Genomic DNA, 115,343 nt, shown 5'->3' with positions numbered 1-115,343 from the left:
CATCGCCGATCGCAAACGCCTTCACTCCGTGGACCGGCGCCATCAGATTGTTCAGCAGCCCATCGGTGCCGCCGTAGAGCGGGCTGGTATGCACCACGCTTTCGCCCGGCCGCACCAGCGACAGCAGGGTGGTCGAAATCGCCGCCATGCCCGAGTTGAACACCGCACATGCCTCGGCGCGATCGAGCGCCGCCATCCGTTCCTGGAGCATCTGCAGGTTCGGGTGATCGAGCCGCGCGTAGATATAGCCTTCATCCGGACCCGACTCCGGGGCGCGGCCGGCCAGATAGCCTTCATGGGCGGTTCTGGCGTGAAGCGCATCGCGATAGACAAAGGTGGAAGTCAGATAGATCGGCGGTTTGGCGGCGCCGTGATGCGCGGCGGGGTCGTATCCCGCGCCGACCGCGATCGTGTCGGGGTGCGGGCGATCCGCCATCATTCGGCGGCCAGAATCGGGCGCTGGCCGGTGACGAGCGCGTGGGGGATCGGTGACGCGAGCTGAGCCGCGATCTGGGCTTTGACCTGGGCCGCGTACCAGTCGACGAAGCGGATCGCGAGGGATTCCGAAATCTCGCTGTACGGTCCGGGCTGATAGCCGAGGGAATTGACCCCGCGCTGGTTGGTCTCGACCAGATCGCGGTCCTGCAGATTGGTTTCGTTCCAGACATTGACCAGATCGTCCACCGTGTAATCGACGCCTTCGACCGCGTCCTTGTGGACCAGCCATTTGGCGAGCACGATGGTCTCCTCCGGGGCGACCGGCAGGGCGATGAACATGAAGGTGAAATCGCCCAGCGCGTGGCAGAAACTATGCGGCTCCAGCGCCCAGCGCATCGAGCCGACATCGCCGCCGTTGATGGCGCACATCGGCTTCCTGACGCAGGGCTGGCCATCGAGGGTGATCGAGGCGTTGCCCTCGCGCAGGGCAAAGCGCGAGGCCTGCCACCATGCGCCTTCGACCGGCGCGCTCGGCAGGCCCAGCGCTTCCATCCGCTCCTGGAAGTTCTGGATGTTGACCCGCTCGGAGCTGAGGAAATTGCCCCGCGCATCTGTCGGGAACGAGACCGAGAGTTCCGGGTGGCGCGCCGAGCAATGATAGCACTCCCGCGCGTTTTCCATCACCAGTTTCCAGTTGCCGCGCTCGACCAGCGTGGCCTGGGCCGCGACTTTGGCGTTCAGCATGTCGTGCGGCGCCAGCATCGGCGCGACCTTGTCGTGAAAGGCGGTGAAATCGGGCGCGTCGTCCGCAAGGCACACGTAGAGCGTCCCCGCGACGGTGCGGACATGGATGGGTTTCAGCCCGTGCTCCGATTTGTCGAAATCGCGCGGCATCCGGCCCGCGCCGCGCAGGGCGCCGTGATCGTCGTACATCCATTGATGGTAGGGGCACATCATCCGCTCGGCGGTGCCGCAGCCATCCGGCAGGATCTGTGCGCCGCGATGACGGCAGGAGTTGAAAAACCCGCGCAACACCCCGTCCATCCCGCGCCACACCACGATGGGGCTGCGACCGATGGTGAGGGCGAGGTAGCTCCCCGGTGCCGCGACCTCGACCTCGAAGCCGACCATCAGCCAGGAGCGGCCGAAAATCTCGCGGAGATCGAAGTCGAAAATCGCCGGATCATTGTAGAACGCCCCCGGCAGACTATGGCCGGGCCGCCGCCTTTCCAGCAAGTCGCCGATCTGTGCGAAAGTCGCCTGCTGGTCGAGCATGATTGGTCTCCAAGATGCGTCTCAAATTAGAGGTCGCGTCGCCGTGAGGGCAAATCGCATTTGCGCATAAGCCCATCACTTTCTGCGGGTTCCGCGGGGCGATTGGTCGTATGCAACTCGCATGTCGCATGCATGCAAGACGTGACCATGGGCGACATGATGCTTAGTATCGCGCGACCGCCCGGGTGGTGTAACCTGACGTCTGGAAATTCATTTTGGGTTGGGAGTTGGTGCCCTTGCCGGGGCATGCCCCGGCAAGGGCTGTTCATTCTGGTATTCCATGCAGTTGTTCACACCAACATGGAGACCGATGAATGGACGCCAAAAAGGATACGATTATCGAGGCACTTTTGGAACATCTGATCGAAAACGGCGCAGGCGATATCGCCACGGTATTTGCCAGGACCTTCGAACTCGCCATGCAGATCGAGCGCGAACGCTTCCTCCACGCCAGTCACTACGAGCGCAACCCCGATCGTCAGGGTTACGCCAATGGCTACAAGCCCAAGCGGATCGATACCCCGGCCGGGTCGATCACCGTCGATGTCCCCAAAACCGCCGGTCACGTGGGCGAACCCTTCTACCCACAGTCCCTCGAACGCGGCCGACGCTCGGTCCGCGCCGTCATGGTCGCCGTCGCCGAAATGTACATCAAAGGCGTCTCCACCCGCGACGTCGAGGCCGTCATGCGCGAATTCGGCATCGAAAGCCTCTCCTCCGCTCAGGTCAGCCGCGCCAGCAAGCTGCTCGATGACGAACTCGCCGCCTGGCGCACCCGACCCCTCGCCGAGATCCGCTACCTCATCCTCGACGCCAGATATGAAAAAATGCGCGATAATGGCGTCGTCCGCGATGCCGCCGTGCTCTCGGCCATCGGCATCGGACCCGATGAACGCCGCCGTGTCCTCGGCGTCTCGGTCGCCCTTTCCGAGGCCGAAGTCCATTGGCGTGCCTTCCTCGAAAGCCTCCATCAGCGTGGCCTGCGAGGCGTCGAATTCATCGTCTCCGATGACCATGCCGGATTGCACGCCGCACGCCGCGCCGTCTTCGGCGCCGCACACTGGCAACGATGCCAGTTCCACCTCGCCCAAAACGCCATCCACCACGCCCCCAACCACGCCATCCGCAAACGCATCGGCGCAGAACTCCGGACCGTCTGGAACGCAAATTCCCTCGCCGCTGCCCAGATCGCTCTCACAACCCTCGTCAATGCCTATCGCGACACCGCACCAAAGCTCGCCGATTGGCTCGAACGAAATATCCCCGAAGGCCTCACCGTCTTCACACTGCCAGAACCCCACCAGCGCCGGCTTCGCACTTCCAACCCCATGGAACGCGGCATCCAGCAGGAACTCAAACGCCGCACCACCAAAATCAGGGTCTTCCCCAACGAAGCCTCCCTCGAACGCCTCGTCAGCGCCGTCCTCGTCGAAATCGATGAAAAATGGGCCGCCGACACCAAGGGCTACATCAAGTGGGACTACCAGGATGCCTGACCCCCGCTCGCCCTATTTTCCAGACATCAGGTTGCTCAATCACCGCCCGGAGATGGCGGCGTTCCAGGGATATCAAACCAGCGCGGATCGGTGACCAGACTCTGTGCATCCAGGAGGCGAAAATGAAAAATCTGACCGTCGTTACGGCTTTGGCTTCAAGCTTTGCGTTTGCGGCGCTCGCCATGGGGACCGCACGGGCGGCTGAACCGGCAAGCTGCAGGACCATCACGATGGCGAATATCGGCTGGACCGACAATGCGGTGCAGAACGCGGTATTCACCCAGCTTGCCGAAGGTCTCGGCTACAAGGTGAAGACCAATCTCTATTCCCTTCAGGTCATGTATGCCGGGATGAAGGACAACAAGATCGACGTCTTTCTCGACAACTGGACCCCCTCGCAGGACAAGACCACCGCGCCCTATCTCAAGGAGAAGGCGATTCAGATGATCGGGCCGGATCTCACCGATGCCAAATACACGCTGGTGGTGCCGCATTATCTGTATGAGGAGGGCCTCAAGAGCTTCGCCGACATCCATAAATTCGGCAAGCAGCTGAATTACAAGATCTATGGCATCGAGCCGGGCAACGACGGCAACCAGCATGTCCTCGCCATGATCAAGGCGAACAAATTCGACCTCGGCAACTTCCATCTGGTGCAGTCGAGCGAGGCCGGGATGCTCTCGGAAGTGTCGCGCAAATATCCGAAGAAAAAGGCGATCGTGTTCCTCGGCTGGGAGCCCGAGCCGATGAACGTGCAGTTCCACATCGATTACCTGTCGGGCGGGCATGAATATTTCGGGCCCGACGAAGGCAAGGCGACGATTTATATCAACACCCGCTACGGTTACGCCAAGGAGTGCCCGAATGTCGGCACCCTGCTGCATCATTTCAAACTGACGATCGATGATGAAAACAAAATGATGTACCAGGTGCAGGTCGATCACAAGGAAGCCTCTTCGGTCGCGGCCACCTGGCTGAAGGCACATCCCGACTGGGTGAAATCCACCCTTGCCGGGGTCACCACCATCGATGGCAAGCCCGGCGAGCCGGCGGTGATGAACGCGCTGAAATCGAGCTGATCCTTATGTCTCCGCCCCGGCCGAACCGCCGGGGCGGCCCCGTGGCAGCCGGACGATTGCGGAGGCGCAGCCCATGAACCTGTTGAGCCGACCCGAGAGATGGATCACCCACCACGCGATCCCGGTGGGCGACTGGTCGACCGATTTCGTCAATTTCATCAAGAACAATTTCCAGGGATTGTTCGACGCGCTCTCGAACGCCCTGGGGTTTCTGCTCGATTCGACCACCGAAATCCTCCACGCGGTGCCCGCGTTGATCCTGATCGTGATTTTCACGGCGCTGACCTATATTTTCAAGAAATCATGGCGGCTCGCCCTGTTCGTGTTTCTCGCCCTGCTGTTCATTCTGAACCAGGGCTACTGGGACCGGACGCTCGAGACGATTTCGCTGATCGTCTATGCCACCATCGCCTGCATGGCGATCGGGGTGCCGATCGGCATTGCCGCCGCGCACCGGCCCGGCCTGTACCGGGTGATCCGGCCCGTCCTCGACATGATGCAGACCCTGCCGACCTTCGTGTACCTGATCCCGACGCTGGTGCTGTTCGGCCTCGGCAGCGTGCCCGGGCTGATTTCGGCGATCGTGTTCGTGGTGCCGACCCCGATCCGCCTGACCTATGTGGGGATCAGCAACGTGCCGCGCCCGCTGATCGAGGCCGGGCAGGCGTTCGGGGCAAGCCCGACAGAGTTGTTGTGGAAGGTCGAGATTCCGGCGGCCTTGCCAACCATCATGGCCGGGCTGACCCAGGTGATCATGCTGAGCCTGTCGATGGTGGTGATCGCGGCGCTGGTGGGTGCCGGTGGACTCGGGGAACCGGTGGTCGAGGCAATGGAGACGGTGCAGATCGGCAAGGGCTTCACCTCGGGCCTTGCGATCGTCATCGTCGCGGTCATTCTCGATCGGGTGTTTCGCCCGAACAAGGAGACCGGGGCGTGAGTTTCGCCGCGAAGTTCGAAAAGGTCGACATATTGTTCCCCGGCACCGGGGATCGCGGGGCGCGGGGGCGGATGCAGGCGGCGCTGGCGGCGCTCGATGCCGGGCAGTCGCGCAACGACATCATCGCTTCGACCGGGATCGTAGTGGGGGCTGCGGACGTCAGTCTCGAAATCGAACAGGGCGAGATTTTCGTCATCATGGGCCTTTCCGGCTCGGGCAAGACCACGGTGCTGCGGGCGCTCAACGGGCTGAACCCGATCAGCCGGGGCCGCATCACGATCCGCCACGGCGACGAACTGGTCGATATGAGCAACCCGCCCGCCGCCACGCTGCGCCGCCTGCGCAACCGGGCGGTTTCGATGGTGTTCCAGCAATTCGCCCTGCTGCCGTGGCGCAGCGTGCGCCGCAACGTCGAACTCGGGCTCGAATTGCGCAAGATGCCGCAAGCCGAGATGCGCGCGGCGGTCGATGAATGGCTTGAGCGGGTGGGGTTGCTGCAATGGGCCGAAAAACACGCGAGCGAGTTGTCGGGCGGTATGCAGCAGCGGGTCGGGCTGGCCCGCGCACTGGTGACGAACCCCGACATATTGCTGATGGACGAGCCGTTCTCCGCGCTTGATCCGCTCATCCGCAACAAATTGCAGGACGAGCTGCTGCAATTGCAGCGCAGCGTGCAGAAGACGATCATTTTCGTCACCCATGATCTGGACGAGGCACTCAAGATCGGCAACCGCATCGCGATCATGAAGGACGGGCGGGTGGTTCAGGTCGGCAAGCCCGAGGACATCGTGCTGCGTCCCGCGACCGATTACGTCGCGGAATTCGTGGCGCATATGAACCCGCTCACCGCGATCCGCGCCGCCTCGCTGATGCGCCCGCTCGAAGCACTGGAACGGCGGGACGGGGCCCATCATTTCATCGACCGCGAGACCTACCGCTTCACCCTCGGTCCGGCGGGCGGGATCGATGCCGTGCATTGCGAGGGGGCGATGATTTCGATCCATCATGCGGCTGAAGGCATTGCCGCGCCGCGCGATGCGATCGGCGTGGTGACCTCGGAGCATCTGCTCAAGGATGTCGTCGATATCCGCCAGCAGACCAGCCGGCCCGTGCTGGTCCACGCCGAAGGGCGGATCGTCGGCTGCTGCGGCACGGCGGAAATTCTCGATGCGCTGACCCAGGCCGGACGAGCCGGCTATCAAGACCCGACCCCCCACTGACCGAGGCTGTGACTGCATGATACCCCGACCCTCCTTCATCGCCGGACAGGATCGGTCCGCCCCCGGCGCCGCGACATTCGAGGACGTCAACCCGGCGACCGGCGCGGTGCTCGCCACCCTCGATATCGCCGATGCCGCCGCGATCGATGCCGCCGTTATTGCCGCGAGCCACGCCCAGCATGCATGGGCCGCGACCCCTGCCGCCGAACGCGGACGCATCCTGCTTCGCACCGCCCGCCTGCTGCGCGACAATCTCGATCGGCTCGCGCGGCTGGAATCGCAGGATACCGGGCGGCCGATCAGCGAAACCCTCGCCGTCGATGTGATTTCCGGGGCCGAGTGTCTCGAATATTTCGGCGGGCTGGCCGGCACCATCGCGGGCGAGGCGATCGATCTCGGCCCCACCGCCTTCGGCTATACCCGGCGCGAGCCGATCGGCGTGGTCGCTGCGATCGGTGCCTGGAACTACCCGCTGCAGATCGCCTGCTGGAAAGCCGCGCCCGCATTGGTCTGCGGCAATGCGGTGATTTTCAAACCCGCGCCGCAAACCCCGCTCACCGCGCTCGAACTCGCCCGCATCTTTCAACAGGCCGGACTGCCGGACGGATTGTTCAACGTGGTCAACGGGCTGGGCGAAACCGGGCGGCTTCTGGTCGAACATCCGGGGATCGGCAAAATCTCGCTCACCGGATCGGTCGCGACCGGCAAAGCGGTCGCCGCCCTCGCCGCCGCCAGCCTCAAGCGGGTGACGCTCGAACTCGGCGGCAAATCCCCCATCATCATCTGCGACGATGCGGATATCGACAGCGCGGTGAACGCCGCCATGCTCGGCAATTTCTACTCCGCCGGGGAAATCTGCTCGAACGGCACCCGCGTGTTCGTTCATCGCAGCATCCACGACCGGTTTCTCGCCGCCCTGGTCGAAAAAACCAGAAGCCTCGTCATCGGCGACCCGCTCGACCCCGCCACCCAGATCGGCGCCCTGATCTCGCCCGAACACATGAATAAGGTCCTTACCCATATCGAAGCCGGCAAAGCCGCCGGAGCGCGACTGGTCACCGGCGGCCAACGCCGCACCACCGGCTCTCTCGCCCATGGCAACTTCGTCGAACCCACCATCTTTGCCGACTGCACCGACACCATGAGCATCGCCCAGGAGGAAATCTTCGGTCCCGTCATGGCCGTGTTCGCCTTCGAGACCGACGCCGAAGCCACCGCCCGCGCCAACGCCACGCCCTACGGCCTGTCGGCAGCAGTGTTCACCACCACCCTCGCGCGCGCCCATACCATGATCGCCCTCCTCAAAGCCGGCACCTGCTGGATCAACCAATACAACATCACCCCGGTCGAACTGCCGTTCGGTGGCATGAAACAATCAGGCTACGGCCGCGAAAACAGCCGCACCGCACTCGACGCCTACACCGAAACCAAATCCGTCTACGTCGCACTCACACCGGTGGTGGGGTTTTGATGACGCAAGTAAGCAAGGCGAGGGGCTTTGCCCCCTCGACCCCCACTAAGGGCGAGCCCTTAGAACCCGCTAGTTTTAGGCAAGGGGAGGGCGCTGCCTCGGACTTTCCGCTGAACTGGCCTCGACAGCCCTCCCCTTGCCTAAAACTGATGGATTTTAAAGGCTCCGCCTTTAACGGGGGTCCAGGGGGCAGAGCCCCTTGGCCTTCCTTACGTGAGGCACCAACCCCATGACCGAGTATGACTACGTCGTAGTCGGAGCAGGCTCCGCGGGGTGTGTGTTAGCGGCGCGGTTATCGGAGGATGCCGGGGTTTCGGTTTTGTTGCTGGAGTATGGGGGGTCGGACCGATCGGTGTTGATACAGATGCCGAGTGCGTTGTCGATGCCGATGAACATGAAGCGGTATGATTGGGGGTATCGCAGCGAGCCGGAGCCGCATCTGGGTGGGCGGCGGATGCACACGCCGCGGGGGAAGGTGTTGGGGGGGTCATCGTCGATCAACGGGTTGGTTTATATTCGCGGCAATCCGCTCGATTTCGACGGCTGGGAGGAGATGGGGGCGCGGGGGTGGGCCTATCGCGATGTCTTGCCGTATTTCAAGCGGGCCGAGACGCGGGATGAGGGGGGCGATGCGTGGCGCGGTGATGCCGGGCCGTTGCATACGAAGTATGGAGCTTTGAAAAATCCCTTGTATCGCGCGTTCATCGAGGCGGGGCGGCAGGCGGGGTATCCGGTGACCGAGGATGTCAACGGATATCAGCAGGAGGGGTTCGGCCGGATGGACATGACGGTTCATCGCGGCCGGCGGTGGAGTGCGGCGAATGCGTATCTGAGGCCGGCGCGGGGGCGGCGGAATCTGAGCGTCGAATCCGGTGTGCTGGTCTCGCGCGTGGTGTTCGAGGGCGGGCGGGCGGTGGGGGTGGCGTATCGGCGGCGCGGCAGGGAGGTTGTGGCGCGGGCGGCGCGGGAGGTGGTGCTGGCGGCGGGTGCGATCAATTCGCCGAAGCTGTTGAAATTATCCGGGGTCGGCCCGGCGGACGAGTTGCGTTCGCACGGGATTGCGGTGGTGGCGGATCGCCCCGGGGTGGGCGAGAATTTGCAGGATCATCTGGAGTTTTATTTCCAGTATGCGTGCACCCAGCCGATCACCCTGTATTCAAAGATGAATCCGCTGGCGAAGGCGCTGATCGGGTTGCGCTGGCTCGCGATGCATGACGGGTTGGGGGCGACCAATCATTTCGAGAGTTGCGGGTTCATCCGCTCGCGCGCCGGGGTGAATTATCCCGATATCCAGTATCATTTTCTGCCGCTCGCGGTGCGCTACGATGGCAAGGGGATAGCCTCCGAGCATGGGTTTCAGGCGCATGTCGGGCCGATGCGGTCGCGCAGCCGGGGGTGGGTGCGGTTGCGCGGGGCCGACCCGGCGGCGGCACCGTCGATCGTGTTCAACTACATGAGCGACCCGCAGGACTGGCAGGAGATGCGCGCGTGCGTGCGGCTGACCCGCGAGATTTTCGCGCAGGAGGCGTTTGCGCCGTTCCGGGGGCGCGAGATCGCGCCGGGTGCCGATGTGGCGAGCGATGCCGAGATCGATGAGTATATCAGCAGGAACGTCGAGAGTGCGTATCATCCGTGCGGGACGTGCCGGATGGGTTCAGTGGATGATCCGATGGCGGTGGTCGGGCCGGATACCCGGGTGATCGGGGTGGAGGGGCTGCGGGTGGCGGATAGTTCGATCATGCCGCGGGTGACCACGGGGAATCTCAATGCGCCGACCATCATGATCGGGGAAAAGGCGGCGGATCATATTCGGGGGGTGGCGTTGCTGCCGCCGAGCAATGCGCCGTTCCATACCGCGCGGAATTGGGAGGCGGCGCAGCGATGACGGAATTATACAAGGGTTGCGCCGAGTGAGTGCGCGTCGATCGCGCGTCGCCGTGCCTTAACTGACGGGGTCTGGGGCCTGAGGTCCCGGCGGGTCCGGGGCATGCCCCGGCCTTATCGTAGGAGCCTTCGCATGCAGAAATTCTCGGCCCTGACCTTGGCGAAAAAAGCCTTATCCGGCCAGAAGGGCTGGGACCGGCAATGGCGTGATGCCGCGCCGAAACCGGCTTACGAGGCCATCATTGTCGGTGGTGGCGGGCACGGGCTGGGCACCGCCTATTACCTCGCGAAAAAGCATGGGCTGCGCAACATCGCGGTGCTGGAAAAGGGCTGGATCGGCGGTGGCAATACCGGGCGCAACACCACGATCATCCGCTCGAATTATCTGTTCGACGAGAGTGCGGCCCTTTACGACCACGCGGTGAAATTGTGGGAAGGGCTGTCGGCGGATTTGAATTATAACGTCATGTTCTCGCAGCGCGGCGTGCTGATGCTGGCGCATAACGTGCATGACGAGCAGGTGTTCAAGCGGCATGTTCATGCCAACCGGCTGAATGGTGTGGATAACGAATGGTTGTCGGCCAGCGAGGCGAGGGCGTTCTGCCCGCCGCTGAACATCGCGCCGGGGATGCGCCATGCGGTGACCGGTGCGGCGTTGCAGCGCCGGGCGGGGACGGCACGGCACGATGCGGTGGCGTGGGGGTATGCGCGGGCGGCGGATGCGCTGGGGGTCGACGTTATTCAGAATTGCGAGGTCACCGGGATCGACCGCGATGCGAGCGGGCGGATCAGTGGGGTGCAGACCAGCCGGGGCGCGATCGCGACGCGGCGGCTCGGCATCGTTGCGGCGGGCAATACCTCGGTGCTGATGGCGATGGCGGGGCAGCGGATGCCGCTGGAGAGCTACCCGTTGCAGGCGCTGGTGTCCGAACCGGTCAAGCCGATCTTTCCCTGCGTGGTGATGTCGAACACGATCCACGCCTATATCAGCCAGTCCGACAAGGGCGAGCTGGTGATCGGCGCCGGGACCGATGCGTATATTTCCTACAGCCAGCGCGGGGCGCTGCATATTTCGGCGCACACGCTCGAGGCGATCTGCGAGTTGTTCCCGATGTTCCGGCGGATGCGGATGCTGCGCAACTGGGGCGGAATCGTGGATGTCACCCCGGATCGCTCGCCGATCATCGCCAAAACCGACGTGCCGGGGCTTTACGTCAATTGCGGCTGGGGCACCGGCGGGTTCAAGGCGACGCCGGGTTCGGCGGATCTGTTCGCCTACACGATGGCGAAGGACGAACCGCACAAAATCAACGCGCCGTTCAACCTTGAGCGGTTCGGCGCGGGGCGGCTGATCGACGAGGCGGCGGCTGCCGCCGTCGCGCACTGATACCGGAGAGGCGAGATGTTGTTGATTTCCTGCCCTTATTGCGGCGAGCGCCCCGAGATCGAGTTTTCCTATGGCGGGGAGGCGCATGTCGTGCGCGCGCCGGCGACCGCGAGCGATGATGAATGGACGGCGTTTCTGTACCAGCGCAGCAACGCCCGGGGCAGCTACGCCGAGCGGTGGCGGCACGCCCATGGCTGCGGGCGGTTTTTCAACGCGCGACGCAACACCGTCACGGATTTTTTCGAGACAACCTACAGGATCGGCGAGCAACCGGAATGACGCAGCGTTATCGTCTGGCTACGGGTGGCCTGATCGACCGGAGCCGCGTGGTGCCGTTCACCTTCGATGGGAAGGCGATGACCGGCCATGCCGGAGACACGCTCGCCTCGGCGCTGCTGGCCAACGGGGTGCATCTGGTCGGGCGGAGTTTCAAATATCATCGCCCGCGCGGCATCGTTTCGGCAGGGGCGGAGGAGCCGAACGCGTTGGTCGGCGTGGGGCGCGACGAGGCGCATTACACGCCCAATCTGCGCGCCACCCAGGTCGAGCTTTATCATGGCCTGCGCGCGGAGAGCCAGAATCGCTCACCCTCGCTGGAGCGCGATGTCGGCAGCATCACCGACCGGCTGTGGCGGTTTTTCCCGGCGGGATTCTACTACAAGACCTTCATGTGGCCGAAGGGCGCGTGGACGAAGTTTTTCGAGCCGCGCATCCGGGCGATTGCCGGTCTGGGGCGTGCGCCGGCAGCACCCGATGCGGCGCGCTATGCCCAGCGCTACGCCCATTGCGACGTGCTGGTGATCGGCGCGGGTCCGGCAGGGATCACCGCTGCGATCACGGCGGCTGAGATCGGCGCGAGCGTGATCCTGTGTGACGAGCAACCGCAGCTCGGCGGTGCGCTGCTGGCCGAACCGGGCGAGGCGGGCTGGCTCGACACGCAACGGACGCGGCTGGCGGGTTTTGCCAATGTCACATTGCTGAACCGCACCATCGCGTTCGGCTATTTTCCGCACAACATGATCGGGCTGGCGCAGGACCTGACCGACCATGCCGGCGAGCCGGACGACGACGTGCCGCGCGGGCGGTTGTGGCAGGTGCGCGCGAAACAGGTGATCACCGCGACCGGCGCGATCGAGCGGCCTCTGGTGTTCCCCGACAACGACCGCCCCGGCATCATGCTGGCGGATGCCGCGCGGATCTATGTCGAGCGCTACGCGGTCAAGCCCGGCAACCGGGCAGTGGTGTTCACCGCGCATGACGAGGCGTATCGCGCCGCGCTGGCGCTGCAGGGCGCGGGTGTGGCGATTGCCGCGATCATCGATTTGCGAGCCAGCCCCGAAGGGCCGCATGTGGCGGCGGCGCGGGCGGCGGGACTGCCGATCCGCACCAATGCGACGATCACCGGCACCGAGGGCAATCTGCGGGTCGCGGCGGCGCGCATTGCGACGATCGGGGCGGCGCAATCCGAGCGGATCGCCTGCGACCTCATCCTGATGTCCGGCGGCTTCACCCCCAGCGTGCATCTGTTTTCACAGAGCCGGGGCAAGCTCGCCTTCGATCCCGCGCGCGAGGCGTTCATCCCCGGCACCCCGGCGGAACTCACCATCGCGGCGGGCGCCGCCTCGGGCTGCCAATCGCTCGAAACCGCGATCGCCTCGGGCCGCGCCGCCGGTCTTGCGGCGACGGGTCTTGCGGCGACGGGGCAGGGCGTGGCCACCGAAGTGGATGAGCCGCTCACCGCCGGATACCTTGGCGAAGTGCCGCATGGCCGCGATCCGGCGAGCGTGCGCGCCTTCGTCGATTTCCAGAACGACGTGACGGCGAAGGACATCACGCTCGCCTTGTCCGAAGGGTTCCGCTCGATCGAGCACGTCAAGCGCTACACCACCACCGGCATGGCGACCGATCAGGGCAAGACCTCGAACATGAATGCGCTCGGCATCGTGTCGAAATCGCTCGGTGTCGCGATCCCCGCGATCGGCACCACCACGTTCCGGATGCCCTATACCCCGATCCCGTTCGGCTATTTCGCGGGGTATGCGCGCGGCGAATTATTCGAGCCGGTGCGGGAAACGCCGATCCACCCGTGGGCCGCCGAACATGGCGCGGTGTTCGAGGACGTTTCGCTCTGGAAGCGCGCGCGGTATTTTCCCCACGGTGGCGAGACGATGCATCAGGCGGTCGCGCGGGAATGTGCGGCGGTGCGCGCCGGTGTGGGCATGTTCGATGCCACCACGCTCGGCAAGATCGAAATCGTCGGTCCGGATGCGGCGGAATTTCTCAACCGGATGTATGTGAACGCGTGGACCAAGCTGAAGCCGGGGCGGCTGCGCTACGGGATTCTGCTGCGCGAGGATGGGTTCGTCATCGATGACGGCGTGGTCGGGCGGATCGCGGATGACCGGTTCCACGTCACCACCACTACCGGCGGCGCGGCGCGGGTGCTGAACATGATGGAGGATTATCTCCAGACCGAATTCGCCGATCTTTCGGTGTGGCTGACCTCGACGACCGAGCAATATGCCGTGATCGCCGTGCAGGGGCCCCGCGCGCGCGACGTGATCGCGCCGCTGGTCGAAGGGGCGGATATTTCAGCCGCCGCGATGCCTCATATGAGCGTGGTGGCGTGCATGGTCGCCGGGGTTCCGGCGCGGCTGTTCCGGGTCAGTTTCACCGGCGAACTCGGTTTCGAGATCAACGTGTCCGCCGATTACGGACGGGCGGTGTGGGAGGCGGTGCATCAGGCCGGGCAACCGCACGGCATCGTGCCCTATGGCACCGAGACCATGCACGTGCTGCGCGCCGAAAAGGGCTACATCATCGTGGGGCAGGAAACCGATGGCACGGCGACGCCCGATGATGTCGGGCTGAGCTGGGCGATCGGCAAGGCGAAGCCCGATTTCGTCGGCAAACGCGCCCTCGCGCGCACCGCGCTGGCCAGCCAGACCGACCGCAAGCAACTGGTCGGCCTGCTCACCGACGATCCCGCTTTCGTGCTGGAGGAAGGATCGCACCTGGTCGCGGACCCGGCGCAGCCGATCCCGATGACCATGCTCGGCCATGTGACCTCGTCCTATTGGAGTGCGACGCTCAACCGCTCGATCGCGCTGGCCATGGTGCGCAACGGGCGGGCGCGGATCGGCGAGACCTTGCATGTCCCGCTGCCGGGGCGGGCCGTCGCGGTGACGCTGACCGATCCGGTGTTCTACGACAAGGAAGGAGTCCGGCTCGATGGCTGATATTGCCACTGCCGTCGCACGGCGCAGCCTGAACCTGCCGGGCGGGCTGGATCGCCGGATTACTCCATCCGCGCCGCTCACCCGCTTCGTGCTTCGCCTGCCGGACGCGGCGGTGGCCGAGGCCGGCGCGGCGATCGGCCTCGATCTTGCGATGCCGATCAACCGGAGCGTCACTGCGGGAGATCGCAGCGCGTTGCGGCTCGGGCCGGACGAGTTTCTGATCCTGGCTTCCGCCCACGATGACGCGATTCCCGCCGCACTGGCGGGCGGGGTGAAAGGCCGGTCTTTTTCGCTGGTCGATGTCAGTCACCGCCAGACCGCGATCGGCCTTGCCGGACCGCACGCCGCCGCGATGTTGAATGCGCTCTGCCCGCTCGACCTCGGCCCTGCCGCGTTTCCACCCGGCATGGCAACGCGGACGGTGTTCGCCAAGGCCGATATCGTGCTGTGGCGTACCGGGGTTGCGGCGTTCCATCTTGAAATCTGGCGATCCTTCGCGCCCTATGTCGTGGCGCTGCTGGGTGACATCGGGCGCGAGTATCCGGATTGAGGCGTACCGCATGATCAGCCTGTTCGATTTGTTCAAGATCGGCATCGGGCCGTCCTCGTCGCATACCGTGGGGCCGATGCGCGCGGCGAACCGCTTCGTCGCGGATCTCGCGGATTTGGCGGATCGGGCCGGCATCGCGCATGTGAGCGTCAGCCTGTTCGGCTCGCTGGCCTGGACCGGCAAGGGCCATGGCACCGACAAGGCGGTTATCCTCGGCCTCGCGGGGGAAGCGCCCGAAACCATCGATCCCGATCAGGCCGATGCCATTGCGGCAGGCGTGACGACCAGCGGCATCCTGCCGCTCGGCGGCACTCATCCCATCCGGTTCGAGCCGGCGCGGGATATCATTTTCGATTACGAAACCCCGACGCCGCGCCACCCCAACACGCTTGCCTTCACCGCGAGCGGGGCGGATGGCGCGGTGATCGCCACCGAACGCTGGTGCTCGGTCGGCGGCGGTTTCGTGGTGCGCGAGGACGCCAGAGCCGATCTTGGCGCGGTGACGGAGACCGTGCCCTACCCGTTCGCCAATGCGGTGGATCTGCTCCGGGCGGGCGAGGCGTCCGGCCTGTCGATCGCCGCGATGATGCGGGAAAACGAGTTTTCGCTGCGCGATCCGGCGATCGTGCTCGCCCATGTCGATCTGATCCTCGCGACCATGATGTCCGGCATCGAGCGCGGCATGCGCACCACCGGCCACCTGCCCGGCGGCCTCAATGTCAGCCGCCGCGCCCATGCGCTGCATCAGCGGATGCAGGCCGATGCGAGCCGCAACGACACCGCACCCCACGAGAAAATGGACTGGGTCAGCCTGTTCGCGATGGCGGTGAACGAGGAGAATGCGGCGGGCGGCAAGATCGTGACGGCGCCGACCAACGGGGCGGCCGGGGTGATCCCGGCGGTATTGCGGTATTTCCGCGATTTCTGTCCCGGGGCGACCCAGGATTTGATGCGGGATTTCATTTTTACCGCTACCGCGATCGGCGGGTTGTTCAAGACCAACGCGTCGATCTCGGGGGCCGAGGTCGGCTGCCAGGGCGAAGTCGGGGTCGCGGCCTCGATGGCTGCCGCCGGGCTGGCGGCGGCACGCGGCGCGAGCAACGCGCAGATCGAAAACGCCGCCGAGATTGCGATGGAGCATCATCTGGGCATGACCTGCGATCCGGTCGGCGGGCTGGTGCAGATCCCGTGCATCGAGCGCAATGCCTTTGGCGCGATCAAGGCGATCAGTGCGGCGTCGCTCGCGGCGCGCGGCGACGGATCGCACCGCGTCTCGCTCGATCAGGTGATCGCGACGATGCGCCAGACCGGGGCGGACATGAACAGCAAATACAAGGAAACCTCGCTCGGCGGGCTGGCGGCCAATTTCATCGAGTGTTAGTTGCAATGACTTGAATGATCGGGGTCGCTCACGATAGCGTCCTGAACCGTTCGATATAGGCAAGCACCGCAGCCGCCGCGTCGTCCGGGGTCGGGGATGACAGCACCACTCCCGTGCCCGCCGGAGCAATCTCGCCAATCAGTTTCGGGCGCGGGCGATACGGCCTGATCTCGCCTGCGGGATCGGGAGGTGGACCCGCCATGCCCGCGTGTTCGTGCAGGCGACCGGCCTTGCGGCCACGATACGTGAACGGCAGGGCCGGCGGCGCGGCTTCGTGGATGGTGATCATTGCGGGCAGGGAAACCGTGAGGCGACGGCGGGCACCGCGCGGCAGCGACTGGATGACATGACAGGTTCCGCCATCGCAGGTGATCGCGGTCGCGTCCGCCACGATCGGCCAGGAGCAGGCATGGGCGATCCGGTAGGGCAGCTGCCCGCTATCCGTACCGCCCTGGCCGCGTCGGCCCGCCAGGATCAGGGCGGGACCGATATGCCGGAGTTCGGCGATGAGGGCGGGCAGGGGGTCGTTGCCCGGATCGAGGGTGAGGATGGTGATGTCGCTGAGGCCGTGGCCGAACGCATCGCGCACGGCGGCATCAGCCATGCCGGCATGGAGGCCGGTAACGATCGCGCCGGGCAGGGACCGCGCCAGTGCGATCGCCTGCAATTCCACCCCGACCGGGCGCGGCTGTCCCGAGTGCGGATCGCGCCCGGCGGAGAGCAGCACCACGATGTTCATAGCATCCGCCGCAATGCCGCCATCACCGCCTGGGCGTCGGCGATGATCGCAAGCCCGGCGCGGGCGATGATCGCGGCGTGGAGGTCGGTGTTGATCGCGACGATGTGCTCGACCGTGCCGATGCCCTGCAAATGCTGCGGTGCGCCGGAAATGCCGAGGGCGATGTAACATTCCGCGTTCAGCACCGTGCCCGATGCGCCGACCTGCATCGCGCGCGGCAGGGCGCCGGCATCGCACACCACGCGGCTTGCCCCCGGTGTCGCTCCGAGCGCGCGGGCGAGATCGAGGAAACCGGCGAAATCGGTGACGCCATTGCCCGCGGCGATCACCAGCGGTGCCTGATCGAGCGGGATGGTCGCGGCATCGGCGGCGAGCGGTTCAGCCGCCATCGTCGCGCCCGATACCGGCTCGATTTCGGGATGCGGCAGGCTTTCGACCTCGTGCGGCCTGCCGCGATACGGGGCGATCCGATCCGGTGCGAGGCTGATCAGCCATGGCGGCGCGGCGCGGATTTCCTGTCGCCCCGCGCCGGTCGGGCGCACCGCCTGATGCGTGGTCAGGCTTTCCGCCCCGGCGAACAGGTCGCACCCGCATAAGGCGGCGACGCGCCGGGCAAGGTCGCCACCATCGGCGGTTTCGGGAAACAGCACATGGCGGGGCGCATGATCGGTGATCGCGCGCGCGACCCGCCGGGCGAGACAAGCGGGGTCGTAGCCGGTGACGCCCAGCGCCATGAACCGGTCAGCGCCCGCAGCACCCGCCGCCTCAACCGCGCCAGGGGCGATCAGCAACACCCCACCCGCATTCCCGGCTAGCAGCCGCGCCGCGCCGATCACCTGCCGGTCATGCCGCGTGAGCGCACCGCCGGGAGCTTCGACCACGGCGGCGATCAGGAAGGCGGGATCGGTGAGGCGGATGGGTGCCGGTCCGGTTTCGGTGACGGCTGCCTGTGCCGTCCTCGCACCGCCGCGATGGGTGCGGTCCAGCCGCAGACGCGGGGTGACAGCGACGATCATGGCCGCGCGCTCGGCCCTGGGATCGCGCCGGTTCATCGCAACGCCTCATGGACCAGCTGCGCGATATCACGCAACATCGGGCGTGGCCCGACCACGCCTTCCAGCATCGCGGTGCAGCCGGGGCAGGCCACCGCGACGATGCTGGCCCCGGTCTCGCGCGCCTGATCCATCCGCAGATCGGGGATGCGGCGTTTGCCCGGAATATCGGTGACCGGCGCGCCGCCGCCGCCGCCGCAGCAGAACGAATCGGTGCCCGATCGCGCCATTTCGACCGCGCCCCCGGTCAGGCGTGCCAGCACCCGGCGCGGCGCGTCGGTCTCGCCGTTGTAGCGGGCGAGATAACAGGGGTCGTGATAGGTGATCGCGGTGTTGCCGGGCGAGGCCACGGTGATCGCGTTGCGGGCGAGCAGTTCATCGATCAGGCTCGTATGATGGATCACGGTGTAATGCCCGCCGAATGCCGGATATTCCTGGCGCAATACGTGCAGGGCGTGGGGGTCGGCGGTGACGATGCGCCGGAACGTCACCGCGTTCAATTGCGCGACCGAGGCCGCCGCCATCGTCGCAAACCCGGCTTCGTCGCCGAGCCGACGCGCGAGATCGCCGCAATCGCGCTCGGCGGCGCCGAGCACCGCGAAATCCAGATCCGCCGCGCGCATGATGCCGATCAGGGCGCGCAGCGTCTCGCCATAACGCCGGTCGAACGCGCCATCCCCGAGCCAGAGCAGCGTATCGACGGTCTCGCCCGGGGCGATCACCCGCACTTTCAGCCCGGCGGCGAAATCCAGCCGCCGCTCCGGTGCGAGCCCGCTGGCACTGCCGGTGTAGCGCAGCGCCGCCAGCGCGGCATCGGCCTTGCCCGGGGCCGTGCCGTGTTCGAGCGTGAGGTTGCGGCGGATATCGATCACCGCATCGACATGCTCGATCATCATCGGGCAGGCGGCGACGCAGGCGCGGCAGGTGGTGCAGGACCAGATGGTGTCGGCGTGCAGCACGCCGAGGATCGGGCCGGGCTCCGTGATGCCGGGATGGGGACTGCCCGCATAGCGCGCCGGTTCGGGGTGGAGGGACGCGCAGAAATCCTGGATCAGCGCCTTGGGATTGAGTGGCTGGCCTGCCGCAAAGGCGGGACAGGCGGCCTCGCACCGCCCGCACTGGATGCAGGCATCGAAGTCGAGCAGCCGGTTCCACGCGAAATCAACAATGTCCGCCACGCCGAGACGGGGGGCTGCCAGATCGATCGGGGCGAGTCCGCTCGCGGGTGCGCCCGCGAACCGCGCGGGACGCGGATGGGCGACCAGATGCGCCGCCCCGGCCAGAGCATGGCGCATCGGCCCGGTGGCGAGCTGCCCGATCAGCCCGATGGCACCGAATGCCGCGAGGGCGAGGGCGAACCCGCCGATCACGCCGCCGAACAGGGATGCGAGCAACCCGCCGAGGGCGTAGGCTCCGAGCAGCAGCGGCAGATTGAGAAAAGCCCCGCCCGATAATGTGGCGGGCCGCACCGGCAGCCGCCGCCGCCGCACCAGGATCGCACCGAGTACGGCCACCGCGAACGCGGCGGCCACCGCCAGCCAATAGAACGAAGATCCGCGCAGACCCGGTATGACCCCCAGCAACAACAGCGCGGTCGCCGCCAGCAATCCGCCCGCGATCGCCTGATGCATCGCCGCCGCCTCGGGCTTGCGCCCGACCACGGCATGAACATCGACCAGATAGCGCCGGGGCAGGGCGCGCAGACCGCCGATCCAATCGACCCGCGCCGGAGCGCCACGCCGCCATAACAGGGCGAGACGCAGCGCCTGCACCGCCACGCCCGCCACCATCAACCACGCCAGCAGCACCAGCGCGCCAGCCGCCATCAGAAATCCTTGCACAGGCGCAGCGCATCGTAGATCGCCGCATGGATGTTGCGCCCCGCCGCCGCATCGCCGATCCGGTAGAGACGATAGCCCGGCGCGTCGGCCCCCGGTTGCGGCGTGCCGGCGATCAAGGCTGCCGCGTCGGTCTGGCCGCGATTGACCGACCGGTCCCGCAGTTCCGTGAAGACCGCATCCTCCGGCAGGGTGCCGAAATCGACCACGACGTGATCGATCACCCGTTCCTCCTCGGCCAGATCCATCGTGTTGCGCAGCACCGCGATCAGGCGGTTATCCTCGCGCCGCACCGAAAGCAGGTCGAGATTGGGTGTCACGATCGCGCCGAGCCGATAGAGATTGCGCAGATGCACCGGCTGGTTGGTGGTGCCGACTTCCTCTGCCGCCATCCGGTCCGGCGTGGCGAGTTCGACCAGCGCCCCGCGCGTCGCAAGAACCTCGGCGCAGGAGGAGGCGTTGTGCTGGCCCATGCCGTCATACAGCAACACCGAGCCGGTGAGGTCCATGTTCTGGCGCAACACCTCGGTGGTGGTCACCACGAGGTCGGCCCCGTCGATGAAACCCGGGTTGGGTGTGCCCCCGGTCGCGACGATCACGATATCCGGTTGCGCCGCCAGCACCATCGCCGCATCCGCCGCGACCCCGAGCCGGACATCGACCCCGAGTTTGCGGACCTGCGCCGCCAGCCAGCGCGGAATGCCGGACAACGCCTCCCGCCATCCTGCCCTGGCGGCGATGTTGATCTGACCGCCCAGCGTGGTTTCGCGTTCGAACAGGGTGACAACATGCCCGCGCTCGGCGCACACCCGCGCCGCTTCCAGCCCGGCCGGACCACCGCCGACCACCACCACGCGCAACGGCTTATCCGCCTTCGCGATGACGTGCGGCATGGTGGCTTCGCGCCCGGTCGCCGCGTTCTGGATGCACAGCGCATCCGCCCCGGTATAGATCCGGTCGATGCAGTAACCCGCGCCGACGCATTGGCGGATGTCGTCCGCCCGGCCTTCGAGCAGTTTCCGCCCGATATGGGGGTCGGCGATATGCGCCCGCGTCATCGCGACCATATCGACATGGCCTTCCGCCACGGCCCGCGCCGCCGTGGCGAAATCGGTGATCCGCTGGGCGTGGAACACCGGCACCTCGACCTCGCGCCGGATCGCGCTGGCCAGATACAGGAAGGGCGCGACCGGAAACGCCATGTTCGGCAGGGACACCGCATGGGCCAGATGATCACGCGCCTGCCCACCCATCACGTTGACGAAATCGACCAGCCCGCGCTCGACATGCGCCGCCGCGATCGCGACGCACTCCTCGCCGCTCAACCCTTCGTCGAACAATTCATCGCCCGACATCCGCATGCCGATCACGAAATCAGCGCCGGCAGCCTTGCGCATCGCCGCCAGAACCTCGAAGCCGAAGCGCATCCGGTTCAGCAACGTGCCGCCATAGCCATCGGTGCGGTGATTGACCGAGGGCGACCAGAACTGATCGACCAGATGGCCATGCGCCGCCGAAATCTCGCAGCCATCCAGCCCGCCTTCGCGGGCGCGGCGGGCGGCCTGCGCGAAATCGGCCACCACGCGGTCGATATCGTCCTGGTTCATCTCGCGCGGGATGGAGCGGCTGGCAGGTTCCCGGCGCGGCGAGGCGGACAGGGTCGGCAGCCAGTGCTCGGTATCCCAGCGGGTGCGCCGGCCCATATGGGTGAGCTGGATCATCAGCGCGGCGCCATGCTGGTGCACCCGATCCGCGAATTGCTGGAAATACGGGATCACACTGTCATCGGCGACCGAAATCTGATTCCAGGGAGCCGCCGGACTGTCGAGCGAGACCGAGGATGAACCGCCGAACATGGTCAGGCCGATACCGCCTTTGGCTTTTTCCGCGTGGTAGAGCTGGTAGCGCTCCTGCGGTTTGCCATCACGCCCGTAGCCGGGGGCGTGGCTGGTGCTCATCAGCCGGTTGCGGATGGTCAGACCCCGGAGGGTCAGCGGGCGGAACAGCGCGTCGGTCGCCCCGCTCATGACAGTGCCGCCGCGCGGGGCGAGGCCGCGGCGATCGCGCGCAACTGGCGTTCGGCGCGCGGGGAATAGCCGAAATGGGCGCGATAGGCGCTGGCGAAATAGGCGCTGGAGCCGAAGCCGCAGGCCATCGCCACCGCCGTCACCGGAAGGTCGCGGGCCTGAAGCATGGCCTGCGCGCGTTGCAGGCGGAGGGATTTGATGAAGCCCGCGGGGGTTTCATCGAGATGCGCGCGGAACAGGCGCTGGAGCTGGCGGAGCGAGATGCCGAGTTCATCGGCGATGGTCGCGGGCAGTCCGGGTTCGTCGAGCCGGGATTCGATCATGCCCATGGCGCGGGCCAGCACTGGCTGATCGGGGCTGACCCGGTCGCCCGCCGCGATCGGCTGGCGCTCGCCGCTGGGCCTGATCCGGTCGAGGATGAAGGTGACCGCGACGTGTTCGGCGATCACCCGGCCGAGCTTCGCCTCGATCAGATGAAGCATCATGTCGAGCGGGCCGATCCCGCCGGTGCAGGTCAGGCGGTTGCGGTCCAGCACGAATAATTCATTGACCAGTTCGATCGCCGGGAAGGCGTCGCGCATCGACGCCGCATCCTCCCAGTGGACCGCACAGCGATACCCGTCGAGCAACCCGGCTTCGGCGAGGGCGAAGGTGCCGGTGCACAGGGCCCCGAGAGGCACGCCCTGCCGGGCCAGCCGCCGCAGGGCGGCGAGGTGGGGCTTGCCGACGACGCTGCGGACATCGACCCCGCCGCAGACGAACAGGAGATCCGGCGCCGCCGTCCGCCCCAGCGCCGTGGTCGGGCCGATCGCCATGCCGTTGCTCGCGGGGACCGGGGTGTCGTTCAATGCGTGGACACTCCAGGAATAGATGGTGCGCCCGGCGCAGCGATTTGCCATCCGCAGCGCCTCAATCGCGCTGGAGACCGCGATCATCGAGTAATCCGGCAAGGTCAGGAAACCGAAATGGGCGAGCCGGGCGATGTTCATTCTCAGCGCTCGATCACCAGGTCGGATAGCGGGCGGGAGCAGCAGATCAGGATCATGCCCTGATCGATCTCGCGCTGGCGGATGCCGCCCTGATGCTGCATGTCGACCTGTCCCGAGATCAGTTTGCTCTTGCAGGTGCCGCACATGCCCTTGGTGCAGGAGGAGGGCAGGCGCATGCCGGCGGCGCGGGCCGCCGAGAGAATGAACTGATCGGCGGCGACGTCGATGCTGCGGGCGGATTTGGTGAAATTCACGGCGAAGGACGAGCCGGTGGCCGGGGCGATGATGGTTTCAGGTTCGGCGGCGGCGAGGGTGGCGAAGTCGAAGCTTTCCTCGTGATAACGCGTTGGATCGACGCCGAGCGTGGGCAGCGCGGCGCGGATCGCGGCCATGAAGGGGGCCGGTCCGCAGTCGAATATCGTGCGGGTGACAAGGTCGGGGACCAGGAGTTGGAGCATTGCGGCATCGACCCGGCCGCGCGGCCCACCCCATCGGGCGCCGGGGGCATCGGCCTCGCAGACCGGAATGACCCGGAGGTTGGGCATGGTGCGCGCCATGAAAGCGAGTTCGTCGCGGAAGATGATGTCCTCCGGGGTGCGGGCGAAATGGAGGAACACGATGTCGGTTGCGGGGGCGAGATCGTGGTGGGCGCGGGTCATCGACATCAGCGGGGTGATGCCGGAGCCGCCGGAGATGAACAGGTAGCGCTCGGCAGGCGCGGCGGTGAAGGTGAAATCGCCCATCGGGCCGAGGGCGCGCAAGGTCATGCCGGGGTGGAGATGGTCGTGCAGCCAGGGCGAGACGATGCCGCCGGGCTGGCGTTTCACCGTGATGGTGAGCCGGTCCGGCCGGGTCGGGCTTGAGGCGATGGTGTAGCAGCGCTGGACGATGCCGCGCTCGGTCGGGATGTCGAAAGTGAGGAACTGGCCGGGCAGGTAATGGAACCGGGTAGGGCTGCGCGGCACGAAGGTGAAGCTGCGCACGTCGGCGGTTTCGTCGTGAATGGCGACACAGAGCAACTCATCGTCGGCTTCGGCGGTCCAGGCCGCGAGACCGTCACGGGCGGCGAGGCAATGGGCGGCGGCGGTGGCTGGGGCCGCGTTCATGCGAGACCCGCGGCCATCCGCCTGATATACCAGTTGACGAATTGCTCGACCTGACCTTCGGTTTGCGGGGAATAGGGGCCGGGGACATAGCCGCCGCTGGCGGCGCCGGCCTGGGCGAGGCCGACCAGATTGCCGTCCTGGATATTGGTTTCGCGCCAGACCCGGATCAGGTTTTCGAGATCGTAATCGACTCCTTCGATCGCATCGCGATGGACCAGCCATTTCGTGCGGAGAAGTGTGCGATCGGGTCCGAGCGGCAGCACGGCGAAGCTCACGATGTGATCGCTCATGAAATGATGCCAGGAATTCGGCTGGGTATGGAAGGACAGATCGCCGAGCCGTTTTTCGGTGGCCCGACCGAGCAGTTTGCGGCATGCGACCCTGGTGTCGAGCGTCTGGGATTCACCGTCGCGGTCCATCGGCATCCGCCCGATCCGGTAGCCGGAGACCATATCGTCGAGATTGCCGATCTCGGTGGAGGGAAAGCCCGCGCGATCCCAGGCAGCGCAGGAGCGCTCGACCATGGCATCGTAATTGCGGCGTTGCGCGACGCGGACGGGGTCGGTCTCGTCGGTTTCGAAGCCGAAGCCGTATTCGAAGATCGAGGTCGTCAGTTCGGGGTGGTTGAGCGCGCAATGGTAGCACTCGCGATTGTTCTCCATCGTGAGTTTCCAGTTGCCCTCCTCGATCAGATCGATCTGGTGGGCGATTTTGCAGTTCGCGACCTCGTGCGGCGCGATATAGGGGGCGACCGCGCGCGCCATGTCGTCGAAATCGGCGGGCGGCGTTTCAGCGAGACAGACGAAGATCAGGCCTTCGAGCGAGCGGACATGGATTTTGCGCAGGCCATGGCAGGCGGGGTCGAAATCATCGCCCATGTGATCGGCATGGAGCAACGCGCCGTCGAGCCCGTAGGTCCAGGCATGGTAGGGGCAGACCAGACGGCCCACCGTGGCAGTTTCGGTCGAGACCAGACGCGCGGCGCGGTGGCGGCAGACATTGTGCATCGCATGGATCGCGCCATCGTCATCCCGGGTGATCAGGATCGCGTTATCCCCGATATTGACCGTCATGACGTCGCCGGGTTCGGCGATATCGGGCTCGACGCCGACGAAAATCCAGTGGCGGCCAAAAATCAGGTCGAGATCGGCGCGGAAGATGCCGGGATCGGTGTAGAACGGCGCTTCCAGCATACGGCCCGCCCGGCGGCGGGCAACGAGGTGAGGAAGTGAAACCGCAGGAACGTCCGACATGGCGATGACTTTCACAAAAGAACCGCAGCCCGTGCTCGGAGAGTGGCGTGTCGTACGATCGCAGTCTTTAGATTTCGCGACATCGGCGGCAATGATCGGTACGGCATGACATCATGGCTGGCATGCATTGGCGCAATGACTAATAGGGGCGCTGGCCTGCGCATTCGAGCGCGCCGGCGGTGATCCGGTCGTGATCGGCCCAGCCGGAGTCCGGCGGAACGGCGGCGGCATCGCGGCGCATGGTCGGGCGGGCGAGCGAGGGCGACAGCCCATGCAGGGCCTTGAACTGACGTGAAAAATGCGCGCAGTCGGAGAACCCGGCATCGAGCGCGATATCGGTGACCGATCGGTTGGTGGTTTCCAGCAGCCAGCGAGCATAGCGCAGGCGCAACTCGCGGTAGAGGTCGGACGGGCGTTTGCCCAGGGCGGCGTCGAACCGCCGTTCGAGCTGCCGGGTGGAGAGTTCGAGGCGTTGCGCGATCATGGCGATGTGGAGCGGATTGCCGAGATTCTGTTCCATCATCAGCAGGGCGCGGCGGACCTGCTCATCGGACACGTCGTGCGCCATCGGCGGATGGGGCTGCACACCCTCGCTGCCGCGCATCGGCGTCAGCAACAGGACCTGATGGGGTTTCTGGGCGAGCCGGCTGCCGAGGTGACGTTCGACCAGGGCCGCCGCCAGATCGGCGGCACCGGCGCCCCCGGCACAGGTGATGCGGTCGCCGTCGATTTCGAAAAACCGGTCGCCGATCACGGCGTGGTCGGGAAATTCGTCGCGGAAATCCTGGTAATGCAGCCAGCTGACGCAAACCCGGCGGCCTTCCATCAGCCCGGCGCGGCACAGGATGAAGCTGCCGGTGCAGATGCCGATCAGCTTGACCCCCGCCGCCGCGGCACGGCGCAGATAGGCGTAGAGCAGGGCGTTGGTTTTGGGGTGATTGTGCAGGATACCGCCGACCACCACGACATAATCGAACTGATCGGGGTCGATCAGCCCGCTGCCGGGCAGGATTTCGACACCGCAGCTCGACCGGATCGGGGCTTCGGTGTCGGACATGATGGTCCAGCGGCAGTGGATCGGCCGGGAATAATCCGATTCGTCGGCGGCCAGACGCAGCGTATCGACGAAGAGCGAAAACGCCGAAAGGGTGAAATCCTGCGCGAGCAATAGTCCGACCGAAAGCGGCCTTGGTTCATGCCGCCGCAGGGTCGGTTTTGGCTGCGTACCCATACCGATCTCCAATCCGATCACGTCACCGTGACTACGTTATGCACTTTTCCTATATCAGACATGCGCGGTCAATGCGAAACTCATTTCGGCATCGACCGATCGCATCCGGTCATGCCGCGCCGTGGACCACTTTGGGGAAGCGGGCGCGGCTTTCGAGGTCGCCGAGCTTGAGGTGGTTGCGGATGTATTGCTCCGTGGCATCGACGATCGGCTGATAATCCCAGGGTTGATAGGTCCCGGCGCGGAGCGACGCATTGACGAAGCGGCGCCGGGCCTGGCTGGCCAGAACATCGGTCTGGATCTGCGGCAGGTTCCAGCGTTGCGCGATTTCGGCACGAAACGCTGCGGTGAGGGGTGCGTGATCGGGATGCGCCGCGAGGTTGATCCGTTCGTCAGGGTCGGCGGCGAGGTCGAACAACTGATCGTCATCGACCGGGCAATGGATGAATTTGTAGCGGCCCCGGCGGATCATCACGATCGGGGCGATCGCGCCTTCGCCCATGTATTCGCCGAACACCTCGTCATGCCCGCCGGTGCCGGTGAGGTGCGGCTGGAGCGATCGGCCATCGACCGGCACGCCGAACGCGGCGGGCGGCTCGGCGGCGGCGAGATCGACCAGCGTGGGCAGGATATCGACCGAGGCGACGCAGCCCGCGATGCGCCGGGCACCGAAGCGGGACGGAGCGTGGACGATCAGGGGGATCCGGCACGCATCCTCGAAGAAGTTCATTTTATACCAGAGACTGTGCTCACCGAGCATTTCACCGTGATCGGCGGTGAGCACGGTTACGGTCCGGTCCGCGAGGCCGCAGGCGGTGAGCGCCTCCATCATTTTGCCGACCTGATCGTCGACATAGGAAATCGCGGCGTAATAGGCGTGGCGGGCGTCGCGCACATTGGCTTCGGTGACCGGTTCGCGGTCGGTGTTGCAGACGTGGCGGAGGCGTTTTGAATGAGCGTCGAGCGCTGCGGGGTCGGGGCGGTAGCGCGGCATGTCGATCGCGGCGGGATCGTAGCGGTTCCAATATTCCGCGGTCATCGCGAACGGATCATGCGGGTGGGTGAGCGAGACGACGAGGCAGAACGGGCGCGGGTCGTCATCGCGGGCGATATCGAACAGTTTGCGGCGGGCGGCGAAGATCACCTCGTCGTCGAAATCCATCTGGTTGGTCCGCACGCAGAGCCCGGCGTCGCGTACCGAACTCATGTCGTGATACCAGTCGGGCCGTGTTTCGAAATCGGTCCAGTCCGGGGTCCAGCCGAAATCGGCGGGATAGATATCGGTGGTCAGGCGTTCCTCGAACCCGTGCATCTGGTCGGGTCCACAAAAATGCATCTTGCCCGACAGGATGGTGCGATACCCGGCGTGGCGCAGATGATGCGCGAAGGTGGGCAGGGTGGCGGGAAATTCCACCGCGTTGTCATAGGCGCCGATTTTCGAGGCGAGGCGGCCGGACATGAACACGTAGCGCGAAGGCCCGCACAGAGGCGCGTTGCAATAGGCGTTCTCGAACACCACGCCGCCTGCGGCCAACGCGTCGATCTGCGGGGTGATCGCCACCTTGTTGCCATAGGCGGGCAGGGCGCGTGCACCGAGCTGGTCGGCCATGATGATGAGAATGTTCGGCCGTTCGGCCTTGGGTTGCGTGTTCATGTCGGTCCTTCCTGGTCGCTTTTTTTTCGGCCCGGATAGTCAGCGTCCACCGCGAAGGGATACGGGCCGGGAAAATCGCCGATTGTCGCCAGCGTCGCGGTCAGGTGCGCGCCATCGCGGCGGAGAATGAAATAGCCGCCGGGTTCGAGGTAGAAATAGGCGGGCGCGGCCGGGTCGAAGGTCAGTTCGCTCTGATGGCCGGGGATCGCAGGCCCCGCAATGAGCATGGTGGGCCCGGATTGCGCCATGATGACCCGGTGGTGATGACCGCTGAGAACGGCGCGGACCCTACCGTGCCGGGCCAGCAGGGCCAGGAACGGTTCGGGCGATCGCAGCGGGATCGCATCCATCGCGGCAATGCCGGTCAGCAACGGCGGATGATGCAGGCCGATGATGACATCGCGACCCGCCGCATCGGCGAGGGCGCGTTCGAGAAAATCGAGGCGGCGCGCGCAGAGTTCGCCGTGACCCGCATGGGGAACCACGCTGTCGAGCATGATCAGGCGGAGATCGCCGATATCGGCGATGTAATGGATGAAATCCGGGTGATCGCCGATCCCCGGCCAGTGGCCAAGCGCGGTGCGGAAGATCTCGCGACGATCGTGATTGCCGGGAACCGCGTAGATCGGGCAGGTGAGGCGGCCATCGAGCAGGCGGCGCAGCTCGGCGTATTCCTCGGGCAGACCGTTTTCAGTGAGGTCGCCGGTGATGATCACCGCATCCAGCGCGAAGCCGGCGACCTGGCGGATCGCGCGTTCGACCATCAGATTGGTCTCGACCACGCGATTGGCCGGTTTGCCGAAGGGGCGGACGTGAAGATCGGTCAGATGGGCGATCAGCATGGGGATGCGCACAGAGCGGCGAGGGCGGCTCCTTTCAGGCCGGGGTCGCCGAGGATCAGAACCGTGCCGTCATGCTCAGCATCGAGGTGGAGGGGGTTGCCCGACCAGTCGCACATCGTCCCTCCGGCTGCTGCCACTATTGGAACTGAGGCCGCCCAGTCCCATGGCTTGTGGCCGGCTTCGGCGATCACGTCGATCTCGCCGAGGGCGACGAGGCCGGCGGCGTAGGCGTCATCCCCCCACGAGGCGCGGCGGCAGGCGGCTTCGAGCCGGTGGAACGCGGCGAGCTGGGGTTCATCGAACCATTCCGGTCCGGTGCAGGAGAGTTCCGCCTGATCCAGCCGCGCGCGCTTGCGGCACCCGATCCGGCCGCCGAAGCGGCTGGTGAAATCGAGCCGGCCTTCGGCGGCCAGCCAGCGCTCGCCGATCACCGGCTGGTCGATCAGGCCGAGGATCGGCACCCCATCCTCGACCAGCGCTATCAGGGTGACGAAGGTGGGGCGGCCGGTGATGAACTCGCGGGTGCCGTCGATCGGGTCGATCACCCAGTTGTAGCGGCCCGATCGCTGGTCGCCGAACTCCTCGCCGATCACGCCGAATTGGGGGAAGCGCGCGGCCATGATCGCGCGGATCGCCTGTTCGGCAGCGCGGTCGGCCAGGGTGACGGGACTGTCGTCGGATTTGTCGTCAGCGGTCAGCCCGGCACGGAAATAGGGGCGGATGACGGTGCCGGCGGCTTCGGCGGCGGCAATGGCGGCTTCGATGGCGCCGGCAGGCAGGGTACTCATGGCGGTCCTTCGTCAAGACAGAGGCAAGGCGGACTTTTTTGCAAAAAGGAACGAAAAGACTCGTCGGAATCAGACTTTCAGCAATCGGGGAGCATCGGGGTCCCAGGTGATCGAGACTTTGGTGCTGGTGGTGATGCCGGACGCCTCGGTGCTCGGCATGGCGGCGGTGATGGCGTCCGAGCCGCCTTCGATTTCGACACGCAGGCTGGTAAGTGCGCCGAAGAACGTGCTCGCGGTGACGATGCCCTGCAACATCCCGGCGCTGGATGGCGGGCCGAGGCGGATGGCTTCCGGGCGGAGCAGGAAGTAGATTTTGGTGCCCGCCGCCATGCCCCGCGCGCGGCTGGCGGGAACAGTGCGGCCCAGAATGGTCACGGTGCCGGCATGACCGTCCGCAACGGTGCCGGGCAGCTCGGCGACCGCGCCGACGAAGCGGGCGACGAAAATGGATTGCGGCTCGCCATAGATCGCCGCCGGCGTGCCGACCTGGGCCAATACGCCCTCATGCATCACCACCACCCGGTCGGAGATCGAGAGCGCCTCCTCCTGATCATGGGTGACGAACAGGGTGGTGACCCCGGTTTCCTGCTGGATCCGGCGGATCTCGTCGCGCAGTTGCACCCGCACCTTGGCGTCGAGCGCGGAGAGCGGTTCATCGAGCAGAAGCAGGGATGGACGGATCGCCAGCGCGCGGGCGAGGGCGACGCGCTGCTGCTGGCCGCCGGAGAGCTGGTGCGGATATTTCGCGGCGTGTTCGGCAAGGCCGACGAGGTCGAGCAATTCGCGCGCGCGGGAGCGCTGGGCGGCATCGTGCTGCTTGCGGACCCGCAGGCCGAACCGGACATTGTCCTCCGCACTCATGTTCGGGAACAGGGAATAGGCTTGGAACACCATGCCCATCTGGCGCTTTGCCGGTGCAATGTCGGTGATGTCCTTGCCGTCCAGCATGACGCGACCGAAATCGGGATGATCGAATCCCGCGACGATCCGCAGCAGGGTGGTCTTGCCGCAGCCGGAGGGGCCGAGCAGGGAGACGAATTCGCCGGGCCGGAGCGCCAGCGAAACATGGCGCAGGACAGCGCGGCTGCCATAATGCTTCGCAATGGCATCGAGCGTCAGGTAATCCATCAGCGCGCCCCGCCGATCTGGACCTGACCGCGCCCGCTGCGACCGGTGAACAGCACCCCGAGCATCGCGAGCCAGGTGATCAGAAAGCTCAACAGGGTGAGGGCCGAGGCTTCGGTGGCCGAGGTCTGGCCGACATAGTCGATATAGACCGCGAAGGTATTGAACAGCAGGATGTTGGCGAAGGTGAATTCGCCCATCACGATCGCGATGGTCAAAAGTGCTGCGCCGATCAATGCGGTGGTCAGGTTGGGGACCACGACGCGGAAAATGAGCGTGAGCCAGCCGGCACCGAGGCTTTGGGAGGCTTCGGTCAGGGTTTTCAGGTCGAGCGCGCGCATGCCGACATCGAGAGCGCGGTACGTGTAGGGCAAAGCGAGGATGACATAGGGGACCACGAGGTAGTTGGCGGTGCCGACGAACCAGTCCGGCCCGGTATAGAGCGTGGTCATGCCGGCAACCAGAGCGATCGGCGGCACCACGAAGGGCAGGACGGAGAGAAAATCGAATAGCGGGCGGAGGCGCTGAACCCGCAAATTCAGCCAGAACACGGCGGGGACCAGAACGACCAGCCCGACCAGGATGGTCTCGATCGCGAGACGGACCGACAGGCCGAGGCTCTGCCACAGTTTGGGCTGGTGGATCAGCGCGCCATAGGCGGCAAAACCGTAGCGGTCGCCGCCCTCCCACAGGCTGAATACCCCGGTCGCGAGCAACGGCGTGATGAAATAAAGCCCGACCACACCGAGCCCTAGGCTGGGGATCAGGGTGGCGCCGCGCCTCGTCATCGTTTCACCCAGCGGCCCACCCGGCGGGCGATCAGCGCATAGATACCCATGACCACGACCATCACCCCGATCATGCCAAGGGCGAGGGCGGCGCCGGTCTGCTGCGAGACCATGACGTTGCCGGACAGGACATTGCTGATCGCGACCGGCACGAGGGCGACGATCCCCGAGGTCAGCGCGTAGGGGGTGGCATAAGCCGAGAACGCGTTGCCGAACAGCAGGATATAGGCCGAAAGCAGCGAGGGCAGCAGGATCGGCAGACCGACATGGCGCCAGTAATCCCACGCCGAAGCGCCGAGGTTTTCCGCCGCCTCGCGCCATTCGCGGCGGAGTGCTTCGAGTGCCGGGGTGATCACGATAACCATCAGCGGGATCTGGAAATAGGCATAGACCAGCACGAGGCCCGGCAGGGAATAGAGGGTGAAACCGCTGCCGTAGAGGTTGATGCCGATCAGTTTGAGCCAGACGGTAATGATCCCGAGGCTGCCGAGCGTGGCGATGAACGCGAAGGCGAGCGGCACGCCCGCGAAATTCGCCGCCACCGCGCCGAAGGTGGTCACCAGCGAGCGCAGCCCGCGCGGCATGCCCGGCAGCAGCACGAAATAGGCGGTCAGCCCCCCGATCACGAGGCCGACGAAGGCGGCGAGGGCGGAAAGCTCGATCGAGTTGCGGAACGCCACCACGGTCTGGCCCTGACCCAGGGACCGGACATAGTGCAGCGTGAGCCCGTGCTTGCCGAGGAACGCAGTCGCGAGCAGCATCAGGGTCGGCAGGATCAGGAACGCCGAAACGTAGAGCAGAAACGGCGCCATGAACACGAAGGTGAACCAGCCGCCGGACCGGGCGGCACGGGCTGGCGGTGGTGTCGTTGCCGCACTCACGCCTTGACCATTTTAGTCCAGTTCTCGGTCAGGGCCGCTTGAGCCTTTTTCGTTTGTTCGATGGTTGCGAACAGGGCCTCGCCATAGGGCTTGGCCGGGGGCAATGCCGCCATCATTGCCGCCGGGATTGCACCGGCCTTGACCATGGCCGAAAAGCGCGCCGGGTGGGCGAAGCCCTTGAGATAGAGCAACTGGCCTTCATCGGAATAGATGAATTCCTGCCAGAGTTCGGCAGCCTTGGGGTGCGGGGCGAATTTGCTGATCGCCTGGCAATAGAATGCGCCATAGGGCTTGGCATCAGCGGGGATGACCGTGTCGATCCTGGTCATCGCCTTGGATTTCTTGGCCTGCGCGAGGTTGAGGTAATCCCAGTTGATCACCACTGGCGTCTGGCCGGAAACCAGACTCGCCGAGGTCGCCGCCGAGGGATCGAAATTACCCCGCTTGGCGAGGTCGGCGAAGAACTCGATGCCCGGCATGATGTTGTCGAGCGAACCGCCATTGGCCAGTGCCGCGGCGAACACGCCGGCAAACGCCGCGCCGGCGCCGAGCGGGCTGCCGTTCAGAGCGACCATGCCCTTGTAGTCCGGCTTTTTCAAATCGGCCCAGCTCTGCGGCGCGACTTTCGCAACCGACATGTTCACGCCGAACGAGATCAGGCCGAAATAATCGCCGTACCAGAGGCCGGCAGGGTCCTTCATCGCGGCGGGAATCGTGCTCCACGTCGAGACTTTGTAAGGTTTGAACAGCCCCTGCTTCGCGCCGTCGAGCGCGAAGGACAGGCCGACATCGACCACGTCCGGCCCGCGGGACTGACCACGCATCGAGCGGATCGACTGCAATTCCTCGGCGGAGGTGTCGTCGGGTGCCGCGTTCTTGATCGGGATGCCGTATTTTTTCTCGAAGGTGCTGATGATCTCGCCGTAATTGGCCCAGTCCGGCGGCAACGCGATGGTGTTGAGTCCGCCTTCGTGTTTGGCGCCCTTGATCAGGGCGGGACTGATCCCGACGGCGTGGCCGGTTGCGGGCGCCAGCGCGGCAGCGGTGCCGGCGGCGGCAAGTTTCAGTACGGTCCGGCGGTCCGGGGTGAAATCACCAACCATCATCATCATCCTCGATGTTTGAACGAGTTACGACCGAAATCGGCGCTGCGCCTCACCAGCTGGTCGTCCGTGAACGACTTCGCCCGGACCCGGTAGCACCATAACGCCGCGAGGGGTGCGGAGTCATCCTTGAATCCACCAACCGTCACGCCGTGCAAGCCGCACGGTGTGACGGTTCGAAGAATTCCTGCGATCAGAAGACCACCCCGGCTTCGAGCAGACCGATCACCTGGTTGCGATCGGTGCCGCCGCCGCCGAAGGCAGGGCCGGTGCCGATGCTGGTCAGGTGGAACATGCCGACTTCGCCGCGCGCGAAAATGTTGCCCTGTTGCCATGTCGGCGTCACGCCGAGGCCGATACCGGCGGAACGGGCATTGAGATACCACGCCTCGGGCCCGTTATTGGAATAATACATCACCTGTCCGCCGACCGACCAGGGCGATTTGCCGAATTTGTAGTCGCCGATCAATTCGGCCCCGAAATTGCTGGTGAATTTGTCGATCCCGATCTGGTGGTCGACCTTCGCATAGACATACTGAACCTCGGGGATGAGGCTGAGATTGCCATGGGTATAGTCGTAATAGGCACCGATCATGTTCGAGTTGACATAGGCGGCATTGTAGCTCGGATAGCCATAACCGGTGGTGCCGTTGCCGTAGGCGTAGGTGTTGGGCCCGGTGCGTCCGAAGTTGATCGTGCCATAGACCGAGGCGGCGTTATCGGCATTCGGCGAATAGGTCACCAGCCCCTGCACCACGTTGAACACGCCGGAATCGAAACCATCGCCATAGGTCACCGTCGCGGAGATCGGGCCCTGCGTGTAGGTCGCGGCGACACCCCGGCTCGATGAATTCTCGACGTAATACAAGGGCGAGTCGATGATATTGGCGTTGTTCCAGTCGGTTGAGGATTCCCAACCTTCGGTCGAATAGACCTGACCGACCGAGATGCTGAACGCCTTCGAGGGAGCCAGCGTCACATAGGCGGCATAGACCGGCCCGAGTGTGAAGGTATTGGTCGACATACTGCCCGGCTTGACGCCGAAATAGACCGAATCATCGGGCTTCACCTCGACGGTGAACTGCACCAGCCCGGTCGGTTTGACGATTTTCAGGTCGAGCACACGGGCGATCGCGCCGCTGGATTTGTTGGTGCCAAGCAGTGTATCGGCATTCGCTCCCGAAAACGCATAGAGATCGGCATCGAAGCCGCCGCTGATGTTGAGCGGGCCGAGCGGGCCGCCATCGATCGTCATCTGCTTGACGGAAACCTGCGCCTGCGCGGTCCCGCCTGCGAGACCAAGGGCGATAAGGCCGACTCCCGCGCCCAGCAGAGCGCGCGTTGAATTTCGTTTCATTGTATTGATGCCTCACTGTTCTGATTGAAGTTCATTCCGGTCGAACGAAGACTTTCGGATACCGCCTTACCGCGATCACCCGACCGATCCGGTCGCCTTGGTCCGGAGCGGTTCAGCCCGGCGATGTGCCTTCGGCATCATGCTGCCTGTAAAAACCACCTGTCCTTCGCAATGTTCGATGATTTTTCGATATCAACGCCAACCCCTTCACGACGAAACGCTGTTCCAGCCTTGCCGCCTATGTCGAACACATCTGATGTCGCCCCCGACCGCCACACCGACAATTTTGATTTGTTCTGAGTGCGGGATCAGTTTTCATTCGCCGGGTTGCCGAAGTATTGAATGAAAGCGACAACCGCTTTGAATATCATCGGGCCGTCATATTTGCCACGCGGTCCTGACCTCCGAAAAGGTCATTATTATTGTCGTGTTCGACTTGGATGTAGCCGTGCGACCGAGAGCGTATCGGCGATCGGCCCGGTGCCGGCCTCAGGGTTTGACGAACACCATGATCACGATGATCACCATCAGGATCGTCGGAACTTCATTGGCGATCCGATAGAACCGCTCGGGTTTCACGTTGCGGTCGTTCAGAAAATTCTTGCGCCATTTTGACATTGCACCATGAAACCCGCTCATCAGGATCACGCAGGTGAACTTCACCCACCACCACGGTGCCGACCACGAAATCGCGCCGGGCGTGAGGATCAGCAGAATGCCGAAAATCCACGACGATATCATCGCGGGGGTGGCGATCTGCTTGAGCAGGCGGCGTTCCATCACCTTGAATCGCGCCGACTCCAACGATCCAGGTGCGACCTGGCAATGATAGACATAGAGACGCGGCAGATAGAACAACGCCGCCATCCACGCGATGATCGACATCACGTGAAACGCAAGATCCCAGCGGTAGAACGCGGCGAGGGCCGGGATCGTCATGCCGCGACCCGCGCATCGAGCAGGGCGGGCACGGCATCAAGGGTGCGGATAATGCCGGTGGCACCGGCGGCAAGCAAAGTGCTCCCCTCGCCATGCGGCGCGAAACCATAGCAGGTCATGCCGGCAGCGACCGCCCCGGCGACGCCCGGGGCACTGTCCTCGATCACCACGCAGCGATGAGGCGGCACGCCCTGCGCGCGGGCGGCATCGAGAAAGACATCCGGCGCCGGTTTGGGCTGGCCGCCCTGGGCAAACAGGCGCGGCGCGCTGTGGGTGCGGCCTTCGGTAATCGCGAGAAAGCCGGTTCTGGTGAATTTCGCATCCATTTCGGCGTCAGCGGAGTTCGAGGCGATCCGCCAGGGAATGCCTTCACGATCGAGGCTTTCCAGCACGGCGCGCGCACCGGGGATCTCGGTCACCTCGTGCGACATCGCCAGTGCGATCTTCTGGATCATCCGTGCATTCCAGTCGGCGGGTAAAGGGGCACCGCGCTCGGCTTCGATCAACGGCTTCATGTGCTTGAGCGACATGCCGACGAAGCGCGCCATCGCCGCCTCCGGCGTAATCGGCACCCCATGCTCGGTCATATCCGCGGCGACGACCCGGGCCGAGACTTTCTCGCTGTCCATCAGCACACCGTCGCAGTCGAAGATCACCAGATCGAAATTGCGCTTCATGCGTCCACGAGTGCCCGATACCGCGCCCAAGGGCAATCGCGGTTGTGCACAGAGCAGGATCGCCCGCCGCGATGCGAGCACAACCCATCGCCATGAGCGATCGCGCGCCGGGCGATCCCCGCCAGAGCCGCGATGAACGCCGGATCGTCATTGGGGGCCGGCGCGCGATAATAGCCCGGCAGATGGAGTTTTTCCGCGACCTCGCGGTATTCGACATCGAGTTCGACCAGGGTTTCGATGTGTTCGGACACGAAAGCGATCGGGATCACCACGACCGCGGTGCCGTCATGCGCCGCCTGCTCGATCGCCTGTTCGGTCGAGGGTTCAATCCATTGCTGCGGTGTCGCGCGCGACTGGAAACAAACCTGATGATCGACCACCTCGCCCAGCGTCCGGGTGATCACGTCCATCACCGCCTTGGTGCAGGCCTCGACCTCCTCCTGATACGGGTCTCCCGCCTTGACGATGCTTTCCGGCAGGCCGTGGGCCGAGAACAGCAGGCGGATCGGCGTGCCCGCCGGCAGTTCGGCCCGCGCGGTCGCCAGCGTACGCATCACCAGTGCTGCGATGGCGGCGGCATAGGCGGGATCGTCGTACCAGCAGCACAGGGTCGTGGTCGGAACCACGAGCCCGGCGCGGGCGGCGGCATCGTGCCAATCCGAGAGCGAGCTGCCGGTGGTGGTGGTCGAGAACTGCGGATAGAGCGGCAGCAACAGAATGCGCTCCGGTGCCCAGGCCTTGACCTCCCGCGCAATCTCGGTGGCGAACGGGTGCCAGTAGCGCATCGCGATGAAGCATTTCGAACCCGGCAGGCTGGCTTCGAGCGCCTCGGCCTGATTGCGCGTAAGTTCGAGCAGGGGCGATTTGCCGCCCATCAGCGCATAACCTTCCTCGGCCTTTTTCTGCGCCGAGGCCGCTATCACCCGCGCCAGCCAGAACCGGATGAAAATCGGCGCGCGAATGATCGCCGGGTCGGAAAACAGATTGACCCGGAACGGCTTGATACTGTCAGCCCCGTCCGGCCCGCCGAGATTGAACAGAACGATCGCGGTACGGACGGGCAGGACGGGTTCGGTGTCGTTCATGACCCTGAATTGGCAGCGATCCGCGAATCCTCAAGCGCCCGCGATGGCGGAACCGGTTCGAGCGCCCGCAACCGCTCGATCAACATCCCGACATGTTCAGGCGGGGTCTCCGGCACGATCCCGTGGCCGAGGTTGAAAATATGCGGACTCCCCGCGAGTTCGTTGGCGATCCGCTCGACCGCATAATCGAGCGACAATCCCCCCGCCCGCAGCAGCAACGGATCGAGATTGCCCTGCAGGGCAATTTTTCGCGGCATCAGCCGGGCCAGGGCCGCCGCATCGGTCGCGACATCCATGCCAAAGGCGGAAATCCCGGTCTCGGCGATATAGGGCAGCGCCATCAGCCCGGCGAGGCGCGGAAACCCGATGACATGAACCCCCGGATGCCGGTGCTTGATCGCATCGACGATCCGGATGGTCGGGCGGATCACATGAGCGCGGAACAGGTCGGGCGGCAGCAATCCCGCCCAGGAATCGAACAGCATGACGCAATCGGCACCGGCCTCGATCTGCCATGACAGATAATCGATCGTTGCCGTCGTCATGGTCTCGATCACGGCGGCGACCAGCGCGGGATCGCTGTAGACCAGTCCGAGGGTGCGATCGAACTTGCCGCCTTTGCCATCGAGCATATAGCACGCAACCGTGAACGGGCTGCCGGCAAAGCCGATCAGCGTCGTGGCGTCGGGCAATTCCGCCCGCACCCGCGAGACCGTTTCCATCACCGATTCAGTGCCGGGCTTCAGGCGCGCGAGGTTGAGCTTGTCGAGATCCGCGATGGTCTCGATCCGTTCCATCAAAGGGCCTTCACCCTCGGCATAGCGCAGTTTCTGGCCGAGCGCCCAGGGCGGGATCAGAATGTCGCTGAACAGGATCGCGGCATCCATGCCGAAGCGGCGGATCGGCTGCAGGGTCACCTCGGTCGCCATTGCCGGGGTCGTGCACAGCGCAATGAAATTACCCGCCGTCGCCCTGAGCTTGCGATACTCCGGCAGATACCGCCCGGCCTGACGCATCAGCCACACCGGCGGCGGCCAGACCGCCTCACCCTGGAGCACCCGCAATACCGGCTGATCGATCATTTTACCCGTCATATCGTCCTGACTAGCTTTAATTTGTTTTAGAGAAAAGATTGGTTGTGGAGACTAACCCTGTTGATTACGGGGATCCCCGGTCCGGCCAAACAATTCACAAACTTATCCACAGCCGGACTCCGGTTTCAAAGCCCTGATTCTACGTCAAACCCTGACTTTTTCCACATTCGCATAAACACCCCGGTGCAACAATCCACAGGGAGTCGGGTTTTCCGTCTTATCCGACTTGTCCACTGCAGGCCCTGTGACGGCCCGAGTTATCCACGCTATGAGATCGTTCATGGACGGCAAACGCCTCAATCTCCACCTCGTCTCGGATGCCACCGGCGATACGCTGAACGCCGTCGCCCGCGCGGTCACCGCCCAGTTCGAAGGCGCCGACATCCACCTGCATCGCTGGAGCCTGATCCGCTCGCGGCTGCAGCTCCATCGCGTTCTCGAAGGGATCGAGGCGGAACGCGGGCCGGTTTTGTCCAGTCTGGTCGATGAAGCACTCCGCGCCGAACTCGCCCAGGCTTGCGAGCGCCTCGGCCTGCGCCTGCTCCATATGCTCGACCCGGTGTTCAAGCTGCTGGCCGATGAACTCGGCACCCCGGTCCGCGCCACGCCGGGGCGGCAATACGTGCTCGATGCCGACTACTTCCGCCGGATCGATGCGATGCACTACGTGCTCTCGCACGACGATGGGCAGGCGATGCGCGGCCTCGCGGAAGCCGATGTGATTCTGGTCGGGGTCTCGCGGTCCTCGAAGACCCCGACCTCGTTCTACCTCGCGAATCGCGGGATCAAGGCCGCCAATATCCCCCTCGTGCCGAGCCTCGCGGTGCCCGAAGTGCTCGACAATCCGCGCTGCCCGGTGGTCGGCCTGTTCATCGATGCCGCCCCGTTGATCGAAATCCGCCGTCATCGCCTCCGCCTGCTTGGCACGGTCGAGACCGCCGAGACGGCATTCCAGCGTGACCGCGAGAATTATATCGACGAGGAGACCGTCGAGGCCGAACTGCTCTGGGCGCGGCGGCTTTGCGCGGCGCGCGGCTGGCCCACCGTCAATGTCACCCGGCGGTCGATCGAGGAAACCGCAGCCGCTGTCCTCAAAATGATGGAATCGTGGCACGACCGGCGCGCTGCGGCGGCGACGACACCGCGCGCCGGTGCCTGACCTTTCGCGCCCGATCCCGCTGCCTGTCCCCGCTGCCCGGCTTCGCTGCCTTTGCCCGCTTCTTGACATAACCTTGTCACCGGCTAGCCTTGAACCCTGACCCGGCCGATCTCAGTTGCGTGATCCTGGATCGCTCCTGACCGGCCGATCTGTTCTGGTGCGGCGGCCGCCGTCATCGTGCATTTCCATTGTCGGACGCAGCACCTTACACGGAGACTTCACATGAGACATTGCCAATGAGCACCAAAGCGATCCGGATCCACGCCCATGGCGGTCCCGAGGTTCTGCGGTGGGACGATGTGCCCACACCGGAGCCGGGACCGGGTGAGGCGCTGATCCATCACGAGGCGGTCGGGCTCAACTATATCGATATTTATTTCCGGATCGGGCTCTACAAAATCCCCCATCTCCCGGCGACGCTCGGGCTTGAGGGCGCGGGAGTGGTGCGGGCGATCGGCGCGGGCGTAACCGAAGTCGCGATCGGTGACCGGGTTGCTTACGCGGGCGGGCCGATCGGGGCTTACGCCACCGAACGGGTGATCGCGGCGGACCGGCTGGTCAAACTGCCCGATGCGATCGATTTCGCAACCGGGGCCGCCATGATGCTGCAGGGCATGACCGCACAATACCTGCTGCGGCGGACCTACCGGGTGAAAGCGGGCGAAACCATTCTGGTCCATGCCGCCGCCGGCGGGGTGGGGCTGATCCTGTGCCAGTGGGCGAAACATCTCGGAGCCCGGGTGATCGGCGTGGTCTCGACCGAGGCGAAGGCCGAGATCGCGCGGGCGCATGGCGCGGATCACGTGGTGATCGGGCATGGCGGCCTGTCCGCCGAGGTCAAGCGGCTGACCGAGGGTGCCATGGTGCCGGTGGTGTATGATTCGGTCGGCAAGGATACGTTTTCGGCGAGCCTCGATTGCCTGGCACCGCTCGGGCTCATGATCAGCTACGGCAATGCCTCCGGACCGGTGCCGCCGGTCGATCTCGGCACACTGGCCGCGAAAGGCAGCCTGTTCCTGACCCGCCCAACCTTAGCAACTTATACCGCGCGGCGCGATGATCTGGTGGCGGTGGCTGGTGAACTGTTCGATGTGGTGGCACAGGGCGTGGTGAAAATCCGGGTCAACCAGACATTTCCGCTCGCCGAGGCCGCAGCGGCGCAGGAAGCGCTCGAAGCGCGCCGGACCACGGGAAGTACGGTCCTGATTCCATGATCAAGTCAAAATCATGGCAGCATAATGGTTTCAGGACGGATCGACACTAGATTGACGACATTGTTAACTATAGATAGTAGACCGGTATGGTCCTGATTTCATGAGAATCATTCTCAAGTCAGGTAATTTGTCAGTTTACACTTGCCGAATGTGATTCCCGGTCTAAAATGGTGTCGTATGCCAGCCACCACCATAAACAGGAGTTCGAACCATGTCTGAGAATCCGAAATTTGACGGTCGCCGCGCCCTTCTGAAAAAGGCAGCCGGCATCTCCGCCGCGATCGCCGCAGCCGGCGTTGTGACCACCCAGCAGGCCAAGGCCGCCGGCATGGCGCCGTCCGCCGTTCAGTATCAGGCGACGCCGAAGGACGGCCATCAGTGCGACGGCTGCGCCCTGTGGATCCCGGGCCCGACGCCGAAGGCCAAAGGCAAGTGCAAGGCCGTCTCCGGCCCGATCGACCCGACCGGCTGGTGCACCCTGTGGAGCCCGAAATCCTGAACGGAGTTCGGCTCTGATCGGTCGCTGACCGATCCGGACTAAAGTAAACGCCCAATCCTCATCGGATTGGGCGTTTTTCGTTATCTTCTGTTGATGATCACGCGGCTTATTTGCCGGTTTCGACCTGCCCGCGGATTTCGCCAGCCGGGAACTTCACGGTGTGCACGTTCACATAGGACATGCCATCGAGAATGATCTTGGCCTGATCGGTCGTGATCTTCGCGTGGCCGTTGATCGGGCTCGCGTGCGGACCACTGATCGGCACCAGAACCGGAGCATTTTCGCCGGGCTTGGCCGGGCCGTGGAAATGCGCCATCGTCACCTTGCTCGTCAGGTGGCTGTAGGTCACATGCCAGTAGAGCATATGGGTTTTGGTGTTGTAACGGCCGGTCATCATGCCCTTGCCCATCGAACCGGTGACGCCGGCGCCCGGTGCGAGTGTGGCATGGAGGTGAACGACCTTGGCCATCGCGACACCGCTGAACGCGATCACGGCGGCGGCGGTCAGTGGCAGAAGGCTGGCGGAGGATAGGCGCATGGAATGTCTCCCTTGAAATGCGGCGGAACGCCGCAGACCGCATATGGGGATGCTGTTGTGGCGGCAAGAAGGCGGTATGCGAAGAACCGCTTGCAACGCGCCGCATTGCGGCGCAGAGCCGCGCGATGAAGGATGTTTTTGCCCCCCCGGCAGCTCAGCCGCATGATATGTCCGATGGCGCGGCGTTTCGCCGCATGTTCATCCGCGATCTGGTGCTCGACGCGGCGATCGGCGTGTATGCCCACGAGCACGGACGGACCCAGCGCATCCGCATCAATCTCGACCTGCTGATCGATGACGAGCCGCCACCGTCCCTGATGTCGCGCCCGGCGGTCGGCCGCGACGATCTCGCCCGCGTGGTCGATTACGAAACCATCGTGAACGCCACCCGCGCGAGCGTGGCCGCCGGCCATGTCCAGCTGGTCGAAACCCTCGCCGAGCGGCTGGCCGAAATCTGCCTCGCCGATCCGCGTGTGGCCCGGACCCGGGTAATGGTCGAGAAGCTCGATGTGTTCCCCGATGCCGCCTCCGCAGGCGTCGAAATCGAGCGCCGCCGCCGCTCTTGACCCTCCCATGTCGGCAGGTGCCAATCTCCGACCCGAAAGGAAACGTACCATGCTTGAACTTCATGTCGAGGGAATGACCTGCGGCCATTGCGTCCGCGCCGTGACCGAGGCGGTCCACACGGTGATCGCCGGCACGCCGGTCGCGATCGATCTGCCATCCGGCACGGTCCGGATCGCGAATGCCGAAGCGTCGGACACCGCGAAAATCACCGCCGCGATCACGGAAGAGGGCTATACGGTAAAATAGCCGCTTCGGTTGCCCCGCGGCCCCGCTGTTCCTATACCGGCACCAACCCACGCCCTTACCGGACAGGATCAGCCAATGGCCAGCTATCAATACGTCTATGTCATGAAGGACCTCACCAAAGCCTTTCCCGGCGGGCGCGAGGTGTTCAAGGGCATCACCCTCTCCTTCCTGCCCGGCGTGAAGATCGGCGTGCTCGGCGTCAACGGCGCGGGTAAATCCACCCTGCTGAAAATCATGGCCGGGATCGAAAAGGAATTCGGCGGCGAAGCCTGGGCCGCCGAGGGTGCCACTATCGGCTACCTGTCGCAGGAGCCTCATCTCGAACCCGATCTCACGGTGGGCGACAATGTCGCCCTCGCCTTCGCCGATCTGCGCGCCGCCCTCGCCCGGTTCAATGCGATTTCCGAGGAATTCGCCGAGCCGATGGACGATGACAAAATGAACGCCCTGCTCGCCGAGCAGGCCGAGCTTCAGGAAAAGATCGACGCCGAGGACGGCTGGGAACTCGATCGCCGGATCGATATCGCGCTCGACGCCCTGCGCTGCCCGCCCGCCGAAAGCCCGGTGACCAATCTTTCGGGTGGCGAGCGCCGCCGTGTCGCGCTGTGCCGCCTGCTGCTGGAAAAACCCGACCTGCTGCTGCTCGACGAACCGACCAACCATCTCGATGCGGAATCGGTCGCCTGGCTCGAAAAGACCCTGCGCGGATATGCCGGCACCGTCATCGTCGTCACCCATGACCGCTACTTCCTCGAAAACGTCACCAACTGGATTCTCGAACTCGAACGGGGCCGCGGCTATCCGTTCGAAGGCAATTACACGTCCTGGCTCGAACAGAAACAAAAGCGTCTCGCCCAGGAGGAAAAAGAGGAATCCGGTCGTCAGCGCGCGCTCAAGGAGGAGCGCGAGTGGATCGGCGCGTCGCCCAAGGCGCGCCAGGCGAAAAATCAGGCCCGCATCACCCGCTACGAGGACATGCTGGCGAAATCGAACGAGCAGGTTTCGGGCGTCGCCGAAATCATCATCCCGCCCGGCCCGCGCCTTGGCGGCACCGTCATCGAGGCGGTGGAGCTGCGCAAGGGATTCGGCAACAACGTGCTGATCGACGGGCTGAGCTTCAAACTGCCGCCCGGCGGCATCGTCGGTGTCATCGGCCCGAACGGTGCGGGCAAGACCACCCTGTTCAAAATGATCACCGGCGTCGAACACCCCGACGGCGGTACCTTCACCGTGGGTGAAACCGTCCGGCTCGGCTATGTCGATCAGTCGCGTGACAGCCTCAACCCGGACAAATCGGTCTGGGAGGAAGTCTCCGGCGGCACCGACGTCATCACGCTCGGCAAGCGTTCGGTGCCGTCGCGCGCCTATGTCGGCGCGTTCAACTTCAAAGGCGCCGACCAGCAGAAGAAAGTCGGTATCCTGTCGGGCGGCGAACGCAACCGCGTTCACCTCGCAAAAATGCTCAAGGGCGAGCACAACGTCATCCTGCTCGATGAGCCGACCAACGACCTCGATGTCGATACCCTGCGTGCCCTGGAGGAAGCCCTGATGGAATTCCCCGGCTGCGCCGTGATCATCTCGCATGACCGCTGGTTTCTCGACCGCCTCGCCACCCACATCCTCGCCTTTGAGGGCGACAGCCACGTGGAATGGTTCCAGGGCAATTTCCAGGATTACGAGGAGGACAAGCGCCGCCGCCTCGGTGCCGAGGCCACCGAGCCGCATCGGATCAAATACCGCCCGTTGACCCGTTAGCACCGGGTGGCTTCCGGGCATGACCAACCCCATCTGGCGCGCCACCACGGCCCGATTGCGCCTCGACCCGGTCGGATGGGGTGATCTCGCGGATCTGACCGCGCTCAAGACCGATCCACGCGCCTTCGCCCTGATGCTCGGCGGGGTGCGTACCCGCGAGCGCGTGGCCGAGGAACTCGCCGAGGACATCACCCTCTGGGGGCGCCACGGTTATGGCATATGGGTCGTGCGCGGGCTGAACACCGGCAATTTCATCGGCATGGCCGGGCTGGCGGCGCGGGCGGATGGGCGGGGCGTGGCCTTGCGCTTCGCCTTGTGGCCGGAAGTGCGGGGCGCCGGCCTCGCGCGCGAGGCGGCCGGTGCCGCGCTGCGCTATGGCCATGACCGGGCGGGGCTGAACCGCATCGTCGCTGTATCGCGGGCGGATAATTTCGCCAGCCGCACCGTGCTGGGCGCGATCGGCATGAGCGAGGCGGAAAGCTTCGTGCGCGACAACGTGCCGATGCTGACCTATCAGAGCATCTCGCCCGCTTGTCCCGCCGCGTCCGCGCCGCCATATCGCGGCGATGGAGCAGGCAGCGGCGGATAATGCAGGGATTGCCGGAACCGGCGTGACCCTGCTGTGCTTCGCCTCCGGCGCCACGGACGTCCTGTCCTATCTCACCCTCGGCCATGTCTTCACCTCCGCGATGACCGGATGCATGGCCCTGTTCTGCCTCACTCTCATCAACCGGAAATTCGCCGCCGCCAGCCGCGCGGGGGCTTCCCTGCTCAGCTACGCGGTCGGCAGCGCGGCGGCGACGCTGCTGCAGCCGCGCGATCCTGCAAAAGTCCGCACCCTCCCGGTGGTGCGCCGCCTGCTGCTCGCCGAAACCCTCAGCCTCGCCGTCTATTGCACGGTGTCCCTTCTGGTCGATCACCCGTTCGCGGGGGCGGCACGCTATGGGCTGATCGTGCTCTCGGCAACGGCAATGGGCATCCAGGCGGTCGCCGCACGGGACATTCATGAGCGTGGCATCATCACCGTCGTGCTCAACATCACGATCACCAGCGTCGTCATCGCCCTCACCCGCCGCCTCACAAATCGCGGCCTTGCGCATCTGCCCGCCCATAACCGGCTGCAGGGGATCGTGATTCTGGGTTACGCGGCTGGAGCCCTCGCCAGCGCCGGCGCTTTCGTCTCCGGCTTCGCGAGCCCCGGGCTGCTGCCGCTGGCCGCGGTCCTGCTCACCCTGATCATGTTCACGATCTCAGGAGTCCAGCACGCGTGACGCTGCCGCGACCGCGCTGGCCGTGTCCCACGCCTTCCCTTCGCGGCGGCATGCCTCGCAGTGTTCGAGGCTGATGGCACCGGCGATGATCGCGGCATCGAGGCATCCGGTCAGCGCGACATGAATGGCCGCTTCGGTCGCTTCGCGCGCGATCGCGTGGCTCTGGTAATAATGATCGGTGTGGCCTGCGAGGCGTGAGGCGGTCTCGAACTCGCCCTGCCAGGCCGCCATCAGCGCCGCACTCTGCAGACAGGCGACCAGCACCAGTTCCACGTTGATTTCGGCGGCCAGGGCCAGCGCCTCGGTGAGCGCGGCCTGCCCGCGCACCCGGTCGCCGAGGACCATCACGTAGCCCGCCAGATTGTTCAGCGCGAAACTCAGGTCGAGCAGGTTGCCGGTCGCGCGGCAGCTTGCCGCCACTCGTTCGGCCTCGATCGCGGCCCGCGCCGGGTCGCCCTGCGCGAACAGGATCTCGCCGAGGTTGAGGCCGCCGATCTGGATATTGACGTCGTCGCGGAATTCCCGGCTGATCGATACCGCCTCGTCGAGCAGCACGATGGCGCGCGCCGCATCGCCCTCGAAATGCGCCAGAGCCGCCAGAATATTCAGCAGCCATCCGCGCCGCCGTCCCCGCTTCATGCCGGGCAGGGCCGCCATCATCAGATCGACATAAGGCTGCGCCGCCGTGGCATCCTCGGGACTGGCCACGCACACCGCCACGCGCGCCGCCGCCACCGCGACGCTTTCGCGATCGCCGATTGCGCGGTAACGCGCGAGCGCATCGAGCGCGGCCTCGACCTTGCGCCGGTCGCCGAATGCCCCGCCGCTGTAGACGAAGGCGATATCGAGCCCGATCCGCGCGGCCACCCGTTCCGGCGTCGCCGGCCCGATCCGGGCTTCCGCTTCGCGCAGCCAATGGCGCTGCTCCACCGTGAGGCCGATATCCCGCCAGAGTTCGCTGGTCAGGCTCATCAGCATCAGACCGCTGGCGCTGTTGCCGTCCGGCCCGAACGCCCAGCCGAGCGCCGCGCGCAGATTATCCAGTTCCGGCCGATACCGCGCCAGCCAGATATCCGCAGGCGTGGTCGACCAGCTGCGGTCTGCTTCGCCGAAAAAGCGGATCAGCCAGTCGCAGAACCGCTCCATGATGTGGGGGCGCGCCTCGTCCCGCGCGAAATTCTCCAGCGCCAGATCCCGCACCGGCGTCATCATCCGGTAGCGCGGGTTACCGCGCCGTACCGGAAACCGGGTCAGCAATGCGCACTCGACCAGCCGGTTCACGGTATCGGCCACGGCTGCGATGCGCAACGGACTCATTCCGATAATGTCGCCAGCGGCTTCCGCCGTCATGCAGCCGAACACCCCGAAGCGCCCGAACGTCACCGCCTCGTCGTCCGACAGGGATTTGTGCATCCACGCGAGCAGCGCCCGCAGGACCGCCGGTGTATCCAATGGGCCGCCATGATCGATCGCCGCTTCGTGCAACCGTGTCTTCAGCGCCCGCAGCACCTCACGCGGCGTCAACCGGCGCAGATGCGGTGCGACCAGCTCGATCGCGAGCGCCACCCCCTTCAGTTCGTGGCAGATCGCGCCCAGCGTTGCGGCATTATCGGGATCGAGGCGGAAATCCGGCACGGCGAGACGTGCGCGCGCCACCAGCAGCCGCACGGCGGCGGATGCCTGGGCCTGCGCGACATCACCAGTGTTCAGGCTGCCGGCAGGGGGCAACCCGTGTCCGGCGAGGAGCATGAGCATCTCCTCGGTCATGCCGAGCGAATGCCGGCTGGTCGCGATGATCCTGACCTCCGGACATTGGCGCAGCAGGGCACTCGCGATCACGGCCACCGGCGCCGGCAATCTCTCGCATTGATCGAGAATGATCATCATGCGCTTGCGGCGGATCAGCGTGGGCAACATCTCCGCCGCCGTCCGGTCACCGCCGATCTTGTAGCCCAGCAGGCCGCAGAGAGTCTCCGCGATCTCCCCGGTATTGTGCAGGCCTTCGAGTTCGACCAGCCACACCCCATCGGGAAACTGGCCCAGCCGCTCCGCCCCGCATTGCAGGGCGAGCCTGGTCTTGCCGACGCCACCCTCGCCCGTAATCACCACCAGCTGATGGCGTTCGAGCAACGCGCTGAGCTGCCCCAACTCCTCGTTGCGCCCGATGCAGTATGTGCTCAGCAACGGCAGATTGTTGGGCGTCGCATCGAGCGATTGCGGCGCGCTGAACGCCCCCGGCAGTTCGGGGTGGCGCAGCTGATACACGAGGTCCGGCGGCAGCAGATCCTTGAGCCGGAACTCCCCGATGGGTTCGATAACCATATCGGCCGACAATGCGCGCGGCGGCACCATGCGCGCTGCCGCCGCCGATATCAGCACCTGTCCCGGTCGGGCCGCCGAAGCCAGGCGCTCCGCGCGATTCAAGGTGGCACCGACAAACACGCCCTGGGTCACTTCCGCGGTCCCCGCGTGAAGTCCCAGACGCAACGCCCGCCGCTCCCGAATGCCGGACGCCCCCTCAACCTCGGCGCGCATCATGCGAAACGCGGTCGCAACCGCCGGTGCCACGGTCCTGAAGACGCAGTACAGCCGCGTCGCAGTCGTTCTGAAAATCCGGCCCCCTTCGGCGGCGACCATCCCGGCCACTGAAGGTTGATCCGCGCCAGCATCCGCGCCGATCGCCGAACTCGGTTGGCCGAGCCACGCGGGATCGTCGAAATCGGCGATCAGGAAACAGATCACGTCCTCAGGCAAGGCGCGACCACCAAAAGGAAACTGGACAACCCCCGCCATCGACCGAAATACCCCCGCATGGCTCCCACAGCCACATGCGTCACTTTTATGCTACAAATCTACTGGGATGACAAAGTGGCATAATACACGCCCCAGTTGCGACATGCTCGAACATAACACCGATGTAATACGGTCAGGCCGCCGCGCCGCGTTCGTCCCGCCGGGACTTGATCCCGAAATAATCCATATACGGCATAAAATCCGGGCGCAGCCGCTCGGGATTGATCCCGAAGGCCGAAAGTTGGTACCGGTTCCGGCCATATCCGCCACGCGGTGCCGCCGCCAGATGCGCCTGCATCCCCGCCGCCGCCTCAGGTGACAAATCATGCCCGAAATGCCGATAAATCATCGCGACCGCCGCAACCGGATCGCGCGTCAGATCGTCGTACTGGATATTCATCAGCCGCTCCGGCGGCACCTCGCGGCTGCGATCGAACGCGACCAGCAGCCGGGCCCCGTCGATCCACCGCTCGGTCACCTGCCGCCCGATCTCCGCCGGGTCGATCTCGCGCAAAAACGGCGCGCGCAAAACCTCGGTCATGTGTGCCACCGAAGCGAACACATGAACCGGATCGCGATGGACCACCACGAATCGCGCATCGGGATAGGTTGCCAGAATCCCGGGAATCGAAAACGTATGATCCGGGCATTTCAACGCCCAGAACTTCGCCCCCACGCCATGCTGCAGCGCCTGCAGATACCGCTTGTGAAACGCGAATGCCGCATCGTGGCCGAACGCATCCAGCCATTTCGTATAGGTCGGCACCCGGAACGTCGTATCGAACCGCAGGGACTGGAAGACATGCGCGGTGATTTCGCTGCACTCCTGCGGACTGTCGGCATCGATCGGATGGATCGCCGGAAAGTCCGGTGCCATCCCGGCGAATATCCCGAGCTGCCGGTCGGTCCGCCGCGCCACCGCACTCGCGCGCTTGTCGAAATCGCGCGGCCGGGGCGCAGGATACAGCGTCTGCCACACCCGCGGCACCATCACGTCCGGATCGTAGCCGAGCAGCGTATGGAGGAAACTGGTCCCCGAACGCGGCAACCCCATGATGAATAGCGGCGCCGTTACCGGAGCCGCCCCGATCGCGGGCGTTTGTTCGTGCATCCGTTCGATCATCGCCGCATTGCGCGCAAGCCGCGTGAGATCGTAGCGTACCGAAACCCGCCCGAACAACGAAAACGGGGTCTCCCGCGCCATCGCCCCGGTCAGCCGCTCCAACCCCTCGCGCGCCGGCCCCTGCAATGACACCCCGGCACTCCGCTCGATCGCCGCCGTGCTCAACGCCGGCCACCCGCGCGGGGCCACCGCCTCCACCGCGCCGAACCCCGCCGACAATGCCCGGAACGACAGGCTCTTGCCTCGCCGCAGCGCAGGGATCGGCGGAACCGGCGCGGTGCTCATGTCAGTGGCGCTCGATCAACTCGATCTTGTAACCATTCGGGTCCTCGATGAACGCGATCACCGTGGTGCCGAACTTCACCGGGCCGGGCTCACGCGCAATCTTCGCCCCCGCCGCCCGCAATTTCTCCACGGTCGCCTTGATGTCGGAAACCCCGAGCGCCAGGTGCCCGAACGCCGTACCCTGATCGTAATGATCCGTGCCGTAATTATAGGTCAGCTCCAGCACGGTATGATCTTTCTCGCTGCCATACCCCACGAAAGCCAGGGTGTACTTGCCATCCGGCACATCGGTCCGCCGCAGCTCCTTCATTCCCAGAAGCTTCGTGTAGAACCCCACACTTTCCTCCAGGTCGTTCACCCGGATCATCGTATGCAGATATTGAAACTCGCCGCTCATGCCGATCTTCCTTTCCCACTCATTCAGGACGATGCCGGGTCGATCCCGAGGAGAAACAACCCCCCCTCGTCCGCCGCCGCAACCATCGCCGCACGTTCGATCAATATGGCACCCTCCGCCTCGAATGCCACACCACGCAACCCCGCCGCGCGTGCCCGCGCCACCGTGTCCGGTCCCAATGTCGGCAAATCCGCCCGCCGATCCTGCCCGGGCTTGACCAGCTTGACCAGAACCCCGCCCGGACCCGGACGCGCCAGTGCCGCCGCACGGCCCAGCATCGCATCCGTGCCCTCCACCGCCTCGACCGCCAGAACAATCCCCTGCTGCACCACACACGCCTGCCCGACATCCGCGACACCCAGCGCCCGCAACACCCCAACCCCGCGCCCGATATCCGCCAGCGCCGCCGCATCCGGCCCCACCCGCGTCAACAGCCCGATCGGCGCCAATACCTCCGCCATCACCTCATGCGCGCCCAGAACCCGAAATCCCTCCTCGCCCAAAACCCGCACGATCGCCGCCAGAAACCCGTCATCCCCCGCAAACGCCGCGCGCCCCACCCGTGTCAGCAGCCGCGCTCCCATCGCATCGGGCCGCAAATCCAGCAATGAAGGCCGCTTCACCGGCCCGGCCAACACCAGATCCACACACCCGGCCCGCCGCAACGCCGCCACCGCCACGCCCACGGCCCCCAACCGCACCACCTCATGCGGAAATCCACCGATCACCCCCGGCTCCGCATACCCCTCCAACGCCACCACAAATACCCCACGCCCCGCCGCCCGCGCCGCCGCCGCCACCTGACCGGGCAACGGACCGCCACCGGCAATGATGCCGAGGGTCATGGGATGGGGTGGGGTGAACAGCAAGGCGAGGGGCGCTGCCCCTCGACCCCGCCAAAGGCGGAGCCTTTGGAATCCACCGATTTCGGGCAAGGGGAGGGCGACACAAGCCAGATCGGCGGAACATCCGAGACCTCGCCCTCCCCTTGCCCGAAATTCCAGGGTTCTAAGGGCTCCGCCCTTAGCTTGGGTCCAGGGGGCAGAGCCCCCTGGCCTCGCTGCCTCACACCCACCCCGCCCATCACCCTTCGGAATCGTCGGCGGCGCTGGTCGTGGTCCGGATCAGGCCGCGTTTGCCGGGGCTGGCGGCGAAGGTGAGAATTTCCGTCGTGTAGGGGTCGTGGGTCTCGGATTGCAGGGTTTTGAGGCGGTCGTGGAACGGGTGGGTACAGTCGCGGAACAGCGCGTTGAACGTCGCGCGCATGTGGTGGATGGTGGTGTGGTCGATATTGCGGCGGCGCAGCCCGATGATGTTGAGCCCGGCGAGGCGGGCGCGGTTGCCGATGATCATGCCGAACGGGATCACGTCGGCCTCGACGCCGGACATGCCGCCGATCATCGCCCCCCGTCCGATCCGGACGAACTGGTGGATGGCGGCCGACCCCCCGATGATCGCGCCATCGCCGATCTCCACGTGGCCGCCCATCACCACGTTATTGACGATGATGACGCCATTGCCGATCTGGCAGTCATGGGCAACGTGCCCGGCAGTCATGATCAGGCAGTCATCGCCGACCCGGGTGACACCCCCGCCCGGTTCGGTGCCGCGATTGATCGTGGCGTGTTCGCGGATGGTACAGCGGGCGCCGATGATGGTTTCGGTGTTTTCGCCCCGGTATTTGAGGTCCTGGGGTGCCATGCCGATCGTGGCGAACGGGAATATTTTGGTGCCCGGGCCGATCGTGGTCTGACCATCGACGACAACGTGGGAGACGAGATCGACCCCTTCGCCGAGAATGGCGCTGGGACCGACCGAGCAGAACGGGCCGATATGCACCCGCGCGCCGAGCTGGGCGCTCGGGTCGACGACCGCCGTGGGATGGATCATCGTTCGCCCGCTTTTTGATCCATGATCATGGCGGCGTAGGTCGCTTCGGCGACCGCGACGCCGTCGACCCGCGCGACCGCGTGGAATTTCCACACATTGCTCCGGTTGCGCTCCTTGACCACATGAATGCGCAGGCAATCGCCCGGCACCACCGGGCGGCGGAACTTCGCCCCTTCGACCGACATGAAATAAACCACCTTGCCCGCTTCTTCCGGCCCGAGGGTTTCGACCACCAGCACCGCAGCGGTCTGCGCCATGCTTTCGATGATCAGCACGCCGGGCATCACCGGGTGGCCGGGAAAATGTCCGGCGAAGAAGTTTTCGTTCACCGAGACGTTCTTGACCCCCACCGCCGAGACGTTCTCGATCAGTTCGACCACACGATCGATCAGGAGAAACGGGTAGCGGTGCGGGATCGCGTGCATGATCCCCGCGATATCGATGGTCCGGCCGGTCGCGGCCGGCGCGCTGTTCTCTGGTGAAGTCCCGTCCATCGGAATTCCTGTGATTGGCTCAGTCGCCGGCGGTATCGTCCGGCTTCGGTTCAGAATGGCGCATTCTGTCGCGCCGCGCAAAGCGCCGGATCATCGCGACCTCGCGGAAAAACGCCTTGGCCGGTTGTGCCGGGCTGCCGAGCACCTCGACACCGGGTTCGAGATTGCTCATCACCCCCGCCTGCGGCCCGACCCGCGCGCCCTTGCCGATATGCAGATGGCCGGAAAACGCGGCCTGCCCGGCGGCAACCACGAAATCTTCCAGAATGGTCGAGCCGGAAATCCCGACCTGCGAGACGATGATGCAGCACCGCCCGATCTGCACGTTATGCCCGACCTGCACCTGATTATCGATCCTGGTACCCGCGCCGATAATGGTATCCTGCGCCGAGCCGCGATCGATCGTGGTATTCGCGCCGATATCGGCATCGTCGCGGATCAGCACCCGCCCGAGCTGCGCCACGCTGATCAGCCCTTCCGGCGAGGGCGCGAACCCGAATCCGTCCTGCCCGATCCGAACCCCGGGATGCAGCGTCACCCGGTTTCCGATGATCGCGTAGCCGATGGTCACATGGGGCGCGATCCGGCAATCCGCTCCGATCATCACCCCCGCGCCGACCACGCCATGCGCCCCGATGATGGTCCGCGCCCCGATCTCGACATGCGGCCCGATGATCGCGTACGGCCCGATCTCCGCCTCGGCATCGACCGTTGCGGAAGGGTCGATGATCGCGGTCGGATGAACCCCGGGGTTCGCCGGCGGCAGCGGGTGGAATAACCCGCCCGCCTTCGCCCAGGCAAGATAAGGCTGCGCCACCGGCAGCGCGATGCTGGCGGGCGGCAGCCGATCCGCGAGATCCGGCAGCAGAATGACCGCGCCCGCGCGGGTTTCTGCAAGCAGGCCGAGATATTTCCGGTTGTCGAGAAAGCTGATCTCGTCCGGCCCCGCGCTCTGCAACGGCGCGATCCCGCGAAACATCCGCCCGGCAGCCGCGCCCGGTGCCGGCGCCCCGATCGCCACGGCCACCGCCGCGAGGCTGAACGGCCCCGCGCGCTTGAAAAACCGTGGGTCGCCCGGCAGGTTTGAACCGGCCGTATCGGTCATCGCCAACCCTTATTTCTTGCCGCCCGCCATTTTCGGCACGACCGAGGGCGGCACCGCGACGGAGGGCAGGATCTTGTTGAGGTGCGCTGCCACTTCCTTGGAAATGTCGAACCCGTTGACGTTCAGCGCCACCTGCGAGCGGTGCAGGACCAGGTTCATTCCGTGCGCCTGCGCCACCTGGCGGATCACGGCGATCAGCGTCGCCTCGATCTTGCCGAGCGCCGCCCGCGCCGAAACCTCGATGGCGAGATTGCGGTTATGGAAATCGACCTGGGCTTCCTCGATTTCCTTCTGCAGCGCCTGTTCCTTCGCGGTCAGCGCGGCTTTCGAAAGCTTGGCCTTCTGCGCGGTGATCGCCTTCTGCTCGCCTTCCCATTTCTGCTGGTCGGCCTGAGCTTCGGCGGCGAGCTTCTGACGGCGGGCTTCGATGATTTTCTCGACACCCTGCGCCGCAGTCGATTGCTGCATCACTTCCGGCACCGAAAGGACGCCCATCACCGGGGATGGCGGCGCATTTTCCTTGGGCAGCGCCGGGAGTTGCGGAATCGGCGGCAGTTTCTGCGGCGGGACCGCCTGGGTTCCCGGCTGTTCGCCCGGCTGGGGCATGCCGGGCTGGGGTGCCATCGGCGCGGATTCGCGCACCGGAGCGGCGTGGCTTACCGGCGGCGCTTTCGGATGGGGAATGAAATAGCCGGGACCGCTGCTGCTCTGGGCATGGCCGATGCCGAAACCGAGGGCGAGAACCGGCAGCGCCAGACCAAGACGAAAAAAGGACTTCAGTGTCACGATATTAGAACCTCGTACCGAATGAAACGCGGAATTGCTCGATCTGGTCGTATTTGTATTTCTTGATCGGCTGGGCGAATGAAAGGTCGATCAGGCCGAACGGGGTATTCCAGGCGACCCCGACGCCGACCGAAACCCGAGGCGCCGGATTGTCGTACAGGCCGAGCTGGGTGCCGTTGACCGTGATCGGGCTGACCCCCGACAGACTGCCGATATCCGTGAACGCGAAGCCGGACACGCCGAGATCGGGCGAAACCGGCAGCGGGAAATGCAGCACGGTGTCCTGCGTCCAGATGAACTTGCCGCCCAGGCTGTCGCCATACAGCGTGTCATGCGGCCCGGCGCCGCCGGTCTGGAACCCGAGCAGACTGTCGCCGCCGAGGAAGAACCGGTCGGCGATCAGGGAATGATAGCCGAGAATATCGACGAGGTCGCCGACATGTCCGTCGAACTCCAACACCCAGGCCTTGCTGCCGAACACCCGCTTGAGCGGAATGTAATAGGCTGCTCGCGCCTGCAACCTTATATATTTCGCGGTTCCGCCAAGCCCGGCAAGATCGCCCGAGAGCGAGAACAACCCGCCCGAAGTCGGGTCGAGCCGGTCGTTGCGGTAATCGAAGGTCAGCGTGGTGCCGAGCTGCGACAGGCTCGAATTGCCCGCCTCGTTCAGGATGTAAAGACTGGCCCCGGTCGCGATATTATAGATGTCGCGGGTGCTGACCGTGTAGGTGAAGGCCTGGCTGACATGCTGGTTGTAGCGGAACCCGAGCCGGATATCGCCGCCGATCGAGCGTTCGGCAAACACGTAGGATGTCGTATTGGCGGTATCGGTGCGGAACAGATCGAACCCGGCGATCAGGTTGCGCCCGAGGAAATACGGGTTGGTCACGCCGAGGTTGAACTGCGTGCCCTTCTGCGCCAGCAGCGCGCTGATCGAGGTATCGATCCCGGTGCCGAGGAAATCGTTCTCGCTCAGCCCGATATTCACCAGCGCCCCGAGATCGGTCGAATACCCGCCGCCCAGCGAGAACTGCCCGTTCGCCTGCTCGGCGAGCGCGACATCGAGATTGACCTCGTCGGGCTGGCTGGTCGGCACCGGCTTGATCGAGATGTCCTTCTTCTTGAAGAAGCCGAGATTTTCCAGATTATCCTTGGATTGCTTGACCGCTTCTTCGTTATACGCATCGCCCGGTGCCAGCTCGATCTGCCGGCGGATCACGCTGTCCTCGGTCCGGGTATTCCCGGTGATCGAGACGTTGTTGACATAAACCCGCGGCCCCTCGATCACCCGGAACGTCAGAGCGATCGTGTGGGTCTTGTGATTTTCCTTCACATCGGGCTCGACCTGGGCAAAGGCGTAGCCGCGGTTCTGCACGTACTCCGAAATGGCCTTGTCCGTGGTCTGCAGCGCATCCCCGTCGAAGATATCGCCCTTTTCGATCGGCACGAGATGCCGCAGATCCTTGCCCGGCAGCTTGCGCAGCGAGGAAACCACCTTGACCGAACTGATGTGATAACGATGCCCCTCGTCGATGACGAAGGTCAGATAAAACGACTTCCGGTCCGGTGCGAGCTGCGCCGTGGTGCTGATGATCTTGAAATCGGCGAAACCGTGATGGAAATAGAACCGGCTGAGCAGGGATTCGTCGTATTTCACCCGCTCGTTGTTGTACTGGTCGGAATCCGACAGAAACCGGTACCAGGCATCCTGCCGCGACGAAATCACCTCGCGCAGCTTGGCCTGGCCATAATGATGATTGCCGATGAAATTGATCCGGCTGATCAGCGTCTCCGCCCCGTCGTGGCAGTTGAACACCACGTTCACCCGGTTCTCCGGCAGCTTGACGATTTCCGGTTCCACCGTCGCGCTGTAATGGCCGCGCTTGGCATAGAGCGCCAAAATCGCCTTGGTCGCCGCCGCCGCCTCCGCCGCGGTGAACACCGAACCGGGCTTGAGCGCGATCGCGCCCTGCATCGCCTTGTCCTTGACGACCGAATTACCCTGAAAATAGACGTGATTGACGATCGGGTTTTCCTTGACGTGGACCATCAGGTCATCGCCCTGCCGGGTGATCGACACCGTCTTGAACAGGCCGGTCGCGTAAAGCGTCTTGAGGCTCAGATCCATCCGCCGCGCACTGAACGCATCGCCGGGCTGAAGCAGGATATACGAGCGGATCGTGCTCGCATCGATCCGCTGGTTGCCCGACACATCGACCGCAGCAATCCGCCCGCCGGTCTGCACCTGCGAGGCCGGCCCGGGAGCCGGTCGCGTCGCGGCGAGCGCGGATTGAGAAACCGGCACCACAAATCCGGGCACCAGAGCCGATGTCATTAAAGCCAACCGCAGACGCCGCAAGGATGCTCTCCTAAACGAACCCAGTTCGTGAAACCCCGATGGCACGAAAACAATCCGCACACCGTACCGACATGCGGCCTAGCCGCAACCGCCCGTAACCGCAAGGGCATCTGCGCGTAACGAATCCCGCTGCCGGAGGCGGGGGGAGGGCGGGAAGGTGTTCTTTTTTGCAAAAAAGAACCAAAAAACTCTCTGAATCAGGGTCAGGGGCGCCCGGGCTTGGCGCATCATCCCTGGAGGACGGCGACGGGCAGGATGCGCAGCAACGCCGCGACATCGTCGATCCCGTCATGATCATGGCCACTCAGCACGTCGCGCCACGCGCCATCCAGCGGCGTCGTCAGCGCGGTATCGCCCCAGGCTTCAGCCGGAATCAGCGGCTTGTCCGCCTCGCCCAGCGCCGCACTCCCGAGCCGGGACGCAATCACCACGAGCCGCGCCCCCTCATGCTCGCGCACGAACCCGATCGCCTGATCGGCCAGGACCCCGCCGAAATCGAGCGGCACATAACTCCCCGCCGCAAACAGCGCGGGATGCGCGGTGCGCAAGGCCAGCAACCGCGCAATGATCGCCTGCTTCACCACCCCGCTCTGCCATCCCGCCAGCAACGCCGCAGGATCGCCACCCTCCGCCAGCGCCGCCCGCCGCACCGCATAATCGACCGGGCGGCGATTATCCGGATCGACCAGCGACAAATCCCAGAACTCGGTGCCCTGATACAAATCCGGCACGCCCGGCACGGTATATTTCAGCACGGTCTGGCTCAACCCGTTGAGCGCTCCCGCCGGCCCGATCATCGCGGCGAACGCCCCGATCTCGCCCCGCGTCGCGGTCGCCCGACCGGCGTCGAACACCCCATCGAGAAACTGCCGGCACGCTTCCTCATAGGCTTCGTCCGGCGCCGCCCATTCCGAGCGCAGCTTCGCCTCGCGGATCGATTTTTCCCACCAGCCCCAGACCCGGTCCTGAAAATCGCCGTCGGGCCCCCCCGCTTCGAGCGGCCACGCCCCCACCAGCGTCTGATACAGCATGATCTCGTCGCCCTCGCTCGGCGCCCGGCCGGAATCGAGATCGCGCACCAGCCCGGCATTCAGCCGCATCCACCGCGCCAGCGCCGCGCGCCACCGCTCCGGCATTTCAGAGATCACCGCAATCCGCATGCGGGTGTCCTCGCCGCGCTTGTGGTCATGTGTCGCGGTAGCCAGCATGGCATCAGGAAACAGCGCCGCCCGCTGCGCCTGCGCGGCATGGAACGCGGGCACACTCACCGAAAACTGCGCCGGGGTGCTGCCCACCTCGTTGCGCGAAATCAGCCTGCCATACCGGTAGAATGCGGTATCCTCGACCGACTTGGCCGCCACCGGCGCCGAAAGCTGCTGAAACCGCACCATCGCCCGACGGTGCAGCGCGCGCCGCTCCAGCGGCTCGCGTGCCAGGGGCCGGTCGGCCAGCCAGTGCCGGATCTGATCGAGCAGGTTGCGGTCCGCAACCCGAAAACTCCGCCGTGCCCGCGCGAGCGCCCAGTTCATGGTCTGCTCGTCGGTGTCGGTGCTGCCCCCGGCCCCGGCATAGATCCGGTAGATCGGAAAATGCACCAGCAATTCCCCCAGAGCGCGCCGCAACGCGGTGAGCGAGATATCGCGCGTCGCGAGGTTCGATGCCGCCAGCCGGTGCAGCAGCGCCGCCGTTCCGTTCCACTCGCTGGTCAGGTTGTCGCGCAGAATCTGGCGGCGGGCGTCGCGCTCCTCGGGATCGAACGCCGCACTCCGCCCGGTCAGTTCGTGCCACAATGAGCCCAACGGGTCCTCTCCCGCCGGTTCGTGCAGCACACCGCCCACCTCGTTCATGAAATCGTAGCCGGTGGTGCCGTCGGTCAGCCAGTCGGTCCGCAACCGCTCGTGCGGTGCCAGAATTTTCTCGACGATGATGTAAGCCGGCCCCGCCGAGGCCGAGGCGGGCCGGTGCTTCGCCGCCGCCGCCAGCGCCCGCCGCAGCTTGCGCAGATAGGCGCGCGGATCGGCCAACCCGTCCACGTGATCGATCCGCACCCCGTCGATGATCCCGCGCGCATATAAATCGAGGATCAGCCTGTGGCTCTCGTCGAACACCCACGGAATTTCGGCGCGAATCCCCGCCAGCGTGTTGATGTCGAAAAACCGCCGCCAGTTGATTTCATCCGCCGCCGCACGCCAGTAGGTCAGTTGGTAGTTCTGCATTTCGAGCAGGTCATGCAGCCGTGCCGCGCCGTCCTCGGTCGTGGTGTCGTAGCGGCGCAGCGCGGTGGCGAGGCCGGCCTGTCCTTCCGGCGTCGCCAGCACGGCGGCGAACCTCGTGCGCGCGGTCGCGGCCAGCGGGCGCGCGATCTCGGGCCGGTCGGCCAGATCCGCCGCCCCGGTGAAATGCGCGATCGCGTCGGCGAACCGGCGCGGCGCCGCCTTCAGCACCAGCGCCATTCCGGCTGGCGAGAGCGGAAAGACGTGCTCGTGATACACCACCGAAATCCGCCCCTCGGCCTGATCGCAGGCGAGTTGCAGATCGCCCGATCTCAGCGCCCCGCCATAGGATTCGCCAAGAAACGGCGCCATCACCTTGCCGCGCAGCGCGGGGTCGGGCGGCATCCAGTCGATATCGAACGCATCGGCGTAGCGGCTCGCGCGCCCCCATTCCAGGACGTCCATCCACCAGGCATTGTCGCCGCCGCCCACCCCCATGTGGTTCGGCACGATATCGAGGATCAGCCCGAGCCCGTGTTCGCGCAGCGTCGCCGAAAGCTGCTCCAGCGCCGTCGCGCCGCCCAGTTCGGGATTGATCGCGTTATGGTCCACGATGTCGTAGCCATGGGTCGAGCCCGGCCGCGCCTTCAGGATCGGCGACGCATATAAATGGCTCACCCCGAGTGAAGCGGCATACGGCACCACCGCCGCCCCGTCATCGAGGGTGAAGCCCTTGTGGAACTGCAGGCGGATCGTGGCGCGGGGCGGTGTGGTGGTCATGATGATCTGCGCTTTCCATCGATGGTCTTGAGCCGGGCGGCGACGCGCGGTGCCGCAAGGCAGGTTTCCACCGGTTCGGGCAGGCGCCGCCGCCAGTTCGGGTGTTCGTCGATCGTGCCGGGAATGTTCGGCTGCTCGCGCAGCGCCATCACATCCTCGATCGGCAGGATCACGAGGTCCGACGAGGCGGTGGCGACATTCGCGATCACGGCATCCGCGATCGCGTCGGATTCGTCCGGTCCCGGAGGCTCACCGCCCGCCGCCCCCGACTGCACGCAGGCATCCCACAGGCATCCCCGGTCGAACGCCCGCTTTTCCGCATCCTCGCCCGGAATATGCAGCCGCTCGCGCCAGCCGATATCCGTGCCGCGCCACCACCCGGCGGCGGTCGGCAGATCATGCGTCGTGGTCAGGGCCGCAGTATCTGCGCGCCAGTGAGCGGGCGGTACGAACCGGTCGCCGTCGCGCTCGAACCACAGAATGCTCATCCCCGCGATCCCGCCGGTCGCCAGCCCATCGCGGAACCCTTCGGGCACCGTGCCGAGATCCTCGGCCACCACGATCCCGCGATGACGCACCGATTCCAGCATGACGATCCGCCGCATGTCATCGAACGGATAGCGCAGGAAACAGCCATCCTTCGCCTCGCCGCCCTCGGGAATGATCCACAGCCGCGACAGCCCCATGGCATGATCGATCCGCACCCCGCCGGTCGGCTCCAGCGCGGCCCCGAGCATGTCGCGCAGCGCGGAAAATCCGCTATCGCGCAGCCCGCGCGGCGAAAATGCGGTCAGCCCCCAGTTCTGGCCGCGCCGGTTGAACTCATCGGGTGGCGCGCCGACCGATGCGCCGCGCAACACCTCCAGTGGCCGCCCCCAGGCATCGCTGCCCGCCGGATCGGCCCCCACCGCAAGGTCCGCGATCAGCCCGACCGCCATGCCCGCCCCGGTCGCCGCAAGCTGCGCCCGGCGCAGATCCGCCCGCACCCGATATTGCGCGAACAGATGAAACTCGACCTCCTCGCCCTCGGCCGCCAGAATTGCCGCAACCTCCGGCGTGGCCGGGCTTCGCAGCGCATCCGGCCAGTGTCGCCAGTCGCGCCCCGCCCCGTGTGCCAATTGATGCGCAACCAGCGCCTCGAACCGCGCATGCAGCAGCAGGGCCGGCGGCGGATCGCTCAAAAACGCGCGAAACGCCGCCTCATGGCGCTCCTGCGCGAAGGCCGCGCGCAGCGCCGCGTAACGTGGCGGGGTAAACCGCCGCCAATCAACCAGCCCGCCCGGCGATTCCCCGGTCACGTCTTCCGGGCCCGGCACCGGATCGGAACAGTCCAGCGCGGCATAAACCGGGTTCAGCGCAATCCGGCTCGACGGCCCGTACGGCCCGTAATGCCCCGGCTCGCTGGCATAGAGCGCGTGGATCGGGCTGATCGCGATGGCATCCGCCCCGTGTTCAGCCGCCCTGCGCGCCAGTTCCGCGAGCGACGCGAAATCGCCGATCCCGCCATCGCCCGCGCGCGGCAATCCATAAACCTGCGCCGCCAGCCCCCAGGCCTTGCCGCCGCGCCCCGCCCGGTCGAGCGCATCGCGCATGGTGAAGGCCCGTGCCGGCGCCACCGCGATCCCGATCGTCCGCTCCCCGATCGCCAGCGTATGATACCCGACCTCATTAACCGGCGGCAGCCGCGCCCAGCCATCCCCGACCGGTTCGGCCCGGGTCTCGACGATCGTTCCGTCCTCCCGCGTCAGCCGCGCCGCGCCACCGTCATGACGAAACCTGATATCCCCGCCCGCCAGCGCGGTCACCAGCTTCGGTGTCGCGCGCGATTCCTCATCGAGCCGTCCGAGGCTCGCGGCACATGCCCCATCCGAATCCGCCTCGTGCCCCAGTGCGGCGAGCAGCGGGCGCAACATTTCGGGTGCCACATGATGCGCGGTGCCGAACACATCGTGCCACACCACGCTCAGCCCTGCCCGGTCGGCGAGGCTGAACAGCGCCTCGTCGCTCATGAAGGTGCGAACCAGGCCACCGCGGTCCGCCCCGGCAGCATCGCATCGGCCCGCCCGGTCGGCGGCGATGCCGCCAGCACCATCCCCTCGCCGGGTTCGCACGCCACCGGCTCCTCGCCGAAATTCGCCGCGATCGTCAGCACCGACTCATCGCCCAGCCGCCACGAAGCGCGCACCCCGCTCCGCCCGAGCGCTGTCGCCCCCAAACTTCGCGCACCCGGAATGCGCGGCACGACAATCTCCCGTCTGATGCCGAGCAAGGCGGTATGAAACAGCCGCCATCCGGCACCCGGTGCCTCCGCGTCATCGAAGCTTGGGATCGAGGCCGCAAAGGTCGCCTTGTCGTTCGGATCGGGAATCGCCCGCTGCGCCTCGGCTGAGGAAAATGCCGGGAATTTCGAAAATTCCGCCTGCCGCCCGGTTTTCACCGCTTCGGCAAGCTCTGCCGAAGCATGGTCGGTGAAATACAGAAATGGCCGCTCCTCGCCATATTCCTCGCCCATGAACACCAGCGGGATCTGCGGCGAGAGCAGCAGCAGGAACATCGCGGCGCGCAACCCGTCATGATCCGCCAGCGTGGTCAACCGCTCACCGAACGCCCGATTGCCGATCTGGTCGTGGTTCTGCAGAAACGCAACGAAGGCGGTCGGCGGCAGATGCCCGCTCGGCGTGCCGCGATGCTCGCCGTCCCGGTGGGGTGAGGCCTCGCCCTGATACGCGAACCCGGAATCGAGGCAGCGCGCCAGTTGGGCCGCCGCCTCGGGATAATCCTCGTAATACCCGCCCTGCTCGCCGGTCAGCAGGACATGGAAGCAATGATGGGTGTCATCGGCCCATTGCGCGTCATACAACGCCCCCGCCCCGTCCGGCGCGAGCAGGGTCGCGTTGTTGTCGTCATTTTCGAGCACCAGATGGATCTGCCGCGCCGGGTCGATCGCCGCGCGGATTTCGTGCGCCATCGTGGCCAGAAACTTGTCGTCCTTGATCGCGTGCACCGCATCGAAACGCAGCCCGTCGAACCGGAACTCGTCGAGCCAGTAAATCGCGTTATCGATGAAATACCGCCGCACCGGCTCGCGCCGGTAATCGATCGCGCCGCCCCACGGCGTCTTCATATCCTCGCGGAAAAACTGCGGCGCGTAGCTGTGCAGATAATTCCCGTCAGGTCCGAAATGATTATAGACGACATCGAGAAACACCATCAGCCCGAGCCCGTGCGCGGTATCGATCAGATGTTTCAGCGCCTCCTGCGTGCCGTAGGCGGTATCCGGCGCATAGGGCAGCACGCCATCATAGCCCCAGTTGTGCCGGCCGGGAAAATCCGCGATCGGCATCAGCTCGATCGCGGTGAACCCGATCTCGGCGAGGCGCGGCAGCATCGCCTCGATCCCGGCATAACCGCCGCACGCGCCGGGGTGCAGCTCGTAAAGCACGGTCTCGTGCCAGGGCCGCCCGGCCCATGCGGGATGCCGCCAGTGGTAAGGCGCCGGGTCGGGCACCACGCTCGCATCATGAACATCGCCCGCCTGCAACCGCGAGGCCGGATCGGGCAGGGTATTGCCCCCGCCGATCGCAAACCGGTAGGTATCGCCGGGCTTTGCCGCCGCTTCGAGGGTGAAAAACCCCGCCTCGTCGCGCGTCATCGGCAGCGCGTCGCCCCCGCGCAGCACCAGCCCGACCGCCTCGCATCCCGGCGCCCATACCCGAAACCGCGCCCGCCCCTGCCCGATCATCGCGGCACCCGGTCGAATATCGTGTCGTGCCGTATCGGTCATGGCGGTCATTCCTCGATCGGCGCGCCCAGCACCACGACGGCACGGGCAGCAACCTTGATGATGGGAGCGGAAAATGCCGCCCGCTGCAATTGGGGATTTGCGGTATCGAGTTCCAGCGTCCACTCCAGCGCGGGTTCGGGCAGGGTGAACTCGCGGTCCTGATCCGAGGCGTTGAGCAGCACCAGCGTCGCGTCCGCCACCTCGCCCTCATGGCTCGCCCGCCGCAGCGCCAGCAGCCGCGCGAAGGGGTCTGCCCAGGCCTCGCTGGTCAGGTCGCGCCCGGCCTCGTCGAACCACGCGGTGTCGGCAAGATCAGGTCCGATCGTCTCAAGCCCGTGGTGAAACCACGAACTCCGCAAGCTCGGGTAGCGCCGCCGCAACGCGCTCAACCGGGCGACGAAGGCGAGCAGCGGCGCCGCCGTGCCGTCATGCAGCACCGACCAGTCGATCCAGGATAATTCATTGTCCTGGCAATAGGCGTTGTTGTTGCCGCGCTGGGTCCGGTTGAGTTCGTCCCCCGCCAGCAGCATCGGCACCCCGTAGGACACGAACAGCGTCGCCAGCATCGCCCGCTTGAGCCGCTCGCGCACCAGCTGGATCGCGGGATTACCGGTCTCGCCCTCGACCCCCCAGTTGGCCGATTGATTGTCGCTGCTGCCGTCGCGGTTATCCTCGCCGTTCTTGAGGTTATGCCGCTGGGCGTAGCTGACCAGATCATGCAGGGTAAACCCGTCATGTGCGGTCACGAAATTGATCGACGCCCAGGGCCGCCGCCGCCGGTGATCGAACAATTCCGGCGACCCCATCAGCCGCCGCGCAATCTCGGGCCGCTGGCTGTCGTCGCCGCGCCAGAACCGCCGCACCCCGTCGCGAAACGCCGCGTTCCACTCGGAAAACCCCGGCGGATGATTGCCGAGCTGGTAACCGCCCGGCCCGAGGTCCCACGGTTCGGTGATCAGCTTGAGCTTGCCGAGCACCGGGTCCTGCCGGATCGCATCGAAAAACCCCGAACCGGGATCGAACCCGCTCGCCTCGCGCCCCAGAATGGTTCCCAGATCGAAGCGGAACCCATCGACCTGATACGCCTCGGCCCAGTGGCGCAGGCTGTCCATCACCATCTGCAGCACGCGGGGATGGTTGATGTTCAGCGTGTTGCCGCAGCCGGTGTCGTTGATGAAATACCGCTCGTGACCCGGCATCAGCCGGTAGTAGCTGGCATTGTCGAGCCCGCGCCAACTCAGCGTCGGCCCCATCTCGTTGCCTTCGGCGGTATGATTGTAGACCACGTCGAGAATGAGCTCGATCCCGGCCTCGTGCAGCCGCCGCACCGCGCTCCGCACCTCGTGCCCGGCCTGCTCGGCATCCGCGAGATACGAGGTCTGCGGCGCAAAGAACCCCAGCGTCGAATAGCCCCAGTAATTGCTCAGCTTCCGCTCGACCAGAAACCGGTCCTGCAGAAAGGCCTGCACCGGCAGCAACTCGATCGCGGTGATGCCGAGATCCACCATATGTTCGATCAACCGCGGGTTCTGCAACGCCGCGAAGGTGCCCCGCTGCTCAGGCGCGACATCGCCGCGCTGCATGCTCAGCCCGCGCAGATGCGCCTCGTAAATCACGGTCTCGCTCCAGCCCCGCTTCGGCCGGCGATGATCGCCCCACACCGCATCTGCCCCGGTCACCACCGCCTTGGGCATCGCCAGCGCGCTGTCCCGCCGGTCGAACGACAGATCCGCCCGCGCCGCGCCCACCCGGTAGCCGAACAGCGTGTCCGACCAGTGGATGTCGCCGAACAGCGCCTTCGCATACGGATCGAGCAGCAGCTTGTTCGGATTGAACCGGTGGCCGCGCTCCGGCTGATACGGCCCATGCGCGCGAAACCCGTAAATCAGCCCCGGCAGCGCATCGGGCAGGTAGCCGTGGAACACCTCGTCGGTGCACTGGGGCAGATCGTAACGCGCGATCTCGCGCCGCCCGCCCCGGTCGAACAGGCACAGTTCGATCCGGTCGGCATTGGCCGAAAACACCGCGAAATTGACCCCGAGCCCATCCCACGTCGCCCCCAGCGGGTCCGGGGCGCCCGCCTTCAGCCGCGCCGGCAGTATCGCCATCAGCTATCCCTGCGCAAAATCAGCACCCCGAGCGGCGGCACCGTCAGCACGATCGACTGTGCCACGCCATGCTGCCCGATCGGCTCGCTCGCCACCCCGCCGAGATTGCCGAGGTCGGAGCCGCCATAAGCGCCCGAATCGCTGTTGAACACCTCGCGCCAGCGCCCGGCGAACGGCACCCCGATTCGGTACTCGCTGCGCGGCACCGGGGTGAAATTGGCCAGCACCACGACGGTTTCGTCCTCGTTGCCGGTCTGGCGCTGCCAGGCGAAAATACTCTGGTCGCGATCGTCGCCCACAATCCAGCGAAACCCCGCCGGATCGAAATCGGTCGCCGAAAGCGCGGGCTCGCGCCGGTAGATCCGGTTCAGATCGCCGATCAACCGGCGCAGCCCGTCATGCTCGGGCTGATCCGCCTCGCCCCAGTTGAGTGTCGCATCGTGATTCCACTCGTTGGTCTGGCCGAATTCCTGCCCCATGAACAGCAGCTTCTTGCCCGGCTGGGTCCACATGAACGACAGATACGCCCGCAGATTGGCGAATTTCTGCCAGCGGTCCCCCGGCATTTTCCCGATCAGCGAGTGCTTGCCGTAAACCACCTCGTCATGCGAGATCGGCAGCACGAACCGCTCGGAAAACGCATAGACCAACCCGAACGTCATCTCGTCATGATGATAGCGCCGGTTGATCGGGTCCTCCTCGATGTAGCGCAGCGTGTCGTGCATCCAGCCCATGTTCCACTTGTGGCTGAACCCCAGCCCGCCATCGGCGACCGGCCTAGTCACGCCCGGCCACGCGGTCGATTCCTCGGCGATCAGCATCGCCCCGGGCGCATAGATCTCGATCGACCCCGACAATTCCTTGAGAAAATCGATCGCCTCCAGATTCTCCCGCCCGCCGTACCGGTTGGGAATCCACTCGCCCTCCTTGCGTGAATAATCGCGGTACAGCATCGAGGCCACCGCATCGACCCTGATGCCGTCGACATGATACCGGTCGAGCCAGAACAGCGCGCTCGCGATCAGGAAGTTCCGCACCTCGTTGCGCCCGAGATTGTAGATCAGCGTGTTCCAGTCCTGATGGAACCCCTCGCGCGGGTCGGCATGCTCATAAAGCGGCGTCCCGTCGAACTGCGCGAGCCCGAACGCATCGGTCGGAAAATGCGCCGGCACCCAGTCGAGAATGACACCCACCCCCGCCTGATGGCAGCGATCCACGAACGAAGCGAACTCCGCGGGCGTCCCCAGCGCCGGCATCGGCGCGAATTGCGACAGCGGCTGATAACCCCATGAGCCGCCGAACGGGTGCGCCATCACCGGCATGAACTCGATATGGGTGAACCCGAGCGCCGTCACGTAAGGGATCAACTGCTCGGCCAGCTCGCCCCACAACAACGGCGAGCCATCGTCATGCCGCCGCCACGACGCGGCATGGACCTCATAGACCGACAGCGCCCGGTCCGAACGCCCATCCCGCCCGTTCATCCAGGCCTCGTCATGCCACGCGAAGGGCGCGGCATCCGCCACGATCGACGCGGTTTCCGGCGGTCCCTGCACCTGCCGCGCCAGCGGATCGGCCTTGAGCAGCAACCCGCCATGCGCCGCGAGAATCTCGTATTTATAGAGGCTGCCGACCGCGACCTCGGGAATGAACAATTCCCACACCCCGATATCGTGGCGCTTGCGCATCGGGTGACGCCGCCCGTCCCACAGATTGAACGCACCGACCACCGAAACCCGCCGCGCGTTCGGCGCCCACACCGCGAACCGCACCCCGCTCACGCCCTCGATCGTCGCGGGGGTGGCGCCGAGGCTCTCGGTCAGCCGCAATTGCCGCCCTTCGGCCAGCAGGTAAACGTCATACTCGCTCAACAGCGTGGCAAACCGGTAGGGATCGTCGATCTCGCGGGATGCCTCGTCCCACCCCACGCGCAGCCGGTACGCACCCGAGCCCGGCAGTGCGCCGCGAAAAATCCCGGCGGGATGGATCCGGGTCATGGCGATCTCGTTGCCGTCCGCCAGCAGCGTCACGCTGCCCGCCCCGGGCTGAAAGGTCGTTACGCTGGTTTCCTCGCCGTCGCGATGCGGTCCCAGAATCGCGAACGGGTCGCCATGGGTGCCGTTGGCGAGCGCGTCGAGCGCCGCATCGTCATGCGCTGGCATGGTCGCCTCCTGTGATCTGTCGGGTGATGGCGGCAAGCCCGCCAAGCGGAATCGCAAGCCAGCCAGGGCGGTTGGCCGATTCGTAGCAGATTTCGTAAGCGGATTTCTCGATCAGGAACAGGCGCAGCAAATCCTCCCACGCCTCATCGCTCACCCATTTATGCTCCGCCGCCCCCGCCACCGCGCGATACGCCTCGATGAAGGCGGCGCTCGCATCGGTGACGAAGCGTTGCAGCATCGAGTTGCTCCGCTCCGCCGCCCGGTCGGTCGAAACCGGCACCGCGCGCGAAACCGAGGCCCCGGCATAATCGAACGAACGCAGCAGCCCCGCCACATCGCGCAGGGCCGAAGCCTTCGCCCGCCGCTGGGTGATCGACTTCGCGGGCTCGCCCTCGAAATCGATCAGATAGGCATCGCCCTGCGCCGCAAGGATCTGCCCGAGGTGGAAATCTCCGTGAATCCGCGTCTTGAGCGTCCCGCTCCCCGCCGCCGCCAGCTTCGGCAGCGCCGCTTCCAGCGCGCCGCGCGCCGCCACGACTTCATCGATCAGCGCGGTGGTCGCAGCACTTGCCGCCGGCCGCGCGCGTTCAAGTGCGGCGAACGCCGCCTCCAGTTGATGCCGCGCCGCATCGGCCCAGCCGCGCGCATCCGCCTCGCTCGCCGGTTCCGGCGCGAAGGCCGGTGCGGTGCCCGGTGTCGCCAGCGTCGCATGCATCTCGGCCAGCCTCCGGCCCATCGCGGCGGCGAGGTGGTGTAACCTGACGTCTGGAAATTCATTTTGGGTTGGGAGTTGGTGCCCTTGCCGGGGCATGCCCCGGCAAGGGCTGTTCATTCTGGTATTCCATGCAGTTGTTCACACCAACATGGAGACCGATGAATGGACGCCAAAAAGGATACGATTATCGAGGCACTTTTGGAACATCTGATCGAAAACGGCGCAGGCGATATCGCCACGGTATTTGCCAGGACCTTCGAACTCGCCATGCAGATCGAGCGCGAACGCTTCCTCCACGCCAGTCACTACGAGCGCAACCCCGATCGTCAGGGTTACGCCAATGGCTACAAGCCCAAGCGGATCGATACCCCGGCCGGGTCGATCACCGTCGATGTCCCCAAAACCGCCGGTCACGTGGGCGAACCCTTCTACCCACAGTCCCTCGAACGCGGCCGACGCTCGGTCCGCGCCGTCATGGTCGCCGTCGCCGAAATGTACATCAAAGGCGTCTCCACCCGCGACGTCGAGGCCGTCATGCGCGAATTCGGCATCGAAAGCCTCTCCTCCGCTCAGGTCAGCCGCGCCAGCAAGCTGCTCGATGACGAACTCGCCGCCTGGCGCACCCGACCCCTCGCCGAGATCCGCTACCTCATCCTCGACGCCAGATATGAAAAAATGCGCGATAATGGCGTCGTCCGCGATGCCGCCGTGCTCTCGGCCATCGGCATCGGACCCGATGAACGCCGCCGTGTCCTCGGCGTCTCGGTCGCCCTTTCCGAGGCCGAAGTCCATTGGCGTGCCTTCCTCGAAAGCCTCCATCAGCGTGGCCTGCGAGGCGTCGAATTCATCGTCTCCGATGACCATGCCGGATTGCACGCCGCACGCCGCGCCGTCTTCGGCGCCGCACACTGGCAACGATGCCAGTTCCACCTCGCCCAAAACGCCATCCACCACGCCCCCAACCACGCCATCCGCAAACGCATCGGCGCAGAACTCCGGACCGTCTGGAACGCAAATTCCCTCGCCGCTGCCCAGATCGCTCTCATAACCCTCGTCAATGCCTATCGCGACACCGCACCAAAGCTCGCCGATTGGCTCGAACGAAATATCCCCGAAGGCCTCACCGTCTTCACACTGCCAGAACCCCACCAGCGCCGGCTTCGCACTTCCAACCCCATGGAACGCGGCATCCAGCAGGAACTCAAACGCCGCACCACCAAAATCAGGGTCTTCCCCAACGAAGCCTCCCTCGAACGCCTCGTCAGCGCCGTCCTCGTCGAAATCGATGAAAAATGGGCCGCCGACACCAAGGGCTACATCAAGTGGGACTACCAGGATGCCTGACCCCCGCTCGCCCTATTTTCCAGACATCAGGTTGCTCAATCGGCGGCGAACGGCAGATACCCCGCCATCGCATCCGCCTCGCCCGCCTCGTCGAGTTCGGTATGGATGGCTGTGTCAACCGCGCGTGACACGGTATCGAGGGTCCATTGCCAGGCATCGCCCTGATTGCGCACGAAGCGCTGCGCCACGATCAGCGTATGCCCCACGCCTTCGGCATCCACCCGCACCACCTCGCCGAGCAGCGCCGGGGTGTTGGCATATCCGGCTTCGGTCAGGAACCGGGTCATCTCGGTCTCGGGATGAATCCCGCCCTCGATCCGCCGCAGCACCTTGATCACCGCGGTATCCCCCACGATCATGGAACTGTTGGATTGCTCGGCGGAAAACCGCCGGATCTCCGCCTCCTTCATGTCCTCCAGCTCGTCGATCTGCGAGGTCGGCAGGAATTTGATCTCGCCATCCGAAACCGCCAGCGTGGTCCGCGCCTTCAGCCCGGCGATGATGTTGCGCGGCAGCGCATCGATCGCGAAGGCATCGGTCAGATACCCGACCCGGCGATGATGGCGGATGCGGGCGAGCGCAAGCTGCTGCACCATCGGGTTCGAGGGCATGTCGTCCCAACTCACCGCCAGCGGCACCTGATAGGTCTGCACCGAGCCGCCGACCTCGACATTGACCTCCGCCAGCAGCACCCCGGCGGTCTCGTTGCCGACGATATCGGCCCGCCCCAGCGTCGCCGACGTGATTTTCCGGTCCTTGGCGGCAAACCAGCGCCGCCGCGCGAGGTAATTCGGCAGGCTCTCGGTCTCCAGGATCGCACGGGTCTCGCGATTGAGCAGGTCGGACAAGCCGTTGCGCATCACCAGCGTCGCGAATTCCGGCAGCGGCTCCGAAGGCTGGATCCGCCAGCTCGGCAGCGCCGCCTCGGTGGCGAGGCTGAACCAATAGAACGCATAGGGCGGCAGGGTCAGCATATAGGGTAGCTGCCCGACCGGCGGGAACGGCGAGCCGCCGACCAGATCGACCGGAATCCGGTGTTCGAACGCCGAAAGATCGAGTTCCACCGCCTGCGCGATCCGCGAGAGGTTATAGACGCACAAAATCGTCTCGTCGCGCCCCTCGGCATCGGTCAACTCGCGCAGATACGCGAGCACCTTGCGATTGCCCGGATATAAAAACCGCAGCGACCCCCGCCCGAACGAACGATGCCGCTTGCGCACCGCGAGCATCCGCCGCGTCCAGTTCAGCAGCGAATGGGCATCCGCCGCCTGCGCCTCGACGTTGACCGCCTGATAGCCGTAAATCGGGTCCATGATCGGCGGCAGCACCAGTTGCGCCGGATCGACCCGCGAAAATCCGCCATTGCGGTCGGGCGACCATTGCATCGGCGTGCGCACCCCGTCGCGATCGCCGAGATGGATGTTATCGCCCATGCCGATCTCGTCGCCGTAATAGATCACCGGCGTCCCCGGCATCGAGAACAGCAGCCCGTTCATCAGCTCGATCCGCCGCCGGTCATGCTCCAGCAGGGGCGCCAGCCGCCGCCGGATACCGAGGTTGAGCCGCGCCCGGCGATCGGCGGCGTAGGTCTCCCACAGATAATCGCGTTCGGAATCGGTCACCATTTCCAGCGTCAGCTCGTCATGGTTGCGCAGAAAAATCGCCCATTGGCAGGCTTCCGGCACCGCCGGGGTCTGGCGCATGATGTCCGAGATCGGAAACCGGTCCTCCTGCGCGATGGCCATGTACATGCGCGGCATCAGCGGAAAATGAAACGACATGTGGCACTCATCGCCATCGCCGAAATACTGCTGCGCATCCTCCGGCCACTGATTGGCTTCGGCGAGCAGCATCCGCCCCGGCGCATGGGCGTCCATCGCGGCGCGGATCTGCTTCAATATCGCATGGGTCTCGGGCAGGTTCTCGTTGTTGGTCCCCTCGCGCTCGATCAGATAGGGCACGGCGTCGAGCCGCAGCCCGTCCACCCCGAGGTCGAGCCAGAACCGCATGACGCCGAGAACTTCCTGCAGCACGCGGGGATTATCGAAATTCAGGTCCGGCTGATGGCTGTAGAACCGGTGCCAGTAATACGCCCCGGCCACCGGGTCCCAGGTCCAGTTCGATTTCTCGGTGTCGAGAAAAATGATGCGGGTACCATCGTATTTGTGATCGTTGTCCGACCACACATAATAGTCCCGCGCCGCCGAGCCGGGTTTGCTGGCCCGCGCCTTCTGAAACCACGGATGCTGATCGGAAGTATGATTGATCACCAGTTCGGTGATCACCCGGATATCCCGCCGGTGCGCCGCCTCGATCAGCCGCTTGAGGTCGCTCAGCGTGCCGTATTCCTCATGCACCGCCCGATAGGCGCTGATGTCGTAGCCATCGTCGCGCCGGGGCGAGGGATAGAACGGCAGCAGCCAGATCGCGGTGACCCCGAGTTCCGCAATATAATCGAGCTTCTCCATCAGCCCGACGAAATCGCCCACCCCGTCATTGTTCTTGTCGAAGAACGACTTGACGTGAACCTGATAGATCACCGCATCCTTGTACCAGAGCGGATCGGCATCCTTGAAGGACGGGGTTGCGAATTTTCCGAGTTTTTTCATGAGCGCACCCGCCAGATGCAGTAAGGCATTTCCTGAGGATTGAAACCGACGATCTGGCGCTTGCCGTGCCAGACGAAACTTACCCCGCGCGCCAGATCCTCGGCCTGCAGGTCGCCATCGTCGCCGAGCCCGAACCGCCACAGCGGCAGTTCGATCTCGGCGGTCTGCATCGCGAACGGATCGAGGCTGATCGCAACCAGCAGCACGTTGCTGCGATCGTGATTGGCCTTCTCGAAATACAGCACCCGGTCGTTCGAGCACGGCAGGAACGTGACGCCGAGATGCGAATGCAGCGCCGGGTTCTGCCGGCGGATGTGGTTCAACGCGGTAATCTCGGCCACGATATTGCCGGGACGGTCATGATCCCATGCCCGCATCTGGTATTTCTCGGAATCGAGATATTCCTCCCGCCCCGGCAGCGCCGCCGCCTCGCACAGTTCGAAGCCGTTATAAACCCCCCACAGCCCGGAAAGCGTCGCCGCCAGCGCCGCCCGCAGCATGAACCCGGGCCGCCCCGAGGATTGCAGGAATACCGGATTGATATCCGGCGTATTGACGAATAAATGCGGCCGGAAAAAATCGCGCGGCGCCGTGGTGGTCAGCTCGACGATATAGTCGCGCAGTTCCGCCGCGGTATTGCGCCAGGTGAAATAAGTATAGGATTGCGAAAACCCGATCTTCGCCAGCCGGTACATCACCTTGGGCCGCGTGAAGGCTTCCGCCAGAAACATCACCTCCGGATTGCGCCCGCGAATATCCCCGATCATCCACTCCCAGAACGGCAGCGGCTTGGTGTGCGGATTATCGACCCGGAAAATCCGCACCCCCTGCTTGACCCAGAATGCCACCACATCGCGCAGCGCCACCCACAGAGCGGGCATCGCGCCCTCGGCGTAGAAATCGACGTTGACGATATCCTCGTATTTCTTCGGCGGATTTTCCGCGTAGCGGATCGTCCCGTCCGGCCGCCAGTCGAACCACTCCGGATGCTCACGCAGCCACGGATGATCCGGCGCGCACTGGATCGCGAAATCCAGCGCAATCTCGATCCCCTGCGCCTCTGCCGCCGCGAGCAGCCGGCGGAAATCCTCGAACCCGCCGAGCTGCGGATGGATCGCGGTATGCCCGCCCTCCGCCGAGCCGATCGCATAGGGGCTGCCCGGATCGGTCTCGTTCGGCGTCAGGCTGTTATTGCGCCCCTTGCGGTTCCTGCTCCCGATCGGGTGGATCGGCGGGAAATACAGCACGTCGAACCCCATCGCCCTGATCCGCGGCAACTGGCCGATCACGTCGTCGAACGTCCCGTGCTCCGCCTCGGACCGTCCCTGACTGCGCGGAAAAATCTCGTACCAGCTGGCAAACCCCGCCCGGGTCCGTTCGGCATCGATCGGGATCACCGGCTCCAGCCGCAACAGCGAATGCCGGGTCTCGATCGCGCGCATCAGCGCAACCGTCGCCGGATCCGTCAGCAGACCGAGCCGCTCGCCCTCCGCCTCGGTTGCCAGCACCGCAGCCAGAACCCCGGCCAGCCCGGCATGATCCGCCGCCCCGGTCTGGCTCACCGCCGCCTCGACCAGATTGGTGCCCTCGATCAGTTCGAGCGCAATCGCCACCCCCGCCGCATGTTTCTTGACCACTTCATCGACGAACGCACCATACCGGTCGATCCAGGTCTCGATACTCACCTGATACCGCCCGAGCCTGGTCAGTTGCAGCGCGGCGCTCCACCGGTCGTTCCCCGCCGGGGTCATCGCCGCGCGCTGCCAGTCCGTCTCATCCGCTTCCCGCCAGACCAGATCCGCCGCCAGCCTGCCATGCCCGTCGCAGATCAGATCGGCCTCGACGGTCACGATCTCGCCCACGATCCGCTTGACCGGAAACCGCCCGCCCTCCACGCACGGCGTCACCGCCTCGATCGCGATGCGCGGCCATTTGATCGCGGTCTTCGCGGGCGTCAGCATCCGCGCCGGTCGCAACACCGGTCGCGGCGATGCGGTTTCCACGATCAGCACGCCCGTCTCATCCGTCGCCATATCCTCTCCCGCCGCAATGTCCCCGCAAGCCGCCCCGAGCCCGATCCGCAATTCATCCACCGCGACCGGCGCAACCCCGCGTGCCAAGGCCAGAATCAACCCCGTCCGTTCCCGGTCCAGCCGCGCGAACACCGCAACCGCCGCCCCCGGCACCGATCCGATCCGCACCCGTCCGTGAAACAAGCCCCGATGCGCCCGCCGTAACCGGTTGACCTCGCCGATCGCCGCGCGATTTTCCGTGCTCAGCGCCCCGTTCATGATCCATAACGCGCCGAGAAACCCGGCCAGCGTCACATCCCGCCGTCCCGGCGCCGCCACCTCACCCGGCGGTTCAGCCAGCGTAGCGACGGCCCCGATCGCCCCCACCCGTTCGAGATCATCCCCGAGCCACGTCGCCCGCCCATCCCACCAGCACGACGAACTCAGCGCGTAATCGAACCCGCTATCGCGCAGCGCCGAAATCTCCCCGGGCCGCGCGCCGAACACACTCGCGATGAACCGGCAGTCCGGATGCCGCCCCCGCGCCGCCGCGATCAGCCGGGCCCACACCGTCCCGGGCACCACATGCGCCGCCGCGCAGACAAACCCGTCAATCCCGCACTCCTGCCACAGCGCCAGCCGCTCATCCCACCAATCCACCACCGGATCGGAATCCGACAGGTAACAGAACGAGGCGCCCGCCGCCGCATGCGCAAACCACGCGGGATAAGCAGCAGTCAGCGCCGCATCCCCGGCCACCCGGTCGAGCCCGGCCTCCATCACCACCGACAAATCCAGCGCGTGCGCCGCCCCGGCGAGGCCGCGCAGCACCGCCATCGCCTCGCCCGCACCCTCGATCCGGTCATGATCGGCAACCAGCCCCGATCCATCCCGCCCCGTTGCGAATGGCGAGGCCAGCAGAACGCCCTCGAACCCAAGCTCCACGGCTTCACCGAGAACCCGGTCCCAATCGGCAATCCCGCTCGTTTTGATGTCAACACGATAAAGCGCCGTGCCCACCGGTCGCGTCGGCGTCACCGCCGTATCATGCGACTGCGCCGCAGCAGGCGAGGTCGTGCTGGTCATGACGATCTGCTCATCCATGCTGGACTCTCTCCCTGCAGCCGGTGACGGCCTGAATTCCGGTTCCGAATCAACACCGAATCGCCTTCGGCCCCGATTTCGCGACGCAGTCCAGCGCCCTGTTCCGGTCCGGGCGCACCCTCATCGTTGCCGCACCTCCGACCGTCTCGGATGTGGGCAGGTCCCGCTGCATGTTCAAGGCAATACCGCGTGCCGCGCCTCACGCGGCGGCAACCGTTCCGCTTCAGTGACGAACCGGCATGCGCCCCGCCCAGGGTGCGGCGCGTTCGAGCTGCCCCGCCAGTCGCAACAGCATCGCCTCCGCCCCGAACCGCGCCACGAACTGCACCCCTACCGGCATCCCGTCCGCCCCGACATGCAACGGCACCGACATCGCGGGAACAAAGGTCAGGTTGGCCAACTGGGTGAACGGCGTCCTCTCCAGATTCCTGAACGCCAGATCATCGACGATCCCCGATTTCATCAGAACCTTGCCCACCCCCAGCCGGTCGATCAGTCCGGCGATCGCCTGCATCCGCTTCGGCGTATCAAGCTCGCCGATCCGCGCCGCCCCCAGCGCCGTGGTCGGGGTCAGAAACAGATCATAACGCTCATGAAACGCCGCCAGCTTGCGCGCAAATCCGTTCCAATGCTCCCGGAGCGCGACATACTCCCCCGCCGACATCGCACGCCCGAGCAACGCCAACGCCCTGGTATCGGCATGAAACGCCGAGGATGCACACCCGGTCTCGCGCCGGATACGCGCCGTCATCGCCGCGACATGCCCGAAATACAGCCCCATGTAACACCGCGCGAGCAGTTCGCCGTCGATATCCGGTGCCGCCTCCTCGACCACATGCCCGAGCCCTTCGAGCAGCCTCGCCGCCCCTGCGACCGCCGCGACCATCTCCGCATCCACCCGTCCCCCGACCGGCGAGCGCGTCGAAAACCCGATCCGCAATCGCCCCGGTTCGGCATCCACCTCTGCCGCAAAGGGCCGCGCCGGTGGTGCGATCACGAACGGATCGCCCGGCTCCGCCCCCGCCAGCACATCTAGCATCGCCGCCGAATCCCGCACCGAACGCGTGAGCACATGGGTGCACACCGCGCCCTCCCACCCCTCGCCGATCGAGGGGCCTTCCGAAACCCGCCCGCGCGACGGCTTCAGCCCGAACAAACCGCAATACGACGCCGGAATCCGGATCGATCCGCCCCCGTCCGACGCCCCGGCCATCGGCAGATACCCCGCCGCAACCGCCGCCGCCGCCCCGCCGGATGACCCGCCGGGCGTGCGTTCGAGATTCCACGGACTGCGGGTATCGCCGTGCAGCACGGTTTCGGTGGTTGCCTTGAGGCCTAACTCCGGTGTCGTGGTCGACCCGATGATGACAAACCCGGCTTCCCGCACCCGCCGGACATAGGCGCATGTCGTGCGCGCCACATGATCCTTCAGCGCCAGCGTCCCCATGGTCATGGTCACGCCGGCATCCTCCTGGAAAATATCCTTGAGCAGAAACGGCACCCCCGCAAACGGCCCACCGGGCACCACCCCGCGCGCCACCTCCGCCCGTGCCCGTTCGCGCAGATCGACCGCAATGGCGTTGATCCCCGCCTCCGCCCGGTCGATCCGCGCCAGCGTCGCCTCCAGCAATTCCGCAGCCGAAATCTCCCCCGCCGCGATCAGCGCCGCCAGCCCCACCGCATCGCGGTCCCGAAGCTCCTCGATCATCCGGTGCCTCCTAAAGCGAGAGTTTCAGCTTCGCCCCCAACTCACCGATAATCCCCCGGCGGAACGCAAGCACGCAGGCAATGAAAATAACGCCCTGAATGACCTCAGGAATCCCCCCATTTTCCATAGGTCCAGGTATTGCGCCGATTCGCTGCGATTCTCTACCAAGCGTTGGAATGCATGGATGAGGGTGGATCATGGGAATTGCAGCATCGAAAAAGCGTGATGGTGGGCGGTTGAAGGACATCCGCGCATTCATTGACGAGTTGTATGCCCACGATCTCCACGCCAAACGCGTTGACTCCCTGTCTGCTGCGACACTGGGCGTGATGACCGGCGCGTCGCTCGCCGTCGCGATGATCGGTCAGGCGTTGGCACAGGCGCGCGGGCTGGTGACCAAGCACGCGATCAAGCAGGTTGATCGCATGCTCAGTAACGAGAGTATCGACGTCTGGGAAAGCTTCGCCCGTTGGGTACCGCATCTGGTGGGTTCGCAGACCGACATCGTCGTTGCCATGGACTGGACGGATTTCGACGGCGACGATCAGGCAACGTTGGCGCTCAACCTGGTGAGCAAGCATGGCCGGGCGATGCCTCTGTTGTGGCTGTCGATGTGGAAAGAGGAATTGAAAGATCAGCGCAACGCCATCGAGGATACTTGCCTGCGCCGCCTGTCGGAGGTTGTCCCGCCCGGCTGCCGCGTGACCATCCTGGCCGACCGCGGCTTCGGTGACCACAAGCTGTTCGCGTATCTTACGGAGCTTGGCTTTGCCTATATCATTCGCTTCCGCGGCAACATCCATGTCACCGATGCCGCAGGCGAGACGCGAACCGCGGCGGACTGGGTCGGCAAATCGGGCCGGGCGCGCAAACTGCGTGGTGCGCGCGTCACCGCCTCGCACGCCTATCAGGTCGGTGCCGTGGTGTGCGTACATGCGCGTGACATGAAGGAGCCGTGGTGCCTGGCGAGCAGTGACGCCGTGGCGTCTGCAGGGACATTGATCAAGCAATATTCCCGGCGCTGGACGATCGAACCCAGCTTCAGGGACGTCAAGGATTTGCGTTTTGGGATGGGGATGGCTGAGATCCGCATCGCCGAACCAGAGCGGCGCGATCGGCTGCTGCTCATCAGCGCGTTTGCGATGGCGCTGCTGACCATGCTCGGGACGGCAGGCGAGAGCCTGGGAATGGATCGACAGCTCAAGTCCAACACTTCGAAGACCCGCTCACACTCGTTGTTCCGTCAGGGGTGCATGCTCTATGAATTGATCCCGAACATGCCGAAGCACCGGCTACTGCCCCTGATGCGGCGGTTCACGGAAATGCTGCGCAGCAGCGGCATATTCGGCAATTCCATGCCGGCTACGTAATGAGGGGATGAGTGAGCTGAATGACCGTAACCCAATCGCTGAATCCCGCCAAATAATACTGCATGGCAATAATGATCGCAGCCCCGATCAACGGCCCGTAAACCGTGCCGATCCCGCCCACCAGCACCATCAGCACGACAATGCCGGAGGTCGCGTTCCCCACGTCGGTCAACGTCGCAATCCCCATCACCAGCGCCTTCATCGCACCGGCCACCCCGGCCAGCCCCGCCGCGAGAATGAACACGATCCATTTATACTGCTCGACCCGGTAGCCCAGCGAGATCGCCCGGTTCTCGTTCTCGCGGATCGCCTTGACCACCTGCCCGAACGGCGAATGGATCACCCGGTGCACGAACACGAACCCGATCACGAACACCGCGAGCACCACCCAATAAAACTGCAAATCGTGCCCGACCGGAAAAACCCCGAACAACCTGCCGCGCGGGATGCCCTGGATCCCGTTCTCCCCGCCGGTGAAGCCGGTATCCTGCACCGCGAAAAACTCGACAAGCTGCGCCAGCGCCAAAGTCACCATCGCGAAATAGATCGTCTGCCGCCGGATCGAAAGCCAGCCGAACACCACGCCGATCGCGGCACCCACCAGCCCGCCCAGCGCGATCCCCACCTCCGGCGTCAGATGCAGCGTCTGCAGCGCATACCCCGCGATATAGCCGCCCATCCCGAAATACGCCGCCTGCCCCAGCGAGAGCAGCCCGGTATACCCGGTCAGCAAATTCGCCCCCATCGCGAACAGCGCGAAGCACATCACCTGCATCACGAAAATCGGATATGCAACGAACGGCGCCACCACCAGCACCGCCAGCATCACGGCAAATCCGATCCCCTGCGCCCGCGTGAACCCGAACATCACGCCACCCGGCCGAACAACCCGGCCGGCCGCGCCAGCAAAACCACCGCCATCACCGCAAACACCACCACCGATGAAGCCGCCGGATAAAACACCTCGGTGAACCCCTGAATGATCCCGAGCCCGAACCCGGTCAGGATCGCCCCGCCGATCGAACCCATCCCGCCGATCACCACCACCGCGAAGACGGTGTTGATTAGACTGGTCCCCATCCCCGGATTGACCGAATATAGCGGCGCCGCCAGCACCCCCGCCAACCCCGCCAGCGCCACCCCGCCCGCGAAGGTGAGCGAGATCAGCCGTGGAACATTCACCCCGAACGACTGCACCAGCGCCGGATTTTCTGTCGCCGCCCGCAACAGCGCCCCCAGCGACGTCTTCTCGATCGTGAACCACACCGCAAAACAGATCACGATCGCCGCCACCACCACGAAAGCCCGATACACCGGCAGATACATGAACCCCAGATCCAGCGTGCCCGACAGAATATCCGGCCCGTTATACGACACACCCGAACTGCCGAACCCGTTGGTGAACAACCCCTCCAGCACCAGCGCAAGGCCGAACGTGAGCAGCAACCCATACAGAATATCGAGCTTGTACGTGAACCGGATCAGCGTCCGCTCGATCAGCAGCCCGAACGCCCCCACCATCACCGGCGCCACCACCAGCGCCGGCCAATACCCGATACCCAGATAATGCAGCAAACCCCAAGTGACGAACGCCCCCACCATGAACAACGCGCCATGCGCGAAATTGATCACGTTCAGCAACCCGAAAATAATCGCCAGCCCCAGCGACAACATCGCGTAAAACGACCCGTTGATGATCCCGAGCAATAATTGCCCGAACAATAACGGCGCGGGCTTTCCGAAAATCATCATCATGGCTGCTTGGGTGTCCCTTTGCGGAAAGACGAGGCAAGGCAGAGAAAGTGCTTCTTTTTTTAAAAAAAGAAGCACAAAACTTTCTTCAATTGGAGCACGGACGTGTCAAAGGCTACGAACCAGAATAACAAAAGTTTTTTTGCTTCTTTTTTTACAAAAAAAGAAGCCTTCCTGTCTTCCGATCGCCCGCACGCCGCAATCAGGCCTTGACCAACGGGCATCCCTCGGCGGCCATCGGCATGAACGCCTTATCGGCGGGCGTCGTCGCGACCAGGTCGTAGTAATCCCATGGGCCTTTGCTTTCCGCCGGGGTTTTTACCCGGAACAGGTAGGCGTTGCACATGAACCGCCCGTCCGCACGGATCGAGGCTTTGCCGTAGGCGTCGTCATCGGTCGGCATTTTCTTCATCTGCGCGACAACGGCGGCGCCGTTCTTCACGTCCGCCATATTGTTCATGGCCTCGACGGCTTTCATGAAATGCAGCACGCCGGAGTAGCACCCGGCCTGGCCCATCGAGGGATAGTTATCCGGCGTCCGCGGCTTCACCCGTGCCATGAAGGCGCGCGTGCGGTCGTTCATGTTCCAGTAGAAGCTCTCGGTCAGGGTCAGGCCCTGGGCGATGTCGAGTCCCATGCCGTGCACGTCGTTGATGAACACGAGCAACCCGGCGATCTTCATTTTCCGGTTGATGCCGAACTGGTGCGCCTGCTTGACCAGATTGACGGTATCCTTGCCCGCACTGGCAAGGCCGAGCACATCGGCGCCCGAGGATTGCGCCTGGATCAGGAACGAGGAAAAATCGGTGGTCTGGGGAAACGGGAAATTGACGTTGCCCATTTCGGTCCCGCCCATCTGCTTGACCACGGCGGCGGTCTGTTCGTGGAGCAGGTGGCCGAAGGCATAATCGGCAGTCACAAAAAACCATTTCTTGCCGCCGGCCTTGACCATGGCCCCGCCGGTGGAATGGGAGAGCATGTAGGTATCGTAGGTCCAGTGCACCGTCTGCGCGTTGCAGAACTTGCCGGTGATTTCGGAGGATGCGGAATTGGTATTGATGTAGGCGCGGTTCTTGTCGTGCGCGACCCCTTCGATCGCGATGCCGATGGCCGAGTTCGGCACATCGATCACGAGGTCGACCCCCTGATCGTAAAACCGTTGCGCGAGCGCGGTGCCGACCGCCGGGCTCTCCTGATGATCCCCCTGCAGCACGGTCACCTCGTAGCCCTTGTCCTTCGCGCCGAAATCCGCCAGCGCCTGCTGCACGCAGGCTACCGAGGTCGGGCCGCCGATATCGCGATACGGGCCGGAAAAATCGCTGATCACCGCAATCTTGAGCGCCTTGCCCGCCGCGCGCGCCCGCCCGAGCGGCAAGCTCGCCGCCGCAACCCCGGCCGCCGCCGTGCCGATCATGGTCCGTCTTGAAATGGTCATGGATATCCTCCGGTTTCTAGGTTCATATTCCGAGCCGGCGATGCAACGCCTCGGCGCGGGCAGGCAGTTCGTGGTTCGGGATCATGTCCACCACCCGGCCATGTTCGACCAGATAGTGACGATCGGCGAGCCTGGATGCAAAGCGAAAGTTCTGTTCGACCAGCAATACAGTAAAACCCCGCCGCTTGATTTCGAGAATCATCCGGCCGATCTGCTGCACGATCACCGGGGCGAGCCCCTCGGTCGGCTCATCGAGCAACAGCAGCTTCGCCCCGGTGCGCAAAATCCGCGCGATCGCCAGCATCTGCTGCTCGCCGCCCGACAATTTCGTCCCCGGGCTGCCAGCCCGCTCGGCCAGGTTGGGAAACAAGTCATGAATATCGGCAATGCTCATTCCGCCCGGCGCAACCACCGGCGGCAGCATCAGATTCTCCGCCACACTCAGCCCCGCGAATATCCCCCGGTCCTCGGGGCAGAACCCGATCCCGGCCCGCCCGACCCTGTCCGGCCGCGCCGCGATCAACTCGGCGCCCCGAAACCGGATGCTGCCGGTGCGCCGCGCCATCAGCCCCATGATCGATTTCAGCGTGGTCGACTTGCCCGCGCCATTCCGCCCGAGCAGCGTCACGCACTCGCCCTCGCGAACCTCGAACTCCATGCCGTGCAGCACGTGGCTTTCATCGTACCAGGCGTTGAGCCCGCTCACCTCAAGCATCGGCATGGTCCGAGCCGAGATACGCCGTCACCACCGCCTCGTTCTGCGACACGCTGGCATAATCGCCCTCGGCCAGCACCCGTCCCCGCGCCAGCACCGTGATCCGGTCCGACAAGCCCGACACCACCGACAGATTATGCTCCACCATCAGGATCGTCCGCCCCACCCGCACCTGACGTATCAGCGCCACGATCCGCGCGACATCCGCCTCGGTCATCCCTGCGGTCGGCTCATCCAGCAGCATCAGCCGCGGCTCCAGCGCCAGCGTCGTCGCAATCTCCAGCGCCCGCTTGCGCCCGTACGATAGTGCCGCCGCAGGCACCGTCACGCTGTCGGACAAACCGACATCATGGAGCAACTCATGCGCACGGTCATTGTACCGCGTCAGCACCCGCTCGCCCCGCCAGAAGTCGAAATTGCCGCCCCGCGCCCGCGCCAGCGCGATCCGCACATTCTCCAGCGCCGTCATGTGCCCGAACACCGCGGAAATCTGAAAACTCCGCACCATCCCCCGCCGCGCCACCGCCGCCGGCGACAGGCCGGTGATATCCTGCCCCTCGAAACTGATGCTCCCGGCACTCGGGGCCAGAAACTTGGTCAACAGATTGAAACACGTCGTCTTGCCTGCCCCGTTCGGGCCGATCAGGGCATGAATACTGCCCGTTTCAATGGAAAGATCGACCTCCTGCACCGCCATGAAACCGCGAAAACCCTTGGACAAGCCACGCGCCTGCAGAATATACCCGGTCATTTCCCCCGTTCGCCGCCCAACATGACAGCGCCATCATCTATTGTTCATTAAAAATGACATACCTGTGATGAGCGCGCAATGGGCGGCATGGCACCGCGGCGGGCTGGACAGGACAGGAAGAAGACTTCTTTTTTGGAAAAAAGAAGCAAAAAACTTTCTGGAACCGGGCCTCGGGCGATGGTGGGGGCGTCGGCTTGCTCCCGGTTCGATCCGGGCCTACCCTTTACGTCAAACAAGGGGATCAAACCATGGATCATCAGGAAAATCGCCAGTTTCGCCTCGCGCGCCGCCCGGTCGGGCATGTCAAGCGCGAGGATTTCGAATTTCGGACCGACCCGGCACGGGCGCCCGAGGCGGGCGAAATCATGGTCGCGGTCGAATATATCTCCCTCGATCCGGCAATGCGCGGCTGGATGAACGAGGGTAAATCCTACATCCGCCCGGTCGGCCTCGGCGAGGTGATGCGCGCGGGGGCGCTCGGCACCATTCTCCAATCCAAAGCCGAAGGGTTCAGCACCGGCGATGTCGTCACCGGCGCGCTCGGCGTGCAGAGCATCGCCACCATCGCGGCGAAGGATTGCACCAAAATCGATCCGGCTCTGGCACCGAAGCCGCTGTTCCTCTCGGCCCTCGGCATGCCGGGAATGACCGCCTATTTCGGCCTGCTCGCCGTGGGCGAACCGAAGCCGGGGGAAACAATCGTCGTTTCCGGCGCGGCGGGGGCGGTGGGCGCGCTGGTCGGCCAGATCGGGAAAATCAAGGGTTGCCACGTGGTCGGTATCGCGGGGGGTGCGGAGAAATGCCGCTACATCGTCGATGAACTCGGCTTCGACGCGGCGATCGATTATAAATCCGAAAAAATCCCGGCGCGTCTGCGCGAGACCTGCCCCGAAGGCATCGATGTCTATTTCGACAATGTCGGCGGCCAGATCCTCGATGATTGCCTCGCCCAGATCAATCTGCGCGCGCGCATCGTCATCTGCGGTGCGATCTCGCAATACAATAATACCACGCCGGTCAAAGGCCCGGCCAACTACCTGTCGCTGCTGGTCAACCGCGCCCGGATGCAGGGAATGATCGTGTTCGACTACGCCGATCGCTACGCCGAAGGGGCGAAGGAAATGGCCAGCTGGCTCCGCGAGGGACGGCTGAAAAGCCGGGAAGATATCGTCGAAGGTCTCGAAACCTTCCCCGATACGCTGGGCAGATTGTTCACCGGCGAGAATTTCGGGAAGCTGATGCTCAAAGTGTAGAAGGCTTCTTTTTTGTAAAAAAGAAGCAAAAAACTTTCGCTCATTGGGGCAGCAGCCATCGAACGGCATTTGCCAAAATTAACAAAGTTTTTTTGCTTCTTTTTGTTCACAAAAAGAAGTCGTCTTCCTTCTGCCTATAGGTTCCCCGGCCGATGACCGGCGCGGGCGCAGTGTTCGATCATCCAGCTGCGGAACAGGGCGATCACCGGGTCGGCCATATCTTCGGGCCGCAGGATGAGGAAGTAGCCGTAGCCTTCGTCGATGATCGCATCGTAGGGCATGACGAGGCGGCCGGAGGCGAGTTCGGGGGCGAACAGGGTGATGTCGGTGAGGGCGATTCCGGCGCCGGACATGGCGCAGGTCACGGCATAGCTCGCGGTATCGAAGGCGAGGCCGTGATCGGTGGCGACATCAAGGCCGAGGTGGCGGACGTAGTTTGCCCACATGACGCCGCGGGCCTGGCCTTCGAGTTTGACGTGCAGGAGTTCGTTGTCGCGGAGGAAGCGTTCGAGCGGCTTGCCCTGATGCGCAGTGGCGATTTCGGGGGCGCAGACCGGGGCGACGTTGATCATCCAGAGCAGATCCGAAATCGTCTGGCTGACCTGGGGGCGGTCGTACACCACGGCGATATCGGGCTCGTCGTCCGGCATGCCGGTCCCGTTGGTCGAGGTCACGTCGATCAGGATGTCGGGGTATTCGCGGTGGAAGTATTTCAGCGCGGGGATCGCGATCTGTTGCAGAAAGCTCGGCGGCATATGGACGCGCAGGTTCCGCTGATGCGGGCCGCGCCCGCGGTTGCGGATGATCGCGTTCATTTCGCGCTCGATCGCATCGAACGAGCGGTTGATCGCGGGCAGGAGCGCCTGCCCGGCGGCGGTGAGTTCGAGCCCGTGCGGGCGGCGGATCAGCAGCGGGGTGCCGAGCAGGGTTTCGAGGGTCTGGACGTGGCGGCTGAGCGCGCTTTGCGACACATTGAGCGCCTGCCCGCCGGCGGTGAAACTGAGATGCCGCCCCACCGCCTCGAAGGCGCGCAGGGCATTGAGGGGAATCCAGCTGCGGTTGATGATGGGCTTGGCCATTGGCGCGGAGTTTTGTCGGGGTGCGGCGGGATGGCAAGGGGCCGTGGCGTCATGGCGGTATAATCTTCTTGACATTCGGCCTGAGGGGTCTTGAGATCGCCTCAAAATATCAAAACAGGAGATGTCCATGAGCAGTACGTCGATGCCTGATCGTCACGTCATGGCCGGGGCGGAATCGGTACCGCGCAGAGCCGTAGGGACGCCGCTCCGCAGCGTCGTTCAACAGCGGTTCGAAATCGGGCGGCTGACGCCGAACGATATTCGCTATGCCCTGTCGCAGGGATACGCCGATCTTCGCGCCTGCCGGACCGACATGACGACGATGGCGATTCTTTATCCCCTTGCCGCGATTTTTATCGCGGGGGTGTTCGCCGTGCAGGGGTTGCTGCCTTTCGTGTTTCCGATCTGTGCCGGTTTCGCGCTCATCGGCCCGATGGCGACCTTGTGGTTCACGGCGCTCAGCCGGCAGCGGGAGATTGCCGGCGCGGTCGATGCCGCCTCGGCGGCTGCGGTGTTCGATACACCCCGGCTCGATGCGATCCAGCGGCTGGGGCTCACGCTGGTCCTGCTCTATCTCGTCTGGGTCGGGGCGGCGTGGGGAATTTATGCCAATACGCTGGGGGCGTCTTCTGCCATGGCAGGGGCCTCGTTCCTCGCGCGGGTGTTCGAGACCGGGGCGGGGCAGTCCCTGATCGTGATCGGCTGTGCGGTCGGTGCCCTGTTCGCGGTGGTCACCCTGGCACTGTCGTTCGTTGCGTTTGCTCTCGTGCTTGACCGGGATGTCAGCGCGAGCCGGGCAATGGCCACCTCGCTGCGGGTTGCCGCGCGCAATCCGGTTCCGGTTCTCGGGTGGGGTGCCGTCGTTGTCGCAGCACTCGTGCTCGGCGCCTTGCCGGGGCTGCTCGGCCTCGCCGTGGTGCTGCCCCTGCTTGGCCATGCCTCGTGGCACCTCTACCGCCGCGCCTTGCCGGATACTGCCCGTCATCCGGTTTGAGGCGAACCGGCGATCAGGGGATCGCCGATCCGTCGGTCAGGGCGGTGGGGCGGCGCGCCGGGGCGCCGACCCGGAGCCGTCGGTCGAACAGGGACAGGGTGCCGCCGATCGCCATGATCAGCCCGCCGAACCAGAGTTCCGGGGCGAGTGGATGGATGTTGAAGCGGAACTCGGCGGCGCCCGATTTGCTCATGCCCGCGAAGGTCGCGAAGATGTTGCGCACCCCGTCGGTGCGGATCGCGGCGATCACGGTCTGGGTCTGTTGCGCGGTGAAGTAATGCAGGGCCGGGCGCAGGGTCATGACCTTATGGCCGTCGCGCGTGACGAGAACCGTGGCCTGGCGGGATTTGTAATCGGGGCCGGCGAATTTGTGGATCGATTCCAGGGTCCAGCTATAGCCGCCGAGGGCGACGCTCTGGCCGGGGCGCAGGACGGTGACGGTGTGGACCCGCAGCGTCATGCCCGCGATGCCGAGGACCATGATGCCGAAGCCGAGATGGCCGAGGATGGCGCCGGCCTGCGCGCGCTGGAGCCGGAAGATCCGCCCCAACGACTGGCCGAGCGGGACGCGGAACAGGCGGATTTTTTCGGCGAGGTCGACCAGTGCGCCGATGATCACCCAGACCGCGCCGGCGAGGCCGAGGGCGGCGATGGCGTGGCCGCGGAACAGCATGACGGCGAGGATGATGACGGCGGCGACCGCGCCGAGCCATAGTTTGCGGAGGATGGCGAGGGCATCGGCGCGCTTCCACGGCATCAGGGGGCCTGCGGCCATCGAGATGATCAGCGGTGCGGTGAGCGGCAGGACGGTGCTGTCGAAGAACGGCGCGCCGACCGAGAGCTGGATGTTGAACAGCAGGTCGGAGAAGGGCGGGTAGAGTGTGCCGGTGAAGACCACGGCGGCGATGATGCAGAGGAACACGTTGTTGAGGATCAGCGCGCCCTCACGCGAGACCGGCGCGAAAACCCCGGTGGTGACCAGCAAAGGCGCGCGGATGACGAACAGGATCAGCGAGGCGATGATGGTGATGCTGATCAGCATCAGGAGGAAATTGCCCTGGGCGGGGGAGACCGCAAAGGAGTGGACCGAGTTGAGAATGCCCGAGCGGACCAGGAACGTGCCGCACAGGCTGAGGGCGAAGGTGGTGATGGCGAGCAGGATGGTCCAGACCTTCAGGGAATCGCGTTTTTCGACCACGATGGCGGAATGGATCAGGGCGGTGCCGGTGATCCAGGGCAGGAGGGCGACGTTTTCCACCGGGTCCCAGAACCAGAACCCGCCCCAGCCGAGCACGGTGTAGGACCAGAGCGAGCCGAGGCAGATGCCGGCGGTGAGGAAGGTCCAGGCGAACAGGGTCCATGGCCGGACCCAGCGGCCCCAGGCGGCATCGACGCGGCCTTCGATCAGGGCGGCGACGGCGAAGGCGAAGGCGATCGAGAAGCCGACATAGCCGACATAGAGGACCGGCGGATGGACCACGAGGCCGGGGCTCTGGAGCACCGGGTTGACGCCCGCGCCATGCAGCGGCGGCGGCCAGATCCGCTGGAACGGGTCGGACACGGTGAGGGTGAACAGCAGAAAGCCGGTCGAGACCAGGCCCATGACGCCGCAGACCCGGGCGCGCAGGCTGGAGGGAATGCCGCGACCGAACGCGCCGACGATGCCACCGCAGAAGGAGAGGATGAGGCACCAGAGCAGCATCGAGCCGTCATGATTGCCCCAGGTTCCGGCGATCCGGTAGAAAAGCGGGGTCAGGCTCGATGAATAATCGGCGACGTTGCGCACGGTGTAATCGGAGACCACGCCGGCCCAGACGAGGGCGCCGAAGGACGCGGCGAGCATGAGGAACTGGCTGATCGCGAGGGCAGGGGGTGCGGCCATCACCCGCCGGTCGCGCAGCGGCGGGCCGAACAGGCCGAGGACCGCCTGCGCGATCGAAATGACGAAGGCGAGAACCAGGGCGAAATGGCCGAGAGCAGGGATCATGAACACGCCTTCATCGAGGGGAGACCGAAACCCATGCTGGCCGCAACAGTTCGGACATGAAAGGCCGGAACCGGCGGGATCACAGGCGTTTGATGGGCGGGGTCATAAACGATCCGTGAACGGGGGCCGGGCATATTCGTTATGACAACGTAACGAAATGGACGTGGTTCGGCTATTTCGGGTGGACGATGAAAAAATCGGGTGGGGTGAACCAGGGGTTATGGGTTTGGGCGCGGGGGCTGAAGTTGTGGTCGAGGAGGGATTGGATGGCATCGAGCGTGGGAGCGCGGAGTGGGGGGTCGGGGGGTTTAGGGAGTCGTGAGCGGGGTTTGGTGGGGCGGGGTTTGATGGATGGGTTGCGCAGGAGGGGGTGGGGTTTGGTTTGAGGAGCGTCCTGCGGATGGGCTGGGGGGATCATGCGGTAGATCAGAGTGAGGTCGATGCCGAGGAGGTGGCAGAGGGGGCGGAGGATGCGGCCGATGCGGGGATCGCTCGCGATGAGGGTTTCGGTTTCGGGCTCGCAGAGGAACTGGCGGAGGGTTTGGGCGTGGGCGTTGGCCTCCGGGATCGGTTGGGCGATCCAGCCGAAGCGGCGCGGTAAAACCGGGGTTGGTTTGGGTGGGGATTTGCGCGGGGCGCGTGGCGGTGCGACCCGGCGGGGCTTGGTGCGTTCGATTTCGATGCGGGCGAGCAGGTCGCGCAGGCGGGTGGTGAGGCGGGAAAGGCGACCGTAGAGTAGCAGGCCGAGCGGGGCGGGCAGACGTGCGGGACGGCCCTGCACCTTCACGCTGGCGGCGGCGATGGTCTGCTTCAGGCGATCTATGAAGCCCGCGAAACGGGTGAAGAGGGGTGAGGCCGCGTTCATGCTGACGTTAGAGCATGAGCGGTGGGGGGTGGGAAAGGGTTAGTTTTGGTGACGGGTTGGTGGGGCGAAAGTGAGAAAGAAAGTACTTCTTTTTTGGAAAAAAGAAGCAAAAAACTTCTGTTAATAAGGTGTTAGTTGGGGTGTGGCGGTCAGGTGGGGGTGGCGTAGGTGGATTTGAGGGTGGTGTAGAGGGTGTCGGCGAGCGTGTCGGGTTCGCCGGCGTTGGAGGCGATTTCGATCAGCTCGAAACGCGACACGATCTGGATTTTCTGTTCGTCGGCGAAGCGGCAGTAGAGATCGAAATAGCGTGATGCGATTTTGTGCAGCGGAGGGTCGTTCATGCGTTCGAGCAGACTCGCGCGGTCGGCGCAGAGGCGGGGCAGGTCGGCGGTGAAGGCGCTGCCGTCCGACGGCATGCGGAGGTGGTCGCAGCGAAAGCTGCCGCGCATATCGAACCATTGCAATGCGGCTCGTTCGAAACTTACATCGGTGAAGCCGGCGAATTCGGGGTGGCCTTTGCGGGCGCGGTCGTCCTCGCGCTCGTAGGTACCGCGAAAGGTGAGGTCCTGAAACGCGCCGATGAAACGGCAGGCGACGAAGCCGCTGCAGCCGAAATCGAGGCCGCTGAGTTTTTTGAAGACGAAATTGCAATCGATGAACTGGGGGTCGCCGATGGTGGTTTTGGCCAGTTTGATGTTTTCGAAATGGCAGTTGATGTAGCGGGACAGGTATTCGCCCCGGGCGGCAGAACTGGTGTCGAATCCGATCGCGCCGACTTGCCATTCGCTGCGATAGAAGCGGCAATTTGTGAAATGGCAACCGTAATCACGGAAATTATTCAGATCGGTATAATCGAATACGCAGTCCTGGAAGATGCAGAGCGAACAATTGGTTTCAGCGAGTGAAGCTGCGGTGAAGTCGCACATTTTGAACTGGGCGTGATTGAATTTCTTCAACCAGCCAAGGCCCGGTTTGCGCATGGTGACGCCGCGGAAATCGAGCAGACCGTCTTCGGTGGTGCCGAAAGGGGGGGTGCGGAGCGCCTCATCGGGTTCGATGCCGGACCAGCGGGCGCGCCATTCGGTGAATTGTTTCGCGGTGTAGCGTTTCGCGGGGCGGTCAGCGGGGACTGGCATGAGTTCTCAGGGTAAGGGCAGGATGTCGTCGAAGAGCGGGAGTTCGGGGTCTTCCGGCGTGATCGGTTCCATGTTGAGTTGGGCGAAGCGGAAATCGTGGACAAGGGCAACTTCCCGCCTCGAAAGATGGTGGGGTGCTGAAGAGCACCCCAGCCTACGGCGGGCTCTGATCTGTCAACTCTGGCTTCAGTTTGTCCAAGTGCCCGACATTTATGTGGGTTGAAGCTAACTTCGACCAGTGGCGGTCGAATATGGCAACATGGTTGCGTAGTTGTCGTTTAATTTCCGGTGCGTTCATTTCTCTTGAGGCTCTATAAGCATATTGTATGAAATTCCGACTGTCGCCCCAATGCGTGAAACGTCCTATTAGGACGCGTTTACGCAAATGTTCTAAAGGAATCTGCTTCTTTTTCGCCGAATTGATGTATCGTCTGATATTCCCCTTCATCTTCGCGTAGAAATTCTTAACACTTTCGGGCCTAATCAGAATTTTAGATCCATCATACGTAAACCCTAGATACTGCAAAATATCGCCGGAATATTTTTGACCTCCATCAGTCACAGTAAAATTAGTTACACACGTCTTTTTGTTGCTGAATTCTAGCCCGGTTTGACGAAGAACGCTCTGAGCAAATGCGTAAACGTCCACCTGACATCGATCGTCCGGTAGAACGATCGCGATATCATCGCTGTATCGCCGATATGAGCCGCCATACATCTCACTCATCCCCTCATTACGTAGCCGGCATGGAATTGCCGAATATGCCGCTGCTGCGCAGCATTTCCGTGAACCGCCGCATCAGGGGCAGTAGCCGGTGCTTCGGCATGTTCGGGATCAATTCATAGAGCATGCACCCCTGACGGAACAACGAGTGTGAGCGGGTCTTCGAAGTGTTGGACTTGAGCTGTCGATCCATTCCCAGGCTCTCGCCTGCCGTCCCGAGCATGGTCAGCAGCGCCATCGCAAACGCGCTGATGAGCAGCAGCCGATCGCGCCGCTCTGGTTCGGCGATGCGGATCTCAGCCATCCCCATCCCAAAACGCAAATCCTTGACGTCCCTGAAGCTGGGTTCGATCGTCCAGCGCCGGGAATATTGCTTGATCAATGTCCCTGCAGACGCCACGGCGTCACTGCTCGCCAGGCACCACGGCTCCTTCATGTCACGCGCATGTACGCACACCACGGCACCGACCTGATAGGCGTGCGAGGCGGTGACGCGCGCACCACGCAGTTTGCGCGCCCGGCCCGATTTGCCGACCCAGTCCGCCGCGGTTCGCGTCTCGCCTGCGGCATCGGTGACATGGATGTTGCCGCGGAAGCGAATGATATAGGCAAAGCCAAGCTCCGTAAGATACGCGAACAGCTTGTGGTCACCGAAGCCGCGGTCGGCCAGGATGGTCACGCGGCAGCCGGGCGGGACAACCTCCGACAGGCGGCGCAGGCAAGTATCCTCGATGGCGTTGCGCTGATCTTTCAATTCCTCTTTCCACATCGACAGCCACAACAGAGGCATCGCCCGGCCATGCTTGCTCACCAGGTTGAGCGCCAACGTTGCCTGATCGTCGCCGTCGAAATCCGTCCAGTCCATGGCAACGACGATGTCGGTCTGCGAACCCACCAGATGCGGTACCCAACGGGCGAAGCTTTCCCAGACGTCGATACTCTCGTTACTGAGCATGCGATCAACCTGCTTGATCGCGTGCTTGGTCACCAGCCCGCGCGCCTGTGCCAACGCCTGACCGATCATCGCGACGGCGAGCGACGCGCCGGTCATCACGCCCAGTGTCGCAGCAGACAGGGAGTCAACGCGTTTGGCGTGGAGATCGTGGGCATACAACTCGTCAATGAATGCGCGGATGTCCTTCAACCGCCCACCATCACGCTTTTTCGATGCTGCAATTCCCATGATCCACCCTCATCCATGCATTCCAACGCTTGGTAGAGAATCGCAGCGAATCGGCGCAATACCTGGACCTATGGAAAATGGGGGGATTCCTGAGGCCATACATAGATATCTTATCATTTAAGACTCGGTCGAAATTGATCATCGATATATTTGCAAGAAGACCCGAAAGTGGTGTTCCTTGTGGAATTCCGAATTTGTGCGTGTTGCGCTTTATAAGTGGTCGAACGACCGTCCGAAAAGTATCGATGCCACAAAGACGCTTTCCTTTGCTTTTTCCGAGCTTTAGTTCAAGCTCTTCGCGCAAAACATATTCATATTTCGTGAGGCGGGTGTATATTTTGAACAAATCTGTAGAAAGATGATTCGTATCAAGGACTTCGCAAAGGTTATTCTTCAATATCTTATGCGATATGTTATCAAAAAATCCCGACACATCAAGGCACATAACAATACAGTTTCCACGTCTTTTGATCTCATCGATAAGAGATTTTGCGAAAGGAACATTATACCCAATTCCGCTCCGATAAGCCAATACAACATCGCCCAGCGACATTTTTTCAATATATGACTCATATATTGGATTAAGTTTTGCCGCGTATTGCGAATAAATAGCAGAGTCAGTGTGTGATGCAAATCTAATATCGCGATGTTTTGTTGTTGGTAGTCTCAGGAATCCCCCCATTTTCCATAGGTCCAGGTATTGCGCCGATTCGCTGCGATTCTCTACCAAGCGTTGGAATGCATGGATGAGGGTGGATCATGGGAATTGCAGCATCGAAAAAGCGTGATGGTGGGCGGTTGAAGGACATCCGCGCATTCATTGACGAGTTGTATGCCCACGATCTCCACGCCAAACGCGTTGACTCCCTGTCTGCTGCGACACTGGGCGTGATGACCGGCGCGTCGCTCGCCGTCGCGATGATCGGTCAGGCGTTGGCACAGGCGCGCGGGCTGGTGACCAAGCACGCGATCAAGCAGGTTGATCGCATGCTCAGTAACGAGAGTATCGACGTCTGGGAAAGCTTCGCCCGTTGGGTACCGCATCTGGTGGGTTCGCAGACCGACATCGTCGTTGCCATGGACTGGACGGATTTCGACGGCGACGATCAGGCAACGTTGGCGCTCAACCTGGTGAGCAAGCATGGCCGGGCGATGCCTCTGTTGTGGCTGTCGATGTGGAAAGAGGAATTGAAAGATCAGCGCAACGCCATCGAGGATACTTGCCTGCGCCGCCTGTCGGAGGTTGTCCCGCCCGGCTGCCGCGTGACCATCCTGGCCGACCGCGGCTTCGGTGACCACAAGCTGTTCGCGTATCTTACGGAGCTTGGCTTTGCCTATATCATTCGCTTCCGCGGCAACATCCATGTCACCGATGCCGCAGGCGAGACGCGAACCGCGGCGGACTGGGTCGGCAAATCGGGCCGGGCGCGCAAACTGCGTGGTGCGCGCGTCACCGCCTCGCACGCCTATCAGGTCGGTGCCGTGGTGTGCGTACATGCGCGTGACATGAAGGAGCCGTGGTGCCTGGCGAGCAGTGACGCCGTGGCGTCTGCAGGGACATTGATCAAGCAATATTCCCGGCGCTGGACGATCGAACCCAGCTTCAGGGACGTCAAGGATTTGCGTTTTGGGATGGGGATGGCTGAGATCCGCATCGCCGAACCAGAGCGGCGCGATCGGCTGCTGCTCATCAGCGCGTTTGCGATGGCGCTGCTGACCATGCTCGGGACGGCAGGCGAGAGCCTGGGAATGGATCGACAGCTCAAGTCCAACACTTCGAAGACCCGCTCACACTCGTTGTTCCGTCAGGGGTGCATGCTCTATGAATTGATCCCGAACATGCCGAAGCACCGGCTACTGCCCCTGATGCGGCGGTTCACGGAAATGCTGCGCAGCAGCGGCATATTCGGCAATTCCATGCCGGCTACGTAATGAGGGGATGAGTGAGGTTGGTAGTGGCGGAAAAACGCTGAAGTCAATTTTTCTTGCTGACTTTCGATATCCTAGCAGCGGCAGAAATGAGTGATGGCAAATTTGCTCTGGTGTTCGCTGAAATGAAGTTAGGTCGTCTCGACATAGGGGCGCATCGAAATGCACGTACTTCCGAATTTTTGGAGGTCTAGGAGTTACGCGCCGGGGGAGAGTGCCGTTCAACTCTTAAATTCCCCCGGCAGCATTTACACTAATGTTCCGGAATTTTCCGGCCACGGCTTTAACGGTGAGGTGTATAGTCGTAGTCACGGCATCGGTAATGGAGGTCACGTCATGCTATCAGAGCAATCCGTGTTCTGGATCAAGCTCGCGATTGATTGTTCGATCAATGTCGCGCTTGCATTCATTAACTAAGCCCCCCTAGGTCCGGCGAACCCATCCTAGGGCGTGACTAATGTGGGCGCGACATGAAAAAAAGTCAAGCTCGATGTGCTGTTAGTTTTGATCGTCACTGCGGGTTTTTGACGTATGGGGTGAACGTTATCGCCGTAGGGTTTTACAGTGACATCGGCGTCTTCGAGTCGTGGGGGTCGGCGATTTCGGGGTTGTGGTCCATCGGTGGTGTTCCTTGCGGGTGTAGACCGGTTGGGTCTGTTCCGTGTCGGTTTTACGGCTTCCCACCAGATTCATAAGAGTTTTTTGCTTCTTTTTTGCAAAAAAGAAGTCTTCCTCCTTCCCATTCTTGCCCTTCAGCCGGTCAGCAATTCGATCAGAAATGGTCCTTTGTGGTCGAAGCTGCTGGCGAGGAGGGTGTTCAGGGCGGGCATCGAGGTGGCCTGGGCGGCGTTTATGCCCATGCCGGCGGCTAGTTTGACGAAGTCGAGGTTGGGGTTGCCGAGGTCGAGCATGTCCATGGCGGTGCGGCCGGGGTTGGCGCCGACGCCGGCGTATTCGTGGAGGAGGATGGCGTATTTGCGGTTGGCGAGGATGATGATGGTGAGGTCGAGGTTGCGGCGGGCGGCGGTCCAGAGGGCGGCGATGCTGTACATGGCCGAGCCGTCCGCCTGGATCGAGACGACGCGGCGGCCTGAGCCGGTGGCGGCGACGGCGGCGCCGACGGCCATGGGCAGGCCGCCGCCGATCGCGCCGCCGGGCACCTGCATCCAGGTATGGGGGGCGGCGCCGTGGGTGAAGCGGGAGAAGCCGCGACCGAAGGAGATGCCTTCGTCGATGATGATGGCATCGTGCGGGAGCAGGGCGGCGAGGGAGGTTGCGACGGCTTCGGGGGCGATTGGGGCGCGATCGGGGGTGCCAAGATCGGGGGCGCCACGATCGGGGGTGGGGCGCGGGGTGACGGGGATGGCGGGTTCGGGGGCGTCGAGCGTGGCGGCGAGGGCGGCGAGGGCGGCGGTGCCGTCCTGATCGAGGGCGGCGAGGGTGTGGATGGTGCAGTCGGGCGGGGTGAGGGCGCCGGGTTTGCCAGGGTAGGCGAAGAAGCCGACCGGGGGTTTGGCTTCGACGAGGATGAGGTGGCGGATGCCGGTGAGGGCGGCGATGGCGGCGTCGATCGGGTAGGGGATGCGCTCGATCGGCGGGCGGCCCTGGCCGCGTTCCATTTTCGCGTTGAAGACTTCGGCGAGGAGGGTGGCGCCGGTGGTGGCGGTGATGGCGTGGGCGAGGCGCAGGCCGTGATCGGTCAGGGTGCGGCCCCCGAGGAGGAGCATGGCGGGTTCGCCGGTGCGCAGGAGGGTTGCGATATCGGTAATGGTGGCGGGGGACGGGACCGGGCGGTTGGGGACCGGGCGGGGTGTGCCGGGGATGCCGCCTTCGGTCCAGGCGGTGTCGGCGGGGAGGATCAGGGTGGCGATGGTGCCGGTGCGGGCGGCGGCGATGGCGTCCGCGGCGTCGCGCCCGACGGTGGCGGCGCTGGTGGCAGTGCGGAGGAAGCCGGAGACGGAGCGGGCCCAGCCTTCGGTGTCGGCGGTGAGGGGGGCGTCGAGCGGGCGGTGGTAGGTGGCCTGATCGCCGACGATGTTGACGATTCCGGAGCGGCCCCGCCGTGCGTTGTGGAGGTTGGCGAGGGCGTTGGCGAGGCCGGGGCCGCAATGGAGCAGGGTGGCGGCGGGGCGGCCGGTGGTGCGCCAGAAGGCATCGGCGGCACCGGAGGCGACGGTTTCATCGAGGCAGAGCACGCAGTCGATGCCGGGGATGCGGTCGAGCGCGGCGACGAAGTGCATTTCGCTGGTGCCGGGATTGGCGAAGACGGTGGTGATGCCGCAGGCGATCAGGGTGTGGACCAGAGATTCCGCGCCGTTCATGTGGTGAATGCCCCCATTCGTTGACCAGGCGTGGAAGGTGCCCGGTTCGCGCACGGGCTGCAATGGGCGGGGGGTTGGGTCAGCGTTCGGTTGGCAGGGGGGCGGTGGCGAGGGGTTTGAGCCAGATATCGGGCATGTGGGCGACGAATTTCCGGCGGAGGGTGGTGATGGTGGCGGGGGGCAGGCCGACGGCGGAGGCGCGGAAGAATTCCCGGTCGCGGGTGAAGATGAGGTAGGCGAGGGTCTCGTTGACGATCAGGCCGTGATAGCCGGGATCGTAGCCTTGGCGGACCAGGAAGGATTGGAACGCCTGTTGTTCCTGCGGGGTCATGACCGTGTTGTAGAAATGATGGACGTAGCGGTGATAGGCCGGGATGGTGAAGTAGGCGCCGTGGGAGAGTTCGTGGCGCAGGATGACGGCGCGGGCGCGGAGGCTGACGCGGTGGGATGGGCCGGCTTGCGGGATGGAGATGATGGCACCGTTGGCGCCGGGGCGGAGGAAGCCGGACCGTTGGGCGATGGCGCGCAGGTGGGTTTCCTCGGGGTTCAGGGCGAGATGTTCGGCGGCGGCGAGGCGGAAGAATTCGCGCAGGGCGTGGGCGGGGTAATCGTCGCCATAGTAATAGCTGCCGATGGTGAGTTTGGCGGCGGCGAGGCGGGCGTGGAAGGCGGCTTCGCTGAGGACGCGGTTTTTCGGGGCGTCGGCTTTTTCGATCAGGGCGGCGACGCGGTCGAACATCAGGCCCTGGGCGTGGAGGTCCGGGCAGTCGACCACGAGGATCAGCGGGTCGTCACGGAAGCGGAAGACGGTGAAATGGGGGCTGACGTGGCGGAAGATGGTGGTTTCGCCCGCGAGCGGATAGGGGGCGGGGCGGAGGGCGAGCCAGCCGGCGATGGTGAGGATGATGAGGCCGAGGAGAGCGGCGGCACCGATGAGCAGGGGTTTCGCGCGGGACTTGCGGGGCGGCCTTGCGAGCCGCACCGTATCGTCCATCGTGGGGTCGGCGGCGCGGCGCGGGGGCATGGCTAGCAGGCCACCCGCGCGGGGCTCATTTGCCGATGTTGACGATCTGCACCCGGCGGTTCGCGCGGTCCGGCGTGTTCGGGCCGGTGGGGATCAGGAGGTCGTGTTCGCCGACGCCGAGGGCGGCGAGGCGGGACGGGGAGATGTTGAATTTGGTTTGCAGGTACTGATCGACCGCTGCGGCGCGCTGCTGCGAGAGGGTGAGGTTGGTCGTGGCGCTGCCGGTGGTATCGGTGTGGCCGATGACCTTGAATTTGTAGTCGGCCAGGGTCGGGTCGGTCAGGGCGTGGCCGAGACGGTCGAGCTCGGTTTTCGCGCGGGGGGTGAGCTGGGCCGAGCCCATTGCGAAGTCGATGTTGAGATTGATCGAGGGGGTGGAGGCATGGTTGCCGCCGATGCGCATGGCGGTGGGGGAGGTTTTCATGGCCGGCGGGTGGGTGGCCGATGCATCGCCCGGCGAGAGGGGGACGATGCCGCGCGTGGTCGAGGAGATGTGGCCGGAGGGTTTCAGGGCCTGGATGATCTGCGCTGCCGACGGGCCGGTGGATTGGGCAGAGGCGGTGCTCATCAGCGCCACGGGGGCGACAAACAGGGCCATAACTGCCACACTCGTAAATCCAATGCGACGCATGTTCACTTCCTCCACGATCGATCAGCCGGGATACGGGGTTATCGTTATAGGTGATTTGTCGAGACAGTTCCAGCGTGTGGCGGCAACATGACCGTTAATCCATGTTGTCGGCCTCACGATGGCGTTATCGTGGTGGGGACGTGGGGATGACGGTGTCGCTGCGGGCGCGGCTGTTCGCGCTGTGGTTGATGTCGCTGTTCGGGTCGCTCGTGGTGGCGGTGCTCATTCTCGGGCTGTTTCGCCAGACCGCGAGCGCGCACCGGGAGCGGGATCGGGCGGTGGCGGCGCGGGCGTGTCAGGCGATTGCGATGCATTATGATTTTTATACCGCCGGGATGGACGTGCCGCCGGATTCCGCGATTTTCGATGCCGGGCTGCGGGCGGTGCTGCTGCTGGCGCTGCGGCGGGATCGGGGGGTGATCGGGGGGATTCAGCCGCTCGATGCGCCGCCGCGCGCGATGCTGGGCAGCAGGCCGCAGGCGTGGATCGGGCAGATCACCAGGCAGATCGGCGATGCGATTGCGGCGGATCGGCCGGCGGTGACGTCCAATGGCGGGTTTTTCGACCGGACCACGATTGCGACCTGTCCGCTTGGCGGGGCGCTGGGGACGCCGGTGGCCAATCTGGCGGCTTATACCGTGTTGCAGTCCGATCTGCTGCGGTCGAGCTTCACGCGCTTCGCGTTTGGCGGGCTGGCGGTGCTGCTGGCGACGCTGCTGGCCTCGGCATGGTTTCTGGCGCGGCTGGTGCTGGGGTTTTCCCAGCGGCTTGCGGGGGTTGAGGCGGCGCTGCAGGCGGATCGGCCAGGGACGCTCGCGCTTACCGGCGAGTCGGAGCTGGACCGGCTGATCACCGCGCTGAATGCGGCGACCACGCGGCTCGATGTGGCGCGGGCGCGGATTGCGGAATCCGAACGGCTTGCGGCGCTCGGGCGGATGGCGGCGGGGCTGGCGCATGAAATCCGCAATCCGCTGGGCGCGATCCGGCTGCGGGCGGAATCCGGGCGGTCCGGGGATGCGACGCGGGCGGCGGCGGCGCTCGACCGGATTCTGGTCGAAGCGGCGCGGCTGGAGACGTTGACCGCGCGGCTGCTCGGCTTTGCCACCGCTGCCTCGGTGCAGCCCGTGACCGTCAGCGTCGATGCCCTGATCCGCGATGCGATCGGCGCGCTGCCGGCTACGGCGGTTATGGTGGTGGCGCCTGAGAGCGGGATTGTGTGGACGCTCGATCCGGTGTTGACGCGCAGTGCGATCGAGAACCTGCTGCGCAATGCGGTGGAGGCGTGCGGTGAAGGTGGCACCGTCACTGTTCTTGCGGCGAAGGCGGGAGCCCTGATCGTTACGGTCAGCGATACCGGGCCGGGGGTGGATAAGTCGCTCGGCGATCCGTTCGAACCCTTCGTGACCGGGCGGCCGGACGGGATCGGCCTCGGCCTCGCGATGGCGCGCGATATGATCCGTGCTCAGGGGGGAACGCTGGTTCTGGCTCCCTCGGTGGGTGGGGCGGTGTTGGTGATTACGTTGCCGGAGGTGAAGTGAAGGACGGGACAGGGCAGGGGAAGACTTCTTTTTGTGAACAAAAAGAAGCAAAAAAACTTCGGTCCGGTAGGCCCGTGCCCGTAACAACGCCCATGCCCCAACTCAAAAAAGTTTTTTGCTTCTTTTTTCCAAAAAAGAAGCCCTTCCTTACTTTTTCCTTCCCGTCCCGGCCCACGTCCTGATGGCCGCGATCACGATCATCGACGACGATGCCGGGTTTCGGGAGAGTCTGGCCGAAACTCTGGTCGATTTCGGCCATGTCGTGACGGTGTTCGATCGGGCGGTGCCGGCGATCGAGGCGATTGCGGGGGGGTGTCCCGATCTGGTGTTTCTGGATTTGCGGATGCCGGGGATGGACGGGATTGCGGCGTTGCGGGCGATCCGGGAGATGCGGCCCGAGGCGCGGGTGGTGGTTTTGACGGCTTATGCGACCGGGGAGAATACGATCGAGGCGATGCGCCTGGGGGCGTTCGATCATCTGACCAAGCCGGTCGGGCGGGAGGCGCTGGCTGAATTGCTGCGCGGGGCGTTGCGCCAGGCGGTGGCGGGGCCGGTGGTCGAGGCGGCGGTGCCGGGGACGATTATTGGTGCCAGTCCGGCGATCCGGGATGTGCAGAAGCGGATCGGGCTCGCGGCCGCGGGGGAGGCGAGTGTGCTGATTCTGGGCGAGACCGGGGTGGGCAAGGAGTTGGTGGCGGCAGCGATTCACCGGTTCAGCGCAAGGGCGGACAAGCCGTTCGTGGCGGTGAATTGTGCGGCGATTCCGGCGGATTTGCTGGAATCGGAGTTGTTCGGCCATGAGCGCGGGGCGTTCACCGGGGCGGTGGCGGCGCGGCGGGGGCGGTTTCGCGAGGCGGCGGGCGGGACGCTGCTGCTCGACGAGATCGGGGATATGCCGCTCGCGACCCAGGCGAAGATTTTGCGGGTATTGCAGGAGCGGGAGGTCACACCGCTCGGGGGGGCTGCGGTGAAGATCGATGCGCGGATCATCGCCGCGACGCATCAGGATTTGCAGGCGCTGGTGGCGCGCGGGCTGTTCCGGGCGGATTTGTATTACCGGCTGGCGGTGATTCCGATCGCGGTGCCGCCGTTGCGCGAGCGGGGCAGCGATATTCTGCTGCTGGCGCGGCATGTTCTGGAGGCGCTGCGGCCCGGCCATCCGCCGCGCCTGACCGAGGCGGCGGAGCGCGCCCTGCTCGCGCATGACTGGCCGGGCAATGTGCGGGAGTTGCGCAACACGCTGGAGCGGGCGGTGAGTTTGACGCCGTCCGGGGTGATCGAGCCGGGGGATCTGGCGTTGCAGGGCAAGGTCGAGGCGAAGGCATCGACCAATCTGCCCGAGGCGGTGGCGGCGACCGAGATTGCGCTGATCCGCGCCGCGCTGATCCGCGCGCAGGGCAACCGGACCGAGGCGGCACGCGCGCTCGGGATCAGCCGGCAGGCGCTGTACGACCGGCTCAAGCGGTACGATCTCGAAACCATGTCGGATTTTCCGACACCGCCTGTCGGGAGTTCCGACGGGGCGGGGTGAACGCCAAGGCTGAAATCGGGCGAAATCAACGGCATGGCGGTTGGCACGCGATATGCAGTGAGAGGTTCAGGCCGGACTCTCCCGGCCGGATGGAGAACCGCTATGACACGGATGAAAACACTGCTTCTGGCCAGCGCCGCCGCCGCCCTGCTCGGCACCGGCTTCGCCAACGCGGCCAGCACTACCGCGACCACGACCGGAATCGACGCGCTGCCGAGCTACACCGGAACGGTGAAACACTTCACCATCACCCCGCGCGGGACGATCGACGGGGTGATCCTGTCGAACGGCACCGACGTGATGTTCCCGCCCTATATGTCGACCCAGATCGCCTACGCGGTGAAACTGGGCGACAGCGTGACCATTCATGGCCTCAAGGCCGCCAATGAACCGGTGATCCAGGGCGTCTCGATCACCGATGGCAGCCATACCGTGACCGATAACGGCCCGCCGCCCGGCTTCGGCCCCGGCAGACACGGCGCACCGACCCGGATGATGGTGCAGGGCAAGATCGCTCAATACCTCTACGGCCCCCACGGTGAAAAAAACGGCGTCCTGCTCGATGACGGCACCGCCCTCCATATGCCGCCCCCCGCCATCGCCAAATCCTCGATCGCCTCGATGCTCAAAACCGGAGATACCATCGCAGCCGTCGGCGTCGGAACCACCAACTCACTCGGCTCGGTGGTCATGGTCCAGCAGATCGGCAGCAATTTCAAGGATTTGACCCGGATCGCCATGCCACGCCCGCCGCACGGCCCCGGACCGATGGGCCCCCACGGCTGGCATCACGGCTGGCATCACGGACCCATGATGCACGGACCCATGATGCACGGGCCGATGGGTGGCCCCGGCGCACCGCCGCCGCCGCCGCCGGCGAACGATAGCGGCTCGATGTCGAAATAACGGACTGTCCGGATCTGCCCCGCATTGTGAAGTGCGGGGCAGGTAAGGATAAGGGGAAGATAAAAAGTACTTCTTTTTTATAAAAAAGAAGCAAAAAATTTTTATTCGCTGGGGCGATGCATTTGAAAACGCCCGAGGCTCAGGTGAAGAAAGTTTTTTGTTTCTTTTTTTCAAAAAAGAAGCGCTTCCTTAACTTGAACTACGCCCCACGACCCCGCCTTGTCGCGGGCGCGCGCCATTGTGCTTCGGGCCAGCCGGTGCGCCAAAAGCTGGCGAGGTCGGCGGTGATGGCGATTTCAGGTGCGGGGCAGGTAAGGATAAGGGGGAAGATAAAAAGTACTTCTTTTTTAGAAAAAAGAAGCAAAAAATTTTATTTGCTGGGGCAATGCATTTGAAAACGCCCGAGGCTCAGGTGAAGAAAGTTTTTTGCTTCTTTTTTTCAAAAAAGAAGCGCTTCCTTAACTTGAACTACCCCCACGACCCCGCCTTGTCGCGGGCGCGTGCCATGGTTCTTCGGGCCATTCGTGTTTCGGGTAGCGTCCGCGCATATCTTTGCGGGCGTCGGGCCAGCCGGTGCGCCAGAAGGTGGCGAGGTCGGCGGTGATGGCGATCGGGCGTTGGGCGGGGGACAGTAGGGCGAGTTGGAGGGTGATGGCGCCGTTTGCGAGGGTGGGGGTGTGGTCGAGGCCGTAGAACATCTGGGCGCGGGCGGCGGCGGCGGGGATCGGGGTGGTGTAGTCGATCGGGATGGTCCCGCCGGGGAGGGTGAGGTGTTCGGGCAGGGCGTGGTCGAGGGCGGTGATGCGGGTGTGGCCGAGGAGGTTGCGCAGGATGGCGGTGAGGTCGAGCGCGGCGATGTCGCGCAGGCGGGTGAGGCCGGCGAGGTAGGGGAACAGCCAGGAGTCGAGGGTGGGGATCAGGGCGGTGTCCGACAGGTCGGGCCAGGTGTCGGGGGCGAGGCGGTGCATCCAGCCGGTGCGGGCCTGGAGCTTGCGGGTCCGGTCGGTCCAGGGCAGGAGGCCGGGTTTGGCGGTGATGGCGGCTTGCAGGGCTTGTGTGATGTCGTCCGGGGTTGCGGGGAGGCTGCGGTCGGTGAGGACGATGGTGCCGAGGCGGCGGCGTTCGCGCCGCATGACGGTGCCGGAGGTGCCTTCGAGCGCGATTTCGGCGGTTGTGGTGATGCGGTCCGCAAGGCGGGTTTCGATGATGGCGGGGTCGAGCGGGGTGGCGAGGCCGATTGTGGGGGCGCCGCGACCGCCGAGGGCGGCGACCGCGAGCATCGGGGCGCGGGAGAGCGGGTCGGTGAGGGGGAGTTTCGCGCCGCCGCCATCCGCGAGGCGGAAGCTGCCGGGTTCGCCGCGGCGCAGCGCGATGCGGTCGGGGAAGCCGGCGGCGATCAGGGCAGCGGGATCGCCGGAAGCCGGGGTGTCGCGCCGCAGGCCGAGCCGGGTGCGGTAGGTGGCGGCGGCCTGACGGAGGCGGGCGAGGCTGCCGCGATCGCCGGGATGGCGTCCGGCGATTGCGTCGAGCCTTGTGTGGATGTCGGCGGTGCCTGAATCGCGCAAGGGGTCGCGGTCTTCGAGGAGGGCGGCGATATCGGCGGCGAGGGCTTGTTCGCCGGGGGTTTCGGCGGCGAGCATGAGGGCGGCGAGGCGCGGGGTGGCACCGAGTTCCGCCATGCGGCGGCCGCGCGCGGTGAGTTTGCCGGCGGGATCGAGCGCGCCGAGGGTGGCGAGCAGGGTGGTTGCGGTTTTGAGCGCGGCGGCGGGCGGGGGATCGGGGAAGGGCAGGTCGGCGGGGTGTTCGCCCCAGGCGGTGCAGGACAGGACGAGCGGGGCGAGTTCGGCGTCCATGATTTCCGGGCGGTCGAATTCGGGCAGGCCGCGATGGAGCGCTTCGGTCCAGAGGCGGATGGCGATGCCGGGGGCTTCGCGACCGGCGCGGCCGGCGCGCTGGGTGGCGGCGGCCTTGCTGATCCGGCGCGTGATCAGGCGGGTCAGGGCGCGTCCGGCATCGAATTGCGGGGCGCGGCGGAACCCGCCATCGACCACGATCCGCACGCCGGGGACGGTGAGCGAGGTTTCGGCGATGGAGGTGGCGAGGATGACGCGGCGGGTTTCGCCGGGGGTGAGAATGGCGATCTGGTCGGCTGGTGGCATGTCGCCGAACAGGGGCAGGACGGCGATGCGGGCTTCGGCGAGGTTGGCGAGCGCGGCTTCGGCGCGGCGGATTTCGCCCACACCGGGGAGGAAAGCGAGGATGTCGCCGCGATGGGCGGCAAGGGCGGCGCGGATGGCGCGGGCGATGGCGTCCGGCAGGTCGCGCGGATCGGCGAGGTCGCGCGCGGCGTATTCGATGTCCACCGGATGGGCGCGGCCCTCGCTGTGCAGGACCGGCGCGGCGAGCAGATCGGCGAGGCGGGCACCATCGGCCGTGGCGGACATGGCGAGCAGGCGCAGTTCCGGGCGCAGGCCGCGCTGGAGATCGCGCGTGAGCGCAAGGGCGAGATCGGCTTCGAGGCTGCGTTCGTGGATTTCATCGAAAATGACGCAGGCGACGCCATCCAGCCCCGGGTCGGTCAGGAGACGGCGGGTCAACAGGCCCTCGGTGATCACCTCGATCCGGGTGCGGGGGCCGATGACGGAATCGAGCCGGGTGCGATAGCCGACCAGACCGCCGGGAGCCTCGCCGATCAGGGTCGCGATGCGCGCGGCGGCGGCGCGGGCGGCAAGGCGGCGCGGTTCGAGCATGAGGATTTTGCCGCCGCCGACCCAGGCATCGTCAAGCAAAGCCTGAGGCACCAGCGTGGTTTTGCCCGCACCGGGCGGAGCGATCAGAATGGCATTCGACGTCGCGGCAAGCGAGCGGCGCAACGCCGGCAGCATCGCGGCGACGGGAAGTTCGTCCATGCGGACGCCTATACAGGCGCAGAGGCGGTTTGTCGTGATGCGGGGCTGGAGGATGCGGGGAAGCAAGCGCTTCTTTTTTTGGAAAAAAAGAAGCAAAAAAACTTTTTTTGATCTGGGACTGGGGCTGTGGAGAGGCATGGGGCCAAGCTCAAAGAAGTTTTTTGCTTCTTTTCTACAAAAAAGAAGTGCTTGATTGCGATGATGGGTTTGGGGGACAGTGCTGAAAATAACAAGGGAAGTAAGTTCTTCTTTTTTTGAAAAAAAAGAAACAAAAAAACTTTTGTAATCTTGGGCTTGGGTGGTGGAATGGCATGAGGCCAAGTTCAAAGAAGTTTTTTGCTTCTTTTTTACAAAAAAAAAGTGCTTGTCCTGCCTTGCCTGTCCCCTTGCCGGATGGCGGGAATTGACTTGCCGGGCTGTCGCCTCTACGTCGCGCCGAAATACAGGAGACGGGTCCATGGCGGTCAGCGCCTTCATTTTTCCGGGTCAGGGCAGTCAGGCTGTGGGCATGGGGCGGGATTTGGCTGCCGCGTTTGCGCCCGCGCGTGAGGTTTTCGAGGAGGTTGACGAGGTTCTGAAGCAGAAGCTGTCGCGGCTGATGTTCGAGGGGCCGGTCGAGGAGTTGACGCTGACCGAGAATGCCCAGCCGGCGTTGATGGCGATGTCGATGGCGGTTTTGCGGTGTCTGGAGCGTGAGGGCAATGTGACGGTGCGCGAGCGGGCGGTGTTGCTCGCGGGGCATTCGCTCGGGGAGTATACCGCGCTGGCGGCGGCGGGCAGTTTCAGTGTGGCGGAGGCGGCGCGGTTGCTGCGGGTTCGCGGCACGGCGATGCAGAAGGCGGTGCCGGCGGGCGAGGGGGCGATGGCGGCGTTGCTCGGGGTCGAGCTTGCCGTGGCGGTCGAGATTTGCGCGGCGGCGGAAGCCGGGCCGGAAGGGCGCGAGGTGGTTTCGGTCGCGAACGATAATGGCGGCGGGCAGGTGGTGATTTCGGGTGCTGCGGCGGCGGTGGATCGGGCGATCGAGGGGGCGAAGGCGCGCGGGGTGAAGCGGGCGATGAAGCTGCCGGTATCCGCGCCGTTTCATTGCGCGTTGATGCATCCGGCGGCGATCGCGATGGAGGAGGCGTTGGGGGTGACCCCGCCGCGCGCGCCTGCGGTGCCGGTGATTGCGAACGTGACGGCGGCGAAGGTGACGGTGCCCAAGGATATTTCGGCGCGGCTGGTCGAGCAGGTGACGGCGACGGTGCGCTGGCGTGAATCGGTCGAGGCGATGATGGCTTCGGGCGTGACGCGGTTTATCGAACTGGGGTCGGGCAAGGTGTTGTCCGGGTTGATCCGGCGGATTGCGCCCGAGGCGGAAACCCTGAATTGCGGCACCCCGGCGGAGTTGGAGGCTTTGATCAAACATGTCGGCTGATCTGTTTTCGCTGGCGGGGCGGACCGCGCTGATTACCGGGGCTTCGGGCGGCATCGGGGCGGCGATCGCGCGGACGCTGCATGGGCTCGGGGCGGTTGTGACGTTGTCGGGCACGCGCGAGGCGGCGCTCGCGGCGCTGGCTGGAGAACTGGGCGAGCGGGCGCATGTGATTCCCGCCGATCTGGCCGATCCGAAGGCGGCGGAGACGCTGGTGGTGGCTGCCGAGGCGGCGATGGGGCGGGTGGATATTCTGGTCAACAATGCCGGGCTGACGCGCGACGGGCTGGCGGTGCGGATGAGCGACGAGGCGTGGGCGCAGGTGCTCGATGTCGATCTGGCGGCGCCGTTCCGGCTTTCGCGCGCGGCGCTGAAGTTCATGATGCGCAGGCGGTCGGGGCGGATCATCAATATCGGCAGCATCGTGGGGACGACCGGGAACCCGGGCCAGGCGAATTACGCTTCGGCCAAGGCGGGGCTGATCGGGTTGACCAAGGCGCTGGCGCAGGAGGTGGCGTCGCGCCATGTCACCATCAATCTGGTGGCGCCGGGGTTTATCGAGACCGCGATGACCGATGCGCTGAGCGAGGAGCAGCGTGGCGCGCTGGCCGGGAAAATTCCGCTCGGACGGTTGGGGCGGCCCGAGGATGTGGCTGCCGCCGTCGCTTATCTGGCCTCCGATGCCGCCGCCTGGGTGACCGGTTCGGTCATTCATGTGAATGGCGGGATGGCGATGAGCTGAATGCGCGCGCGCATGGTTGGCGCGGCTGCATGAACCATGCTAAGCGCCCCGGACTTTCGCAATACGGCCTGTGCTTCGGCTCCGGCCCGTTCAACTGCCGTTACCGCCCGATCATTTCGTCACAGGAGCACGATAGAAAATGAGTGAAGTCGCCGATAAGGTTAAGAAGATCGTTGTCGAACATCTCGGCGTCGATGAAGCGAAAGTGACCCCGGAAGCCTCGTTCATCGACGATCTGGGCGCGGACAGCCTCGATACCGTCGAACTGGTGATGGCGTTCGAGGAGGCGTTCGGCGTCGAGATTCCGGAAGATGCGGCCGAAAAGATCACCACGGTGAAGGACGCGATCGACTACATCGAGAAGCAGAAGGCCGAGTGAGCGGTACGGCCCTGGCGTGAGCGAGAGGATCATGGGGATGCGGCGCGTCGTCGTGACCGGTATGGGGATTGCCTGCCCTCTGGGTGTGGGCGTCGAACCGGTATGGCGGCGGTTGATCGAGGGCCATTCGGGCATCGGTGCGATCACCGTGTTCGATCCGGCCGATCTGCCGTGCAAGGTGGCGGGGCAGATGCCGCCGGGGACGCGCGCCGAGGGCGGGTTCGATCTGGGCGAATGGGTCCCGGTCAAGGACCAGAAGAAGATGGACCGGTTCATCCAGCTCGGCATGGCGGCTGCCACCGAGGCGATGGAGGATTCCGGCTGGACCCCCGCGACCGAGGAGGATCGTTACGCTGCGGGCGTGATGATTGGCTCGGGGATCGGCGGGTTGCAGACCATTTATGAGGCCTCGGTGCTGGTGCATGAGGGGCGGTCGCGCCGGTTGTCGCCTTTTTTCATTCCGTCCGCGCTGATCAATCTGGTTTCCGGCAATGTCTCGATCAAATTCGGTCTCAAGGGGCCGAACCATTCCGCCGTGACCGCGTGCGCGACCGGGGTTCATGCGATCGGCGATGCGGCGCGGCTGATCGCGTTCGGCGATGCCGATATCATGCTCGCCGGCGGGGCCGAGGCGGCGGTGTGCGCGCTGGGGATCGCGGGGTTCTGCGCGTCGCGCGCGCTCTCGACCGGGTTCAACGACACGCCGGCCAAGGCCTCGCGCCCGTGGGACAAGGACCGCGACGGGTTCGTGATGGGCGAGGGCGCGGGTGTGCTGTTCCTTGAGGAATACGAGCACGCCAAAGCGCGCGGGGCGAAGATTTATGCCGAGATCGCGGGTTATGGCATGTCCGGCGATGCCCACCACATCACCGCCCCGGCGGATCATCATGACGGGGCGTTCCGGGCGATGAAGGCGGCGCTGAAATCGGGCGGTCTGGTGCCGGCGGACGTGCAGTATATCAATGCGCACGGAACCTCGACCCCGATGGGCGACGATCTGGAGCTTGAGGCGGTGGAGACGATGTTCGGGGATGCGGCGAAGCATGTCGCGATGTCCTCGACCAAATCGGCGACCGGGCATCTGCTCGGCGCGGCGGGGGCGATCGAGGCGGTGTTCTCGATTCTGGCGATCCGCGACGGGGTGGCACCGCCGACCCTTAATCTGGACGAGCCGAGCCGGGCCAGCGTGATCGACCGGGTGGCGCACGAGGCGCAGCGGCGGCGGATCGATATCGCCTTGTCGAACAGTTTCGGCTTCGGCGGGACCAACGCATCGATCCTGTTCCGCAAGGCGGGCTGAGCGCGGCGGGCCCGTGTTCGGTCGTGGCCGCCTGATCCTGCTGCTGCTGACGCTGGTGGTGACGCTGAACCTCGGCCGGATGGCGGTTCAGGAAAGTTACGACGGACCGGGCGCGCTGCGCGTGACCCGCAACGTGGTGATCCCGCCGGGCGGGACCGCAACGGTTGCGGCAGCATTACACAGGGCCGGGGTGATCGAATATCCGCTGATCTTCGAGATGGCGGCGTGGCTGACGCGGGGGCAGGGGCCGTTGCAGGCCGGTGAATATACGTTCGTCGCGCATGGCAGCCTGCGGCGGGTGCTGCATACGCTGCGGTTCGGCCCGGCGGTGCAGCACAAGGCGACGATCCCGGATGGGCTGACCGCGACCCAGATTGCCGACATCATCAACGCCCTGCCACGCGCGACCGGGCATGTCGCGCCGCCGCCGGAAGGCAGCGTGCTGCCGCAGACCTATGACTATATCTATGATGCCAGCCGCAAGGCGATTCTCGCGCGGATGCAGCGGGCGATGCGGAAGGCGCTTGCGAAGGCGTGGGCGGGGCGCGCGCCGGGATTGCCGCTGGATACGCCCCGGCAGGCGGTGATTCTCGCGTCGATCGTGCAGCTCGAAACGCCGGTCGCGTCGGAGTTACCCCGGATTGCCGGGGTGTATGAGAACCGGCTGAAGCAGAACATGAAATTGCAGGCGGACCCGACGGTGATCTACGCGGTCACCAAGGGCAGGGCGACCGCGCTGACCCATCGGGTCGATGACCATGATCTGGCGGTGGACAGCCCGTACAATACCTATCTGCATCACGGATTGCCGCCGGGGCCGATCGCGGCACCGGGGGTGCGGGCGATCGAGGCGGTGCTGCATCCGGCGGCGACGAAGGATTTGTATTTCGTGGCGAACGGAGCGGGCGGGCATATGTTCGCGCGGACATTCAGCGAGCAGCTGGCCAATATCGCGCGCTATCGGGCCAGCCGGGTTCGCCACCCCTGATGGTTCAGGAGCCGGAGGTTCCGGTGGGCGGCAGGGAGGCGTAATATTGCGCGACCGCCTTGATCTGTTGGGCGGTGAGGTCTTTTGCGATGTTGCGCATCAGATGGAGGTTGCTCTCGTTGCGCGAGCCTTTCCGCCAGTCGATCAGCTGGGCTTCGAGATATTGCTCGGGCTGGCCGGCGAGGCGGGGAAATGCCGGGGCGCGGCCGAGGCCGCCGGCGGCGTGGCAGGAGGCGCAGGCCGGGATGACGTGCGCGGTGCCGACGCCCGCACCGTGCAGCGCGATGGTTTTGCCGAGATCATCGCTCGGGGCGGCGGGCAGCGAGGCGGGTGCGACCACCGGCAGGCTGTTGTAATAGGTGGCGATCGCCTTGCGGTCCGCCGCGGTGAGGCCGGTGGCGAAGCTTTTCATGATCGCGTTGCGGCGGGTGCCGTGTTTGAAGGCGTAGAGCTGGTGTTCGAGATAGGCGGTGGGCTGGCCGGCGAGGGCGGGGAAGCCTGCGACCGGATTGCCCATGCCGTTGGCACTGTGGCAGCCCGCGCATTGGGCGACCTGGGGCGGGGCCACGGGCGTTGCGCTGGGTGCGGTTGTGGTGGCGGCGGTGGCGATGCCTGCGGTGCCGATGATCGCGGCTGCGGCGATGGTGGCGGCGAGGTGGCGTAGTTGTGCGGCGCTCTTCATGGTCGGTCCCTGTCCTGCTTCGTGGTCTGCTCTACACTGTCGGCCCGTTCTGATCCAACCGGCAGGCGGGCGGTGCGGGCGGGACCGGGAGGGTGGTGCTCGGGGTCAGTGAAAAATCGGTGCAGGCAGGGCCCTGGATCGTGCCGGTCATCGCGGTGCCGCTGCGCCGGACCGTGCCGGACAGGCCGGTCCAGACATAGAAGGGCGGCTGCGAGAGCCAGTGGGTCGGGTGCAAGGCGAGATGGCGGGTGGCGGGGTTGAACGAGCCGGTCATCGCGAAGCAGCCTTGCGGCACGGCGGGATTGGCCGCCAGAGCGTGGAAATAGAAGATCGCGGTCACCCGTGTCGGGCTGATCGCGGTGATCTGCAGGGCCAGCGCGGTGTCGCCCTGGGCGCAGGTGTAGCGCCCCTGCCACAGGCCGATCGGGGGGAGCATGGCGGCGGCGGCGGTGCCCGAGGTGAGGCCCGTAAGTGCGGTGAGGCCCGTGAGTGCGGCGCGCGCGAGGATGCGGGAGATCGTGGTCATGGCTGTTGCGATGTGGGGGGCATGTCGCGCTCCGCTATGGTTACGTCGCCCCGTTTATCGCACCGGTCACGATCGAGGGGGTTAAAATCTGCGGGAGCACGACCGGTTTCGCATGATCGGGCGGGTAATAGACATAGATCGGCACGCCGTCGCGGCCATGGGCGGCGAGAAACCGGGTGATCGCGGGGTTGCGGCGGGTCCAGTCGCCGATCATCAGGGTGATCTGATGGGTGCGGAACAGGCGCTGGACGCTGGCCGGTTCCAGCGCGACCCGTTCGTTGACCTGGCAGGTGATGCACCACGCCGCCGTCATGTCGACGAACACCGGCTTGCCCGCTGCGCGCAGGGCGGCGAGCTTGGTGGTCGAGAAGGGCTGGCTGTCGGCGATTCCGGTGGCCTTGCCGGTCGCGGCCCCGGCATCGGCGGGGGTGATGCGCGGCAGCAGGAACAGGGCGGCGGCGACCGCGAGGACGGCGAGGCCTTTGGTGAACACGCCCCGGAACCGGAGCAGCCAAAGGGCGAAGGCGATCAGCACCGCGCCGGCACCGACGATGAGCACGCCCGAGGCGCCGGCTTCCAGCGCCATCACCCAGAGCAGCCAGATCGCGGTGGCAAACATCGGGAAGGCGAGGATCTGGCGCAGGATGTCCATCCACGCGCCGGGACGGGGCAGCAGGCGGGCGACCGCCGGGATGATCGCGATCAGGACGAAGGGCAGCGCGATGCCGAGGCCGAGGGCGGCGAAAATGCTCAGGCCGAGGGCGAGCGGTGCCGCGAGGGCGGCGGCGAGCGCACCGCCCATGAAGGGCGCGGTGCAGGGGGTTGCGACCACCACGGCGAGCAGGCCGGTGGCGAAACTGCCGAGCAGGCCGCCGCGCGCGGCAAGACCCGAGCCGAGGTTTTCCATCCCCGAGATGGCGAACAGCCCGGCGAAGTTCAGCCCGATCGCGAAGACCAGCCACGCCATGATCGCGATGAACACCGGGGACTGGAACTGGAAGCCCCAGCCGAGTGCGGTGCCGCCGGCGCGGATGGCGAGCAGGATGCCGCCGAGGATCATCATCGCGATCACCGCGCCGAGCGTGTAGGCCAGCGATTCGTGGCGGGCGCGGGCGCGATCGTCATGGCCGAGGCGGGCGACCGCCATCGCCTTGATCGCGAGCACCGGGAACACGCAGGGCATCAGGTTGAGGATCAGCCCGCCGAGCAGGGCCCCGGCGATCCAGACATACCAGGGCGTGACGTGCAGCGGCGCGGGGGCGGCGCCGGGTGTGGCGGTGAGGGTCAGGGCTTCGGTCTGGCCCGCGGGATCGGTGATTTCGAGCACGCCGGACAGGGTGGTGAGCGGTTTTTTCGCATCCGCCGGAGTGAGCGCGAGGGTGAAGCCGCCCCGGACGAAGCCGAGTTTCTGCGGGGCGGCATTGGCGATGACGCTGGGATCATCGGGGTAGAAATGGGCCGATTTCACCGCCGCATCGTTCAGACTGCTGCCGGTGATCGCCAACAGGCCGCCGGGGGCGATCGTGGCGTGGAACGGCGAAGGGCGGGGCATCTGCGCGGCGGCTTCGGCGAAGAGCGGGGCCTGCGGCGAAGCGTGCGCGCTGCCGCCGGGCAGAGCGAGGGTGAACGTGCCGCTTTCGGGGACGCAGATTTTCGGGTCGCAGACCAGCCAGTTGGCGCTGGCGGTGATGGTGGTGGCCCCCGGTTGCGGCAGTTTGAGGGTGAAGGGCAGCAGGACCGTGCCGGTTTCGGTGTAGTCGCCCACACCGCTGGCGACCAGCCAGTGCGGCGCGGGGTAGGCGAAGGGTCCGGCGGTGGCACCTTTCGGGGCGGTGATGCTGATCGAGGGCGGTTCGCCGGCATCGCCGGGATCGGACCAGTAGATGTGCCAGTCGGGCTTGAGGCGGAACAGCAGGCCGAGTTTCAGGCTGGTGGTATCGGCAGCGGTGGTCGCGGAGACCAGCGAGACGGTTGCGCGCGAGGAGACCGCCCGGTTGCTTTCCGCCGCCCGGGCCGGGGCCGACAGGGCGAACAGCAGGAGGAGGCCGAGCAAAGCGGGCAGCAGTTTCATCGTTTCCTCATTCTACCGGGGGAATTGCCCCGGCATAATCATATAGGCTGTCACGCATATGTGAGCGCATCGGCATCGGGTTACAACGCTGCCGGGTAGCGGGGCCAGGCGCGGACCAGCCGGCTCATGGCGGTCGCGCTGGTCACCGCGAGGAGGGTGAACGGCAGGACCACGCGGGGCGCGAAGGCGATGCCGGGGTGCAGCAGGGCCGGATACATGGCGAGCGCGATGCCGGGCGGGTGGTAGGCGCGCAGCAAGGGCAGGGCGATGACCGCGACCAGGGCGGCGGCCATGGCGACTTCCGGGCCGAAGCCGAAGACGAGGGTGAGGGCGGTGCCGATCAGCGCGCCGGAGGTCGAGCCCGCGATGATCGCGTAGGGCTGCGCGATCGACACGGCGGGGAGGTAGATCAGGATGGTCATGGTCGCGGCGAAAGGGGGCACCAGGAACAGGCCGTCATGCAAACCGTCGAGCCAGACCAGCGCGCCCAGCAGGACGGCCATCCAGAGCAGTCCGGACAGGGCCGGGCGATACGGCGTGCCCCAGCGCGTGATGATGCGCGATACCATCGCCCGGCAATAGGTGCTGGGCGAACAAAGGACAAGCTTGGGCATTGACCGGGGGGCATTGACCGGCGGGCGGGGCGGTTCTATCCCGCGCGCTCCCTCTGGCTGGAGATTTTCGATGGCTCTCGACACCGCTGATCAGGCGACCGCCGACCACGCGACCACCGGCAATATCGCGGCCGACCGGCTCAAGAGCATCGTCGAGCGGATCGAGCGGTTGGAAGAGGAGCGCAAGGCGCTGGCTTCGGACATCAAGGACATTTATTCCGAGGCGAAATCAGCCGGGTTCGACGTGAAAGTGCTGCGCCAGCTGATCCGGATGCGCAAGCAGGAACCCGCGGAAGTCGAGGAACAGGAAATGCTGATCGACGTCTATCGTCGTGCGCTCGGCATGGTCTAACCAGGTCATGTTGTTTTCGTAATATTGACCATTCCGGTCGAACCACCTCTCGAACCGTGATTTCGTCTCTCCTATCTGTGAGGCATGGCGGTATCGATTGCCGCCATCCACATCACGGAGCGGAACAATGGTTGACCATAATCGTATCGACGGCGCGGCCAAGCAGGTCAAAGGCAATATCAAGGAAGCCGTCGGCAAGGTGACCGGCAATGACCGGACCGTGGCCGAAGGCAAGGCCGATCAGGCCGCCGGCAAGGTTCAGAGCAAGGTCGGCGAAGCGAAGGACAAGGTCCGCGA

95 protein-coding genes (2 of these 95 cut by a window edge) are annotated in these 115,343 nt (G+C 65.0%); 35 read left to right on the top strand and 60 right to left on the bottom strand.

The genetic code is table 11. The features are described from left to right. Both SIL87_RS18965 and SIL87_RS18960 read right to left on the bottom strand, forming a co-directional pair. Window positions 1-436, bottom strand: the 5' portion of a protein-coding gene (locus SIL87_RS18965; protein WP_319615708.1) for a cystathionine gamma-synthase family protein. It extends 818 nt beyond the left edge of the window; the window shows 436 of its 1,254 coding nt (coding positions 1-436); it begins with the start codon at window positions 434-436; its stop codon lies beyond the left edge, outside the window. After that, on the bottom strand, window positions 436-1,713 hold the full coding sequence (locus SIL87_RS18960; RefSeq protein ID WP_319615707.1) for an aromatic ring-hydroxylating oxygenase subunit alpha: 1,278 nt from the start codon (window positions 1,711-1,713) through the stop codon (window positions 436-438). Before SIL87_RS18960 ends, SIL87_RS18965 begins: the two co-directional genes overlap by 1 nt. Window positions 1,714-2,027: 314 nt before the next feature. Here SIL87_RS18960 and SIL87_RS18955 point away from each other — a divergent pair, with 314 nt between their 5' ends. The 11 genes from SIL87_RS18955 to SIL87_RS18905 all read left to right on the top strand — a co-directional run bounded on the left by SIL87_RS18955 (window position 2,028) and on the right by SIL87_RS18905 (window position 16,357). After that, the gene (locus tag SIL87_RS18955) at window positions 2,028-3,209 is read left to right on the top strand and encodes an IS256 family transposase (protein ID WP_319612316.1); all 1,182 of its coding nucleotides are present in this window, start codon (window positions 2,028-2,030) and stop codon (window positions 3,207-3,209) included. A 122-nt stretch (window positions 3,210-3,331) separates the two neighbouring features. Continuing rightward, entirely contained in the window at window positions 3,332-4,288 is a 957-nt protein-coding gene (gene choX, locus SIL87_RS18950; protein WP_319615706.1) for a choline ABC transporter substrate-binding protein, read from the top strand. A 73-nt stretch (window positions 4,289-4,361) separates the two neighbouring features. After that, the gene (choW, locus tag SIL87_RS18945; protein WP_319615705.1) at window positions 4,362-5,225 is read left to right on the top strand and encodes a choline ABC transporter permease subunit; all 864 of its coding nucleotides are present in this window, start codon (window positions 4,362-4,364) and stop codon (window positions 5,223-5,225) included. Next, window positions 5,222-6,445 carry a choline ABC transporter ATP-binding protein gene (choV, locus tag SIL87_RS18940; RefSeq protein WP_319615704.1) on the top strand — a complete coding sequence of 408 codons (1,224 nt, stop codon included), beginning with the start codon at window positions 5,222-5,224 and terminating at the stop codon, window positions 6,443-6,445. Before choW ends, choV begins: the two co-directional genes overlap by 4 nt. 16 nt (window positions 6,446-6,461) lie before the next feature. Continuing rightward, window positions 6,462-7,916 carry a betaine-aldehyde dehydrogenase gene (betB, locus tag SIL87_RS18935; protein WP_319615703.1) on the top strand — a complete coding sequence of 485 codons (1,455 nt, stop codon included), beginning with the start codon at window positions 6,462-6,464 and terminating at the stop codon, window positions 7,914-7,916. A gap of 229 nt (window positions 7,917-8,145) precedes the next feature. Next, complete coding sequence (betA, locus tag SIL87_RS18930) at window positions 8,146-9,801, top strand: choline dehydrogenase (protein ID WP_319615702.1); 1,656 nt, start codon at window positions 8,146-8,148, stop codon at window positions 9,799-9,801. Window positions 9,802-9,933: 132 nt separating this feature from the next. Continuing rightward, window positions 9,934-11,187 (top strand): sarcosine oxidase subunit beta family protein, encoded by a 1,254-nt coding sequence (locus SIL87_RS18925; RefSeq protein WP_319615701.1) that lies wholly within the window; start codon window positions 9,934-9,936, stop codon window positions 11,185-11,187. Window positions 11,188-11,202: 15 nt separating this feature from the next. After that, window positions 11,203-11,466 carry a sarcosine oxidase subunit delta gene (locus tag SIL87_RS18920; RefSeq protein ID WP_319615700.1) on the top strand — a complete coding sequence of 88 codons (264 nt, stop codon included), beginning with the start codon at window positions 11,203-11,205 and terminating at the stop codon, window positions 11,464-11,466. Beyond that, complete coding sequence (locus SIL87_RS18915) at window positions 11,463-14,426, top strand: sarcosine oxidase subunit alpha family protein (RefSeq protein ID WP_319615699.1); 2,964 nt, start codon at window positions 11,463-11,465, stop codon at window positions 14,424-14,426. Before SIL87_RS18920 ends, SIL87_RS18915 begins: the two co-directional genes overlap by 4 nt. Then, window positions 14,419-14,976, top strand: coding sequence for a sarcosine oxidase subunit gamma (locus tag SIL87_RS18910; protein ID WP_319615698.1), 558 nt, complete (start codon window positions 14,419-14,421; stop codon window positions 14,974-14,976). Before SIL87_RS18915 ends, SIL87_RS18910 begins: the two co-directional genes overlap by 8 nt. A gap of 10 nt (window positions 14,977-14,986) precedes the next feature. Then, the gene (locus SIL87_RS18905) at window positions 14,987-16,357 is read left to right on the top strand and encodes an L-serine ammonia-lyase (RefSeq protein ID WP_319615697.1); all 1,371 of its coding nucleotides are present in this window, start codon (window positions 14,987-14,989) and stop codon (window positions 16,355-16,357) included. Between the two features lie 28 nt (window positions 16,358-16,385). On the opposite strand, the gene SIL87_RS18900 is transcribed toward SIL87_RS18905, so the two are convergent. The 20 genes from SIL87_RS18900 to hemE form a co-directional block, all read right to left on the bottom strand. Next, the gene (locus SIL87_RS18900) at window positions 16,386-17,096 is read right to left on the bottom strand and encodes an adenine nucleotide alpha hydrolase family protein (protein ID WP_319615696.1); all 711 of its coding nucleotides are present in this window, start codon (window positions 17,094-17,096) and stop codon (window positions 16,386-16,388) included. Further along, window positions 17,093-18,148, bottom strand: a complete 1,056-nt coding sequence (locus tag SIL87_RS18895; RefSeq protein ID WP_319615695.1) for an electron transfer flavoprotein subunit alpha/FixB family protein — start codon at window positions 18,146-18,148, stop codon at window positions 17,093-17,095. Before SIL87_RS18895 ends, SIL87_RS18900 begins: the two co-directional genes overlap by 4 nt. Continuing rightward, on the bottom strand, window positions 18,145-19,974 hold the full coding sequence (locus SIL87_RS18890; protein WP_319615694.1) for a DUF3483 domain-containing protein: 1,830 nt from the start codon (window positions 19,972-19,974) through the stop codon (window positions 18,145-18,147). The genes SIL87_RS18895 and SIL87_RS18890 overlap by 4 nt, the downstream gene beginning before the upstream one ends. Further along, complete coding sequence (locus SIL87_RS18885) at window positions 19,974-22,013, bottom strand: NADH:flavin oxidoreductase (protein WP_319615693.1); 2,040 nt, start codon at window positions 22,011-22,013, stop codon at window positions 19,974-19,976. The genes SIL87_RS18890 and SIL87_RS18885 overlap by 1 nt, the downstream gene beginning before the upstream one ends. Beyond that, complete coding sequence (locus tag SIL87_RS18880) at window positions 22,010-23,002, bottom strand: GlxA family transcriptional regulator (protein ID WP_319615692.1); 993 nt, start codon at window positions 23,000-23,002, stop codon at window positions 22,010-22,012. Before SIL87_RS18880 ends, SIL87_RS18885 begins: the two co-directional genes overlap by 4 nt. Before the next feature lie 2 nt (window positions 23,003-23,004). Further along, a complete protein-coding gene (locus SIL87_RS18875; RefSeq protein ID WP_319615690.1) occupies window positions 23,005-24,108 on the bottom strand; it encodes a 2Fe-2S iron-sulfur cluster-binding protein in 1,104 nt (367 codons plus the stop codon). Further along, entirely contained in the window at window positions 24,105-25,361 is a 1,257-nt protein-coding gene (locus SIL87_RS18870; protein ID WP_319615689.1) for an aromatic ring-hydroxylating oxygenase subunit alpha, read from the bottom strand. Before SIL87_RS18870 ends, SIL87_RS18875 begins: the two co-directional genes overlap by 4 nt. A gap of 139 nt (window positions 25,362-25,500) precedes the next feature. Further along, the gene (locus SIL87_RS18865) at window positions 25,501-26,592 is read right to left on the bottom strand and encodes a GlxA family transcriptional regulator (RefSeq protein WP_319615688.1); all 1,092 of its coding nucleotides are present in this window, start codon (window positions 26,590-26,592) and stop codon (window positions 25,501-25,503) included. A 109-nt stretch (window positions 26,593-26,701) separates the two neighbouring features. Further along, window positions 26,702-28,246, bottom strand: coding sequence for a choline-sulfatase (betC, locus tag SIL87_RS18860; protein WP_319615687.1), 1,545 nt, complete (start codon window positions 28,244-28,246; stop codon window positions 26,702-26,704). Next, on the bottom strand, window positions 28,243-29,088 hold the full coding sequence (locus tag SIL87_RS18855; RefSeq protein ID WP_319615686.1) for a phosphodiesterase: 846 nt from the start codon (window positions 29,086-29,088) through the stop codon (window positions 28,243-28,245). The genes betC and SIL87_RS18855 overlap by 4 nt, the downstream gene beginning before the upstream one ends. Beyond that, complete coding sequence (locus SIL87_RS18850) at window positions 29,082-29,876, bottom strand: inositol monophosphatase family protein (protein WP_319615685.1); 795 nt, start codon at window positions 29,874-29,876, stop codon at window positions 29,082-29,084. Before SIL87_RS18850 ends, SIL87_RS18855 begins: the two co-directional genes overlap by 7 nt. 69 nt (window positions 29,877-29,945) lie before the next feature. Then, window positions 29,946-31,004 carry an ABC transporter ATP-binding protein gene (locus tag SIL87_RS18845; protein WP_319615684.1) on the bottom strand — a complete coding sequence of 353 codons (1,059 nt, stop codon included), beginning with the start codon at window positions 31,002-31,004 and terminating at the stop codon, window positions 29,946-29,948. Next, window positions 31,004-31,789 carry an ABC transporter permease gene (locus tag SIL87_RS18840; protein ID WP_319615683.1) on the bottom strand — a complete coding sequence of 262 codons (786 nt, stop codon included), beginning with the start codon at window positions 31,787-31,789 and terminating at the stop codon, window positions 31,004-31,006. Before SIL87_RS18840 ends, SIL87_RS18845 begins: the two co-directional genes overlap by 1 nt. Next, window positions 31,786-32,670, bottom strand: coding sequence for an ABC transporter permease (locus SIL87_RS18835; RefSeq protein ID WP_319615682.1), 885 nt, complete (start codon window positions 32,668-32,670; stop codon window positions 31,786-31,788). The genes SIL87_RS18840 and SIL87_RS18835 overlap by 4 nt, the downstream gene beginning before the upstream one ends. Further along, the gene (locus tag SIL87_RS18830) at window positions 32,667-33,773 is read right to left on the bottom strand and encodes an extracellular solute-binding protein (RefSeq protein ID WP_319615681.1); all 1,107 of its coding nucleotides are present in this window, start codon (window positions 33,771-33,773) and stop codon (window positions 32,667-32,669) included. The genes SIL87_RS18835 and SIL87_RS18830 overlap by 4 nt, the downstream gene beginning before the upstream one ends. A 193-nt stretch (window positions 33,774-33,966) precedes the next feature. After that, window positions 33,967-35,130, bottom strand: coding sequence for an outer membrane beta-barrel protein (locus tag SIL87_RS18825; protein ID WP_319615680.1), 1,164 nt, complete (start codon window positions 35,128-35,130; stop codon window positions 33,967-33,969). A gap of 489 nt (window positions 35,131-35,619) precedes the next feature. Further along, window positions 35,620-36,069: a protoporphyrinogen oxidase HemJ gene (gene hemJ / locus SIL87_RS18820; protein WP_319615678.1), complete on the bottom strand. Its 450-nt coding sequence runs from the start codon at window positions 36,067-36,069 to the stop codon at window positions 35,620-35,622. Beyond that, window positions 36,066-36,746 (bottom strand): HAD family hydrolase, encoded by a 681-nt coding sequence (locus SIL87_RS18815; protein ID WP_319615677.1) that lies wholly within the window; start codon window positions 36,744-36,746, stop codon window positions 36,066-36,068. The genes hemJ and SIL87_RS18815 overlap by 4 nt, the downstream gene beginning before the upstream one ends. After that, entirely contained in the window at window positions 36,743-37,831 is a 1,089-nt protein-coding gene (gene hemH, locus SIL87_RS18810) for a ferrochelatase (protein WP_319615676.1), read from the bottom strand. Before hemH ends, SIL87_RS18815 begins: the two co-directional genes overlap by 4 nt. Further along, on the bottom strand, window positions 37,828-38,913 hold the full coding sequence (gene hemE / locus SIL87_RS18805; protein WP_319616018.1) for a uroporphyrinogen decarboxylase: 1,086 nt from the start codon (window positions 38,911-38,913) through the stop codon (window positions 37,828-37,830). Before hemE ends, hemH begins: the two co-directional genes overlap by 4 nt. 292 nt (window positions 38,914-39,205) lie before the next feature. On the opposite strand from hemE, the gene SIL87_RS18800 reads away from it, so the two are divergent. From SIL87_RS18800 to SIL87_RS18790, 3 genes are all read left to right on the top strand, one after another. Next, window positions 39,206-40,084, top strand: a complete 879-nt coding sequence (locus tag SIL87_RS18800) for a pyruvate, water dikinase regulatory protein (RefSeq protein ID WP_319615675.1) — start codon at window positions 39,206-39,208, stop codon at window positions 40,082-40,084. Window positions 40,085-40,320: 236 nt separating this feature from the next. Next, window positions 40,321-41,298, top strand: coding sequence for a quinone oxidoreductase family protein (locus tag SIL87_RS18795; RefSeq protein ID WP_319615674.1), 978 nt, complete (start codon window positions 40,321-40,323; stop codon window positions 41,296-41,298). A gap of 211 nt (window positions 41,299-41,509) precedes the next feature. Then, window positions 41,510-41,797 carry a high-potential iron-sulfur protein gene (locus SIL87_RS18790; RefSeq protein ID WP_319615673.1) on the top strand — a complete coding sequence of 96 codons (288 nt, stop codon included), beginning with the start codon at window positions 41,510-41,512 and terminating at the stop codon, window positions 41,795-41,797. 106 nt (window positions 41,798-41,903) lie between these two features. Here SIL87_RS18790 and SIL87_RS18785 read toward each other — a convergent pair whose 3' ends face one another. Further along, window positions 41,904-42,335, bottom strand: a complete 432-nt coding sequence (locus tag SIL87_RS18785; protein ID WP_319615671.1) for a CHRD domain-containing protein — start codon at window positions 42,333-42,335, stop codon at window positions 41,904-41,906. Window positions 42,336-42,460: 125 nt separating this feature from the next. Here SIL87_RS18785 and SIL87_RS18780 point away from each other — a divergent pair, with 125 nt between their 5' ends. The 5 genes from SIL87_RS18780 (at window position 42,461) to SIL87_RS18760 (ending at window position 46,174) form a co-directional block, all read left to right on the top strand. Next, entirely contained in the window at window positions 42,461-42,901 is a 441-nt protein-coding gene (locus SIL87_RS18780) for a dihydroneopterin aldolase (RefSeq protein ID WP_405055247.1), read from the top strand. A gap of 49 nt (window positions 42,902-42,950) precedes the next feature. Next, on the top strand, window positions 42,951-43,148 hold the full coding sequence (locus tag SIL87_RS18775) for a heavy-metal-associated domain-containing protein (RefSeq protein ID WP_319615670.1): 198 nt from the start codon (window positions 42,951-42,953) through the stop codon (window positions 43,146-43,148). A 75-nt stretch (window positions 43,149-43,223) separates the two neighbouring features. Next, window positions 43,224-44,903 (top strand): energy-dependent translational throttle protein EttA, encoded by a 1,680-nt coding sequence (gene ettA, locus SIL87_RS18770; protein WP_319615669.1) that lies wholly within the window; start codon window positions 43,224-43,226, stop codon window positions 44,901-44,903. Window positions 44,904-44,922: 19 nt separating this feature from the next. Beyond that, window positions 44,923-45,492, top strand: a complete 570-nt coding sequence (locus SIL87_RS18765; RefSeq protein WP_319615668.1) for a GNAT family N-acetyltransferase — start codon at window positions 44,923-44,925, stop codon at window positions 45,490-45,492. Beyond that, window positions 45,470-46,174 (top strand): YoaK family protein, encoded by a 705-nt coding sequence (locus SIL87_RS18760; RefSeq protein ID WP_319615667.1) that lies wholly within the window; start codon window positions 45,470-45,472, stop codon window positions 46,172-46,174. The genes SIL87_RS18765 and SIL87_RS18760 overlap by 23 nt, the downstream gene beginning before the upstream one ends. On the opposite strand, the gene SIL87_RS18755 is transcribed toward SIL87_RS18760, so the two are convergent. The 15 genes from SIL87_RS18755 to SIL87_RS18685 form a co-directional block, all read right to left on the bottom strand. Next, entirely contained in the window at window positions 46,154-48,928 is a 2,775-nt protein-coding gene (locus SIL87_RS18755) for an ATP-binding protein (protein ID WP_319615666.1), read from the bottom strand. The two genes, SIL87_RS18760 and SIL87_RS18755, sit on opposite strands and share 21 nt — an antisense overlap. A 172-nt stretch (window positions 48,929-49,100) precedes the next feature. Continuing rightward, complete coding sequence (locus SIL87_RS18750; RefSeq protein WP_319615665.1) at window positions 49,101-50,375, bottom strand: sulfotransferase family protein; 1,275 nt, start codon at window positions 50,373-50,375, stop codon at window positions 49,101-49,103. Between the two features lies 1 nt (window position 50,376). Further along, entirely contained in the window at window positions 50,377-50,772 is a 396-nt protein-coding gene (gene gloA, locus SIL87_RS18745; protein WP_319615664.1) for a lactoylglutathione lyase, read from the bottom strand. Window positions 50,773-50,795: 23 nt separating this feature from the next. After that, the gene (locus SIL87_RS18740) at window positions 50,796-51,617 is read right to left on the bottom strand and encodes an LpxI family protein (protein ID WP_319616016.1); all 822 of its coding nucleotides are present in this window, start codon (window positions 51,615-51,617) and stop codon (window positions 50,796-50,798) included. Window positions 51,618-51,855: 238 nt separating this feature from the next. Further along, window positions 51,856-52,662 carry an acyl-ACP--UDP-N-acetylglucosamine O-acyltransferase gene (lpxA, locus tag SIL87_RS18735; protein WP_319615663.1) on the bottom strand — a complete coding sequence of 269 codons (807 nt, stop codon included), beginning with the start codon at window positions 52,660-52,662 and terminating at the stop codon, window positions 51,856-51,858. Beyond that, on the bottom strand, window positions 52,659-53,156 hold the full coding sequence (gene fabZ / locus SIL87_RS18730; RefSeq protein ID WP_319615662.1) for a 3-hydroxyacyl-ACP dehydratase FabZ: 498 nt from the start codon (window positions 53,154-53,156) through the stop codon (window positions 52,659-52,661). Before fabZ ends, lpxA begins: the two co-directional genes overlap by 4 nt. 19 nt (window positions 53,157-53,175) lie before the next feature. Continuing rightward, on the bottom strand, window positions 53,176-54,261 hold the full coding sequence (gene lpxD, locus SIL87_RS18725) for a UDP-3-O-(3-hydroxymyristoyl)glucosamine N-acyltransferase (protein WP_319615661.1): 1,086 nt from the start codon (window positions 54,259-54,261) through the stop codon (window positions 53,176-53,178). A 9-nt stretch (window positions 54,262-54,270) separates the two neighbouring features. Beyond that, window positions 54,271-55,047 carry an OmpH family outer membrane protein gene (locus tag SIL87_RS18720; RefSeq protein ID WP_319615660.1) on the bottom strand — a complete coding sequence of 259 codons (777 nt, stop codon included), beginning with the start codon at window positions 55,045-55,047 and terminating at the stop codon, window positions 54,271-54,273. A 4-nt stretch (window positions 55,048-55,051) separates the two neighbouring features. Then, window positions 55,052-57,382, bottom strand: coding sequence for an outer membrane protein assembly factor BamA (bamA, locus tag SIL87_RS18715; protein WP_319615659.1), 2,331 nt, complete (start codon window positions 57,380-57,382; stop codon window positions 55,052-55,054). A gap of 251 nt (window positions 57,383-57,633) precedes the next feature. Next, window positions 57,634-60,399 carry a malto-oligosyltrehalose synthase gene (treY, locus tag SIL87_RS18710; protein ID WP_319615658.1) on the bottom strand — a complete coding sequence of 922 codons (2,766 nt, stop codon included), beginning with the start codon at window positions 60,397-60,399 and terminating at the stop codon, window positions 57,634-57,636. Next, a complete protein-coding gene (malQ, locus tag SIL87_RS18705) occupies window positions 60,396-62,510 on the bottom strand; it encodes a 4-alpha-glucanotransferase (RefSeq protein ID WP_319615657.1) in 2,115 nt (704 codons plus the stop codon). Before malQ ends, treY begins: the two co-directional genes overlap by 4 nt. Then, the gene (gene treZ / locus SIL87_RS18700) at window positions 62,405-64,183 is read right to left on the bottom strand and encodes a malto-oligosyltrehalose trehalohydrolase (protein WP_319615656.1); all 1,779 of its coding nucleotides are present in this window, start codon (window positions 64,181-64,183) and stop codon (window positions 62,405-62,407) included. The genes malQ and treZ overlap by 106 nt, the downstream gene beginning before the upstream one ends. A gap of 5 nt (window positions 64,184-64,188) precedes the next feature. Further along, window positions 64,189-66,291 carry a glycogen debranching protein GlgX gene (glgX, locus tag SIL87_RS18695; protein ID WP_319615655.1) on the bottom strand — a complete coding sequence of 701 codons (2,103 nt, stop codon included), beginning with the start codon at window positions 66,289-66,291 and terminating at the stop codon, window positions 64,189-64,191. Beyond that, window positions 66,291-68,453, bottom strand: a complete 2,163-nt coding sequence (gene glgB / locus SIL87_RS18690; RefSeq protein WP_319615654.1) for a 1,4-alpha-glucan branching protein GlgB — start codon at window positions 68,451-68,453, stop codon at window positions 66,291-66,293. The genes glgX and glgB overlap by 1 nt, the downstream gene beginning before the upstream one ends. Next, window positions 68,440-69,264 carry a phosphotransferase gene (locus tag SIL87_RS18685; protein ID WP_405055277.1) on the bottom strand — a complete coding sequence of 275 codons (825 nt, stop codon included), beginning with the start codon at window positions 69,262-69,264 and terminating at the stop codon, window positions 68,440-68,442. Before SIL87_RS18685 ends, glgB begins: the two co-directional genes overlap by 14 nt. A gap of 66 nt (window positions 69,265-69,330) precedes the next feature. Here SIL87_RS18685 and SIL87_RS18680 point away from each other — a divergent pair, with 66 nt between their 5' ends. Continuing rightward, window positions 69,331-70,512 (top strand): IS256 family transposase, encoded by a 1,182-nt coding sequence (locus SIL87_RS18680; protein ID WP_319612474.1) that lies wholly within the window; start codon window positions 69,331-69,333, stop codon window positions 70,510-70,512. Window positions 70,513-70,547: 35 nt separating this feature from the next. On the opposite strand, the gene treS is transcribed toward SIL87_RS18680, so the two are convergent. The 3 genes from treS to SIL87_RS18665 form a co-directional block, all read right to left on the bottom strand. After that, a complete protein-coding gene (gene treS, locus SIL87_RS18675) occupies window positions 70,548-73,121 on the bottom strand; it encodes a maltose alpha-D-glucosyltransferase (protein ID WP_319615651.1) in 2,574 nt (857 codons plus the stop codon). Then, window positions 73,118-76,237, bottom strand: a complete 3,120-nt coding sequence (locus SIL87_RS18670; RefSeq protein WP_319615650.1) for an alpha-1,4-glucan--maltose-1-phosphate maltosyltransferase — start codon at window positions 76,235-76,237, stop codon at window positions 73,118-73,120. The genes treS and SIL87_RS18670 overlap by 4 nt, the downstream gene beginning before the upstream one ends. 223 nt (window positions 76,238-76,460) lie before the next feature. Then, entirely contained in the window at window positions 76,461-77,945 is a 1,485-nt protein-coding gene (locus SIL87_RS18665) for an amidase (protein ID WP_319615649.1), read from the bottom strand. Between the two features lie 197 nt (window positions 77,946-78,142). On the opposite strand from SIL87_RS18665, the gene SIL87_RS18660 reads away from it, so the two are divergent. Next, window positions 78,143-79,315, top strand: a complete 1,173-nt coding sequence (locus tag SIL87_RS18660) for an IS4 family transposase (RefSeq protein WP_319612376.1) — start codon at window positions 78,143-78,145, stop codon at window positions 79,313-79,315. On the opposite strand, the gene SIL87_RS18655 is transcribed toward SIL87_RS18660, so the two are convergent. The 5 genes from SIL87_RS18655 to SIL87_RS18635 form a co-directional block, all read right to left on the bottom strand. Beyond that, window positions 79,308-80,183: a branched-chain amino acid ABC transporter permease gene (locus tag SIL87_RS18655; protein ID WP_319615648.1), complete on the bottom strand. Its 876-nt coding sequence runs from the start codon at window positions 80,181-80,183 to the stop codon at window positions 79,308-79,310. The genes SIL87_RS18660 and SIL87_RS18655 overlap by 8 nt on opposite strands. After that, window positions 80,183-81,070, bottom strand: a complete 888-nt coding sequence (locus SIL87_RS18650; protein ID WP_319615647.1) for a branched-chain amino acid ABC transporter permease — start codon at window positions 81,068-81,070, stop codon at window positions 80,183-80,185. Before SIL87_RS18650 ends, SIL87_RS18655 begins: the two co-directional genes overlap by 1 nt. A 199-nt stretch (window positions 81,071-81,269) precedes the next feature. Further along, entirely contained in the window at window positions 81,270-82,502 is a 1,233-nt protein-coding gene (locus SIL87_RS18645) for an ABC transporter substrate-binding protein (RefSeq protein ID WP_319615646.1), read from the bottom strand. A 22-nt stretch (window positions 82,503-82,524) separates the two neighbouring features. After that, window positions 82,525-83,217, bottom strand: a complete 693-nt coding sequence (locus tag SIL87_RS18640) for an ABC transporter ATP-binding protein (RefSeq protein WP_319615645.1) — start codon at window positions 83,215-83,217, stop codon at window positions 82,525-82,527. Then, entirely contained in the window at window positions 83,210-83,968 is a 759-nt protein-coding gene (locus tag SIL87_RS18635) for an ABC transporter ATP-binding protein (protein ID WP_319615644.1), read from the bottom strand. The genes SIL87_RS18640 and SIL87_RS18635 overlap by 8 nt, the downstream gene beginning before the upstream one ends. A 248-nt stretch (window positions 83,969-84,216) precedes the next feature. Between SIL87_RS18635 and SIL87_RS18630 the strand changes: the two genes are divergently transcribed. After that, window positions 84,217-85,221, top strand: coding sequence for an NADP-dependent oxidoreductase (locus tag SIL87_RS18630; protein ID WP_319615643.1), 1,005 nt, complete (start codon window positions 84,217-84,219; stop codon window positions 85,219-85,221). 134 nt (window positions 85,222-85,355) lie between these two features. Here SIL87_RS18630 and SIL87_RS18625 read toward each other — a convergent pair whose 3' ends face one another. Continuing rightward, window positions 85,356-86,300, bottom strand: coding sequence for a LysR family transcriptional regulator (locus tag SIL87_RS18625; RefSeq protein WP_319615642.1), 945 nt, complete (start codon window positions 86,298-86,300; stop codon window positions 85,356-85,358). A gap of 127 nt (window positions 86,301-86,427) precedes the next feature. On the opposite strand from SIL87_RS18625, the gene SIL87_RS18620 reads away from it, so the two are divergent. After that, window positions 86,428-87,294 carry a DUF2189 domain-containing protein gene (locus SIL87_RS18620; protein WP_319615641.1) on the top strand — a complete coding sequence of 289 codons (867 nt, stop codon included), beginning with the start codon at window positions 86,428-86,430 and terminating at the stop codon, window positions 87,292-87,294. Between the two features lie 13 nt (window positions 87,295-87,307). Here the strand turns inward: SIL87_RS18620 and SIL87_RS18615 are convergent, their stop codons facing one another. From SIL87_RS18615 to SIL87_RS18595, 5 genes are all read right to left on the bottom strand, one after another. Beyond that, a complete protein-coding gene (locus SIL87_RS18615) occupies window positions 87,308-89,281 on the bottom strand; it encodes a heme lyase CcmF/NrfE family subunit (RefSeq protein ID WP_319615640.1) in 1,974 nt (657 codons plus the stop codon). Between the two features lie 172 nt (window positions 89,282-89,453). Continuing rightward, entirely contained in the window at window positions 89,454-90,146 is a 693-nt protein-coding gene (locus tag SIL87_RS18610) for a hypothetical protein (RefSeq protein ID WP_319615639.1), read from the bottom strand. Between the two features lie 149 nt (window positions 90,147-90,295). Further along, window positions 90,296-91,282, bottom strand: coding sequence for a pentapeptide repeat-containing protein (locus SIL87_RS18605; RefSeq protein WP_319615638.1), 987 nt, complete (start codon window positions 91,280-91,282; stop codon window positions 90,296-90,298). Between the two features lie 734 nt (window positions 91,283-92,016). Further along, complete coding sequence (locus SIL87_RS18600; RefSeq protein WP_319612376.1) at window positions 92,017-93,189, bottom strand: IS4 family transposase; 1,173 nt, start codon at window positions 93,187-93,189, stop codon at window positions 92,017-92,019. Further along, window positions 93,161-93,919, bottom strand: a complete 759-nt coding sequence (locus SIL87_RS18595) for a reverse transcriptase domain-containing protein (protein ID WP_319615637.1) — start codon at window positions 93,917-93,919, stop codon at window positions 93,161-93,163. Before SIL87_RS18595 ends, SIL87_RS18600 begins: the two co-directional genes overlap by 29 nt. 29 nt (window positions 93,920-93,948) lie before the next feature. Between SIL87_RS18595 and SIL87_RS18590 the strand changes: the two genes are divergently transcribed. Next, window positions 93,949-95,121 carry an IS4 family transposase gene (locus SIL87_RS18590; protein ID WP_319612376.1) on the top strand — a complete coding sequence of 391 codons (1,173 nt, stop codon included), beginning with the start codon at window positions 93,949-93,951 and terminating at the stop codon, window positions 95,119-95,121. A 749-nt stretch (window positions 95,122-95,870) separates the two neighbouring features. Here the strand turns inward: SIL87_RS18590 and SIL87_RS18585 are convergent. The 3 genes from SIL87_RS18585 to SIL87_RS18575 form a co-directional block, all read right to left on the bottom strand. Further along, a complete protein-coding gene (locus SIL87_RS18585; protein WP_319615636.1) occupies window positions 95,871-97,439 on the bottom strand; it encodes an acetolactate synthase large subunit in 1,569 nt (522 codons plus the stop codon). 79 nt (window positions 97,440-97,518) lie between these two features. Continuing rightward, entirely contained in the window at window positions 97,519-98,463 is a 945-nt protein-coding gene (locus SIL87_RS18580; RefSeq protein ID WP_319615635.1) for a hypothetical protein, read from the bottom strand. 25 nt (window positions 98,464-98,488) lie between these two features. Next, window positions 98,489-99,061, bottom strand: a complete 573-nt coding sequence (locus SIL87_RS18575) for an OmpA family protein (RefSeq protein ID WP_319615634.1) — start codon at window positions 99,059-99,061, stop codon at window positions 98,489-98,491. Window positions 99,062-99,240: 179 nt separating this feature from the next. Between SIL87_RS18575 and SIL87_RS18570 the strand changes: the two genes are divergently transcribed. The 4 genes from SIL87_RS18570 (at window position 99,241) to SIL87_RS18555 (ending at window position 103,464) form a co-directional block, all read left to right on the top strand. Beyond that, window positions 99,241-100,632 (top strand): sensor histidine kinase, encoded by a 1,392-nt coding sequence (locus SIL87_RS18570; protein ID WP_319615633.1) that lies wholly within the window; start codon window positions 99,241-99,243, stop codon window positions 100,630-100,632. A 181-nt stretch (window positions 100,633-100,813) separates the two neighbouring features. After that, entirely contained in the window at window positions 100,814-102,163 is a 1,350-nt protein-coding gene (locus SIL87_RS18565) for a sigma-54-dependent transcriptional regulator (RefSeq protein ID WP_319615632.1), read from the top strand. A 102-nt stretch (window positions 102,164-102,265) separates the two neighbouring features. Further along, window positions 102,266-103,069: a hypothetical protein gene (locus SIL87_RS18560; protein WP_319615630.1), complete on the top strand. Its 804-nt coding sequence runs from the start codon at window positions 102,266-102,268 to the stop codon at window positions 103,067-103,069. 122 nt (window positions 103,070-103,191) lie between these two features. After that, window positions 103,192-103,464 carry a hypothetical protein gene (locus SIL87_RS18555; protein WP_319615629.1) on the top strand — a complete coding sequence of 91 codons (273 nt, stop codon included), beginning with the start codon at window positions 103,192-103,194 and terminating at the stop codon, window positions 103,462-103,464. Window positions 103,465-103,527: 63 nt separating this feature from the next. Here the strand turns inward: SIL87_RS18555 and hrpB are convergent, their stop codons facing one another. Next, complete coding sequence (hrpB, locus tag SIL87_RS18550; protein ID WP_319615628.1) at window positions 103,528-105,978, bottom strand: ATP-dependent helicase HrpB; 2,451 nt, start codon at window positions 105,976-105,978, stop codon at window positions 103,528-103,530. A gap of 457 nt (window positions 105,979-106,435) precedes the next feature. Here hrpB and fabD point away from each other — a divergent pair, with 457 nt between their 5' ends. From fabD to mltG, 5 genes are all read left to right on the top strand, one after another. After that, entirely contained in the window at window positions 106,436-107,395 is a 960-nt protein-coding gene (gene fabD / locus SIL87_RS18545) for an ACP S-malonyltransferase (RefSeq protein WP_319615627.1), read from the top strand. A gap of 1 nt (window position 107,396) precedes the next feature. Beyond that, window positions 107,397-108,134: a 3-oxoacyl-[acyl-carrier-protein] reductase gene (gene fabG, locus SIL87_RS18540; RefSeq protein WP_319616015.1), complete on the top strand. Its 738-nt coding sequence runs from the start codon at window positions 107,397-107,399 to the stop codon at window positions 108,132-108,134. A gap of 139 nt (window positions 108,135-108,273) precedes the next feature. Continuing rightward, complete coding sequence (locus SIL87_RS18535) at window positions 108,274-108,513, top strand: acyl carrier protein (protein ID WP_029310940.1); 240 nt, start codon at window positions 108,274-108,276, stop codon at window positions 108,511-108,513. A gap of 31 nt (window positions 108,514-108,544) precedes the next feature. Then, window positions 108,545-109,813 carry a beta-ketoacyl-ACP synthase II gene (fabF, locus tag SIL87_RS18530; protein ID WP_319616014.1) on the top strand — a complete coding sequence of 423 codons (1,269 nt, stop codon included), beginning with the start codon at window positions 108,545-108,547 and terminating at the stop codon, window positions 109,811-109,813. Between the two features lie 13 nt (window positions 109,814-109,826). After that, complete coding sequence (mltG, locus tag SIL87_RS18525) at window positions 109,827-110,801, top strand: endolytic transglycosylase MltG (RefSeq protein WP_319615626.1); 975 nt, start codon at window positions 109,827-109,829, stop codon at window positions 110,799-110,801. Window positions 110,802-110,805: 4 nt separating this feature from the next. On the opposite strand, the gene SIL87_RS18520 is transcribed toward mltG, so the two are convergent. From SIL87_RS18520 to SIL87_RS18505, 4 genes are all read right to left on the bottom strand, one after another. Beyond that, window positions 110,806-111,483: a c-type cytochrome gene (locus tag SIL87_RS18520; protein ID WP_319615625.1), complete on the bottom strand. Its 678-nt coding sequence runs from the start codon at window positions 111,481-111,483 to the stop codon at window positions 110,806-110,808. Between the two features lie 31 nt (window positions 111,484-111,514). Beyond that, window positions 111,515-112,009: a hypothetical protein gene (locus SIL87_RS18515; protein WP_319615624.1), complete on the bottom strand. Its 495-nt coding sequence runs from the start codon at window positions 112,007-112,009 to the stop codon at window positions 111,515-111,517. A gap of 40 nt (window positions 112,010-112,049) precedes the next feature. Beyond that, a complete protein-coding gene (locus SIL87_RS18510) occupies window positions 112,050-114,080 on the bottom strand; it encodes a protein-disulfide reductase DsbD family protein (protein WP_319615623.1) in 2,031 nt (676 codons plus the stop codon). 80 nt (window positions 114,081-114,160) lie between these two features. Further along, window positions 114,161-114,694, bottom strand: coding sequence for an HPP family protein (locus SIL87_RS18505; protein WP_319615622.1), 534 nt, complete (start codon window positions 114,692-114,694; stop codon window positions 114,161-114,163). 70 nt (window positions 114,695-114,764) lie between these two features. Between SIL87_RS18505 and SIL87_RS18500 the strand changes: the two genes are divergently transcribed. Continuing rightward, window positions 114,765-115,046 carry a DUF2312 domain-containing protein gene (locus tag SIL87_RS18500; protein ID WP_319615620.1) on the top strand — a complete coding sequence of 94 codons (282 nt, stop codon included), beginning with the start codon at window positions 114,765-114,767 and terminating at the stop codon, window positions 115,044-115,046. 127 nt (window positions 115,047-115,173) lie between these two features. Continuing rightward, window positions 115,174-115,343, top strand: the 5' portion of a protein-coding gene (locus tag SIL87_RS18495) for a CsbD family protein (RefSeq protein ID WP_319615619.1). 16 nt of this gene lie beyond the right edge of the window; the window shows 170 of its 186 coding nt (coding positions 1-170); it begins with the start codon at window positions 115,174-115,176; its stop codon lies off the right edge, out of view.

This window comes from Acidiphilium acidophilum (assembly GCF_033842475.1).
GTDB classification, from domain to species: Bacteria; Pseudomonadota; Alphaproteobacteria; order Acetobacterales; family Acetobacteraceae; genus Acidiphilium; species Acidiphilium acidophilum.
Note: the sequence above shows the minus strand (reverse complement) of the source record. Positions and strands in the feature narration are given on the sequence as shown.

Bases quoted from the DNA above. Each gene is read 5' to 3' on its own strand.
- SIL87_RS18610 (WP_319615639.1), bottom strand. From the start codon at position 90,146: ATGAACGCGGCCTCACCCCTCTTCACCCGTTTCGCGGGCTTCATAGAT.
- hemJ (WP_319615678.1), bottom strand. From the start codon at position 36,069: ATGACGATCCCGGCCCTCGCCGCGTTCTACCGCTGGGATCTTGCGTTT.
- SIL87_RS18790 (WP_319615673.1), top strand. From the start codon at position 41,510: ATGTCTGAGAATCCGAAATTTGACGGTCGCCGCGCCCTTCTGAAAAAG.
- SIL87_RS18955 (WP_319612316.1), top strand. From the start codon at position 2,028: ATGGACGCCAAAAAGGATACGATTATCGAGGCACTTTTGGAACATCTG.
- glgX (WP_319615655.1), bottom strand. From the start codon at position 66,291: ATGGCGATACTGCCGGCGCGGCTGAAGGCGGGCGCCCCGGACCCGCTG.
- SIL87_RS18635 (WP_319615644.1), bottom strand. From the start codon at position 83,968: ATGACCGGGTATATTCTGCAGGCGCGTGGCTTGTCCAAGGGTTTTCGC.
- SIL87_RS18885 (WP_319615693.1), bottom strand. From the start codon at position 22,013: ATGAGCGGGGCGACCGACGCGCTGTTCCGCCCGCTGACCCTCCGGGGT.
- hemH (WP_319615676.1), bottom strand. From the start codon at position 37,831: ATGAACGACACCGAACCCGTCCTGCCCGTCCGTACCGCGATCGTTCTG.
- SIL87_RS18850 (WP_319615685.1), bottom strand. From the start codon at position 29,876: ATGAGTACCCTGCCTGCCGGCGCCATCGAAGCCGCCATTGCCGCCGCC.
- choX (WP_319615706.1), top strand. From the start codon at position 3,332: ATGAAAAATCTGACCGTCGTTACGGCTTTGGCTTCAAGCTTTGCGTTT.
- SIL87_RS18615 (WP_319615640.1), bottom strand. From the start codon at position 89,281: ATGATCCCTGCTCTCGGCCATTTCGCCCTGGTTCTCGCCTTCGTCATT.
- SIL87_RS18855 (WP_319615686.1), bottom strand. From the start codon at position 29,088: ATGCTGATCGCCCATCTGACCGATCTTCACGTCCGCCCCTTCGGCAAA.
- SIL87_RS18750 (WP_319615665.1), bottom strand. From the start codon at position 50,375: ATGAGCACCGCGCCGGTTCCGCCGATCCCTGCGCTGCGGCGAGGCAAG.
- SIL87_RS18760 (WP_319615667.1), top strand. From the start codon at position 45,470: ATGGAGCAGGCAGCGGCGGATAATGCAGGGATTGCCGGAACCGGCGTG.
- SIL87_RS18660 (WP_319612376.1), top strand. From the start codon at position 78,143: ATGGGAATTGCAGCATCGAAAAAGCGTGATGGTGGGCGGTTGAAGGAC.
- betA (WP_319615702.1), top strand. From the start codon at position 8,146: ATGACCGAGTATGACTACGTCGTAGTCGGAGCAGGCTCCGCGGGGTGT.
- SIL87_RS18670 (WP_319615650.1), bottom strand. From the start codon at position 76,237: ATGGATGAGCAGATCGTCATGACCAGCACGACCTCGCCTGCTGCGGCG.
- SIL87_RS18880 (WP_319615692.1), bottom strand. From the start codon at position 23,002: ATGAACATCGCCCGGCTCGCCCATTTCGGTTTCCTGACCTTGCCGGAT.
- SIL87_RS18925 (WP_319615701.1), top strand. From the start codon at position 9,934: ATGCAGAAATTCTCGGCCCTGACCTTGGCGAAAAAAGCCTTATCCGGC.
- SIL87_RS18560 (WP_319615630.1), top strand. From the start codon at position 102,266: ATGACACGGATGAAAACACTGCTTCTGGCCAGCGCCGCCGCCGCCCTG.
- SIL87_RS18580 (WP_319615635.1), bottom strand. From the start codon at position 98,463: ATGCCCCCGCGCCGCGCCGCCGACCCCACGATGGACGATACGGTGCGG.
- lpxA (WP_319615663.1), bottom strand. From the start codon at position 52,662: ATGATCCATCCCACGGCGGTCGTCGACCCGAGCGCCCAGCTCGGCGCG.
- SIL87_RS18640 (WP_319615645.1), bottom strand. From the start codon at position 83,217: ATGCTTGAGGTGAGCGGGCTCAACGCCTGGTACGATGAAAGCCACGTG.
- SIL87_RS18960 (WP_319615707.1), bottom strand. From the start codon at position 1,713: ATGCTCGACCAGCAGGCGACTTTCGCACAGATCGGCGACTTGCTGGAA.
- SIL87_RS18845 (WP_319615684.1), bottom strand. From the start codon at position 31,004: ATGGATTACCTGACGCTCGATGCCATTGCGAAGCATTATGGCAGCCGC.
- lpxD (WP_319615661.1), bottom strand. From the start codon at position 54,261: ATGACCGATACGGCCGGTTCAAACCTGCCGGGCGACCCACGGTTTTTC.
- fabZ (WP_319615662.1), bottom strand. From the start codon at position 53,156: ATGGACGGGACTTCACCAGAGAACAGCGCGCCGGCCGCGACCGGCCGG.
- SIL87_RS18900 (WP_319615696.1), bottom strand. From the start codon at position 17,096: ATGAACATCGTGGTGCTGCTCTCCGCCGGGCGCGATCCGCACTCGGGA.
- SIL87_RS18865 (WP_319615688.1), bottom strand. From the start codon at position 26,592: ATGGGTACGCAGCCAAAACCGACCCTGCGGCGGCATGAACCAAGGCCG.
- fabD (WP_319615627.1), top strand. From the start codon at position 106,436: ATGGCGGTCAGCGCCTTCATTTTTCCGGGTCAGGGCAGTCAGGCTGTG.
- SIL87_RS18680 (WP_319612474.1), top strand. From the start codon at position 69,331: ATGGACGCCAAAAAGGATACGATTATCGAGGCACTTTTGGAACATCTG.
- gloA (WP_319615664.1), bottom strand. From the start codon at position 50,772: ATGAGCGGCGAGTTTCAATATCTGCATACGATGATCCGGGTGAACGAC.
- SIL87_RS18585 (WP_319615636.1), bottom strand. From the start codon at position 97,439: ATGAACGGCGCGGAATCTCTGGTCCACACCCTGATCGCCTGCGGCATC.
- SIL87_RS18590 (WP_319612376.1), top strand. From the start codon at position 93,949: ATGGGAATTGCAGCATCGAAAAAGCGTGATGGTGGGCGGTTGAAGGAC.
- SIL87_RS18890 (WP_319615694.1), bottom strand. From the start codon at position 19,974: ATGGCGGCTGGCGCGCTGGTGCTGCTGGCGTGGTTGATGGTGGCGGGC.
- SIL87_RS18575 (WP_319615634.1), bottom strand. From the start codon at position 99,061: ATGGCCCTGTTTGTCGCCCCCGTGGCGCTGATGAGCACCGCCTCTGCC.
- hrpB (WP_319615628.1), bottom strand. From the start codon at position 105,978: ATGGACGAACTTCCCGTCGCCGCGATGCTGCCGGCGTTGCGCCGCTCG.
- treY (WP_319615658.1), bottom strand. From the start codon at position 60,399: ATGACCACCACACCGCCCCGCGCCACGATCCGCCTGCAGTTCCACAAG.
- SIL87_RS18830 (WP_319615681.1), bottom strand. From the start codon at position 33,773: ATGGTTGGTGATTTCACCCCGGACCGCCGGACCGTACTGAAACTTGCC.
- SIL87_RS18740 (WP_319616016.1), bottom strand. From the start codon at position 51,617: ATGACCCTCGGCATCATTGCCGGTGGCGGTCCGTTGCCCGGTCAGGTG.
- SIL87_RS18630 (WP_319615643.1), top strand. From the start codon at position 84,217: ATGGATCATCAGGAAAATCGCCAGTTTCGCCTCGCGCGCCGCCCGGTC.
- hemE (WP_319616018.1), bottom strand. From the start codon at position 38,913: ATGATCGATCAGCCGGTATTGCGGGTGCTCCAGGGTGAGGCGGTCTGG.
- SIL87_RS18815 (WP_319615677.1), bottom strand. From the start codon at position 36,746: ATGAAGCGCAATTTCGATCTGGTGATCTTCGACTGCGACGGTGTGCTG.
- SIL87_RS18500 (WP_319615620.1), top strand. From the start codon at position 114,765: ATGGCTCTCGACACCGCTGATCAGGCGACCGCCGACCACGCGACCACC.
- SIL87_RS18800 (WP_319615675.1), top strand. From the start codon at position 39,206: ATGGACGGCAAACGCCTCAATCTCCACCTCGTCTCGGATGCCACCGGC.
- betC (WP_319615687.1), bottom strand. From the start codon at position 28,246: ATGAACACGCAACCCAAGGCCGAACGGCCGAACATTCTCATCATCATG.
- SIL87_RS18655 (WP_319615648.1), bottom strand. From the start codon at position 80,183: ATGTTCGGGTTCACGCGGGCGCAGGGGATCGGATTTGCCGTGATGCTG.
- SIL87_RS18510 (WP_319615623.1), bottom strand. From the start codon at position 114,080: ATGAAACTGCTGCCCGCTTTGCTCGGCCTCCTCCTGCTGTTCGCCCTG.
- SIL87_RS18570 (WP_319615633.1), top strand. From the start codon at position 99,241: ATGACGGTGTCGCTGCGGGCGCGGCTGTTCGCGCTGTGGTTGATGTCG.
- SIL87_RS18645 (WP_319615646.1), bottom strand. From the start codon at position 82,502: ATGACCATTTCAAGACGGACCATGATCGGCACGGCGGCGGCCGGGGTT.
- ettA (WP_319615669.1), top strand. From the start codon at position 43,224: ATGGCCAGCTATCAATACGTCTATGTCATGAAGGACCTCACCAAAGCC.
- SIL87_RS18620 (WP_319615641.1), top strand. From the start codon at position 86,428: ATGAGCAGTACGTCGATGCCTGATCGTCACGTCATGGCCGGGGCGGAA.
- choW (WP_319615705.1), top strand. From the start codon at position 4,362: ATGAACCTGTTGAGCCGACCCGAGAGATGGATCACCCACCACGCGATC.
- SIL87_RS18505 (WP_319615622.1), bottom strand. From the start codon at position 114,694: ATGCCCAAGCTTGTCCTTTGTTCGCCCAGCACCTATTGCCGGGCGATG.
- SIL87_RS18910 (WP_319615698.1), top strand. From the start codon at position 14,419: ATGGCTGATATTGCCACTGCCGTCGCACGGCGCAGCCTGAACCTGCCG.
- SIL87_RS18785 (WP_319615671.1), bottom strand. From the start codon at position 42,335: ATGCGCCTATCCTCCGCCAGCCTTCTGCCACTGACCGCCGCCGCCGTG.
- fabF (WP_319616014.1), top strand. From the start codon at position 108,545: ATGGGGATGCGGCGCGTCGTCGTGACCGGTATGGGGATTGCCTGCCCT.
- SIL87_RS18765 (WP_319615668.1), top strand. From the start codon at position 44,923: ATGACCAACCCCATCTGGCGCGCCACCACGGCCCGATTGCGCCTCGAC.
- SIL87_RS18905 (WP_319615697.1), top strand. From the start codon at position 14,987: ATGATCAGCCTGTTCGATTTGTTCAAGATCGGCATCGGGCCGTCCTCG.
- SIL87_RS18535 (WP_029310940.1), top strand. From the start codon at position 108,274: ATGAGTGAAGTCGCCGATAAGGTTAAGAAGATCGTTGTCGAACATCTC.
- SIL87_RS18915 (WP_319615699.1), top strand. From the start codon at position 11,463: ATGACGCAGCGTTATCGTCTGGCTACGGGTGGCCTGATCGACCGGAGC.
- betB (WP_319615703.1), top strand. From the start codon at position 6,462: ATGATACCCCGACCCTCCTTCATCGCCGGACAGGATCGGTCCGCCCCC.
- SIL87_RS18565 (WP_319615632.1), top strand. From the start codon at position 100,814: ATGGCCGCGATCACGATCATCGACGACGATGCCGGGTTTCGGGAGAGT.
- bamA (WP_319615659.1), bottom strand. From the start codon at position 57,382: ATGACATCGGCTCTGGTGCCCGGATTTGTGGTGCCGGTTTCTCAATCC.
- SIL87_RS18600 (WP_319612376.1), bottom strand. From the start codon at position 93,189: ATGGGAATTGCAGCATCGAAAAAGCGTGATGGTGGGCGGTTGAAGGAC.
- SIL87_RS18840 (WP_319615683.1), bottom strand. From the start codon at position 31,789: ATGACGAGGCGCGGCGCCACCCTGATCCCCAGCCTAGGGCTCGGTGTG.
- SIL87_RS18650 (WP_319615647.1), bottom strand. From the start codon at position 81,070: ATGATGATGATTTTCGGAAAGCCCGCGCCGTTATTGTTCGGGCAATTA.
- SIL87_RS18685 (WP_405055277.1), bottom strand. From the start codon at position 69,264: ATGCCCCGGCAAGGGCACCAACTCCCAACCCAAAATGAATTTCCAGAC.
- SIL87_RS18875 (WP_319615690.1), bottom strand. From the start codon at position 24,108: ATGAACGCGGCCCCAGCCACCGCCGCCGCCCATTGCCTCGCCGCCCGT.
- SIL87_RS18515 (WP_319615624.1), bottom strand. From the start codon at position 112,009: ATGACCACGATCTCCCGCATCCTCGCGCGCGCCGCACTCACGGGCCTC.
- SIL87_RS18775 (WP_319615670.1), top strand. From the start codon at position 42,951: ATGCTTGAACTTCATGTCGAGGGAATGACCTGCGGCCATTGCGTCCGC.
- SIL87_RS18870 (WP_319615689.1), bottom strand. From the start codon at position 25,361: ATGTCGGACGTTCCTGCGGTTTCACTTCCTCACCTCGTTGCCCGCCGC.
- glgB (WP_319615654.1), bottom strand. From the start codon at position 68,453: ATGCCAGCGCATGACGATGCGGCGCTCGACGCGCTCGCCAACGGCACC.
- SIL87_RS18625 (WP_319615642.1), bottom strand. From the start codon at position 86,300: ATGGCCAAGCCCATCATCAACCGCAGCTGGATTCCCCTCAATGCCCTG.
- SIL87_RS18920 (WP_319615700.1), top strand. From the start codon at position 11,203: ATGTTGTTGATTTCCTGCCCTTATTGCGGCGAGCGCCCCGAGATCGAG.
- SIL87_RS18605 (WP_319615638.1), bottom strand. From the start codon at position 91,282: ATGCCAGTCCCCGCTGACCGCCCCGCGAAACGCTACACCGCGAAACAA.
- SIL87_RS18520 (WP_319615625.1), bottom strand. From the start codon at position 111,483: ATGAAGAGCGCCGCACAACTACGCCACCTCGCCGCCACCATCGCCGCA.
- treZ (WP_319615656.1), bottom strand. From the start codon at position 64,183: ATGACCGATACGGCACGACACGATATTCGACCGGGTGCCGCGATGATC.
- treS (WP_319615651.1), bottom strand. From the start codon at position 73,121: ATGAAAAAACTCGGAAAATTCGCAACCCCGTCCTTCAAGGATGCCGAT.
- SIL87_RS18795 (WP_319615674.1), top strand. From the start codon at position 40,321: ATGAGCACCAAAGCGATCCGGATCCACGCCCATGGCGGTCCCGAGGTT.
- SIL87_RS18665 (WP_319615649.1), bottom strand. From the start codon at position 77,945: ATGATCGAGGAGCTTCGGGACCGCGATGCGGTGGGGCTGGCGGCGCTG.
- SIL87_RS18895 (WP_319615695.1), bottom strand. From the start codon at position 18,148: ATGAACCGGCGCGATCCCAGGGCCGAGCGCGCGGCCATGATCGTCGCT.
- SIL87_RS18780 (WP_405055247.1), top strand. From the start codon at position 42,461: ATGAAGGATGTTTTTGCCCCCCCGGCAGCTCAGCCGCATGATATGTCC.
- SIL87_RS18825 (WP_319615680.1), bottom strand. From the start codon at position 35,130: ATGAAACGAAATTCAACGCGCGCTCTGCTGGGCGCGGGAGTCGGCCTT.